At 62.2% G+C, this 112464-nt stretch carries 106 protein-coding genes, 2 tRNA genes and 1 riboswitch (2 of these 109 running past the window's edge); of the genes, 42 read left to right on the top strand and 66 right to left on the bottom strand.

Annotated features, from left to right (window positions below; genetic code table 11):
- From visR to ACQZ6J_RS08830, 13 genes are all read right to left on the bottom strand, one after another.
- Positions 1 to 497: the 5' portion of a transcriptional regulator VisR gene (gene visR, locus ACQZ6J_RS08890; RefSeq protein ID WP_163984713.1), read on the bottom strand. It extends 250 nt beyond the left edge of the window; 497 of the gene's 747 nt are visible here — the first part of the coding sequence; the start codon lies at positions 495 to 497; its stop codon lies beyond the left edge, outside the window.
- Between the two features lie 11 nt (positions 498 to 508).
- Positions 509 to 1246, bottom strand: a complete 738-nt coding sequence (visN, locus tag ACQZ6J_RS08885) for a transcriptional regulator VisN (RefSeq protein WP_449083453.1) — start codon at positions 1244 to 1246, stop codon at positions 509 to 511.
- A 518-nt stretch (positions 1247 to 1764) separates the two neighbouring features.
- Positions 1765 to 3441, bottom strand: a complete 1677-nt coding sequence (fliF, locus tag ACQZ6J_RS08880; protein ID WP_163984715.1) for a flagellar basal-body MS-ring/collar protein FliF — start codon at positions 3439 to 3441, stop codon at positions 1765 to 1767.
- A gap of 165 nt (positions 3442 to 3606) precedes the next feature.
- Positions 3607 to 3996, bottom strand: a complete 390-nt coding sequence (gene cheT / locus ACQZ6J_RS08875; protein WP_163984716.1) for a chemotaxis protein CheT — start codon at positions 3994 to 3996, stop codon at positions 3607 to 3609.
- 16 nt (positions 3997 to 4012) lie between these two features.
- Entirely contained in the window at positions 4013 to 4567 is a 555-nt protein-coding gene (cheD, locus tag ACQZ6J_RS08870) for a chemoreceptor glutamine deamidase CheD (protein ID WP_163984717.1), read from the bottom strand.
- Positions 4564 to 4953: a response regulator gene (locus tag ACQZ6J_RS08865; protein WP_004128537.1), complete on the bottom strand. Its 390-nt coding sequence runs from the start codon at positions 4951 to 4953 to the stop codon at positions 4564 to 4566. The genes cheD and ACQZ6J_RS08865 overlap by 4 nt, the downstream gene beginning before the upstream one ends.
- Positions 4953 to 5996: a protein-glutamate O-methylesterase CheB gene (gene cheB / locus ACQZ6J_RS08860; protein WP_163984718.1), complete on the bottom strand. Its 1044-nt coding sequence runs from the start codon at positions 5994 to 5996 to the stop codon at positions 4953 to 4955. The genes ACQZ6J_RS08865 and cheB overlap by 1 nt, the downstream gene beginning before the upstream one ends.
- A complete protein-coding gene (locus ACQZ6J_RS08855) occupies positions 5993 to 6901 on the bottom strand; it encodes a protein-glutamate O-methyltransferase (RefSeq protein ID WP_163984719.1) in 909 nt (302 codons plus the stop codon). Before ACQZ6J_RS08855 ends, cheB begins: the two co-directional genes overlap by 4 nt.
- The gene (locus ACQZ6J_RS08850) at positions 6898 to 7365 is read right to left on the bottom strand and encodes a chemotaxis protein CheW (protein WP_163984720.1); all 468 of its coding nucleotides are present in this window, start codon (positions 7363 to 7365) and stop codon (positions 6898 to 6900) included. Before ACQZ6J_RS08850 ends, ACQZ6J_RS08855 begins: the two co-directional genes overlap by 4 nt.
- A gap of 4 nt (positions 7366 to 7369) precedes the next feature.
- A complete protein-coding gene (locus ACQZ6J_RS08845) occupies positions 7370 to 9646 on the bottom strand; it encodes a chemotaxis protein CheA (RefSeq protein ID WP_449083448.1) in 2277 nt (758 codons plus the stop codon).
- A 16-nt stretch (positions 9647 to 9662) separates the two neighbouring features.
- Positions 9663 to 10028 (bottom strand): chemotaxis response regulator CheY1, encoded by a 366-nt coding sequence (cheY1, locus tag ACQZ6J_RS08840; protein WP_004128526.1) that lies wholly within the window; start codon positions 10026 to 10028, stop codon positions 9663 to 9665.
- Positions 10025 to 10321, bottom strand: coding sequence for an STAS domain-containing protein (locus ACQZ6J_RS08835; protein WP_163984722.1), 297 nt, complete (start codon positions 10319 to 10321; stop codon positions 10025 to 10027). The genes cheY1 and ACQZ6J_RS08835 overlap by 4 nt, the downstream gene beginning before the upstream one ends.
- Before the next feature lie 62 nt (positions 10322 to 10383).
- Positions 10384 to 12030 carry a methyl-accepting chemotaxis protein gene (locus ACQZ6J_RS08830; protein ID WP_449083445.1) on the bottom strand — a complete coding sequence of 549 codons (1647 nt, stop codon included), beginning with the start codon at positions 12028 to 12030 and terminating at the stop codon, positions 10384 to 10386.
- A gap of 721 nt (positions 12031 to 12751) precedes the next feature.
- Here ACQZ6J_RS08830 and ACQZ6J_RS08825 point away from each other — a divergent pair.
- The 3 genes from ACQZ6J_RS08825 to secD all read left to right on the top strand — a co-directional run bounded on the left by ACQZ6J_RS08825 (position 12752) and on the right by secD (position 17493).
- A complete protein-coding gene (locus tag ACQZ6J_RS08825) occupies positions 12752 to 14278 on the top strand; it encodes an ArnT family glycosyltransferase (protein ID WP_449083443.1) in 1527 nt (508 codons plus the stop codon).
- 140 nt (positions 14279 to 14418) lie between these two features.
- Positions 14419 to 14841, top strand: a complete 423-nt coding sequence (locus ACQZ6J_RS08820; RefSeq protein ID WP_449083441.1) for a hypothetical protein — start codon at positions 14419 to 14421, stop codon at positions 14839 to 14841.
- Between the two features lie 93 nt (positions 14842 to 14934).
- Positions 14935 to 17493 carry a protein translocase subunit SecD gene (gene secD / locus ACQZ6J_RS08815; RefSeq protein ID WP_163984726.1) on the top strand — a complete coding sequence of 853 codons (2559 nt, stop codon included), beginning with the start codon at positions 14935 to 14937 and terminating at the stop codon, positions 17491 to 17493.
- A gap of 160 nt (positions 17494 to 17653) precedes the next feature.
- Here the strand turns inward: secD and ACQZ6J_RS08810 are convergent, their stop codons facing one another.
- The gene (locus ACQZ6J_RS08810) at positions 17654 to 18529 is read right to left on the bottom strand and encodes an SMP-30/gluconolactonase/LRE family protein (RefSeq protein WP_449083439.1); all 876 of its coding nucleotides are present in this window, start codon (positions 18527 to 18529) and stop codon (positions 17654 to 17656) included.
- A gap of 268 nt (positions 18530 to 18797) precedes the next feature.
- Here ACQZ6J_RS08810 and ACQZ6J_RS08805 point away from each other — a divergent pair, with 268 nt between their 5' ends.
- Positions 18798 to 20867, top strand: coding sequence for an ATP-dependent helicase (locus ACQZ6J_RS08805; protein WP_449083437.1), 2070 nt, complete (start codon positions 18798 to 18800; stop codon positions 20865 to 20867).
- A gap of 232 nt (positions 20868 to 21099) precedes the next feature.
- On the opposite strand, the gene mmsB is transcribed toward ACQZ6J_RS08805, so the two are convergent.
- The 8 genes from mmsB to ACQZ6J_RS08765 form a co-directional block, all read right to left on the bottom strand.
- Positions 21100 to 21981, bottom strand: coding sequence for a 3-hydroxyisobutyrate dehydrogenase (gene mmsB, locus ACQZ6J_RS08800; protein ID WP_163984729.1), 882 nt, complete (start codon positions 21979 to 21981; stop codon positions 21100 to 21102).
- Positions 21982 to 22055: 74 nt separating this feature from the next.
- Positions 22056 to 23114 (bottom strand): enoyl-CoA hydratase/isomerase family protein, encoded by a 1059-nt coding sequence (locus ACQZ6J_RS08795; RefSeq protein ID WP_449083435.1) that lies wholly within the window; start codon positions 23112 to 23114, stop codon positions 22056 to 22058.
- Between the two features lie 39 nt (positions 23115 to 23153).
- A complete protein-coding gene (locus tag ACQZ6J_RS08790) occupies positions 23154 to 24749 on the bottom strand; it encodes a GMC family oxidoreductase (protein WP_449083433.1) in 1596 nt (531 codons plus the stop codon).
- A gap of 178 nt (positions 24750 to 24927) precedes the next feature.
- Positions 24928 to 25911, bottom strand: coding sequence for a branched-chain amino acid ABC transporter permease (locus ACQZ6J_RS08785; RefSeq protein WP_163984732.1), 984 nt, complete (start codon positions 25909 to 25911; stop codon positions 24928 to 24930).
- Between the two features lies 1 nt (position 25912).
- Positions 25913 to 26800, bottom strand: coding sequence for a branched-chain amino acid ABC transporter permease (locus ACQZ6J_RS08780; RefSeq protein WP_163984733.1), 888 nt, complete (start codon positions 26798 to 26800; stop codon positions 25913 to 25915).
- 3 nt (positions 26801 to 26803) lie between these two features.
- Complete coding sequence (locus tag ACQZ6J_RS08775) at positions 26804 to 27505, bottom strand: ABC transporter ATP-binding protein (RefSeq protein ID WP_449083430.1); 702 nt, start codon at positions 27503 to 27505, stop codon at positions 26804 to 26806.
- A gap of 2 nt (positions 27506 to 27507) precedes the next feature.
- Positions 27508 to 28290, bottom strand: coding sequence for an ABC transporter ATP-binding protein (locus ACQZ6J_RS08770; protein ID WP_449083428.1), 783 nt, complete (start codon positions 28288 to 28290; stop codon positions 27508 to 27510).
- 15 nt (positions 28291 to 28305) lie between these two features.
- Positions 28306 to 29514: an ABC transporter substrate-binding protein gene (locus ACQZ6J_RS08765; protein WP_449083426.1), complete on the bottom strand. Its 1209-nt coding sequence runs from the start codon at positions 29512 to 29514 to the stop codon at positions 28306 to 28308.
- 172 nt (positions 29515 to 29686) lie between these two features.
- On the opposite strand from ACQZ6J_RS08765, the gene ACQZ6J_RS08760 reads away from it, so the two are divergent.
- A complete protein-coding gene (locus tag ACQZ6J_RS08760; RefSeq protein WP_449083424.1) occupies positions 29687 to 30613 on the top strand; it encodes a LysR family transcriptional regulator in 927 nt (308 codons plus the stop codon).
- A 14-nt stretch (positions 30614 to 30627) separates the two neighbouring features.
- Here the strand turns inward: ACQZ6J_RS08760 and galE are convergent, their stop codons facing one another.
- The 4 genes from galE to ACQZ6J_RS08740 form a co-directional block, all read right to left on the bottom strand.
- Positions 30628 to 31665, bottom strand: a complete 1038-nt coding sequence (gene galE / locus ACQZ6J_RS08755) for a UDP-glucose 4-epimerase GalE (RefSeq protein WP_449083422.1) — start codon at positions 31663 to 31665, stop codon at positions 30628 to 30630.
- A gap of 261 nt (positions 31666 to 31926) precedes the next feature.
- Positions 31927 to 33093 carry a pyridoxal phosphate-dependent aminotransferase gene (locus ACQZ6J_RS08750; RefSeq protein WP_449083420.1) on the bottom strand — a complete coding sequence of 389 codons (1167 nt, stop codon included), beginning with the start codon at positions 33091 to 33093 and terminating at the stop codon, positions 31927 to 31929.
- Between the two features lie 143 nt (positions 33094 to 33236).
- Positions 33237 to 33662 (bottom strand): large conductance mechanosensitive channel protein MscL, encoded by a 426-nt coding sequence (gene mscL / locus ACQZ6J_RS08745; RefSeq protein ID WP_163984740.1) that lies wholly within the window; start codon positions 33660 to 33662, stop codon positions 33237 to 33239.
- Positions 33663 to 33916: 254 nt separating this feature from the next.
- Positions 33917 to 34471, bottom strand: coding sequence for a TetR/AcrR family transcriptional regulator C-terminal ligand-binding domain-containing protein (locus ACQZ6J_RS08740; RefSeq protein ID WP_449083418.1), 555 nt, complete (start codon positions 34469 to 34471; stop codon positions 33917 to 33919).
- Between the two features lie 139 nt (positions 34472 to 34610).
- Between ACQZ6J_RS08740 and ACQZ6J_RS08735 the strand changes: the two genes are divergently transcribed.
- Positions 34611 to 35822, top strand: coding sequence for an MFS transporter (locus tag ACQZ6J_RS08735; protein ID WP_449083416.1), 1212 nt, complete (start codon positions 34611 to 34613; stop codon positions 35820 to 35822).
- Positions 35823 to 35830: 8 nt separating this feature from the next.
- On the opposite strand, the gene ACQZ6J_RS08730 is transcribed toward ACQZ6J_RS08735, so the two are convergent.
- The 5 genes from ACQZ6J_RS08730 to ACQZ6J_RS08710 all read right to left on the bottom strand — a co-directional run bounded on the left by ACQZ6J_RS08730 (position 35831) and on the right by ACQZ6J_RS08710 (position 42138).
- The gene (locus ACQZ6J_RS08730) at positions 35831 to 36274 is read right to left on the bottom strand and encodes a YybH family protein (protein WP_449083414.1); all 444 of its coding nucleotides are present in this window, start codon (positions 36272 to 36274) and stop codon (positions 35831 to 35833) included.
- A 101-nt stretch (positions 36275 to 36375) separates the two neighbouring features.
- A complete protein-coding gene (locus ACQZ6J_RS08725) occupies positions 36376 to 38586 on the bottom strand; it encodes a 3-hydroxyacyl-CoA dehydrogenase NAD-binding domain-containing protein (protein ID WP_449083412.1) in 2211 nt (736 codons plus the stop codon).
- A gap of 14 nt (positions 38587 to 38600) precedes the next feature.
- Entirely contained in the window at positions 38601 to 39809 is a 1209-nt protein-coding gene (locus tag ACQZ6J_RS08720; RefSeq protein WP_449083410.1) for an acetyl-CoA C-acetyltransferase, read from the bottom strand.
- Between the two features lie 72 nt (positions 39810 to 39881).
- On the bottom strand, positions 39882 to 41678 hold the full coding sequence (locus tag ACQZ6J_RS08715) for an acyl-CoA dehydrogenase C-terminal domain-containing protein (RefSeq protein ID WP_449083408.1): 1797 nt from the start codon (positions 41676 to 41678) through the stop codon (positions 39882 to 39884).
- Positions 41679 to 41805: 127 nt separating this feature from the next.
- Entirely contained in the window at positions 41806 to 42138 is a 333-nt protein-coding gene (locus ACQZ6J_RS08710) for a hypothetical protein (RefSeq protein ID WP_449083406.1), read from the bottom strand.
- Between ACQZ6J_RS08710 and ACQZ6J_RS08705 the strand changes: the two genes are divergently transcribed.
- From ACQZ6J_RS08705 to ACQZ6J_RS08695, 3 genes are all read left to right on the top strand, one after another.
- Positions 42137 to 45847, top strand: coding sequence for a peptidoglycan-binding protein (locus ACQZ6J_RS08705; RefSeq protein ID WP_449083404.1), 3711 nt, complete (start codon positions 42137 to 42139; stop codon positions 45845 to 45847). The genes ACQZ6J_RS08710 and ACQZ6J_RS08705 overlap by 2 nt on opposite strands.
- 295 nt (positions 45848 to 46142) lie before the next feature.
- Complete coding sequence (locus ACQZ6J_RS08700) at positions 46143 to 47066, top strand: sulfite exporter TauE/SafE family protein (protein ID WP_449083402.1); 924 nt, start codon at positions 46143 to 46145, stop codon at positions 47064 to 47066.
- Between the two features lie 65 nt (positions 47067 to 47131).
- The gene (locus ACQZ6J_RS08695) at positions 47132 to 47872 is read left to right on the top strand and encodes a TIGR02186 family protein (RefSeq protein ID WP_246725672.1); all 741 of its coding nucleotides are present in this window, start codon (positions 47132 to 47134) and stop codon (positions 47870 to 47872) included.
- Between the two features lie 3 nt (positions 47873 to 47875).
- Here ACQZ6J_RS08695 and pdeM read toward each other — a convergent pair whose 3' ends face one another.
- Together pdeM and ACQZ6J_RS08685 are read right to left on the bottom strand one after the other, a co-directional pair.
- Positions 47876 to 48613: a ligase-associated DNA damage response endonuclease PdeM gene (gene pdeM / locus ACQZ6J_RS08690; RefSeq protein ID WP_449084156.1), complete on the bottom strand. Its 738-nt coding sequence runs from the start codon at positions 48611 to 48613 to the stop codon at positions 47876 to 47878.
- 72 nt (positions 48614 to 48685) lie between these two features.
- Positions 48686 to 51196 carry a ligase-associated DNA damage response DEXH box helicase gene (locus tag ACQZ6J_RS08685; RefSeq protein WP_449084155.1) on the bottom strand — a complete coding sequence of 837 codons (2511 nt, stop codon included), beginning with the start codon at positions 51194 to 51196 and terminating at the stop codon, positions 48686 to 48688.
- 202 nt (positions 51197 to 51398) lie between these two features.
- Here ACQZ6J_RS08685 and ACQZ6J_RS08680 point away from each other — a divergent pair, with 202 nt between their 5' ends.
- Both ACQZ6J_RS08680 and ACQZ6J_RS08675 read left to right on the top strand, forming a co-directional pair.
- Entirely contained in the window at positions 51399 to 51902 is a 504-nt protein-coding gene (locus ACQZ6J_RS08680; RefSeq protein ID WP_163984751.1) for an RrF2 family transcriptional regulator, read from the top strand.
- Positions 51903 to 51934: 32 nt separating this feature from the next.
- A complete protein-coding gene (locus ACQZ6J_RS08675) occupies positions 51935 to 52396 on the top strand; it encodes a carboxymuconolactone decarboxylase family protein (protein WP_163984752.1) in 462 nt (153 codons plus the stop codon).
- An 86-nt stretch (positions 52397 to 52482) separates the two neighbouring features.
- Here the strand turns inward: ACQZ6J_RS08675 and ACQZ6J_RS08670 are convergent, their stop codons facing one another.
- Complete coding sequence (locus ACQZ6J_RS08670) at positions 52483 to 53523, bottom strand: glutamine synthetase beta-grasp domain-containing protein (protein WP_163984753.1); 1041 nt, start codon at positions 53521 to 53523, stop codon at positions 52483 to 52485.
- Between the two features lie 442 nt (positions 53524 to 53965).
- Here ACQZ6J_RS08670 and ACQZ6J_RS08665 point away from each other — a divergent pair, with 442 nt between their 5' ends.
- Positions 53966 to 54157 carry a DUF2735 domain-containing protein gene (locus tag ACQZ6J_RS08665; protein ID WP_163984754.1) on the top strand — a complete coding sequence of 64 codons (192 nt, stop codon included), beginning with the start codon at positions 53966 to 53968 and terminating at the stop codon, positions 54155 to 54157.
- Between the two features lie 9 nt (positions 54158 to 54166).
- On the opposite strand, the gene ACQZ6J_RS08660 is transcribed toward ACQZ6J_RS08665, so the two are convergent.
- Both ACQZ6J_RS08660 and ACQZ6J_RS08655 read right to left on the bottom strand, forming a co-directional pair.
- Entirely contained in the window at positions 54167 to 54802 is a 636-nt protein-coding gene (locus ACQZ6J_RS08660) for a YitT family protein (protein ID WP_163984755.1), read from the bottom strand.
- A gap of 106 nt (positions 54803 to 54908) precedes the next feature.
- The gene (locus ACQZ6J_RS08655; RefSeq protein ID WP_449083398.1) at positions 54909 to 55853 is read right to left on the bottom strand and encodes a methyltransferase; all 945 of its coding nucleotides are present in this window, start codon (positions 55851 to 55853) and stop codon (positions 54909 to 54911) included.
- Positions 55854 to 56018: 165 nt separating this feature from the next.
- Here ACQZ6J_RS08655 and ACQZ6J_RS08650 point away from each other — a divergent pair, with 165 nt between their 5' ends.
- The 3 genes from ACQZ6J_RS08650 to ACQZ6J_RS08640 are packed head-to-tail and all read left to right on the top strand — an operon-like array spanning position 56019 to position 58156.
- Complete coding sequence (locus ACQZ6J_RS08650) at positions 56019 to 56285, top strand: DUF6460 domain-containing protein (protein ID WP_163984757.1); 267 nt, start codon at positions 56019 to 56021, stop codon at positions 56283 to 56285.
- Position 56286: 1 nt separating this feature from the next.
- Positions 56287 to 56790, top strand: coding sequence for a CAP domain-containing protein (locus tag ACQZ6J_RS08645; RefSeq protein WP_449083396.1), 504 nt, complete (start codon positions 56287 to 56289; stop codon positions 56788 to 56790).
- A 16-nt stretch (positions 56791 to 56806) separates the two neighbouring features.
- Positions 56807 to 58156, top strand: coding sequence for an MATE family efflux transporter (locus tag ACQZ6J_RS08640; RefSeq protein WP_449083394.1), 1350 nt, complete (start codon positions 56807 to 56809; stop codon positions 58154 to 58156).
- On the opposite strand, the gene ACQZ6J_RS08635 is transcribed toward ACQZ6J_RS08640, so the two are convergent.
- Positions 58132 to 59220 carry a quinone-dependent dihydroorotate dehydrogenase gene (locus ACQZ6J_RS08635; protein WP_449083392.1) on the bottom strand — a complete coding sequence of 363 codons (1089 nt, stop codon included), beginning with the start codon at positions 59218 to 59220 and terminating at the stop codon, positions 58132 to 58134. The genes ACQZ6J_RS08640 and ACQZ6J_RS08635 overlap by 25 nt on opposite strands.
- Complete coding sequence (locus ACQZ6J_RS08630) at positions 59217 to 59573, bottom strand: DUF952 domain-containing protein (protein WP_449084154.1); 357 nt, start codon at positions 59571 to 59573, stop codon at positions 59217 to 59219. Before ACQZ6J_RS08630 ends, ACQZ6J_RS08635 begins: the two co-directional genes overlap by 4 nt.
- Before the next feature lie 105 nt (positions 59574 to 59678).
- Between ACQZ6J_RS08630 and ACQZ6J_RS08625 the strand changes: the two genes are divergently transcribed.
- The 4 genes from ACQZ6J_RS08625 to ACQZ6J_RS08610 all read left to right on the top strand — a co-directional run bounded on the left by ACQZ6J_RS08625 (position 59679) and on the right by ACQZ6J_RS08610 (position 62588).
- On the top strand, positions 59679 to 60107 hold the full coding sequence (locus ACQZ6J_RS08625) for a hypothetical protein (RefSeq protein WP_163984761.1): 429 nt from the start codon (positions 59679 to 59681) through the stop codon (positions 60105 to 60107).
- Between the two features lie 138 nt (positions 60108 to 60245).
- Positions 60246 to 60911: a S24 family peptidase gene (locus ACQZ6J_RS08620; RefSeq protein ID WP_449083390.1), complete on the top strand. Its 666-nt coding sequence runs from the start codon at positions 60246 to 60248 to the stop codon at positions 60909 to 60911.
- Positions 60912 to 60926: 15 nt separating this feature from the next.
- Positions 60927 to 62096 carry a hypothetical protein gene (locus ACQZ6J_RS08615; protein WP_449083388.1) on the top strand — a complete coding sequence of 390 codons (1170 nt, stop codon included), beginning with the start codon at positions 60927 to 60929 and terminating at the stop codon, positions 62094 to 62096.
- A gap of 78 nt (positions 62097 to 62174) precedes the next feature.
- The gene (locus ACQZ6J_RS08610) at positions 62175 to 62588 is read left to right on the top strand and encodes a tellurite resistance TerB family protein (RefSeq protein WP_163984764.1); all 414 of its coding nucleotides are present in this window, start codon (positions 62175 to 62177) and stop codon (positions 62586 to 62588) included.
- Here the strand turns inward: ACQZ6J_RS08610 and ACQZ6J_RS08605 are convergent, their stop codons facing one another.
- Positions 62589 to 63464 (bottom strand): transporter substrate-binding domain-containing protein, encoded by an 876-nt coding sequence (locus ACQZ6J_RS08605; RefSeq protein WP_449083386.1) that lies wholly within the window; start codon positions 63462 to 63464, stop codon positions 62589 to 62591.
- A gap of 428 nt (positions 63465 to 63892) precedes the next feature.
- Between ACQZ6J_RS08605 and ACQZ6J_RS08600 the strand changes: the two genes are divergently transcribed.
- On the top strand, positions 63893 to 65902 hold the full coding sequence (locus ACQZ6J_RS08600) for a methyl-accepting chemotaxis protein (RefSeq protein WP_163984766.1): 2010 nt from the start codon (positions 63893 to 63895) through the stop codon (positions 65900 to 65902).
- Between the two features lie 94 nt (positions 65903 to 65996).
- Here the strand turns inward: ACQZ6J_RS08600 and ACQZ6J_RS08595 are convergent, their stop codons facing one another.
- Both ACQZ6J_RS08595 and ACQZ6J_RS08590 read right to left on the bottom strand, forming a co-directional pair.
- Positions 65997 to 66572, bottom strand: coding sequence for an acyltransferase (locus ACQZ6J_RS08595; RefSeq protein ID WP_449083384.1), 576 nt, complete (start codon positions 66570 to 66572; stop codon positions 65997 to 65999).
- Between the two features lie 115 nt (positions 66573 to 66687).
- The gene (locus tag ACQZ6J_RS08590) at positions 66688 to 67914 is read right to left on the bottom strand and encodes an MFS transporter (protein WP_449083382.1); all 1227 of its coding nucleotides are present in this window, start codon (positions 67912 to 67914) and stop codon (positions 66688 to 66690) included.
- A gap of 101 nt (positions 67915 to 68015) precedes the next feature.
- Between ACQZ6J_RS08590 and ACQZ6J_RS08585 the strand changes: the two genes are divergently transcribed.
- On the top strand, positions 68016 to 68912 hold the full coding sequence (locus ACQZ6J_RS08585) for a LysR family transcriptional regulator (protein ID WP_449083380.1): 897 nt from the start codon (positions 68016 to 68018) through the stop codon (positions 68910 to 68912).
- Positions 68913 to 68918: 6 nt separating this feature from the next.
- Here the strand turns inward: ACQZ6J_RS08585 and ACQZ6J_RS08580 are convergent.
- Positions 68919 to 68992: transfer RNA gene (locus tag ACQZ6J_RS08580), tRNA-Gly, on the bottom strand.
- Between the two features lie 53 nt (positions 68993 to 69045).
- Positions 69046 to 70140: a 2'-deoxycytidine 5'-triphosphate deaminase gene (locus tag ACQZ6J_RS08575; RefSeq protein WP_163984770.1), complete on the bottom strand. Its 1095-nt coding sequence runs from the start codon at positions 70138 to 70140 to the stop codon at positions 69046 to 69048.
- A 171-nt stretch (positions 70141 to 70311) separates the two neighbouring features.
- A riboswitch (SAM riboswitch) is annotated at positions 70312 to 70390 on the top strand.
- Positions 70391 to 70433: 43 nt separating this feature from the next.
- Between ACQZ6J_RS08575 and ACQZ6J_RS08570 the strand changes: the two genes are divergently transcribed.
- Complete coding sequence (locus ACQZ6J_RS08570) at positions 70434 to 71621, top strand: O-succinylhomoserine sulfhydrylase (RefSeq protein ID WP_449083377.1); 1188 nt, start codon at positions 70434 to 70436, stop codon at positions 71619 to 71621.
- 80 nt (positions 71622 to 71701) lie between these two features.
- Here the strand turns inward: ACQZ6J_RS08570 and ACQZ6J_RS08565 are convergent, their stop codons facing one another.
- Complete coding sequence (locus tag ACQZ6J_RS08565; RefSeq protein WP_163984772.1) at positions 71702 to 72415, bottom strand: DNA helicase; 714 nt, start codon at positions 72413 to 72415, stop codon at positions 71702 to 71704.
- Between the two features lie 613 nt (positions 72416 to 73028).
- Between ACQZ6J_RS08565 and apaG the strand changes: the two genes are divergently transcribed.
- Positions 73029 to 73421 (top strand): Co2+/Mg2+ efflux protein ApaG, encoded by a 393-nt coding sequence (gene apaG, locus ACQZ6J_RS08560; RefSeq protein WP_163985159.1) that lies wholly within the window; start codon positions 73029 to 73031, stop codon positions 73419 to 73421.
- Between the two features lie 99 nt (positions 73422 to 73520).
- Here apaG and ACQZ6J_RS08555 read toward each other — a convergent pair whose 3' ends face one another.
- The 3 genes from ACQZ6J_RS08555 to ACQZ6J_RS08545 all read right to left on the bottom strand — a co-directional run bounded on the left by ACQZ6J_RS08555 (position 73521) and on the right by ACQZ6J_RS08545 (position 76748).
- Positions 73521 to 74510, bottom strand: coding sequence for an Hsp33 family molecular chaperone (locus ACQZ6J_RS08555; RefSeq protein ID WP_163984773.1), 990 nt, complete (start codon positions 74508 to 74510; stop codon positions 73521 to 73523).
- A 47-nt stretch (positions 74511 to 74557) separates the two neighbouring features.
- Entirely contained in the window at positions 74558 to 75475 is a 918-nt protein-coding gene (argF, locus tag ACQZ6J_RS08550) for an ornithine carbamoyltransferase (RefSeq protein ID WP_163984774.1), read from the bottom strand.
- A 73-nt stretch (positions 75476 to 75548) separates the two neighbouring features.
- Positions 75549 to 76748, bottom strand: coding sequence for an acetylornithine transaminase (locus ACQZ6J_RS08545; protein ID WP_449083374.1), 1200 nt, complete (start codon positions 76746 to 76748; stop codon positions 75549 to 75551).
- A 425-nt stretch (positions 76749 to 77173) separates the two neighbouring features.
- Between ACQZ6J_RS08545 and ACQZ6J_RS08540 the strand changes: the two genes are divergently transcribed.
- A complete protein-coding gene (locus ACQZ6J_RS08540) occupies positions 77174 to 77710 on the top strand; it encodes a GcrA family cell cycle regulator (RefSeq protein ID WP_163984776.1) in 537 nt (178 codons plus the stop codon).
- A gap of 90 nt (positions 77711 to 77800) precedes the next feature.
- Here ACQZ6J_RS08540 and phoB read toward each other — a convergent pair whose 3' ends face one another.
- From phoB to phoR, 7 genes are all read right to left on the bottom strand, one after another.
- Complete coding sequence (gene phoB, locus ACQZ6J_RS08535; RefSeq protein WP_004128368.1) at positions 77801 to 78484, bottom strand: phosphate regulon transcriptional regulator PhoB; 684 nt, start codon at positions 78482 to 78484, stop codon at positions 77801 to 77803.
- Positions 78485 to 78514: 30 nt separating this feature from the next.
- The gene (phoU, locus tag ACQZ6J_RS08530; protein WP_163984777.1) at positions 78515 to 79228 is read right to left on the bottom strand and encodes a phosphate signaling complex protein PhoU; all 714 of its coding nucleotides are present in this window, start codon (positions 79226 to 79228) and stop codon (positions 78515 to 78517) included.
- Positions 79229 to 79279: 51 nt separating this feature from the next.
- Entirely contained in the window at positions 79280 to 80095 is an 816-nt protein-coding gene (gene pstB / locus ACQZ6J_RS08525) for a phosphate ABC transporter ATP-binding protein PstB (RefSeq protein ID WP_163984778.1), read from the bottom strand.
- 14 nt (positions 80096 to 80109) lie between these two features.
- The gene (gene pstA, locus ACQZ6J_RS08520) at positions 80110 to 81444 is read right to left on the bottom strand and encodes a phosphate ABC transporter permease PstA (RefSeq protein ID WP_449083371.1); all 1335 of its coding nucleotides are present in this window, start codon (positions 81442 to 81444) and stop codon (positions 80110 to 80112) included.
- Positions 81441 to 82922 (bottom strand): phosphate ABC transporter permease subunit PstC, encoded by a 1482-nt coding sequence (gene pstC, locus ACQZ6J_RS08515; RefSeq protein WP_163984780.1) that lies wholly within the window; start codon positions 82920 to 82922, stop codon positions 81441 to 81443. The genes pstA and pstC overlap by 4 nt, the downstream gene beginning before the upstream one ends.
- Positions 82923 to 82984: 62 nt before the next feature.
- Complete coding sequence (locus ACQZ6J_RS08510; RefSeq protein WP_449083368.1) at positions 82985 to 84019, bottom strand: substrate-binding domain-containing protein; 1035 nt, start codon at positions 84017 to 84019, stop codon at positions 82985 to 82987.
- 186 nt (positions 84020 to 84205) lie between these two features.
- Complete coding sequence (phoR, locus tag ACQZ6J_RS08505) at positions 84206 to 85432, bottom strand: phosphate regulon sensor histidine kinase PhoR (RefSeq protein WP_348643427.1); 1227 nt, start codon at positions 85430 to 85432, stop codon at positions 84206 to 84208.
- A gap of 275 nt (positions 85433 to 85707) precedes the next feature.
- Between phoR and ppk2 the strand changes: the two genes are divergently transcribed.
- Positions 85708 to 86589 carry a polyphosphate kinase 2 gene (ppk2, locus tag ACQZ6J_RS08500; RefSeq protein ID WP_163984783.1) on the top strand — a complete coding sequence of 294 codons (882 nt, stop codon included), beginning with the start codon at positions 85708 to 85710 and terminating at the stop codon, positions 86587 to 86589.
- A gap of 17 nt (positions 86590 to 86606) precedes the next feature.
- Here the strand turns inward: ppk2 and ACQZ6J_RS08495 are convergent, their stop codons facing one another.
- Positions 86607 to 87854: a hypothetical protein gene (locus ACQZ6J_RS08495; protein ID WP_449083366.1), complete on the bottom strand. Its 1248-nt coding sequence runs from the start codon at positions 87852 to 87854 to the stop codon at positions 86607 to 86609.
- 300 nt (positions 87855 to 88154) lie between these two features.
- On the opposite strand from ACQZ6J_RS08495, the gene ACQZ6J_RS08490 reads away from it, so the two are divergent.
- The 6 genes from ACQZ6J_RS08490 to ACQZ6J_RS08465 all read left to right on the top strand — a co-directional run bounded on the left by ACQZ6J_RS08490 (position 88155) and on the right by ACQZ6J_RS08465 (position 92144).
- Positions 88155 to 89114, top strand: coding sequence for an NAD(P)H-dependent flavin oxidoreductase (locus ACQZ6J_RS08490; protein WP_449083364.1), 960 nt, complete (start codon positions 88155 to 88157; stop codon positions 89112 to 89114).
- 138 nt (positions 89115 to 89252) lie between these two features.
- Positions 89253 to 89328: transfer RNA gene (locus ACQZ6J_RS08485), tRNA-Thr, on the top strand.
- Positions 89329 to 89588: 260 nt separating this feature from the next.
- Entirely contained in the window at positions 89589 to 90278 is a 690-nt protein-coding gene (locus ACQZ6J_RS08480) for a hypothetical protein (RefSeq protein ID WP_449083362.1), read from the top strand.
- 316 nt (positions 90279 to 90594) lie between these two features.
- Positions 90595 to 91398 carry a hypothetical protein gene (locus ACQZ6J_RS08475; protein ID WP_449083360.1) on the top strand — a complete coding sequence of 268 codons (804 nt, stop codon included), beginning with the start codon at positions 90595 to 90597 and terminating at the stop codon, positions 91396 to 91398.
- Positions 91399 to 91568: 170 nt separating this feature from the next.
- Positions 91569 to 91817 carry a DUF982 domain-containing protein gene (locus ACQZ6J_RS08470; RefSeq protein WP_163984788.1) on the top strand — a complete coding sequence of 83 codons (249 nt, stop codon included), beginning with the start codon at positions 91569 to 91571 and terminating at the stop codon, positions 91815 to 91817.
- A gap of 75 nt (positions 91818 to 91892) precedes the next feature.
- Entirely contained in the window at positions 91893 to 92144 is a 252-nt protein-coding gene (locus ACQZ6J_RS08465) for a DUF982 domain-containing protein (RefSeq protein ID WP_449083357.1), read from the top strand.
- A gap of 99 nt (positions 92145 to 92243) precedes the next feature.
- Here ACQZ6J_RS08465 and ACQZ6J_RS08460 read toward each other — a convergent pair whose 3' ends face one another.
- The gene (locus ACQZ6J_RS08460; RefSeq protein WP_449083355.1) at positions 92244 to 92849 is read right to left on the bottom strand and encodes a class I SAM-dependent methyltransferase; all 606 of its coding nucleotides are present in this window, start codon (positions 92847 to 92849) and stop codon (positions 92244 to 92246) included.
- Between the two features lie 316 nt (positions 92850 to 93165).
- On the opposite strand from ACQZ6J_RS08460, the gene ACQZ6J_RS08455 reads away from it, so the two are divergent.
- Positions 93166 to 94044 (top strand): glycosyltransferase family 2 protein, encoded by an 879-nt coding sequence (locus ACQZ6J_RS08455; RefSeq protein ID WP_163984791.1) that lies wholly within the window; start codon positions 93166 to 93168, stop codon positions 94042 to 94044.
- 155 nt (positions 94045 to 94199) lie between these two features.
- Entirely contained in the window at positions 94200 to 94499 is a 300-nt protein-coding gene (locus ACQZ6J_RS08450; protein WP_163984792.1) for a putative quinol monooxygenase, read from the top strand.
- 67 nt (positions 94500 to 94566) lie between these two features.
- Here ACQZ6J_RS08450 and ACQZ6J_RS08445 read toward each other — a convergent pair whose 3' ends face one another.
- The 3 genes from ACQZ6J_RS08445 to ACQZ6J_RS08435 form a co-directional block, all read right to left on the bottom strand.
- Positions 94567 to 94932: a hypothetical protein gene (locus ACQZ6J_RS08445; protein WP_449083353.1), complete on the bottom strand. Its 366-nt coding sequence runs from the start codon at positions 94930 to 94932 to the stop codon at positions 94567 to 94569.
- A 370-nt stretch (positions 94933 to 95302) separates the two neighbouring features.
- Positions 95303 to 95512 (bottom strand): hypothetical protein, encoded by a 210-nt coding sequence (locus ACQZ6J_RS08440; RefSeq protein WP_163984794.1) that lies wholly within the window; start codon positions 95510 to 95512, stop codon positions 95303 to 95305.
- Positions 95513 to 95605: 93 nt separating this feature from the next.
- Positions 95606 to 96832, bottom strand: a complete 1227-nt coding sequence (locus ACQZ6J_RS08435; protein WP_163984795.1) for a LysR family transcriptional regulator — start codon at positions 96830 to 96832, stop codon at positions 95606 to 95608.
- Between the two features lie 442 nt (positions 96833 to 97274).
- Between ACQZ6J_RS08435 and osmF the strand changes: the two genes are divergently transcribed.
- The 4 genes from osmF to ACQZ6J_RS08415 all read left to right on the top strand — a co-directional run bounded on the left by osmF (position 97275) and on the right by ACQZ6J_RS08415 (position 101163).
- Positions 97275 to 98183: a glycine betaine ABC transporter substrate-binding protein OsmF gene (gene osmF, locus ACQZ6J_RS08430; protein ID WP_449083350.1), complete on the top strand. Its 909-nt coding sequence runs from the start codon at positions 97275 to 97277 to the stop codon at positions 98181 to 98183.
- Between the two features lie 123 nt (positions 98184 to 98306).
- Complete coding sequence (locus ACQZ6J_RS08425; protein ID WP_449083349.1) at positions 98307 to 99473, top strand: ABC transporter permease; 1167 nt, start codon at positions 98307 to 98309, stop codon at positions 99471 to 99473.
- Positions 99470 to 100417 (top strand): ABC transporter ATP-binding protein, encoded by a 948-nt coding sequence (locus ACQZ6J_RS08420; RefSeq protein ID WP_449083347.1) that lies wholly within the window; start codon positions 99470 to 99472, stop codon positions 100415 to 100417. Before ACQZ6J_RS08425 ends, ACQZ6J_RS08420 begins: the two co-directional genes overlap by 4 nt.
- Complete coding sequence (locus ACQZ6J_RS08415) at positions 100414 to 101163, top strand: ABC transporter permease (protein ID WP_163984799.1); 750 nt, start codon at positions 100414 to 100416, stop codon at positions 101161 to 101163. Before ACQZ6J_RS08420 ends, ACQZ6J_RS08415 begins: the two co-directional genes overlap by 4 nt.
- 56 nt (positions 101164 to 101219) lie before the next feature.
- Here ACQZ6J_RS08415 and ACQZ6J_RS08410 read toward each other — a convergent pair whose 3' ends face one another.
- Entirely contained in the window at positions 101220 to 101603 is a 384-nt protein-coding gene (locus ACQZ6J_RS08410; RefSeq protein ID WP_449083344.1) for a YciI family protein, read from the bottom strand.
- 179 nt (positions 101604 to 101782) lie between these two features.
- Here ACQZ6J_RS08410 and ACQZ6J_RS08405 point away from each other — a divergent pair, with 179 nt between their 5' ends.
- Positions 101783 to 102178, top strand: a complete 396-nt coding sequence (locus ACQZ6J_RS08405; RefSeq protein ID WP_449083342.1) for a VOC family protein — start codon at positions 101783 to 101785, stop codon at positions 102176 to 102178.
- A gap of 60 nt (positions 102179 to 102238) precedes the next feature.
- On the opposite strand, the gene ACQZ6J_RS08400 is transcribed toward ACQZ6J_RS08405, so the two are convergent.
- Positions 102239 to 102631: a PRC-barrel domain-containing protein gene (locus ACQZ6J_RS08400; protein WP_163984802.1), complete on the bottom strand. Its 393-nt coding sequence runs from the start codon at positions 102629 to 102631 to the stop codon at positions 102239 to 102241.
- A gap of 348 nt (positions 102632 to 102979) precedes the next feature.
- Between ACQZ6J_RS08400 and ACQZ6J_RS08395 the strand changes: the two genes are divergently transcribed.
- A complete protein-coding gene (locus ACQZ6J_RS08395; protein WP_449083340.1) occupies positions 102980 to 104677 on the top strand; it encodes a long-chain-fatty-acid--CoA ligase in 1698 nt (565 codons plus the stop codon).
- Positions 104678 to 104850: 173 nt separating this feature from the next.
- Entirely contained in the window at positions 104851 to 106476 is a 1626-nt protein-coding gene (gene pgi, locus ACQZ6J_RS08390; RefSeq protein WP_449083338.1) for a glucose-6-phosphate isomerase, read from the top strand.
- 285 nt (positions 106477 to 106761) lie between these two features.
- Here pgi and ACQZ6J_RS08385 read toward each other — a convergent pair whose 3' ends face one another.
- The 3 genes from ACQZ6J_RS08385 to ACQZ6J_RS08375 all read right to left on the bottom strand — a co-directional run bounded on the left by ACQZ6J_RS08385 (position 106762) and on the right by ACQZ6J_RS08375 (position 109242).
- Positions 106762 to 107688, bottom strand: coding sequence for a carbohydrate kinase family protein (locus ACQZ6J_RS08385; RefSeq protein ID WP_163984805.1), 927 nt, complete (start codon positions 107686 to 107688; stop codon positions 106762 to 106764).
- Positions 107689 to 107765: 77 nt separating this feature from the next.
- On the bottom strand, positions 107766 to 108461 hold the full coding sequence (locus ACQZ6J_RS08380; protein ID WP_163984806.1) for an orotate phosphoribosyltransferase: 696 nt from the start codon (positions 108459 to 108461) through the stop codon (positions 107766 to 107768).
- Between the two features lie 130 nt (positions 108462 to 108591).
- Positions 108592 to 109242 (bottom strand): TetR family transcriptional regulator, encoded by a 651-nt coding sequence (locus ACQZ6J_RS08375; protein ID WP_449083335.1) that lies wholly within the window; start codon positions 109240 to 109242, stop codon positions 108592 to 108594.
- Positions 109243 to 109339: 97 nt separating this feature from the next.
- Here ACQZ6J_RS08375 and ACQZ6J_RS08370 point away from each other — a divergent pair, with 97 nt between their 5' ends.
- Together ACQZ6J_RS08370 and ACQZ6J_RS08365 are read left to right on the top strand one after the other, a co-directional pair.
- A complete protein-coding gene (locus ACQZ6J_RS08370; RefSeq protein WP_449083333.1) occupies positions 109340 to 110170 on the top strand; it encodes an SDR family oxidoreductase in 831 nt (276 codons plus the stop codon).
- Positions 110167 to 110646, top strand: coding sequence for an anthrone oxygenase family protein (locus ACQZ6J_RS08365; RefSeq protein ID WP_449083331.1), 480 nt, complete (start codon positions 110167 to 110169; stop codon positions 110644 to 110646). The genes ACQZ6J_RS08370 and ACQZ6J_RS08365 overlap by 4 nt, the downstream gene beginning before the upstream one ends.
- Positions 110647 to 110687: 41 nt before the next feature.
- Here ACQZ6J_RS08365 and ACQZ6J_RS08360 read toward each other — a convergent pair whose 3' ends face one another.
- Complete coding sequence (locus ACQZ6J_RS08360) at positions 110688 to 111839, bottom strand: GGDEF domain-containing protein (RefSeq protein ID WP_449084153.1); 1152 nt, start codon at positions 111837 to 111839, stop codon at positions 110688 to 110690.
- 197 nt (positions 111840 to 112036) lie between these two features.
- A protein-coding gene (gene pyrC, locus ACQZ6J_RS08355) for a dihydroorotase (protein ID WP_449083329.1) crosses the window boundary here: on the bottom strand, positions 112037 to 112464 show its 3' end. It continues 613 nt past the right edge of the window; 428 of the gene's 1041 nt are visible here — the last part of the coding sequence; its start codon lies beyond the right edge, outside the window — the gene reads right to left on this strand; the stop codon is at positions 112037 to 112039.

The following is a 112464-nucleotide window of genomic DNA, read 5'->3' as shown; positions in this document are numbered from 1 at the left end:
CTGCGACCATGGAGCTCGACGATGATATCGCTCGTCAGATCCATGAATTTTGCGGTGAAAACGATATAGCCGTTGCCCACCGCCCCCAGCCGCACGGGAAAGGCCACGCCGGCGAAAGGCACGAGATGCGGTTTCAGGCGCTGCGTGAAGGCGGCAAAGTCCGGCGTTTCGGCCGTGCTGTCGCTGTCGCGTCCATTCCACATGAGCGGAAGAAGCGATTTGTCGATATGCTCGATCAGCGCCTCGCCATAGGCTTCGATGAAGGACTTGCCGACGACGGAATTGGCGGATCCCCAATTGTCGAGTTCGCATACCAGCCGCTGCTTGTGCGGCAGGCCGGAGCCGTGAAGACGATAGACCGCGAAATGCTGCGCATCGATCAGCTTCTGCATCGACACGAGCTTGGGAAAGAGATCGGAGCGGCCAGAAATCCGTCCCGAACGGGTAAGCCGCGATTCGCCGGGCGTATCCGTCGTCCTGTCTGGCTGATATCGCATCCGGTGGGCCTTCAAACGAGATTGTTTCGCACCGCGAAGGCGATCGCCTCCGAGCGGGTCTTGGTGGCGGTCTTGCGCATGACGCTGGTGATGTAGTTGTTGATGGTGTTGCGCGAGATCCCGAGAATCATGGCGATCTCATCGCTCGTCTTGCCTTCGGCGATCCAGAACAGGCATTCCAGTTCGCGCTCGGTCAGATCGAAATCGCGCTCCAACCTGCCTTCGAAGCAGCGCGTCGAACTGGCGAGATAGCCGGACAGAAGGCCGACGTCCCGCAGCCGCTCGGGCGAGAGCGTCACCGATTCGCGCGCCAGCAGCAGCAAGGAAAAGCGTGTACGACCGACGTTGAAGCTCAGGATGTGATACTGCCGGCCAACACCGTCGGGCAGAGCGATATCGTCGGGCAAGGCCGCCACGCTCGGCTGGAATAGCGCCATGCATCTCTCCAGCTCGCCGATACGGCCGTAGCCGCTGATCAGCTCCGTCGCCAGGCGCCTGACGAGGTCGAAAGGCCAATCCGAGGAAATCACGAAGTCGAGGCCGCTTTCCTGGACGAGATCGGACCGCACGAGAAGATAGTGGGAGGCGCCGGCATAGCTCGCCAGCGCATGCAGGCCGTCTTGCAAATAGGATGGGCCCGAGACCGCATTCAGCTGCAGAATAAGCTGCTCGCGTGACATGGCTCCCGTGGACGCGATCGGCCGCGCATCCCTATCGCCCTTGCTCACCTGCGATATCTGCATGTCCATACTTGCATTTCCTGCCGCTGTTGGACGATCATTCGTCAACGAGAGCATTGTTCCATCAGAACCCGACACGCCGCCTCGGAAACCGACGGGTTTCCCGATGAGGCATCAAGCCGGATCTTTATACCGCGACACAAACACATCCCGGCGGAGGCGGGCGGACGAGCGTACCCATCCTTAAATTCCATATCGACAACCGTGCTGGCACATGCGGCCACGGACACAATCATCGAACTGATTTCTCCGCGCTCCGGAATCTGCGAACTCGTTAGACATGAGAAACGCGGAAAACGCAGGCCGATTCGCTTCGACTAAACGGCTTTACGCAATGGGCATACCATTAGTAAGTCGATTCTTTCTGCCCAGCAATTAGTTATCCCGTGAAATTCCAGCTTACGAGAACGTCAATTTTCCCGGCAGCGACTAATTGATCACACGTTAAGTCGACAACTTCGCCAAGAAACCGACATGCCACCATGTCGAGAACGAATAAGGACCGGGAGGATATCCCGGTCCTTGTCTCAGGCTGCCTGGTCGACGGCCCATTTTCTGAGGATCTTGGCGGCGCGCTCTTCGCTGATTTCCACCATGCGCGAGAGACGACGCTCCGGCCCTTCCTTGACGCGGCGGTTGAAGGTGCCGCCATCGTCGCCCATCGTCAGCAGGTCGTCGGTGCTGTCGAAGCCGAAGTCCGAGCCGAAGCCGTCCATCAGGGCCGCCCCCGGGCCGCCGACGGCCGGTGCGAAGTCGGGCAGTTCCAGGCCCGCCGCTTCCGGCAGCTCCGTGCTGTTGGCCGAGCCGCCGAGCGAGCGGATCAGCGGACGGAAGCCCATCCAGACGATCAGGAAGGCGACCGCGACGAAGGCCAGCGAGTTGATGATGCCGGCCATGTTGCGGCTCAGCATGTCGGTGATGCTGAAGCTGGAAGACGTATCCTCGAGCAGCTGGTTGTCGAGGAAATCCATGGCATTGACGGTGACGGCGTCGCCACGGGCCGGATCGACGCCCGCGGCGGTCGCGACGATCTTCTGCATCTCCGCAATATAGGCGTCGATCTTCGCCTGGTCGGCGCCCTGGCCGACCATCTGGGCGATGCGGCCCTTGTTGACCACCACGGCGATGGACAGCTTTTCGATCTTGTAGCTGCTGCGCGTTGTGGCCGTCGTCTTGCTGTTGATTTCGTAGTTGGTCTGCTCTTCGCGCTTGTCGGACTGATCGTTCGACGTCGGCGTATTGCCGCCGGACTGCGGAGCCGCCTGCGGGATGTTCTGCTCCACGGTCGCGGCACTATCGGGCTGGCTCTGCTGCGACTTTTGCGCCTCCTTCACCGTGCGGACGGAGCGCTCGACCTTCGAATCCGGATCGAAGGTGGTTTCCTGCACCTGCTGGCTATCGGTATTCAGCTGCGCCGTGACACTGGAGCGGAAATTGTCCATGCCGAGGAAGGGCGCGAGGGCCTTGTTGATGTTGGATTCGACTTCGCTCTGGACGTTCTGCACGATGCCGAGATTGCGGCTCATGGCGCCGTTGCTCGGATCGTCGCCGGATGCAAGCAGCTGACCCGTGGAGTCGAGGATCGTCACGTCGTCGACCTCGAGGCCGGGGACCGCGGAGGCGACGAGGTGACGAATGGCCGGAGCCGACTTGCGGGCCGCTTCCGCGCTCGCACGGATCATGACGGATGCCGTGGGCTTCTGGTCCGCCTTCCGGAAATTGCCGACGTCCTGCATGACGATATGGACACGCGCGGCACTGATACCGGCGATCGAGGTAATGGTACGGCTGATTTCGCCCTCAAGGGCGCGGACGCGGGTGACTTCCTGCATGAAGGAGGTCAAACCGAGAGAGCCGACATTGTCGAACAGTTCGTAACCGGCATTGCCGCTATTGGGCAGGCCACGTTCGGCAAGCAGAGCGCGGGCCTTGCCGGTCATGCCCGCCGGAACCGTCAGGCTGGTGCCATCCGAGCCAACCTGGAAATTGATCTTTGCTTCTGCGAGCGCGATGCTGATCTGGTTGAGATCGGTCGCATCCAGGCCGACATAAAGCGTCTCCTGTGAAGGCTTATTGACGTAGAGGGCTGCAAAAAGGATCAGCATCATGGAGACTATGCCGACGCCGCCGAGGATCAGCAGCCGCGTTCTCCCGAGATTCTGAATGTTCCGAAGCAGAGGAACTAATTGATTTAACAGATTCATTCTGTTCTCGCACGATTCGTCAAAGACCTGATGGCTTTGTACTCTGCGCCGAAAATAGAAATCGAAACTTGTGCGAGCGTTTCGTCCGGCCGGGAAAGGCAGGAAAAAGCCGGGAGAAACGAAGAATTTTATCTAGGAAAAACAGTATCCGTCGCGGACACCCGATCAGAAGAAATCGAAGTCGCCGGCCGCCTTCGCCATGGGCTGCGAATGCGCATGGAAACTGCCGCCGCCAAGCGCCCTTTGCATCTCCGTCAGCTTGACCAGGCTCAGCGCCGTCGCCAGATCGACGGTCCAGCCCTCCGGCATGGTTCCGGCGATGGTGTCGATGAATTCGGCGATGCCCCGCGTCTTCTGAACCGCGAGATCGATGCCCTGGACGACCTTCATCGCCTCGGGCGAAGCCATCATGTTGGGGCCGTTGATATCAAGCAGCTGCGGCTCAATGCGTTCGATCAGGTAGGCGACGTCATGCAGTTCCGAAACGATGCGCAAGAGGATGGCCGGAAGCGTCTCCTCCATGGAAGCCGTTTCAACGCGCTGGAAGGGGGTCATGCGGTAGCCTCGCTGATCAGAAGAATTCGATCGTGTTGTCGACCGGCTTGGGAGCCACGACCGGACGCTGCTCCAGCGCGACGGTCTTCTGCGTCTCCGCGCCGGTGAGCGGGTATTGCCTGGCCCTTCCGGAGATCGGCCAATATTCGACTTTGCGCCCATGCTCGCCGCCCGTGCTGGAGCCGACGACCGGTATGCCTTCGTCCTTCAGGAACTGCATGGCGAACACCGCATTCTGCTCGCCGACATTGGAGAAGGTTGCAATCGTCTTGGCGCCGCCGAAGACTTTCGCCTCCAGCCGGTCGCGCCTTGCGCCCTTTTTCAAAAGGCCGTTGATCAGAAGTTCCATCAGGTGCACGCCGTAACGCGTCGCATCGCCACCGCTCATCGGCGAGTTCGCCATTCCCGGGAGGAGGAAATGGTTCATCCCGCCGACGCCGGCGATGGGATCACGCAAACAAGCCGCCACGCAGGAGCCGAGAATGGTCGTCAGCACCACTTCGGGGTCGCTGATGACCTTGTACTCGCCCTGAATGATATGCACGCGACGGGCCGCACCCTCGACGATCATTTTAATGCTCCGAACACTGCCTCGATGGCAGCTTTCATCTTCTCGATGGTGAAGGGCTTGGCGAGCACGTTGTTAGCGCCGAGCTGCGCCGCCTTCTGGACCAGCGCGCGGTCGCCCTGCGCCGTCAGGATGATGAAGGCGGCCTTCTTCGTCGTCGGATTGGTACGGACCGCCTGCAGCAGGCCGAGCCCGTCCATCTTCGGCATGTTGAAATCGGAGATGACCAGATGATGGGGCTGCTGCTCCATGATCTTCATCCCCTGCTCGCCGTCGCCGGCAGCCGTGATCTGCTTGAAGCCGAGCTGCGTCAGCGCGTCACTCAACAGAAGGCGGCTGGTGACCTGATCGTCCACGATCAGAACTTTGATTTTCTCCGCTAGAGACATTATTCGCTCCCTTCCTTTCGGGCGGCTGTTATCTTCAGAATTTCCTCGCCAATGGCGTTCAGCGGAAACTGATGTTCGACGGCGCCAAGCTCGTGGGCGACCCTCGGCATTCCGTAGACCACGCAGGTCTTTTCGTTCTGGCCGATGGTGCGCGCACCGGCGTGGCGCATCTTGAGGAGACCGGCGGCGCCGTCGCGCCCCATACCGGTCAGGATCACGCCGACGGCATTGCGGCCTGCCAGTTCGGCAACCGAATCAAAGAGCACGTCGACGGAAGGGCGATGGCCGTTCACCGGCGCGCCGTCTACCAGACGGCAATGCGGCGCGGAGGCATTGGCAACCCGCAGGTGCCGTTCGCCGCCTGGCGCCAGATAGATCTTGCCGATTTCCAGCCGTGCGCCATCGGTCGCCTCCTGGACGACCGGCGCGCAAAGGCGGTTCAGCCGCTCGGCGAAGCTGCGGGTGAAGGTCGGCGGCATATGCTGCGTGATGACGGTCGGCGGGCAGTTGGCCGGAAATTTCTGCAAGACATTGATCAGCGCTTCGACGCCGCCGGTGGACGAACCGATGGCGACGATCTTGCGGCCGACACGGAAATCGGCAACGGCCGGCGGCGGCACACGCTCGGCGGCCGGCTTTACATATTGCCGCTGCGAGCGGGCTGCCGCCTTCACCTTCTCGGCCAGGTCGCCGAAAGGATGCGGTTCGCCCGGCGAGGGCTTTCCGACGCAATCGAATGCCCCGATCTCAAGGGCCGCGAGTGTCGCATCGGCGCCGCGATGCGTCATCGTGGATACCATGATGACCGGCATGGGCCTGAGCGTCATGATCTTTTCGAGAAAATCGAGGCCGTTCATGTTCGGCATCTCGATATCGAGGGTGACGACATCGGGGTTGAGCGCCTTGATGGCGGCACGCGCCTCGAGCGCATCGCCGGCCTGACCGACGACGTCGACCTCGGGATCGGCGCGCAACACGGCGGTAATCAGGCCGCGCATGGTCGGGGAATCATCGACCACGAGAACACGGGCGGCGGCGCTCATGCTTTCCTCCCCGCGTTCTTGCCGAGATAGCGATAGGTGGTGATGCCGATATTGTCGAAAAGATGCTTCGCGTCGCCTGCAACCCGCTCGGAATGGCCGATATAGAGGTGGCCGCCCTCTTGCAGCTGGCTGGCAAAGCGCGTCCAGATCTTCATCTGCGTCGGCTCGTCGAAATAGATGACGACGTTGCGGCAGAAGATGACGTCGAACACGCCCTTGAAGGGCCATTGCCCCAGCAAGTTCAGCTCGTTGAAGGTGATGAGCCGCTTGACGCGGTCGTCGATCTGGAATTTGCGCCGGCCCTGAACGGTGACGTCCTGGAACCATTGCTTGCGCATGGCGGGAGAAATCGTTTCAAGCGACGTTTCGTCATAGGCGCCCGCCCGAGCAAGCCCCAGGATCTTGGGATCGATATCCGTCGCCAGGATCCTGAAATCGAAGTCTGCGATGTTGGGCATCATCGCCAGCACCGTCAGCGCTATCGAATAGGGCTCTTGCCCGTCGGAGCAGGCAGCCGACCAGATGCGCACCCGGCCGCCGGCCTTGGCGCGTGCCAGCAGGCCCGGCAGAACCTCATCGCGCAGATGGTCGAAATGGTGGTTTTCGCGGAAGAAGCGCGTGAAATTGGTCGTCAGATGCGACAGCATCTCGCGACGCGCGGCGCTCCCCGCCGGCGAAGAAACCAGCAGGCAGTAATCACGGAAACCGGCGAGGCCTAACGCACGGATATGCTTCGACAGCCTGGAGTAGACGAGCGATGCCTTGCTCTCGTTAAGCGAAATGCCCGCATCCGAGTAAATCATGGCGGCGATTTCGGAGAGGTCGCGCCGGGTCAGCGGATACTCGCCGCTCGCCAGCACCTCGTCCGGAGACGCCTTGAAATCCATTGCTCCCATCACACTCATGCGGCCTCGCTTTCACTTTCAGGGAACATGGCTTCCAGTTCGATCAGGCAGATCATGCGGCGATCAATCGCCACGATGCCGCGCGCAAACTGCCGCTCGTGATCGGAGGAGACCTCCGGCGTCGGCTGGATGCTGTCGTCGGTGATCGTCAATATGTCCGAAACCGCATCGACAAGCAGGCCGACCGTCTTGCGCTTGACCTGTGCGACGATGATGACATGCCGCTGCGTCGGCTCCGACCGCTTCATGCCGAGACGGGCGGAGAGATCGACGATCGGCAGCACGGCTCCACGCAGGTTGATGACACCGAGCACATAGGCCGGCGCATGCGGCATGGCCGTTGCCTGCGTCCAGCCGCGAATTTCGCGGACCGACATGATGTTGACGCAGAACTCCTGATCACCGATCCGGAAAGCGATGAGCTCACGGACGCCCTGGGTCAGGTTCTTGACGGCATAGGACATAAACTCACCCCACCGCTGCGTAAGATATTTCAGCCTTCATCGACTGGCCGCGCGAAGCGCCGACCACCGCGTCGACATCCAGGATCAAAGCGACGCGACCATCGCCGAGAATGGTTGCCGCCGCGATGCCGGGCACATGCGTATAGTTTGCCTCGAGGCTCTTGATGACGACCTGACGCTGGCCCTGGATGGCATCGACCATGAGCGCGCGCTGACCGCCGCCCTCGGATTCCACCAGCAGCGCGACGCCTTCGACCGGATTGGCCTGCGTGGCGCGGAAGTTCAGGATGCGGCCGACATCGACCAGCGGGCAGAAGCTGTTGCGGATCGAGATCAGGCGATGGTTCGCGCCGAAGGAATGGATGGCGGACGCCTCCGGCTGCAGCGTTTCGACGATTGCCGTCAGCGGCACGACCAGGGTCTGGCCGGCAACCGTCACCACCATGCCGTCGAGGACGGCGAGCGTCAGCGGCAGGCTCATCGTGAAGACAGAGCCCTGCCCCGGCTTGGAGGTGATGTTGATGCGGCCGCCGAGCGCCTGGATCGAGCGCTTGACCACGTCCATGCCGACGCCGCGGCCGGAAATGTCGGAAATCTTGTCGGCGGTCGAGAAGCCCGGCAGGAAGATCAGGTTGTCGATTTCCTCATCCGAAAGGTTGGCGTCCGCGGCGATCAGATCGTTGTCGATGGCCTTCTGGCGCACCCTCTCCCGGTTGATGCCGGCGCCATCGTCGGCAAGCTCGATCAGGATGCGGCCCGAACGGTGCTTTGCCGTCAGGCGAACGGTGCCTTCCGGATTCTTGCCGAGCGTCGTGCGCTTTTCCGGGCTTTCGATGCCGTGGTCGACGGCATTGCGGATCATGTGCGTCAGCGGTTCGGCGAGCTTGTCGATAACGGTCTTGTCGACCTCGGTGTTCTCGCCCTCGGTGATCAGGCGGATCGACTTGCCGGTCATGTCGGCGATTTCGCGGACGATGCGCGACATGCGCTGGAAGACAGGCTTCACCGGCTGGGCGCGGATCGCCATGACGCTGTCCTGGATTTCGCGGGTGAGCTGCTGCAGCTCCTCGAGACCCATGTTGATCGACGATGTGCCGTTGTTGTCGTTCTCGATGACGCTCTGGGAGAGCATCGCCTGGTTGATGACGAGCTCACCCACGAGGTTGATCAGGCGATCGACGCGGTCGAGGTCGACGCGGATGGTCTGACCGACGCCGGCGGCGGCATTGTTCTGCGCGACGGCCGCGTTGGAAGCGGCGGCGGCTGCCATGGCAGCCTCCTTCTTCTCGACGCGGGCGGCGGCGGCGGCAAGCTGAGTGACGTTGCTGGCGGTTTCCGCAGCGGCGATGGCAGCGGCGGCATCGTTCTTCGGCGCGGGCGCCTCCTCGATGATTTCCGCAGCCGGGACGGCGCCGTCGTCGAGGATCGAAAGATCGAAGGGTACGGGCACCATCGGCAATTCTTCGCGACCCGTACCGGCCTCGCTTTCAGTCTGCCTGATATCGAGGTCGCAATCCCATTCGGCAAATTCGAAGACGGTGCGAATGGCGTCTTCGCCCTTGTCCGTCTTGATCGAGATCGCCCATTTGAAATAGGCACCTTCCGGATCGAGGTCGGGTAGACCCGGCAAGGCATCCATGTCGCAAAAGATGCTCATTTCGCCATGCCGCGCGAGATCGCGCAGCAGCAGCGTCGCATCGTTGCCCTTGGCATAGAGATCGGAGCGCGGCTTGAAGCTGACTTCATATTCCGGCATGCCGTCGCCGGCCGGCTCATCGCCACCGAAATCGTCGTCGAAGCTGAAGGGGATCGGCTGGAAGCCGCTGTCGTCCGTCGGTGCCGGCGCTGCGGGCTTGGGAGCAGCCTCAACGGCAACGGCGGCCGACGGCGCGGGCAGATCGCCATTTGCCAGCGCTTCCAGTTCCTTGACCAGGCCGCGGCTGCGCGCCTGATCGACGCTGCCGCTGTCACGCGCGGCATTGGTCAGGTCGGCCAGAACGTCGGCGGCCTTGAGCATGACCTTCAGGACATCCTGGGTCGGCTCCAGCTTGTTGGATCGAACGCAATCAAGCGTGGTCTCGAAGACGTGCGCGAATGCGACCAGGTCGTCCAGACCGAAGGCACCAGCCCCACCCTTGATGGAATGAACGGCGCGGAATACGGCATTGACGGTTTCCGGATCACGGTCGCCATCATTCATTTTCAGGAGACCGGATTCCAGTTCGGCGAGCTGCTCTTCGCACTCCTGGAAGAAAATCTCTTTGATTTCGTTCATATCCATGAGGGGTGGATCCTGTTTAGGCGGTTACGCGCTCGATGGCATCGATAAGCTTGGCGGGATCGAACGGCTTGACGATCCAGCCGGTCGCGCCGGCCTGGCGGGCGCGGTTCTTTTTTTCCGCATCGCTTTCGGTCGTCAGCACGAGGATCGGCACCGCACGATACCGATCGTTGCGGCGAACGCCCTCGATGAAGCCGAAGCCGTCAAGACGCGGCATGTTGATATCCGTGACGATGACGTCGGGATTGGCCTCTTCCAGAATTTCCAGGCCCTCGACGCCGTCTTCGGCCTGGATGGTCTCGAAACCCGCATTGTTGAGGGTGACGAGAAGCATGTTTCGAATGGTCCGTGAATCATCCACGGTCAGCACTTTTTTCTTCATTGACGGATCTCCTTGGCAAGCAGATGGGAGATATCCACCCCGATCACCTGCATCGTTTTTTGAAATGCATCCGACACCTTGGAAAAGGTGAAGGACAGCTTGTCCTCATCCCAGGTCTTGGCGGCGGCCATGATGACCTGCACGCACAAGGTCCCGATCCTTTCGACACCGGACGCATCGATCGCGACATTGCTGCCGCGCAGCCCTATCAACGTTCCGCGAAGGGCCGAGGCCTCGTTGAGGTCCAGCACCGCGGCCAGACTGATTGTCTTTTCGCCTTTCTTGCTCGCCATCGCTTCATTCCTTGTTGGCTGAAATCGGGCCGACCGGCCCGCATGTACTTGAAACTGAAAGATCAATAGGCATTTCGCTCGCCTCCCGTCGCGGTCCGGCGAAGCGGAAAGCCGAAATCGGCCATCTCGTCCTCGTCCCGCGCGATGCTGAACTCGTCGCGTGCAGGCAGCTGGCGCTGCTGTGCGGCTTTGACCGGCGCAGGGGGCGCCGCATGGCGGCGCTCGCGCTCGATACGAAACTCGCGGATGGTCCGGCCGAGCTCGACGACAACGGTATGGAGATGATCGGCGCCTTCCTGCGAGCGGCTCGCCTGGCTCTCGTCGGCCGCCGCGCGCGCGCTGTAGCCGCCGATATCGGTCGTGAGCGCGTTGAGGCCCGCAACCTGTTCATCGCTGGCGGCGGCGATCCCGGAGATGGCTTCGTTGATATCGGTCACCTGACGAACGATGCTGCCGATCGCATCCTGTGTACGGCCGACCATCTGAACGCCGGCATCCACCTGCGCCTTGGTCCCCGTCACCAGAACCTTGATCTCGCGCGCGGCGTCGGCGGAACGCTGCGCAAGCGCCCGAACTTCCTGCGCGACGACGGCAAAGCCACGACCGCTGTCGCCCGCGCGGGCCGCCTCGATGCCTGCGTTGAGGGCAAGAAGATTGGTCTGGAAGGCAATCTCGTCGATGACACCGATGATCTGGCCGATCTTTTCGGCCGAGCTCTCGATATCGGCCATGGCCGATATCGCCTGCCCGACGATGCGGCCGCTGTCTTCCGCCGCCACGCGGGTCGATGCCGTCACGCGCTCGGCCGAGCGCGTATTGGCCGCATTGCCGCGCACCTGCTCGGCAAGCTCGGCAAGGTGTCGCGCGGAGACCGCCAGCGCCCGCGATTGTTCGGCCGAGTTTTCCGCCAGGGATTTCGACGAGCGGGAAATGGCATCGCTGGTCGCCTCGGCCGCCTGCACGCCGCCGGACAGAGCGGAAAATTGCTGCCGGATATCCGCAAGCGCCGTATTCAAGGCTTCCGCGACCTCGGCATAGGCTTCGGGACAATCGGTCGGCATCCGGGTCGTAAGATCGCGATCGGCAAGACCGGTGGCAAGTTCGGCGATGATCGCCGCCGCCTCGGCGCGGTCAGCAGCTCTCTGCTCGCTCAACGCGCGCTGGTGGCTGACCCGCAATTCGTTGAAGCGCAGCGATACCGCAATCTCGACGTCGACCATGACCAGCCGCACGACGGCCGTGACGAGCTCGCTCAACTCACGGGCGCGGCGCTTGCTGCCCGGCAGGATCGGACGACCGCCCATGTCGTCGAGGAGGCCGGAAAGAAGATGCTCCAGCATCACCCCATGGCCGGCCACATGCCAGCGCGGGTCCAGACCCATCTTGCTTTCGCTGTCGGAAAGAACCTTGACGCGCTCCGCATAGAGGCTGTCGAACCGGGCATCCGTCAGCACATCCCAGTGCGAGGACTGCAGATCCTGGAGCCGTTCGAGCTGGCTTTCGCTGGTAAAGTGACGCGCAGCGTCCGGAAGGGTCTGGAAGCGGTGAAAAAGATCGCGCAGGCCGGCTTTCAGATGCGCCTCGAGCATCGGCCGGTTGCGGCGCAGAATGTCGCATTGCCCGGCGTCGAGACCAGCAAAACGCAAGCGGTCGCGAAGGCTGCCTGCCTGCGCCCTGCCTGCCTGATCTGACGGCGTATCCTGCGCCAAAGTCGTCCCCGCCGAACTGCCGCGCGCCCAAGCGCCGGCGAAACCGCTGATAATCCGCACCAAGCGCAATGAAGAAGCGATAAAAGGCACGCATCGCCGCCGATCGACTGATCGAGGCGTTGAAGCTCGCTCGTTCATCAAAGTCTGTTGCGGACCTGTTTGATGAAATGGATACCGGATCTGACCCGGTACGACGGGGCGGCTTCATGCCTGGTGAGAACGAGTCACAATTTTCCCATTCCGACGTTCAAGCTCAATATTTATGGTTAATTCCTTGCCCGAAGGTTAATGACCGACGGCGGCAGGATTCAATCAGTGCAATTCTAAATTAGCTATATGTTATTTACTCATTCCCTTGGCCGGCAAGCGCACGGATCGCAAGTCACGAGCAAGCTTCATGCCTTACTGAACAGGGGATAGACAGCTTCGATGTCGATACGGAGAGAGCAATGATTGTTCTTGGTTTGACCGCCACGCTGATGGCCAGCCTGACGCTCGCGGCCTTCATGCTTTTATGCCGCCTCGAGGAGACGCGCGGCAAGGCCGCTTCCCGCGTCCTCTAGGCGACTTTCAGAAACATCTCGGATTTCAAAAGCGGATCCCTGGTCCTCCGCGACCAGGCCGGCACTGTCCAGGCGGCTTTACAGACGGCCGGGAGCTAGCTTTGGCCGCAATAGTTCCGTATTAAGCCTCACGACCCGGCACCGAGATCCATCCCTTAATGCTCGACACGACCCAATCCCGAACAAATGCCCAGAAACTTTCGCTGGGGTTGGCCCTTGCGATCATCTTCGGAGTGACGCTCTGGCGCGTCCTCATGTTGCTGGTCAACAGCACGGACCTGTTCGTCGACGAGGCGCAATATTGGTTCTGGGGTCAGAATCTGGACTTCGGCTATTATTCCAAGCCGCCGATGATCGCGTGGGTCATCCGCTTCTTCAATGTGATCTCCGGATCGGACTCGACATTCTGGATCCGCGTATCGGCGCCGCTTTTCCACCTTGCCACCGCCCTGATGCTGATGTGCACCACACGGCGGCTGATCGACGATGAGACCGGGCGCGAGATCGCGCCCTGGGTCGGCGTCATCTTCATCACCCTTCCGGCTGCCTCGCTCTCCGCCGTCCTTGTGTCGACCGACACCATCCAGATCCTGTTCGTGACGATCGCGATCTGGGCCTTTATCGGCCTCACCAGGCGCTCCTCGGCTCTTGAGGCGGCGATCCTCGGCGCGAGCCTCGGCATCGCCTTCCTGACGAAATATTCCGTCCTGTTTCTCCTGCCCGGAGTCGGGATCGCCATGCTGACGCTGCGCTCGGCGCGCATCGCCTGGCGGGACGTCGCAATCGCGGCGATCGTCGGCGCCGTCGTCGTTTCGCCCAATCTCTGGTGGAACGTCACCCATCAAGCGGCGACCGTGAGACATACGCAGACCATCGCCCACTGGGGTTCGGGCGGCGGCAATGGCGGGGTGCTGAAGCAGCTGCTCAGCGGGCTCGGCTTCATCGGCGCGCAGTTCGGCGTGGTCGGGCCGGTCGTCTTCTATGCCATGCTGTGGGCGACATGGCGGCTGATCCGCGGCCAGAGCGACGACCGGGAGAAGCTGCTGTTCTGGCTATCCATGCCGGTGGTCATCCTCATCGCGTTGCAGGCCTTCTTTGCCAAAGCCTATGCCAACTGGGCCGTTTCCGCCTATGCCGCAGGCACCATTCTCGCCGTCTGGCTGCTCTATCGCCTGACGAAGAAGGGGCTGACCACCTCGCTGATCATCGGCGCCGTCGTCGCCTTTGTCATTCCGGTGCTGACGGTCTTCGCCCTGGACATCAAGCTGCCGAACGGCGATCTCGTCATGAAGCGTTATGTTGGCCGCAGCATGATAAGCCGGGAAATCGCCGACATCGCCACGACGGCAAAGATGACCGACATCGTTGCTCAGGACCGCGATATCCTCGCCGATCTCTACTACACGCTGAAAGGCGAGCCCTTCCGCATCCATGCCCGCAACTTCGGCGGTTTCCCGAAGAGCTATTACGAGCAGAACTTCTCCCTGCCGGCCGACGTGACCGGCTCCGTCCTGTTCGTCGACAATGCTCCGCTCGATTGTCCCGGCGGTCAGGCCGAGCTTATCAAAAGCTGGTCGCCGCCCTATGGGGACATGAAGGGCGAGACGCTCTATGCCTATCGCGTTCCGGCATCCTGCCTGGCGCCCAGGCCGTCATCCGCCGAAACGGGGACCACGGAAAATTAAGAAATCGCGCCGGAACGGTTGACCGGTTCGCACAAGTGCATCATGACAGGCCGCACTATGAAGGCGCGAGGCGCCCTGATATCATGAACGAACCGCCGGAGTCCGCGCCGGCAAAGGAACAAAGAAGGCATTTCTGACCGTTGAGCCCGCTCGAATTCGGCGTCGCCGCCGACAGCGAAGATAGAGACGACAGGACGAACCGTGCCGGCGCGCGCGTGATCGCCTCGCTGTTCGTCGCGTTTTTCGCCTATATCGGGCTGGCGCTGGGCGGTGGCATCAATCTCGCCACCCGCGCCGATGCGGACGCCCTTTCCTCGGGCAAAGAAACCCAGCCGCTCTATCTTTCCTTGCGGGATCCGGTTCGCGGCATCGTCGTCGCCGATCGGCTGGCGACGCCGAAGGTCACATGGCACGATATAGGGCCTGCAACGCTTGCCGCCCTTCCCTCCCTCGGATATCCGGCCACGCCCTGGCAGCCGAGCCATCCAGGCGATGTCTCGCGGCTCGAATCCCTGACATTCCGCGCCTATTTCGCCCGCGCCCCTCCGAGCGACATCGCCTGAGCGGTCGGCGCGAACGCGCTGCATCTCCGACATGATCTCAAGTCCGCCAGCGGCCAGACCGCCGGCATAAGCGTATTTTCAAGGATAATACCCATGCGTACCTCACCATGGCTCGTGGCACTTTATACGGTGATCATTGTGATCGGCCTTTTTGTCGCCCTGCCGAACGTGCTGCCGCAGTCAGTTCTCGGCAAAATTCCGTCCTGGCTGCCGCATAGCCAAGTTTCCCTCGGCCTCGACCTTCGCGGCGGCTCCTATCTCGTGCTTGAAGTCGACGAGAAGGACCTGACCAACGGCCGGCTGCAATCGCTGCAGCAGGATTCGCGCCGCGTGCTGCGCGACAAGAACATCCAGACCCGCTCGATCGTCCGCAACGGCAACCAGGTCGTCGTGACGCTCACCGATCCCGCGCAGAGCGGCGATGCGGTGACGCAGCTGCAGACGCTCGCCAACACGGTCACGTCCGGCCTTTCGGCCGGTCAGTCCGACCTGGCGATCACGCCGAATGGCGCAACGATCGCCATGTCCTTCTCGCAGGCGGGTATTGCGGCCAACGTCGATTCCGCCGTTCAGCAGAGCCTTGAAGTCATCCGCAAGCGCGTCGACCAGGTGGGCGTCGCAGAGCCGACCATCCAGCGCGTCGGACCGAACCGCGTTCTCGTGCAGCTTCCGGGCGCACAGGATCCGTCGCACCTGCGCGAGCTTCTCGGCTCGACCGCGAAGATGTCCTTCCATCTTCTGGCCGACAATGCCGACCCGAACAACCCAGGCCCCGGCGTCACCATCCTCAAGGACGAGCAGGGCAACAGCTATCCGGTTCTCGACCGTATCGAACTGTCGGGCGACCGCCTGACCGACGCCCGCGTCAGCTTCGATCCGAACACGCATGAGCCGCTCGTCACCTTCCGTTTCGACAGCGCCGGCGCCAACCGCTTTGCGGAAATCACCCGCGAAAATGTCGGCAAGCCCTTCGCCATCGTGCTCGACGACAAGGTGCTGAGCGCACCGAATATCCGCGAGCCGATCACCGGCGGTTCGGGCCAGATTTCCGGCAACTTCACCGCCGACAGCGCCACGACGCTTGCAGCCCTGCTGCGCGCCGGCGCGCTGCCTGCCAAGCTGACCGTCATCGAAGAGCGCACCGTCGGCGCCGACCTCGGCAGCGACGCGATCCAGAAGGGCATCTATAGCGGCCTGCTCGGCTTCGTCCTGGTTGCCGCCTTCATCTTCGTGCTCTACGGCGCCTGGGGCATTCTCGCGAATGTTGCGCTGCTCATCCACACCATCCTGACCTTCTCGGCCCTGACGCTGGTCGGCGCCACGCTGACGCTGCCCGGCATCGCCGGTGTCGTCCTCGGTATCGGCCTTGCGGTCGATGCCAACGTTCTCATCAACGAGCGCATCCGCGAAGAAACCCGCAAGGGCCGCGGCGCCTTCGCCGCCATCGATAACGGCTTCAAGAAGGCTTATTCGACGATCATCGACGGCAACATGACGGCCCTGATCGCGGCCGCCATCCTGTTCTACTTCGGCTCCGGCCCGGTTCGCGGCTTTGCCGTGACCATGGGTCTCGGCCTCATCATCTCGATGTTCACCTCCGTCGCCTTCGTGCGCGTCGTGATGATCGCCATCACCCGTCGCAGCAAGCTGAAGGTGATCAACATCAGGCCGCTGATCCCCTTCAGCCCCTATGACAAGCATATCCAGTTCATGAAGGCCCGCTTCTTTGGCGTCACCGTCTCGGCGATCCTGTCGATCGCCTCGGTGGTCCTGTTCATCCATCCGGGCCTCAACTACGGCGTCGATTTCCGCGGCGGCATCCAGATGTCGGTCAAGACCAAGGACGCAGCCGATCTGGCGACGTTCCGCGAGGGCCTGAACACGCTCGGCCTCGGCGAAATCGCACTGCAGTCCTTCGGCGACAACAACAGCATCCTTGTCCGCGCCCAGCGCCAGGACGGCGGCGAAGAGGCGCAGACGGCCGCTGTGACCAAGCTCAAGGCGGAAATCGTCAAGATCGACCCGACCGCGACCATCGAAGGCACCGACGTCATCGGTCCGAAGGTTTCGGGCGAGCTTGCCTGGGCCGGCATCCTGTCTGTCGTGATCGCCAGCCTGGCCATGCTGTTCTACATCTGGTTCCGTTTCGAATGGCCGTTCGCGGTCGGCGCCATCGTGACGCTGGTCCTCGACGTCACCAAGGCGATCGGCTTCTTCGCGATCACCGGCCTCGATTTCAACCTGACGGCCATCGCCGCGATCCTGACGCTTGTGGGATATTCGGTGAACGACAAGGTCGTGGTCTACGACCGCATGCGTGAAAACATGCGGCTCTACAAGTCGATGCCGCTGCGCGACATCATCGACAAGTCGATCAACGAGACCCTGGCGCGAAGCCTCTATACCAACGCCACGGCCTTCCTGGCGCTGCTACCGATGGCGATCTGGGGCGGCAGCGCCGTCTCCAGCTTCGCGATCCCGATGGTGTTCGGCATCCTTGTCGCCGGCGCCTCGTCGATCTTCATCGCAGCGCCGATCCTGCTCTTCCTCGGCGACTGGCGCCGCCGTCATGCCAAGCCGGTTGCCAACGATAGCAAGCAGGCGGACGGCACGTCCGGCAAGGACAACAAGCAGATCCCCGCAGCCGAATAAGCGGCAGATATTTGAAAAGGACGCGCCCGGAGACCGGGCGCGTCCGCCAGGCCGAGCTGACGTGTGTCGCGTAAAAATGTGCAGCAGTTTTGCGGCGACGACATGCGAAACAGCGGAAAACCAAAGCGCAAGAGGCGAATCGGAAAGATCGCGCGGCGCTTTAGGAAATGTTCGGCATATGCAGCGGCAGCCCGGGACGTGGCGCCGTTATCTTCTCCACCACACCCTTTTCCTGCTCGCTGACGAGCAAGTGCTTGCCATCGACGGTAAAGGCAATATTGCCCGGCCGCGTGCCGTCCGTGCGGATGTGGCCCGTCATCCTGCCCTCGCTATCGATCAGACAGATCTCGCCCAGCCCATACATGGCGCAATACAGCATGCCGCTGCGATCGAAGGCGAGGCCGGCCGGCCCGCGCAGCATGTTCACGGCGGGCGACGTCATCGATTGCGCGAACATCTCCTGGCGGCCGCCGACGATCTGACGATAGATTTTCCCGGTCAATGTCTCGCTGTAATAGAGCAGCCCGTCCGGCCCGAAGGCGATGCCGCCGGCAAGAAGCAGGCCGGCGGCCAGCACGCGAATGACCCGGCCCTCCGCCGGATCGATCTGATAGACGCAGCCATTGTAAGCGGCCTTGAAGAAATCGGGATGGATGTGACCGCCTTCGAGGAGATCGGCAAGGCGGATGCCGGAATCGGTCATGTAGAGCAGGCCGTCAGGCCCGAAGGCCAGGGCATTCGGATGGAGAAACGGACCGTCCGCGCCTCCTTCTATCACCTGGAGAACCCGCCCTTGCGGCGAAAGCCTCACAAGAGAATCCTCCGGGCCATCCGCCACCCAGAAGCAGCCATCGCCGTCGATCGCTATACCGGTCGGACTGCCGCCGATCCGGCACACTTCCTTGTTGGCGCCGCTCGTGTCGAAAAGCTTCAGGGAGCGGCGGCTAGCATCCATTTCGACAAGCGCAAGACGCCCGCCGGGGAGAGCCACCAGTCCGCTAGGCAGACGCAGGCCAGTGGCGATCGTGTCGTTCATTTTCTGAAACCTTCACTCTACGCACTGCGACACTCCAAAAACTCAAAATGCCACGCCATAGCCATACATAAGCACGAAGAAAGTTCTTTTCGAGCGGTATTCAGGCAAATCCCAAGAAGTTTCTTGCGCCGAAGCTCACATCTGCGTGCAATTCCACCGATCTTGACAGGCTTTGGCGATTCGGAACATCCATAGAACGCGCGATAGGTTTCGCGCTTGCGATTCGTTGCCTGTCGCGCCCCGAATTCCCGTCCGGTCAGGAGAATTGATGACTGCCGCCTATCTGGAAAAGCTGAACCCGGAGCAGCGGCTGGCGGTAGAGCACGGCACGACCACGGGCGACGGTCATGTCGCCGGGCCGCTGCTCGTCATCGCCGGGGCCGGCTCCGGCAAGACGAATACGCTTGCCCATCGCGTGGCGCACCTGATCGTCAAGGGTGCCGATCCGCGCCGCATCCTGCTGATGACATTCTCGCGCCGCGCTGCCGCCGAAATGGGCCGCCGCGTGGAACGGATCTGCCGTGAGGTGCTGGGTGCGAATGCCGGCATCACCGCCGATGCGCTGGCCTGGAGCGGCACGTTTCACGGCATCGGCGCGCGCCTGCTGCGGGACTATGCAGAACAGATCGGCATCGATCCGGCCTTCACGATCCACGACCGGGAAGACAGCGCCGACCTGATGAACCTCGCGCGCCACGATCTCGGCTTTTCGAAGACGGAGAACCGCTTCCCGACCAAGGCGACATGCCTTGCCATCTATTCCCGCTCCGTCAACGCGGAAGCGCCGCTCGACGGCGTGCTGCGCGACTTCTTCCCCTGGTGCGCCATGTGGGAGCAGCAGTTGCGCGATCTCTTCGCCTGTTATGTCGAGGCGAAGCAAGCGCAGAACGTGCTCGATTATGACGACCTGCTGCTCTACTGGGCGCATATGCTGCAGGAGCCGCTGATCGCCGAGGATATCGGCAGCCGCTTCGATCATGTCCTGGTCGACGAATATCAGGACACCAACCGGCTGCAATCATCGATTCTGCTGGCGCTGAAGCCGGATGGCCGGGGATTGACCGTCGTCGGCGACGATGCGCAGTCGATCTACTCCTTCCGTGCCGCCACCGTGCGCAACATTCTCGATTTTCCCAAGGCTTTTACGCCGTCGGCCGATATCGTCACGCTCGACCGAAACTATCGCTCGACGCAACCGATCCTCGCCGCCGCCAATGCCGTGATCGATCTCGCCTCGGAGCGCTTCACCAAGAACCTGCGCACGGAGCGGCAAAGCGCGGAGCGGCCGCGCCTGGTGACGGTGCGCGACGAGGCCGATCAGGCGCGCTACATCGCCGACCAGCTGCTGGAAAACCGCGAGGGCGGAACAAGGCTCAAGCAGCAGGCCGTGCTGTTCCGCACCTCGAGCCATAGCGGCCCGCTGGAAGTGGAGCTCACGCGGCGCAACATTCCCTTCGTGAAATTCGGCGGCCTGAAGTTTCTCGACAGCGCTCATGTCAAGGACATGCTGGCGGCGCTGCGTTTCGCCCAGAACCCGCGCGACCGCGTGGCGGGCTTTCGCCTGATGCAGCTTCTGCCGGGCGTCGGCCCCTCCACGGCGCAACGCGTCCTCGACCAGATCGGCGAAGAGGCAAGCCCCATCGCGGCCCTCGCGGAGCTTCCACCACCGCCCCGCACCGGAGACGACTGGACCGCTTTCGTGGAGACGATGCAGGAGGTCAAAAGCGGCAAGGCCGGCTGGCCGGCGGAAATCGGCCTGGTTCGCCAATGGTACGAGCCGCATCTGGAGCGGGCTCATGAGGACGCCGCGACACGCCAGGCCGATCTCGTCCAGCTCGAACAGATTGCCGCAGGCTACGGCTCGCGCGAGCGCTTCCTCACCGAACTGACGCTCGATCCGCCCGACGCGACCAGTGACCAGGCCGGCGTGCCTTTGCTCGACGAGGACTATCTGATTCTTTCGACCATCCATTCCGCCAAGGGACAGGAATGGACGAAGGTCTTCATTCTCAACGCCGTCGACGGCTGCATTCCCGCCGATCTCGCCGTTGGATCATCCGCCGAGATCGAAGAGGAGCGGCGGCTGCTTTATGTCGCCATGACCCGGGCGAAGGACAATCTCGACCTCGTCACTCCGCAACGATTCTTCATTCACGGCCAGCATGCACAGGGCGACAAGCATGTCTTCGCCTCACGCACGCGCTTCATCCCGGCGACATTGCTGCAGTTTTTCGAGGTCTGCGGCTGGCCGCAGGCCCGGGCCGAGAGCGCCGCCGCCGTCCGGGCGCGAGAGGTGCGTGTCGATGTCGGTGCGCGCATGCGCGGCATGTGGCGGTAAGTTGTGGCTGCGGAGATCGGTAGGTCGGGCATGTTCGCGGATGCTGCGCCTTCGTGCATGGCCCCTCACCCTAACCCTCTCCCCGTGAACGGGGAGAGGGAAACGACTTCACAAAGTAATACGCCTCTCAGCAAACAGCAGCGGCTTGGGGCACGGCTCCCCCTCTCCCCGCCTGCGGGGAGAGGGTCGGGGTGAGGGGCAGCCTTGCGCCCACCCAACTATCCACCCAACCTCACTTCGCCTCGCGAAACATCTCGATAATAGCCGAAAAATCGCGGCCGCCATTGCCGAGCTTTTCGAAGAGCGCGTAGAGCTGCGCCGCTTCGGCACCCAGAGGCGTCGACGCGCCGCTGGAGAGAGCGGCCTCCTGCGACAGGCGCAGGTCCTTGAGCATCAAGGCGGCAGAAAAGCCGGGCTTATAGTCGTTGTTGGCGGGCGAGGTCGGCACGGGTCCGGGCACGGGGCAATAGGTATTGATCGACCAGCACTGGCCGGACGAGGTCGAGGCGACGTCGAACAGCGCCTGATGCGAAAGGCCGAGCTTTTCGCCGAGCACGAAGGCCTCGCAGACGCCGATCATGGAAATGCCGAGGATCATGTTGTTGCAGATTTTCGCCGCCTGCCCTGCTCCGGCATCGCCGCAATGGACGATCTTCTTGCCCATCACGTCAAGCAGCGGCCTGGCGGCGGCAAAGCTCTCTGCCGAACCGCCGGCCATGAAGGTCAGCGTTCCCGCCGCAGCCCCGCCGGTGCCCCCGGAAACAGGCGCATCGAGCGAGAGGCAGCCGGCATCGCCAGCCATCGCATGCGCCTTGCGGGCGCTGTCGACATCGATGGTGGAACTGTCGATCAGCAGGGTTCCCTTGGGCACGGAGCGCAGCAGGTCGGTCCAGACGGTGAGGACATGCTGGCCCTTCGGCAGCATGGTCACCACCACTTCGGCGTCGGCCAGCGCCTCGGTCAAGACGCTCGCGGGCTTGACGCCCGATGCCTCGGCCGCCTTCAGCACGTCATGCGAGAGGTCGTAACCAGTAACGGCATGGCCGGCCTTGACGAGATTGGCGGCCATCGGGCCTCCCATGTTGCCGAGGCCGATGAATGCGATCCGTGTCATGATGTTTTCCTCCCATGATCGGTTGAAGCTATGCGACAGAGCGGTTCAGAAACTCCCTGATGAACCAAGCCGTTCTACGTCGCGAAAAGCGGCGGCTGCGCCGCTATGAAGAAGCGGTCGATATCGTCTGGCGCCACGTCCGAAAGGCTGGCCGGAGACCATTTCGGATTGCGGTCCTTGTCGATGACGGCGGCGCGCACGCCTTCGTAGAAATCGTGATTATACAATATGCCCATGCAGGCGCCGAGTTCACGATTGAGGCATTCGGCGAGGCTGGCGCTCGTCCGCCCGGCTCGCAGCAGCCGCAGTGTCAGCTTCAGGCTGGTCGGCGAGCGGCTGGCGATCACGCCGGCCGCTTCGGCGGCAAATTCTCCCGGTTCGCCGGCCAATGCCTGCAATACGTCTTCGACCTTATCTCCCGCGAAGGCGCGGTCGATCACATCCCGGTTTACGGCAAGCCGGCTCTCGCCGGCATCCGCCGCCATCGTCCGGATCAGCGCATGCACATCTTCCGCAGAGGCCGAGGCGGGCAGCGCCGCAATCGCGTCCACCAGAGCCGGCAGGGCCGAAGATGCCACGCAGTGATCGGCAAAGCGGGCATGGATCGCATCGGCAGCACCCACGGCAAGGCCGGTCAGCCCCATCCATGTGCCGGCTTCGCCCGGTGCGCGCGGCAACAGCCAGGTGGCGCCGACATCGGGGAAGTAGCCGATGCCGGTCTCGGGCATGGCAAGGCGCGTGCGCTCGGTGACGACGCGGTGGCTGCCATGCGCCGAGAGGCCGACGCCACCGCCCATGGTGATGCCGTCCATCAATACCACATAGGGCTTGGAGTAGCGCGAGATCGCGTGGTTAAGCCGGAACTCCTCGCGCCAGAAGGTTTCCGCGCCATCGGAACCCTCCTTGCCGCTCTGGTGCAGCAGGCGGATATCGCCGCCCGCGCAGAAACCACGCTCCCCCTCGCCCATGACGACGACGCTCGCGACCGAGGGATCGGCGGCAAAATCCTCCAGTGCCAAAGCGATGACCCGCACCATCGGCAATGTCAGGCTGTTCAGCGCCTTCGGCCGGTTGAGCCGGATGATGCCGGCCGATCCGCGCCGCTCGATGATGACCTCGTCCTGGCTGTCCATGCAAATCTCCTGTCTTCGCCTCCACCCATCCATAGGCCTTCAGCGGTTGTCGGCAAGGATCATTTCGGCTGCCTTTTCGGCGATCATGATGGTTGGCGAGTTGGTATTGCCCGATGTGATCGACGGCATGATCGAGGCGTCGGCGATGCGCAGCCTTGCCAGCGCCCGCAGCCGCAGGCGGGGGTCGACCACGCTCTGCGCGTCGCTGCCCATGCGGCATGTGCCGATCGGATGGAAAATCGTCGTGCCGATCTCGCCGGCGGCGCGCTCCAGATCCGCATCGGTTTCATAGGCCGGCCCAGGCTTGAACTCCTCCGGCCGGAACCGGGCGAATGAGGGCTGCGCCACGATCCGCCGTGTCAGGCGAATGGAGCGCACGGCGATCTCCCGGTCGCGCGCGGCGGAAAGATAATTCGGGCTGATGGCCGGCTGCATGGCGAAATCGGGGCTGCGGGCATGCACGGAGCCCCGGCTTTCGGGCCTCAGATTGCAGACGCTGGCGGTGATTGCCGGAAAGGGATGAACCGGATCGCCGAACTTGTCGAGCGAGACCGGCTGTACATGATATTGCAGATCCGGCGTCTCCTTGTCCGGCCCGGATCGCGTGAAGATGCCGAGCTGGCTCGGCGCCATCGCCATCGGGCCGGAGCGGCGAATGAGATATTCCAGCCCGATCGCCGCCTTGCCGATCAGCTTCGTCGCCTTCTCGTTCAGCGTGGGCACGCCGGTTACTTTGTAGGCAAGGCGGAGCTGAAGATGATCCTGCAGGTTTTCGCCGACGGACTTTACCTCGCGCACGACCTCGATGCCGGCCCTCCCCAACACCTCGCCATGGCCAATGCCCGAAAGCTCGAGAATATGCGGCGAGCCGATCGAGCCGGCGGATAACACCGTCTCCTTGGTCGCATAGGCACGCTTGGCCACGCCGTCATGCTGGAATTCGACGCCGGTGACGGCATCGCCCTCGACGATCAGGCGGCGAACCTGCGCCTTTGTATAGACGGTGAGATTGCCTCGTTTCATCGCCGGCCGCAGGAAGGCTTTCGTCGTATTCCAGCGGATGCCGGAACGCTGGTTGACGTCGAAATAGCCCGAACCTTCATTGTTGCCGCGATTGAAATCCGGCGTCTCCGGAATGCCGGCCTCCCTGGCGGCGGCCTGGAAGGCATCGAGCACGGCCCAGCGCACGCGCGCCTTCTCGACCCGCCATTCACCGCCGGCGCCATGCATCTCGTCCTTGCCGCGATAGTGATCCTCGGACTTGATGAAATAGGGCAGCACGTCGTCCCAGCCCCAGCCTGCACAGCCGAGCTGGCGCCAGAGATCGTAGTCACGCGCCTGGCCGCGCATGTAGATCATGCCGTTGATGGAGGAGCAGCCGCCGAGCACCTTGCCGCGCGGATAGTTCAGCGACCGGCCGTTCAGGCCCGGCTCCGGCGACGTGGTGAAACACCAGTCGGTTCGGGGATTGTTGATGCAATAGAGATAGCCGACCGGGATGTGGATCCAGTGGTAATTGTCGTTACCGCCGGCTTCCAGCAGCAGCACCCTGTTGTTGCGGTCGGCCGAGAGCCGGTTGGCGAGCACGCAGCCGGCACTGCCGGCGCCGATGATGATGTAGTCGAAGCGATCCATTCCAAAAACTCTGTCGTCCCCTCTCCCCGCATGCGGGGAGAGGGTTAGGGTGAGGGGCGGGAATGCCCGGCAAATTCAGCATTCGCTGGAAGTCCGTACGGGCCCCTCATCCGCCCTTCGGGCACCTTCTCCCCGCCCCTTCGACAAGCTCAGGACGGGGAGAAGGACAATCAAGCGGTCACCGCCGATATTCGAACCCCAGCTTCCGTCCCAGCCGCGAGGCATAGAATTCGCCGACGACGCCGCGGCGGAAGAGCAGGACGCAAACCATGAAGACGATGCCGGTGATGATGGTGACCGGGAATTCCGAGGTCGCGAGATAGTTTTCCAGCGTCGCTACGAACCCCGCGCCGAAAAGCGGGCCGATCAGCGTGCCGATACCGCCAAGCAGGGTCATGAGGATGACCTCGCCGGACATCTGCCAGGCGACATCGGTCAGCGTCGCGAACTGGAAGACCAGCGCCTTGACCGCGCCGGCAAGCCCCGCCAGGGCCGCCGACATGACGAAAGCGCCGAGCTTGTAGCGCGCGACGGAATAGCCGAGCGAGATCGCCCGCTGCTCGTTTTCGCGGATCGATTTCAGGATCATGCCGAAGGGCGAATTGATGAACCGCCAGATGATCAGCACGCCGATCAGGAAGACGGCGAGGACGAAATAATACATGTTGAAAGAGTTGTTGAGATCGAGAACGCCGAAGAGATAGCCGCGTGGCACCGACTGAATGCCGTCCTCGCCATGGGTGAACTCCGCCTGCAGGCAGAAGAAATAGAACATGTAGGACAGCGCCAGCGTGATCATGGCGAAATAGATGCCCTGCCTGCGGATGGCGACGAAGCCCATGACGAGGCCGAGCAGCGCGGCGCCGGCGACGCCGATCAGAATGCCGAGTTCGGGCGGGAGACCCCATTCCTTCACGGCGTAGGCCGTAAAATAGGCCGCACCGCCGAAGAAGGTGGCGTGACCGAAGGAAAGCAGGCCGGCATAGCCGAGCAGAAGATTGAAGGCGCAGGCGAATAGCGCGAAGCAGAGCACCTTCATGACGAAGATCGGGTAGACGAAGAACGGCGCCCAGATCAGCCCGACGAGGCCGAGGACCAGCAACAGCTTCTGTACCGAAAACTTCGGGCGCCCTCTGGAGGCCAATGTGATCAGGTCCACCATATCACGCATCCCGACCGAAGAGGCCCGCGGGCCTGAAGAGCAGCACGATCGCCATGATGACGAAGATGACGATATTCGACGCTTCCGGATAGAAGACCTTGGTCAGGCCCTCGGCAATGCCAAGCATGTAGCCCGTCACGATCGCCCCCATGATCGAGCCCATGCCGCCGACGACGACCACGGCAAAGACGATGATGATCATGTTCGATCCCATCAGCGGCGAGACCTGGTAGATCGGCGCGGCCAGCACGCCGGCAAAGGCGGCGAGCGCCACGCCGAAGCCGTAGGTCAGCGTCAGAAGCACAGGCACGTTGACGCCGAACACCTGCACGAGTGTGGAATTCTCGGTCGCGGCACGGAGATAGGCGCCGAGCTTGGTCTTCTCGATCAGAAGCCAGGTTCCGATGCAGACGATCATCGAGGCGATGACCACCCAGCCGCGATAGACGGGCAGGAACATGAAGCCGATATTTTTCGCGCCCGCCAATTCCGCCGGAACGGAATAGGGCTGGCCGGATGAGCCGTAGAGATAGCGGAACGTCCCCTCGATCGTCAGCGCCATGCCGAAGGTGAAGAGCAATCCGTAGAGCGGATCGATCTTGTAGAGTTGACGCAGGCAGAACCTCTCGACCAAGGCGCCGAACAGGCCGACGATCAGCGGCGCGACGATGAGCGCCGGCCAGTAGCCGATGCCGGCATAGGTGAGCAGCAGATAGGCCGTGAAGGCGCCAAGCATGTAAAGCGCGCCATGGGCGAAATTGATCACCCGCAACATGCCGAAGATGATCGCGAGACCGAGGCTCAGCAGCGCATAGAAGGAGCCGTTGATGAGACCGATCAGCAGCTGACCGAGAAGAGCCTGGGCGGGGATGCCGAATATCGTCGTCATGGCTCAGACCCCCAGAACCTTGTGCAGCATGTCCATACGCTCAGGCAATTCGCCGACCGGGAATTCCGAAACCATCCGGCCATGATCCATCAGATAGAAGCGATCGGCAATCCGGCTGGCGAAACGGAAATTCTGCTCGACGAGCAATATGGTCATGCCGCGGCCTTTGAGCGTCTGCAGGACTTCGCCGATGCGCTGGACGATGACGGGCGCGAGGCCCTCGGTCGGCTCGTCGAGCAGCAGCATGCGGACGCCGGTGCGCAGGATGCGGGCCATGGCGAGCATCTGCTGCTCGCCGCCGGAAAGCCTGGTGCCGACGCTGTTGCGCCGCTCGTGCAGATTAGGAAACAGCTCGAAGATCTCGTCGAGCGTCATGCCGCCGGGGGCGACAACCGGCGGCAGCATCAGGTTTTCATAGACGCTGAGCGTCGAGAAGATGCCGCGCTCTTCTGGCACGAAGCCGATGCCCTGATGCGCCGTCCTGTGCAGCGGCACCTGCATCATGTCCTTGCCGGCGAAGGTGATCCTGCCCTTGCGGGCACGGACGATGCCGACGATGGTGCGCAGCGTCGTCGTCTTGCCGACGCCGTTGCGGCCGAGGATGGTGATGGTTTCGCCCTCGCCCACCGCCATGTCGACGCCATGCAGGATATGGCTTTCGCCATACCAGGCATTGAGGCCTTGAACTTCCAGCAGCGGCGCCATCGTCAAGCCTCCTCCGTGCCCATATAGGCTTCGCGAACGCGAGGATCCCGGCTGACGGTAGCGTAATCGCCCTGGGCCAGGATCTCGCCGCGCTGCAGGACTGTGACATGATGGCAGATATCGGCAACGACAGAGAGATTGTGCTCCACCATGAGCACAGCCCTGTCGCGCGCAACATCGCGGATGATGGCGGAGACGGTCTTCACATCCTCCAGCCCCATGCCGGCCATCGGCTCGTCCAGCAGCAACACCTTCGGATCGAGCGCAAGCGTCGTCGCTATCTCGAGCACGCGCTTGCGTCCATAGGAAAGATCGGCGGCGATGGCATCGCGCTCCTTCGAGAGCCCCACGGAGGCGAGCAGCTGTTCGGCGCGGGCATTGAGGCTGTCGAGAGCCGAGAGCGGCCGCCAGAACTGGTGCGCGAGATTACCCGGCCGCTGCAGGGCGACGCGGACATTGTCCAGAACCGTCAGGTGCGGAAAGACGGCCGAAATCTGGAAGGAACGCACGAGGCCCATGCGCGCGACCTTGTCGGGCCTCGTTCGGGTGATGTCGGTGCCAAGCAGCGTGATCGTGCCATGCGTCGGCTGCAGGAATTTGGTGAGCAGATTGAACACCGTCGTCTTGCCGGCGCCGTTCGGACCGATCAGCGCATGGACGCGGGCATGATGCACGTCGAGATCGACATTCTTGACGGCGGTGAAGCCTCCGAAATCGCGACGCAATCCCCGGGCGGATAGGACTACCCGGGGCTCTTCCTGCTGATGTGTCGCTGACATCGCCATGGGCTTGTCGCAGCCCTATTGCTTGACGAGATCGCAGCCGCTCTTGGCCGGGTCGATATAGGCTTCCTTGCCAGGAATGGTCGCCAGCACGTTGAAATAGTCCCACGGCTCCTTGCTCTCTTCCGGCTTCTTGACCTGAAGCAGATACATGTCGTGGATCATGCGGCCGTTGGCGCCGACCGTGCCGCCGCGGCCGAAGAAATCGTCGACAGGCATTTCGTGCAGTTCCTTGGCAACGGCCTCGGTATCGTCCGTGCCGGCCTTCTGCACCGCCTTCAGATATTGCATGACAGCGGAATAGGTGCCGGCGTGGATCATGTTCGGCATCTTGCCGGTGCGGGCAAAGAAGCGCTTGCCGAATTCGCGGCTCTTGTCGTCGAGGTTCCAGTAGTAGCCTTCCGTCAGCGTCAGCCCCTGCGCCGCCTGCAGGCCGAGACCGTGGACTTCGGCAAGCGTGAAGAGCAGCGCCGCCAGATGCTGGCCGCCCTGGGTGATGCCGAATTCCGAGGCCTGCTTGATGGCGTTTGACGTGTCGAGGCCTGCATTGGCAAGACCGATGACCTTGGCGCCCGACGACTGCGCCTGCAGCAGGAAGGACGAGAAATCATTCGTCGACAGCGGATGACGGACGGAGCCCAAAATCTTGCCGCCGTTCGCCTTGACGAAATCGCCGGTCTGCTGCTCGAGCGAGTAGCCGAAGGCATAGTCCGCCGTCAGGAAGAACCAGGTATCGCCGCCCTGCTTGACCAGGGCGCCGCCGGTGCCGACAGCGAGCGCATGCGTGTCATAGGCCCAATGGAAGCCATAGGGCGAGCATTGCGAGCCGGTGAGATCCGTCGTGGCGGCGCCGGTGACGATATCGATCTTCTTCTTTTCCTTGGCGACGGCCTGCACGGCCAGCGCAACGGAAGAGGTCGTCAGCTCCATGATGGCGTCGACCTTATCCTGGTCATACCATTGGCGGGCGATGTTGGAGGCGATATCGGGCTTGTTCTGGTGGTCGGCATCGACGATCTCGATCGGAACGCCGAGAACCTTGCCGCCGAAATCCTCCGCGGCCATCTTGGCGGCCTCTACCGACGATTTACCGCCGAAGTCCGCATAGACGCCGGACTGGTCGTTGAGGATGCCGATCTTGACGACACCATCGGATGCACCGTCGGCGAAGGCCGCGGTGCCGGTTGCAAGCAGAAATGCCAGGGATGCAATGAGACTCTTTCGCATGTCCTCTCCTCCCAGAGATTTGGCAAAAACGAATCTGTTCAGAATTGGCCAGCCGCTTTCCTCAAAACGACTTTTCCCGGGCGCAGGATCACGGAATTCACGCGTTGACGCAAGTCGCGATTGCAATTAATTCCAAACAGCGTCTGTTCATTTTTGAACAGAAAGGGGAAGCATGAGGAACACGCCGCACTTCACCTGGGACGATCTGCAGTTCTTTCTCGCCGTCGCGCGGACCGGGCAGCTTTCAACCGCGGCGCGACAGCTGCGCACCAGCCATGCCACCGTTTCGCGCCGCATCGACCGGCTGGAATTCGCCCTCAAGGTCAAGCTCTTCGAGCGCAATCCGCGCGGCTACATGCTGACATCAATGGGGCAGCGCTTCGTCGACACCGCCGAACGCATGGAGCAGGAAACCGAGCGTCTTCGCACCGATCTTTCCGCCGGATCGGCGGCACAGCGCGGCGTTGTCCGCATCAGCGCGCCGGAAGGATTTTCAAACTTCTTCTTCACCGGCGTCCTGCCCGAATTCACCGCCCGGCATCCGAACATTTCGCTGGAGTTGATCACCATCCAGCAGATCATGTCGCTTTCGCGCAAGGAGGCCGATATCGTCATCGTGCTCGACCCGCCGAAGGCCGGGCCTTATTTTACCGAGAAGCTCACCGACTATCACCTGCAGGTCTACGGATCGCGCGATTATCTCGCCCGCCATCCGCCGATCGGAAGCCGCGACGACCTGCCGGATTTCGCCTTCGTCGGCTATATCGAGGACATGATCTTCGCGCCGGGCCTGGACTATCTCGGCGACGTGCACCCGCGCATCAAGCCGCAGTTCCAGAGCTCGAGCATCTTTGCGCAGCTGACCGCGACGAAGAACGGCCAGGGGCTCTGCGTGCTGCCGTTCTTCATCGCCGGCAAGCACCCGGATCTGCAGGTGGTCCTGCCGCAGGAGGTGGATCTCAGGCGCCACTACTGGATCACCTGCCACCGCGACCTGCGCCAGTCGCCGCGCGTGCGCACCGTCATCGATTTCCTGATGGATGCGGTGCATCGGAATGCGCCGGCTTTTCTGGGACCCTGGAGAGGCACGGAAAGCTGAAGCCGCCCGTCCCGTTACAGGATGCTCGGGGCGGCGTAGATCTTGTTGAGCCCGGCGGCGTCGAACCCGGCGCGCTCGGCAAGGCGAAGCTCCCAATCCAGCGCCGAACGGACGATCGTTTCCAGGGAATTGTATGTGGGCGTCCAGCCCAGTTCGCGACGAGCAAGCGTCGCATCGGCAACGACGCTGGCCATGTCGCCCGGCCGGCGCGGAGCAATGTGGATGCGAAAGGCACGGCCGTAGACGCGCATGACCATATTGAGCACGTCAAGCACGGAGTAGCCCTGGCCGTAGCCGCAATTGGCAACCAGGGAGCGGCCGCCGCTGCGCAGATGCCGCAACGCCGTCAGATGTGCTTCCGCAAGATCGCTGACGTGGATGTAGTCGCGAACACCGGTGCCGTCATGCGTCGCATAATCGGTGCCGTAAATATCCACCTGACGACGGCGGCCAAGGGCCGCCTCGCAGGCGACCTTGATGAGATGGGTGGCGCCGTCGGTCGACTGGCCCGCCCGTCCGAGCGGATCGGCGCCGGCAACATTGAAATAGCGCAGCGCCACATAGCGGAAATCATAGGCTGCCGCGGCATCGCGCAGCATCAGCTCGGACATCAGCTTGGATTGACCATAGGGCGATTCCGGACGCAGCGGCGCGGTTTCGCTGACCGGCCGATCCGCGGGCTGCTGACCGTAAACCGCGGCCGTGGAGGAGAAGACGAAATGGCGGATGCCGGCCCTGACGGCGGCGCTCATGAGGATGCGCGTCTTGCCGGTATTGTTCTCATAGTATGCCAGCGGATCCTCGATCGACGTCGGCACCACGGCCGAGCCGGCAAAATGGATGATGGCCTCTATGTCGTTCTCGGCGAAAATCATCTGCAGCAGCGCTTCGTCCGCGATATCGCCGAGATAGAAGCGGGCAGCCGGCGGAACCGCCCAGCGAAAACCTGTGGAGAGGCGATCGAGAACCACGACGTCCTCGCCCGCGTCCAGCAATCTCCAGACCATGTGGCTACCGATATAGCCGGCTCCGCCCGTCACCAACACCGTCATTCTTCGCGTCCCCGCCAAGTCTCATCGACACCATATGGGACCGCCTCCCCTGCGAAATTGATTAAAAGCGGACAGGCGAGCGGGAAAGATTGCCGGGATGGTTAGGACGGGATTTCGTGGATCGATTGCATTTTATCGATCGGGTGCGCGACGGCAATTTTGATGGACTTGGAGAGTATTCACCCCCTCTGTCACTTGGTGACAGAGGGGGGTGCGGACCATCCAAGTCGAAAGCTGCCAGCTGCGGCGCACCGGCCGTCCCTACAAATCCAAAATATACCGGCTCAACTTCTCCGCCGCATCGGCGACCTGCGCCGGATCGCGCAGGAAGCAGGCGCGCATGAACAGCTCGCCGCCCTTGCCGAAGGCCGTTCCGGGCGCAAGGCCGACGCCGGTCTTGTCGACGATGTCGATGGCGGCCTTGCGGCTGTCGGTCACGCCATCGATCTTGAGGAAGGAATAGAGCGCGCCATCCGGCTTCAGCGTCTGCACGCGATTGGTGGCGATCAGCGCGTCGCAGAGGATGTCGCGCGCGCGGGTCGCCTTGGCGATGTTGGAGCGGACGAAATCGTCGCCCTCGTTCAGCGCCGCGACCGCACCCTTCTGCATGAATTGCGCAACGCCCGATGTCGAATATTGCACGAGGTTCTCGATCACCTGCCCAAGCTCGGCCGGGGCGACGATCCAGCCGACGCGCCAGCCGGTCATCGACCAGTTCTTCGAGAAGGAATTGACGAAAAGGATCTTGTCGTCGGCTTCCTTGACATCAAGGAAGCTCGGCGCGCGGCCGCCGGCATAATAGTACAGCGCATAGATTTCGTCGGCCATGATCCAGAGATCATGCTTGCGCGCCAGTGCCAGAATATCGCGGAGATCCTGATGGGTCGCCGTCCAGCCGGTCGGGTTGGACGGGGTATTGATAAAGAGCCCCTTGGTCCTCGGCGTGATCGCCGCCTCCAGACGGCCGAGGTCGAGCGTCCATTTGCCATGTTCGAACTGCAGCGGCACGGCGACCGAGCGCGCGCCCGATATCTCCAGCGCGGCGGCGATATTCGGCCAGGCGGGAGACAGATAGACCATTTCGTCACCGGGAGAGGTGATCGCCTGCACGGAAAGCTGGATCGCCTGCATACCGGAGCCGACGACGTAGAAATGCTCCATCGGCAGGGAGGTGCCGAAATGCCGGCCGTAATAATCGGCGAGTGCCTGGCGCAGTTCGGGGATACCGCGCTGCCAGGTGTAGAAGGTCTCGCCGGCGTTGAGCGAAGCCATGGCGGCGCGGTTGATGAAATCCGGCGTCGGCAGATCGCCCTCGCCGACCCAAAGCGGCAGCAGGCCTTCGCGGCCGCGGGCATAATTGACCACTTCGACGATCCCGCTTTCGGGTGCTGCGAGTGCCCGCGGGCTGAGGCTATCAAGTATCGACATGCAAAGTCTCCGGTTTCTGCCTTCATAAAGCAGAGCGGCGGACAAATCCCATGACTTTGCCTTAGTGACCGATCGATTTTGGTGATGAATAAAGCCCCGGCCCTTGCGGGACCGAGGCTTTTAAAAACATTGAGCTGAGCCTATCAGCGCTTGGCGAGGAGGTCGCGAATTTCCGTCAGCAGCTGAACGTCAGCCGGCGGCGGCGCTGCCTCGGCAACCTTCTCTTCCTTGCGCGCGACCTGGGTCTGCAGCGCATTCACGCCCTTGACCATAAGGAAGATGATCCAGGCGAGGATCAGGAAGTTGATCAGGACAGTAATGAAGCTGCCGTAGGCGAGAACCGCGCCCTGGGCGCGGGCCGCGGCAAGCGTCGGTGCGTTGACCCCGGAGGCGAGGCCGATGAAGTAGTTCGAGAAATCGAAGCCGCCGAAAATCGCGCCGACGATCGGCATGATGATATCGTCAACCAGCGATTTCACGATACCGCCGAAAGCACCGCCGATGATCACGCCGACCGCGAGATCCATGACGTTGCCACGCGCGATAAATGCCTTGAATTCATTAAGCATTGAGCAGTCCCCTTCGCGTTGCCGTTGAATTCACTAATGATGATTAGCATCATCTTTTGCTTTGTTTTTCAACAGCAAATTGGCAGGAAACGTCACGTAGGCGCGAATATCCCAAGATGATTCCGTGGGTTAGTCAATTTACCCGTGCATATCCGCAGCTATTTGTTCGTCGGTTGCGAGCAACGCCGCGGAATTTTCCGGATACTAGATTTGAAGGCATCTGCCTTGAGTCGTTCGCCATGAGCGACAGTGCTTCAACTTTGCGGCATCACTTTTGCGATGAGTTCACGCACATAATCCGCACCGGGCGCCTGATCGAAAAGAATACGGTAGATGATCGGCGAGATGACATGATCCATCAGTTCGGCCTGGGTCGGAAAGGGCTCGCCAGATTTCTGCGCCCGCGCGATCAGGGCAGCGAGTTGGTGCTGCGTGTAGCCGCTGCATCGTTCCGCATTTGCTCCGTCGGCAGCGGAAAGAACGTCGCGCAGCATCTGCCGCCCGACGCCGGAGGCCATTTCATCGGCATATTGCTCGACCCAGACCTCCAGATCCTGGCGGGCACTGCCGATCCTGGCCGGCTCGCTTTCCGGCTGCAGGCGCGAGGCTGCCACATCGGCCAGCAACTCCTGAAGATCGCCCCAGCGGCGATAGATCGTCGACGGCGTGACATTGGCGCGCTGCGCGATCAGGGGGATCGTGACGTCGGCGCGGTCCATCGTTGCCAGCATATCGCGGACGGATTGATGCACCGCTGCCTGCACCCTGGCGCTGCGCCCGCCGGGGCGGGGATTTTCTCTGTAGCTCATAAGCCTTTGCCAATCTTTCCCTTTTTGCCGATCGCAAGCGACCATGCGCCACCCACTAACGCAAATTATTTGCTTTTGTTCATCGGGCGACTTATATCTGCCTAACGCAATCTTTTAGCTTTAAGCTAGGATATAGTCGATGACCTCTCTCGATTCCACCGCCAGCGCGCCGATTTCATCGGCCAGACGCCTGGCGCCGCTCTATTACGCCGCCACCAGCGCGTTGTTCTTTGCCGCCTCCTCCGCACCGACGCCGCTGTATCGCCTTTACCAGCAGGCCTTCGCCTTCTCACCGGTGCTGATCACGGTGATCTTCGCCGTCTATGCCTTCGCCCTCCTCGCCGCGCTGCTCATCGTCGGCTCGATTTCAGACCATCTCGGCCGCCGTCCGGTGATCTTCGCGTCGATCCTCCTCAATATGGTGGCGATGGCACTGTTTTTAATGGCCGAAGGCCCGGATTGGCTGATTGCCGCCCGCATCGTGCAGGGCCTGGCAACGGGCGCTGCGGCGAGCTCCATCGGCGCCGCCCTCGTCGATCTCGATCCGATCAAGGGGTCGATCACCAATAGCCTCGCGCCGCTTGCCGGCATGGCCGTCGGCGCGCTCGGCACCAGCCTGCTGGTGCAGTTCGCACCAGCGCCGATGCTGCTCGTCTATATCATCACGCTCGCCCTTCTCGTCCTGCAGGGGGTGCTGCTCTGGCTGGTGCCGGAGACGACGCAGCGCCGAAGCGGGCTGCTCGCGTCGCTGAAGCCTGAGGTCGCCGTTCCGCCGCAGGTGCGCCGCACGCTGCTGGCGCTGACGCCGATCAATGTCGCCGTATGGGCGCTTGGCGGCTTCTATCTGTCGCTGGTGCCCTCGCTCGTGAGCGCGACGACCGGCAGCACGATGCCCCTGGTCGGCGGCTCCGTCGTCGCAGCCTTGACAATCAGCGGCGCTGCGGCCGTGTTCCTGCTGCGCAGGAGATCGGCCGCAACCGCCATGAAGTTCGGTATAGCGAGCATGACGCTCGGCGTGTTGACCGTGATTGCCGGCGTGCATGCGGCCGAGGTGTCGATCCTCGCCGTCGGAACCGTGATCGCCGGCGCCGGCTTCGGGGCGACCTTCCTTGGCACGGTGAGAAGCATCATGCCACTGGCAAAGCCCGACGAGCGCGCCGGGCTGCTTTCGGCCTTCTACATCCAGAGCTATCTCGCCTTCAGCGTGCCCGCCATTCTGGCAGGCTTTCTCTCGAAGGCGCTCGGGTTTGCCGAGGCCGCCGATATCTACGCGGCGGCGATCCTGCTGCTGGTCGGCTGGGGCGTCTTTGCCTTGCGCGCCGGCCGGGAAAAGCCGCTGAGCATTGCGTAAGACAGATCTTACGGTTTAAGCCCAAGCTCGGCGAGGCCGCTTCCGTCCATCGCAAACGGCACCGATGCATGCTCGTGGACGATCTTCCAGATGCCGGCCTCCTTTCTGAGGCCAAGCGTCTGGCGAAACCATAGATCGACATCGACGCCGTCGGTCTTCCTGCCGGTCATGTGCACGAGACCGGTCCAGAAGGCGACATCCTCGCCGACGATCAGCCTCGCATCGACGGCATCGCCGCCGATCGGCCCTTCCCAGGTCGAGAACCAGCCCTCCAGACCCTTCTCGCCCTTGCCCTTGTGCACCAGAGGCGCCGCAAGCGTGAAGCTGACGACATCGTCGCTCAAATGCCCGACGACACCGGCGGCATCCTTGTTGCCGAGAGCCGAAGCCCAGCTTGCAAGCACAGCATTGACGGCTTCGGCCTCGTCGCGATTGCCGATGATCTCGATCATGTCACTCTCCTCGGTTTGACGAACTCAAGCAGAGGACGAACGAAGACGGCCGCTCCCGACAGGAGCGGCCGGTTTATTTGCCGTCAACTATGGTTGTCGCCTCAAGCCGCCTTCTTGGCGCCGTAAGGGTCGAAGCGTCCATAGAAGGTCTCGCCCTTCGCGGCCATGTCCTTGAGCAGCGCCGTCGGCTGGAAATGCGGACCGTAGGCGGCCGCCAGCTTTTCGCAGAGCTCCACGAACACCTTCACGCCCATGCCGTCGATGTAGGACAGCGCGCCGCCGGTGTAAGGCGCAAAGCCGAAGCCGAGGATGGAGCCGACATCGGCCTCGCGCGGGTCGGTGACGATGCCCTCTTCGATGGTGCGGGATGCCTCGAGCGCGATGGTGACGAGGAAGCGCTGCTTCAGCACGGCGACATCGACGTCATCGGCCTTCTTCTGCGGATAGAGGTCCTTCAGGCCCGGCCAGAGCGATTTCTTGGCCGGCTTCGGCGGATAGTCGTAGAAGCCCTTGGAATTCTTCCGGCCCAGACGCCCCTCGCCTTCCACGAGGCCGGTGACCAACTGCATGTGACGCGGATCCACAGCCTTCTCGCCGAGATCGGCGACAGTGGCCTTGAGGATCTTGTAGGACAGGTCGATGGCAACTTCGTCGTTGAGCGCCAGCGGTCCGACAGGCATGCCGGCCATCTTGGCGGCGTTCTCGATCATGGCCGCGGGCACGCCTTCGATCAGCATGTCATAGGCTTCGTGGATGTAACGGAAGACGCAGCGATTGACGAAGAAGCCGCGCGTGTCGTTGACGACGATCGGCGTCTTCTTGATGGCGGCGACGTAATCCAGCGCAACAGCAATGGCACGATCGCCGGTTTCCTTACCGAGGATGACTTCGGTCAGCATCATCTTCTCGACCGGCGAGAAGAAATGGACGCCGATGAAATCGACCGGACGCTTGGAATTCTTTGCAAGACCGGTGATCGGCAGCGTCGAGGTGTTGGAGGCGAAGATGGCGCCCGCCGGCAGCACGGCTTCCACGGCCTCGATGACGGCCTTCTTGACCTCGCGATCCTCGAACACCGCCTCGATGACGAGATCGGCATCCTTCAGATCGGAATAATCGGCCGACGGCGTGATGCGGGCGAGCAAAGCAGCACCCTCGTCCTGCGTTAGCCTTCCCTTACCGACCGAGTCCTTGACCAGCCCTTCGCCGACACTCTTGCCCTTGGTTGCCGCCTCGATATCGCGGTCAATCAGCGTGACCGGAATGCCGGCGGCTGCGGTGACATAGGCGATGGAAGCGCCCATGAAGCCGGCGCCGACGACGCCGACCTTCTTCAGCTCCGTCTTCGGCTGGCCTGCCGGGCGGCGGGCGCCCTTGCCAAGCTCCTGCATGGAGATGAACAGCGAGCGGATCATCGAATAGGCTTCGGTGGTCTGCAGCACATGGGTGAAATAGCGCTGCTCGATCTTCAGGCCGGTATCGAAGGGAACCTGCAGGCCTTCGTAGACGCATTTCAGGATGGCGAGTGCGGCCGGATAATTGCCCGATGTCTCGCGGCGCAGGATGGCGGGGGCTGCCGGCCAGAGCTGGGCTGCGGCAGGCGTCCAGATACCACCGCCCGGCGCCTTGAAGCCCTTCTCGTCCCAAGGTGCTACCGGCTTCAGGCCGTCCTTGATCATCTGCTTGGCAGCCGGGATCAGCTGATCCGGCTCGACCACCTGATGCACCAGGTTCATCGCCTTGGCGCGTGCGGCCGTCAGCGACTGGCCCGTCGTCATCATCTGCAGCGCCGACTGAGCGTCCGTCAGGCGCGGGATGCGCTGCGTGCCGCCGGCGCCGGGGAAGATGCCGACCTTGACCTCGGGCAGCGCGATCTTGACGCTCTTGGCGCTGGAAGCGACGCGGCCGTGGCAGGCGAGCGACAGCTCGAAAGCGCCGCCCATGCAGGTGCCGTTGATCGCCGAGACCCACGGCTTGCCGCAGGTTTCGAGCTTGCGGAACAGGCCGGTCATGCGGCCGACGAGATCGAAGAGCTTCTGCGCGGCCGCCGCCGGATCCCTGGCCTTTTCTTCATGATAGAAGGAGAACATCGACTTGATCATCGACAGGTCGGCGCCGCCGGAGAAGGAGGACTTGCCCGAGGTGAAGACCACGCCCTTGACGGCGACATCGGCGACGGTCGCGTCGATGATGGCGCCAAGCTCGTCCAGGATTTCGGCGGTGAAGACGTTCATGGACTTGCCGGGCATGTCCCAGGTGACGAGCGCGATGCCGTCTGCGTCCGTTTCGACGGTGAAATTCGTGTAGGCCATTGGTTTTCCCTCCCTCAGACGCGTTCGACGATCGTGGCGGTGCCCATGCCGGCGCCGATGCAGAGCGTGACCAGCGCGGTGTTGAGATCACGACGCTCCAGCTCGTCCAGCACCGTGCCGAGGATCATCGCGCCGGTCGCGCCGAGGGGATGACCCATGGCGATGGCGCCGCCATTGACGTTGATCTTGTCATGCGGAATGTCGAAGGCCTGCATGTAGCGCAGCACGACGGCGGCGAAGGCTTCGTTGAGCTCGAACAGATCGATGTCGGCGAGCGTCAAGCCGCTGCGCTTCAACAGCTTTTCAGTAACGTCGACGGGACCGGTCAGCATCAGCGCCGGGTCGGAGCCAATATTGGCGAAGGCCCTGATGCGGCCGCGCGGCTTCAGACCAATGCTCTCACCGCCCGCCTTGGAGCCGAGCAGCACGGCGGCCGCGCCATCGACGATGCCGGAGGAGTTGCCGGCATGATGGACGTAGTTGATCCGCTCCACTTCCGGATGCGCCTGGATGCCGACGGCTTCGAAGCCGCCCATTTCGCCCGGCAGCTGGAACGAGGGGTTGAGCGAGGCCAGCGCCTGCATGTCCGTGCCGGGACGCATATGCTCGTCGCGGTCGAGAATGGTCAAGCCGTTGATATCCTTCACCGGGATGACGGAATTCTTGAAGTAGCCCTTTGCCCAGGCATTGGCGGCCCGCTTCTGGCTCTCGACGGCATAGGCGTCGACATCATCGCGCGAGAAACCGTATTTGGTGGCGATCAGGTCGGCCGAGACGCCCTGCGGCATGAAATAGGCCGGAAAATTGACGGAGGGATCCATGAACCATGCGCCACCGGACATGCCGAGGCCGACGCGCGACATGCTTTCGACACCGCCGGCGATGACGATATCGTCAGCACCCTGCGCGATCTTGGCCGCGCCGAAATTCACGGCATCGAGGCCGGAGGCGCAGAAGCGGGAAATCTGCATGCCGGGCGCCTTGGTGGAATAGCCCGCTTCGAAGGCAGCACCCCTCGGGATGACGGCGCCGGCTTCCATGACCGGGTCGACGCAACCCATGATGATGTCGTCAACGGTTTCTGTGTCGAGGCCGTTGCGGTCGCGGATGGCTTCCAGCGTCTTGGCGGCGAGGCGCACGGAGGGCACTTCGTGCAGCGACCCGTCCTTCTTGCCCCGCCCGCGCGGCGTGCGCACATGGTCGTAAATGAAAACCTCGGTCATGTCTCATCTCCCTGCGGCGGCAAGCCGCCTTCCAATAACTCTCCTTCTCCCCAATGGGGAGAAGGGATCCAGTCAAAAGGCTTCCGCTGCCAACTCCATCATCGTGTCGGCGCCGGTTTCGATGCGGGCCTTGCGCAGCGCCGTTTCCGGCATGATGCGCTCCATGTAGAACCGTGCCGTGACAAGCTTGTTCTTCAGGTAATCCTCGCGCGCAGTATCGCCCGCCGCAAGGCCTGTCTGCGCCGCCTTCACCATCTTCGCCCACATATAGCCGAGGACGACGAGGCCGAAGAGGTGCATGTAGTCGGTCGAGCCGGCGCCGGCATTGTCGGGCTTGGCCATGGCATTCTGCATGAACCACATGGTTGAGGCCTGCACATCGTTCAAGCCCTTCTTCAGATGCTTGGTGAAGAAAGCCATCTGCTCGTCGTTGCGGTTCTCCTCGCAGAAGTCGCCGATTTCCTTGAACAAGGCCATGACGGCGCGGCCGCCGTTCAGCGCCAGCTTGCGGCCGACGAGATCGAGCGCCTGGATGCCGTTGGCGCCTTCGTAGATCATGGCGATGCGGGCATCGCGAACATACTGGCTCATGCCGTGTTCTTCGATATAGCCGTGGCCGCCGAAGACCTGCTGCGCCATGACGGCGTGCTCGAAGCCCTTGTCGGTCATCACGCCCTTGAGGATCGGCGTTGCCAGACCGAGGATATCGTCAGCCGACTGCCGTTCCTTTTCGTCCGGCGAGCGATGGGCGATATCGGACTTCAGCGCTGTCCAGAGAAGGAAAGCGCGGCCGGCCTCGTTGAAGGCGCGGATGGTCATCAGCGAACGGCGGATATCGGGATGGACGATGATCGGGTCCGCCTTCTTGTCCGGCGCCTTCGGGCCGGAAAGCGAGCGGCCCTGGATGCGCTCGCGAGCATAGTTGGCGGCATTCTGATAGGCGATCTCGGCAATCGAGAGACCCTGCAGGCCGACGCCCAGCCGCGCTTCGTTCATCATGACGAACATGGCGTTGAGACCCTTGTTCTCGGCGCCGATCAGGAAGCCCGTCGCCTCGTCATAGTTCATGACGCAGGTCGCGTTGCCGTGGATACCCATCTTGTGCTCGATCGCCCCGCAGGTGACCGGGTTGCGGGCACCGAGAGAGCCGTCTTCCTTCACCATGAATTTCGGCACGATGAACAGGGAGATGCCCTTGGTACCTTCGGGCGCGCCTTCGATGCGGGCAAGAACGAGATGGACGATATTGTCCGTCATGTCGTGCTCGCCGGCGGAAATGAAGATCTTCTGGCCTGATATCTTGTAGCTGCCGTCGGCCTGAGGAACCGCCTTGGTGCGCAGCAGGCCGAGATCGGTGCCGCAATGCGGCTCGGTGAGGTTCATGGTGCCGGACCAGGTGCCCTCGACCATCTTCGGCAGATAGGTCTGCTTCTGTTCGTCGGAGCCATGCACGAGGATCGCCGCGATCGCGCCCTGCGTCAGGCCCGGATACATCATCAGCGACATGTTGGCGGCGGAAGTATATTCGCCGACGGCGCAGTGCAGGACATAGGGGAGCCCCTGGCCGCCGAATTCCTCCGGCACAGCGAGGCCGAGCCAGCCGCCTTCGCGATAGGCGCGATAGGCTTCCTTGAAGCCCTTCGGCGTCGAGACCGTGCCATCCTCATGGCGCACGCAGCCTTCCTGATCGCCGGAATAATTCAGGGGGAACAGCACCTCTTCCGAGATCTTGGCCGCTTCGCCGACGATCGCCTCGATCATGTCGGGCGTGGCGTCGGCATAACCCGGAAGATTGTTGTAGCGCTCCAGCCCGAGCACATCGTTCAGGACGAAGAGCGTATCGTTCACGGGGGCCTTGTAGACTGGCATCTTTCGAATTCCTCCAATTCGCCGCCGGACCTCAGATTCCGGCCACTGAGCTACTCTTACAAAATATTGACGTTTGCGTAAACGTCAAATTCGTGTTGCGTGGTGAATTTTTGATGGGCGAAGGCCGTCAAAAGCGCTGGTCCGGGAGGCGGCGCCATAGCCGGCTCACAGGAATATCGGGGGTTGCGGCCGCAGAACCGAAATAAAAGGTTAAGACTTCCGCGAAACTTAACGAGTTGTTTACCACGTTTCGTAAATTGTACGAGATGAGCAGCAATGCTTCGCGTTTCTTCAACTTATCCTTTGAGGGCGCGATGTCTTGCAGCTCTGTTTGAGGAAAGCCAATACATTTATCCCTTTCCGAGTGGTGGGATACGGGTGGCGCGGCAATGCCGCGATCTCCTCTTCCTGTCAGTCCGGTGGCCCAGGTGGTCCAAAGTTCAAGGCGAGCAAAAGACATGAGCGGATCGCGATCAAATCCTACCGGTACAGGCGACTGGACGTCGCTGGATGCTCTGAGCCGCACGATCGAGGGGCTGGAGGCACGCATCGAGGGGCTGATGGGCACCGCCGCCTCGCGCGATACGCGCCAGCGTGTCGCCGTCGGCCATGCGCCCGCACTCGCACCCGAACGGGTCGCCGCACCGGAGCGGCTGCCGCCACGCCCCGAACGGGAACAATATGCCAGCCGATCCTACGAGCGCCCGCTGCGCAGCGAACGCCAGGACATCGACCCCCGTCCGGATCCTCTTGCCGAGATTCGCCAGCGCCAGCGTGCGCTGGAGGCTAACCGCGAGCGGGTGCTCGCACGCCGCGAAGAGATGGCACACGCCGAACCGCAGCCGGCCCGACGCCCAGCCGACGCCTATGCCTCGCGTCAGCCGATGCGGGCCGCTGCCGCAGAAGCGCCGGTCGATATCGCCCAGGCGCTCGTCAACCTTCGCCAGGACCTCAAACACGACATCGCCGAGAGCGTGACCCGCGAAGTCAGCGCGCTGCGCGCCGAAATCCGCGATATCCGCGAAAACGCCGAGGACAAGCATTTCGTCGCCGACGTCCGCGAAGACATGGCGCGCCTTGCCGACAGCATCAACCAGATCGCCGGGCAGCCGGAAACCGCCGGCCTGAAAGCCGAATTCGACGAGCTGCGCTCGTTGATGGACGGGCTTGCCCGCGAGGAATCCCTGCATCACGTCGCACGCCACGTTAAGGCGATCGATACGTCAGGCCTTCAGGACGAACTCGTTTCGCTTGCCTATCGCCTTGACGACATCAAGCAGCATCTCGGCGGCATGAACGACAGCCCGGCCGTGCATGCGCTGGAAAACAAGCTGCTGACGATCGCAACCGCGATGGAGAGCCTCGGCTCCATGATGCAGCCGCAGGACCAGGCCATGCAGCGGCTGGAAGGCCGCTTGAGCGGCCTTGCCGACCAGATCGACCTGATGCACCGCGACGCCGCCCGGCATCAGCCGGCCGACGATCTTTCCGGCCGTCTCGAAGCGCTCGCCATGCGCATCGACGAGCTCGGCAGCGCCAAATCCGTCGCCCGCCTCGAAGAGCGCCTCGACCAGCTGTCGCATCTGATGGAGCGCTCGCAGAAGGCCGCGCCACAGCCAGAACTCGTCACCTACCTCGCAGACATCTCCCACAAGATCGATGCGCTGGAGCACGGTTCGGTCGGCAACGTGCTGGCCGACCGCCTGGACTATCTCGCCCGCCGCATCGACGAAATGGATTTCCATCCGCCCGCTCCGGCCGCAAACATCGACGACGGCATGGTGCGCCGGCTGGAAGGACGTCTCTCCGACATCGCGGCACGCCTTGAGGCCAGCACCGCGGCACCGCCCACGGATACGCAGGCCCTGCGCAATCTCGAAGAACAGATCGCCCATCTCTCGACATTGCTGACGAACGAGCCCCGGGCAGCGGCAGCCGAGCATTTCCCCGTCGATTTTGATCGGCGGATGAGCGCCATCGAAGACTATATGGCGACCAACGACGAGTACATCATCGAGGCGGCCCGCCATGCGGCGGAAACCGTCGTCGAGGCCTATTCGCGCGAGGGCCTTGGCAACGGCGTCCAGGCCGCCGACATGTCCGCACTGACGGCGCTTGCCGAAGACCTTCGTCATCTCGAAGACCTCAGCCGCTCCAGCGACGAGCGCACGCACCGTACTTTCGAGGCGCTGCACGACACGCTGCTGCAGATCGCAGATCGCCTCGACCATATGGAACATCGCAGACCGACGGCCGCCATGCCCGTTGCGACCTTCGAAAGCGACGTCTTCGCCGAAGAGGACGGCCCCGCCATAAGGCCGCCGATGGCTGCGCAGCAGAAGTCCGGTCCGATCATCCGCACGGTTGCGCCCGCCGAAACCCCGAGCGCCTCCCCTGCAATCTCTTCCGAAGCAGCGGTCGCAGAGGCGATCGACGCCAATACGAAGGCGGAAATCAAGGCCGCGGCCAAGAAGAGCGGCAAGACCAGCCTCTTCGCCAGCCTTGGCAAGCGCTTGTTCATGCCGGAAAAGGCGGAGCCGATCTTTCCGCCGGATCGCCCGGTGATCGAGCAGGCGCCGTCGATCGATCCGGCCGACCTGATGCCTGGCGAGGAAGCCAACGAATTGCTGGAGCCAGGCTCGGGCGCGCCCGATATCAAGAAGATCCTGGAGCGCGTGCGCGCCAGCCAGAATGCCTCCCGCAGTGGAAACGCCCGCCAGCCGACCGAAAACGAACGGGCCGACTACATCGCCGCCGCCCGGCGTGCGGCGCAGGCGGCTGCCATGGAAGTCGACCAGACGCAGCGCTCCACGTCTGCCTCCAAGAAGGACGCCAAGAAAGGCGGCGCGTTCTCGCGCTTCCGCCGGCCGATCCTGCTCGCCATCGGCGCGGCGCTCCTCGCCATCATGGCTTTCCCGCTGGTCAACACGCTGACGCGCGGCCAGAAGGCGCCTCCGCCCGCCGAAGTCGCGACGATGGTCGCGCCCTCGGCCAACGCAACGGCCGGCAACGTCGTCGCCAATGCGAACCCGGCCGACAGCAATCAGCAGCCCGCCGCAAGCCAGGCCGCCGCACCCGCACCCGCAACAACCGATACGGCGGAGGCCCAGCCTGCGGCCGCGCCTGTCGATCCGGCACCGGTGCCGGCCAGCGATCACCTGACGGCGGCGGCACCGCTCGACGGCAACCAGGCGGCGACCGAGACCTTGACGCCCGCCGGCAGCGCCGCACCCGCGCAGCAGACCGCAGCCTTCGTCCAGCCGGACAAGGCAGCCGCTGCGGCTCCCGCCGCCACTGCGGCAGCTCCGGAGATCGCAGTGCCTGACGGCATCCAGCCGCCATCGCTCGTCGCAGCCGCCAAGTCGGCCGATCCTGTCGCGCTCTTCGAAATCGGCGCGCGCTATACGGATGGCCGCGGCGTTACGGCCGATATGAAGCAGGCGGCGAACTGGTATCAGCTTTCGGCCGACAAGGGCTATGCGCCCGCGCAGTATCGCCTCGCCAGCATGTACGAGAAGGGCAACGGCGTCGATCGCGATCTCGTCAAGGCCAAGCAGTATTACGAACAGGCGGCCAATCAGGGCAATGCCAGCGCCATGCACAATCTCGCCGTCCTCTATGCCTCGGGCACGGCCGGACCGCAGGACTACGACACCGCTGCGAACTGGTTCATCCGCGCCGCCGACCTCGGCATCTCCGACAGCCAGTTCAATCTCGCCATCCTCTATGCGCGCGGCAACGGCGTGAAGCAGGACCTGCAGGAATCCTACAAGTGGTTCGCGATCGCGGCGAAGAGCGGTGACAAGGACGCTGCCCAGAAGCGGGACGAGGTCGCCAACGCCATGAAACCGGCGGATCTCGAAGGCGCCCGCGCCAAGGTCGATCTCTGGAAGGTGCAATCGGCCGATCCCAAGGCCAACGGCACCGACATTCCCGACGAATGGACCACCGGCAAGGGCGTGAACACGGCCTCCATCGACATGAAGAAGGCCATTCGCAACATTCAGGCCATTCTCAACAAGAACGGCTTCGATGCCGGCACTCCTGACGGCACCATGGGCGACAAGACGGTATCCGCCTTGAAGAGCTTTCAGAAATCGGTCGGCCTGCCGGCGGATGGACGGGTCACGGATCAGGTCGTCAAGGAACTGTTGGCCCGCAACAAGTAGCCCGCCGGGCTCTTGCGAAAGGCAATCCACCCGAACATGCCGGCGCGATCGCGCCGGCATTGTCCCGTTCAGGTAGGCTCGACGAAGCCTCCTCCCATGCCATTCCCCCTTGCTCCCGGGAACGACGTCACAGAAATGCGGAAAAAGCCGCGTTAGAGTGAGACTGGCTATTCTAAAACTGAAGCAGCCCGGCTTTTCCTAAGGCTCTGGCAATGATTTCGGATTAGAATCCGCCGTTTAAGGGAAGAATGGGCTTCGGTCACCGCGCCGAAATGCCTGCAAATGGGAACAGCGCGTGACGATCTATCTGCCGATTGCAGAACTGTCGGTGAATATCCTCATTATTCTCGGCATGGGAGCAGCCGTAGGGTTTCTCTCCGGCATGTTCGGCGTCGGCGGTGGCTTCCTGATTACACCTCTCCTGATCTTCTACAACATCCCGCCGGTCGTGGCCGTCGCCACCGGCTCCAACCAGGTCGTCGCCTCCTCGGTGTCGGGCGCGCTCACCCATTTCCGGCGCGGCTCGCTCGATCTGAAGCTGGGCACGATCCTGCTCGCCGGCGGCCTGGCAGGCGCGACATTCGGCCTCTGGCTGTTCGTGCTGCTGCGCCGGCTCGGCCAGATCGATCTGATCATCTCGCTGATCTATGTGCTTCTGCTCGGCACCGTGGGAACGTTGATGCTCTGGGAGAGCGTGCGGGCCATGCGGCGGGCCGCCGGCAAGCTGCCGCCGTCGACCGGCAAGCCCCGCCATCACAACTGGGTGCAGCGCCTGCCGCTGAAACTGCGCTTCAAGAAATCCAAGCTCTATCTCAGCGCCATTCCGGTGATCGGCCTCGGCTTCTTCGTCGGCATGCTGACGCCGATGGGTATCGGCGGCGGCTTCATCCTCGTACCGGCGATGATCTATCTGCTGCGCGTGCCGACCAACGTCGTCGTCGGCACCTCGCTGTTCCAGGTCATTTTCGTAACCGCCTTCACGACCATCGTGCAGGCTGCCACCAACTACTCCGTCGATATCATATTGGCCTTCCTGCTGATGGTGGCGGGCGTGGTCGGTGCGCAGTATGGCGTGCGCGTCGGCCAGAAGCTGCGCGGCGAGCAATTACGCGCGCTGCTCGGTCTTCTCGTCCTGGCCGTCGGCCTTCGCCTGGCGATCGCCCTCATCGTCACGCCGGCAGACATCTATTCGGTGGTGATGGAAGGAGTGAGCCGATGAGGAGGTTCGGCCTGCTGATCGCTGCCACGCTGCTGCTTGCGCCGCTCGCCGGACAGGCACAGGTGATGCTCGATCAGCCGACGACCTCCACCACGGCGCGGGAGACGATGGAGATCGGCACCTCGACCAGCGAGATCGCCATAACGTCCGACTTTACGGGCGCCGACCTGACGATTTTCGGCGCCCTTTCCAACACGGACCAACTGCTTCTGGCGATCGGCCAATACGACATCGTCGTCGTGCTGGAAGGCCCACGCGAGAACGCCACCGTGCGCCGGAAGGAGCGTGTTTTCGGCATATGGGTCAACACGCGCTCGATGACGTTCGAACATGTGCCGCAGGCCTATTCGCTGTCGAGCACGCGCGCCGTCGACAATATCACCGCGCCGCTGGAACTCAGCGATCGCGGCATCGGCGTCGATCATATTCCGCTGACACCCGTCGGCTTCGTCGGCAATATCGCCGACGTGCCGGAATTCCGGAACGCCTTCCGACGACTGCAGAAGACAGGCGGCCTTTATGAGAGCGACCCGGCCGGCGTCCGCTTCGTCAGTTCCTCCCTTTTCAAGGCGACGCTGAGGATCCCCGCCGACGTGCCGAACGGCGTGCATACGGTGCGCGCTTATCTGTTCAAGAGCGGCAAGTTCCTGGGCGAGAAATCCCTGCCGCTGCGCGTCATCAAGACAGGCATCGAGCAAATGATAACCGATGCGGCGCATCAGCAGCCGATCGCCTACGGCGTGTTTTCCGTGCTGCTCGCCCTCGTCACCGGCTGGGGTGCGAGCTTCATGTTCCGGAAGAGCTAAGGCTCAGGCCGACAGGTTGCCGAACCGGACGGAATAGATGCGGTCGCGGCCGAGCAGATGGGCGATCAGGCTCTCCCGCTCGAAAAGACCCGCCATGGCCTTGTGGCGAAGGTCGAGGCCGCCGGTCATGATGCCGAATGCCGGCATCAGCAGGCGAGCGCCATCGGTTGCGAAGCACGGGCGGCGCACGGATTTTTCACGACGCCGGACCGTGGCGGAGGGATGCAGATGGCCGGCGATCTCACCGGCCTGCAGTCCCGCCTTCGGTTCATGGCGAAAACACAGTCCGCCATAATGCATCTCGTCGACGGAATTGCCGGGCAGGTCGACCGTGCCGTCCGGATCGTGGTTGCCGTTGATCCAGATCCACTCGCGGCCGCGAGCCATGTCGACGATGAGGCCGCGGAACTCCTCCGGCAGATGCTGCGAACCGACCCGATCATGGAAATTGTCGCCGAGAGAAACCACGAGTTTCGGATCGTAGCGGGAGATGACGGCGGAGAGAACCGTCAGCGTCGCCAGCGTATCGTAGGGCGGCAGCAACATGCCGCGACGGGCAAAGGCCGCACCTTTTTCCAGATGCAGATCGGAGACGACGAGAATTCCGGCATCCGGCAGATAAAGCGCGCCAAGCGGATCGCAGACGGCAGCAACGCCATGAACGACGGTCTCGACGCCCGACGCCGATATCGCGCCGTTGCCCTGACGGTTCATATCTCGCGCTAGCGCCAGGCGGTTCATCACCTTAACAATCTACCTTCGTCGTCTGTTTCGCATGACCCAAAAGCGCTTCACACTTTTTTGGATCATGCCCTATTCCATCGCCTCGCGGATCAGGTCATCCGCCGCTTCGGCCAGGAGGACATCGTGCGCCTCGCCCGGCACCGGCACCTTGCCGATTTCCAGCATCACCGGCACGGCGAGCGGGGAAATATGATCCAGCGCCCGGTGGGTGATGTGGCCCCTGATTCGCTTCAGCATATCCGCAAGGCGGCCAATATCCAAAAGCCCCGTCGCCGCATCCTGCCTCGTCGCCTGCAGCAGGATGTGGTCCGGCTCGTGGCTGCGCAGCACGTCATAGATCAGATCGGCGGAGACGGTCACCTGGCGGCCGGTCTTTTCCTTGCCCGGATGCCGGCGCTCGATCAAGCCGGCAATCACGGCGCAATTGCGGAAAGTGCGCTTCAGGAGAAAGGACTCGTCGAGCCAGGCCTCGAGATCGTCGCCGAGCATATCCTCGTCGAAGAGATCGGAAAGGCTGAGCCGGCGGTTGGCAATCATCAGGCTCATGTCCTCCAGGCCCCAGATGCCGAGCGAATAATCGGTCGCGACGAAGCCCATGGGCTTTGCGCCCGCCCGCTCCAGCCTGCGGGTCAGCAACATGCCGAGCGTCTGGTGCGCGAGCCGGCCTTCGAAGGGATAGGCGACCATGTAGGCGCGGCTGCCGCGCGGAAAGGTCTCGATGAGAAACTCGTCGCGCTTGGGCAGCAGCGATTTCTCTTTCTGGATTTCCAGCCAGTCGCGCACCTGATCCGGCAGGCGATGGCGCCGGTCGGGATCGGCGATCATCGCCCGCACCTGATCGGCGAGATAGGTCGAGAGCGGAAACTTGCCGCCGGCATAGGATGGGATCTTCGGATCCATGGAAAAGGCCTGCGAGGCCAGACACTCGTTCTCGCGGATGCCTTCGAAACGCAGCACCTTGCCGGAAAAGAGGAAGGTGTCGCCGGGGGAGAGCTGTTCGAGAAAATACTCCTCGACCTTGCCGAGCGAGGCTCCGCCGCGGCCGAGCGAGCCGAGAGCATTGCGTTTGACCATGCGGATATTCAGCATCGCCTCTTCGACGATAGTGCCGAGGTTCAGGCGATATTGCTGCGCCACCTGCGGATTGGAGACGCGCCAGCGCCCATCCGCCATCTTGCGGATGCGGGCATAGCGCTCATAGGTGCGGAGCGCATAACCGCCGGTGGCGACGAAATCGACGATGCGCTCGAAGGTCTCCCAGGAGAGATGAGCATAGGGAGCAGCACTCTGCACCTCATCGTAGAGCTCCAGCATGTCGAAGGGCTCGGCGCAGGCCATGCCGAGCACATGCTGGGCGAGAACATCGAGCGCGCCGGCGCCGATCGGCGGCGTATCCTGCGCGCCGATATAATTGGCATCGAGGGCGGCCTGACATTCCATGACCTCGAAGCGATTGGCCGGGACCAGGATTGCCTTCGACGGTTCGTCCATGCGGTGATTGGCGCGGCCGATGCGCTGGGCAAGGCGGCTTGCCCCCTTCGGCGCGCCGACATGGATGACGAGATCGACATCGCCCCAGTCTATGCCGAGATCGAGCGTCGAGGTGGCGACGACGGCGCGCAGCCTGTTGTCCGCCATGGCCGCCTCCACCTTGCGGCGCTGGCCGACATCGAGCGAACCGTGATGCAGCGCGATCGGCAGATTGTCGTCATTGGCCGACCACAGCTCCTGAAACAGCATTTCGGCTTGCGAGCGCGTGTTGACGAAGAGCAGCGTGGTGCGATGCGCCTTCAGCTCGCGATAGATATCCGGGATCGCATATTTGGCGGAGTGGCCGGACCAGGGGATGCGCTCTTCCGTCGACAGGATCGAGATATCGGGCTTGGCGCCGCCCTCGACCATGACGAGGCCGGCATGCCGCTCCTCCCCCTCTCCCTGCGCTACAAGCCATTTCTGCAGATCCATCGGATCGGCGACGGTCGCCGAGAGGCCGATGGTCTGTACGCGCGGCGCCAGCTTGCGGATGCGGGCGAGGCCGAGCGACAGCATGTGGCCGCGCTTGGAAGTCACCAGCGAATGCAGCTCGTCGAAGACGATATACTTCAGGTCCTTGAAGAAGCGCTCGGCCTCGCGATTGGCGAGCAGCAGCGCTACCTGTTCCGGCGTCGTCAGCAGGATATCGGGCGGATTGAGCTTCTGCCGCTGCCGCTTGCCGGCAGGCGTGTCGCCGGTGCGGTTTTCGACTGAGACAGGCAGGCCCATTTCCGAAGCCGGCTTCATCAGGTTGCGCTCGATATCGACCGCAAGCGCCTTCAGCGGCGAGATGTAGAGCGTATGGATGCCGGTGAAGGCCGAGCCCGGAGGGATCTTGCCGCGCCGGGTGAGATCGGTGAGCGACGGCAGGAAGCCGGCGAGCGTCTTGCCCGCACCGGTCGGGGCGATCAACAAGGTGCTTTCGCCGGCCTCGGCGCGGGCAAGCAATTCGACCTGATGCGCACGCGGCTGCCAGCCCTTTTCCGCGAACCAGCGGATGAAAGGTGCAGGCAGGGCAAGAGGCTGCGCAGTGTCGATCTGATCCATGGGGTAGAATGTAATGGATATGCGGCCGATGAGAAGCGGGGATGCCTGACTTCGCATTATCGGCTTCAGGGACAGAGGGGGGTGTCAGAGGCACGGCATACAAAAAGCTGCCTTTCAGGCTCCATACAGCCTCACTTCAAAAAAGAATTGACTCCTCAAATAATCACGGATAAAAAATATCCATGATTAGAAAGGCTGGAAAATGAAGCTCGGGGACGGCGTCGAACAATCCATCCATTGCGTTGCCATGCTGGCGGGATTGTCCGATGGAGGCGTGCTTTCGGCGGCGGCGCTTGCCGAATTCCACGGCGTCTCCGTCAGCTATCTCCTGAAGCATCTGCAGGCACTTTCCGGCGCCGGCATTCTCGACACCGTGCCGGGCCCGAAGGGCGGCTATCGGCTGGCGCGCAAGCCGGAAGCGATCAGCCTGCTTGATATCGTGCTGGCGGCGGAAGGTCCGGCGCCTGCCTTCCGCTGCGCCGAAATCCGCCAGCGCGGACCAAACCCGCTGGAAGGGCGCTACTTCGCCAGGCCCTGCGGCATCAGTGCCGCGATGCTGGCCGCTGAGCGCGTCTACAGGGCCGAATTGGCCAAGACGAGTATTGCCGACGTGCTGACCGATCTCAGGCAGACGGATACGGATGGCGGCATCGCCGCGAGGGGCTGCGCCTTTCTCGCGCTTCATGAACGCAAGACAAAAAGCTGACCCCTCAGAAAGTTCAACCCAAGGAGAAGACCATGCATCCCCGTTTCAATTTCGCCAAGGCCTCGCCCGATTCCTACAAGGCCGTCGTCGCGCTGGAAAACTTCGTTCAGAGCAGCGGCCTGGAGCGCCGTTTCATCCACCTGATCAAGCTTCGCGCCTCGCAGATCAACGGCTGCGCCTACTGTGTCGACATGCATGTGAAGGAAGCCCGGCACGATGGCCTCAGCGAACAGTGGATCAACCTGATGTGCGTCTGGTGGGAATCGCCCGTCTATGACGATCGCGAACGCGCCCTGCTCCGCTGGGTCGATTCCGTCACCAAGATTGCCCAGACCGGCATCCCGGATTCCGACTACGAGCCGCTGAAGCAGCACTTCAGCGAAGAGGAGATCGTCAAGATCACCGTCGCGATCGCCACGATCAACGTCTGGAACCGCCTTGCCGTCGGCTTCCGCTCGCAGCATCCGGTCGATGCCGGCAGCAAGGCTGCTTGAGACCAGCTTCAAGACGCAAAAAGCGCGGGACCGAAATCCCGCGCTTTTCGTTTGTCTCCACCTCGGCGAACCGAGGTTGAAAATAATCAGGCAGCAGCCGAAGCGGACCCGGCCGTCGACACTTCCGAGATGGTCTTCAGAACCTGCGAAGCGATCTGGTAGGGGTCGCCTTGCGAGTTCGGGCGACGATCTTCGAGATAGCCCTTGTAATCGTTCTTGATGAAGGAATGCGGAACGCGGATCGAGGCGCCGCGGTCGGCAACGCCGTAGCTGAACTTGTTCCACGGAGCCGTTTCGTGCTTGCCGGTCAGACGCAGGTGGTTGTCCGGACCGTAAACAGCGATATGCGCTTCGAGGTTCTTGTCGAACTGAGCCATGAGCGCTTCGAAATAGGCCTTGCCGCCGACTTCGCGCATGAACTTGGTCGAGAAGTTGCAGTGCATGCCCGAGCCGTTCCAGTCGGTGTCGCCGAGCGGCTTGCAATGGAACTCGATGTCGATGCCGTACTTTTCGCACAGACGCAGCAGCAGGTAGCGAGCCATCCAGATCTGGTCGGCGGCCTTCTTGGAGCCCTTGCCGAAAATCTGGAATTCCCACTGACCCTTGGCCACTTCGGCGTTGATGCCTTCGTGGTTGATGCCTGCTTCAAGGCAAAGGTCGAGGTGCTCTTCAACGATCTCGCGGGCGACATCGCCGACGTTCTTGTAGCCAACGCCGGTGTAGTAAGGACCCTGCGGAGCCGGATAGCCGGATTCCGGGAAGCCGAGCGGACGGCCGTCCTTGTAGAAGAAATATTCCTGCTCGAAGCCGAACCATGCGTCTTCATCGTCGAGGATGGTCGCGCGGCTGTTGGTTTCATGCGGGGTCACGCCATCGGGCATCATGACTTCGCACATGACGAGAGCACCGTTGGTACGGGCCGGGTCCGGATAGATGGCGACGGGCTTCAGCACGCAATCGGAGCTGCGGCCTTCGGCCTGCATCGTTGACGAACCATCGAAGCCCCAAAGCGGAAGCTGCTCGAGCGTCGGAAATACGTCGAATTCCTTGATCTGCGTTTTACCGCGCAGGTTCGGTACCGGGGTGTACCCGTCGAGCCAGATGTACTCGAGTTTAAATTTCGTCATTACGCACCTCATAACAGTTAATCAGGCGAAGTAGGAAAACTTGCCCGGCGCGCCCGCCGGAAAATTCCTCACTACGAACGGCTGCTAGATGAGATGCATTTGCTGTGCCAGATCAGATCGACACGGGACCCGTGAGGCAAGATTTTTATGATTCAGCCGTATTCGAACAAGGTTTCGGGGCATCAACCATCGGATTCTTTTCAAATCGCCGAGGTCGTCCCAACCAGGCTGCCAAGATGTCGCAGGCTAGCCAACCCCGGAATGGATTGGCAAATTGGCAGATCAAAGAAGCGGCATCGACCGCGCCATTGTCGAATTGCCTATAATTTCATCATTTAGCATTTTTTTTAAGCGGAATGGTGATATTTGCCTTCGGCTTTGCTATATATGAGCTGTCTCTTGAAGCGCGCCCGCTTGAACACCAAAAAGGGAGAGACAACGAATGGCAATCAGTACCCGGCACGAAACCGCAAAGATCTATCAGTTTCCCGTCACGGCCCGCCCCACGGCGGTCAGCCAGCGTCCGAAGGTGAACCTCACCCCGGATATCGGCCCGACCATTGCCACGGCCGCATTCGACAGCTGGTATCACGAAGCCGCTATCGTCGAATCCGACGAGACCCGCAAACAGTAGGCATCAGCCTTACAGCGCTATGTAGCGATCCGAGCGATGATTGATCGCGACGAAGAGATTGAGCGCGATGGCGCCAATCACCGAGCAGATGACCACAGGAGGCGTGGTCACCGCAAAAGCGACGGCGAGCACGCACAGGTCGATGGCAAGCTGCACAAGCCCTGCCCGAATGCCGAAACGCTCCTGCAGATAAATCCCCAAAATACCCACGCCGCCGAGGCTGGCGCGATGACGGTAAAGCGCGAGCAGCCCGAAACCGAGCAGAATGCCGCCGAGGAGCGCCGACCATAGCGCATTGATGTGTGCCACGTCGAACAGGAGCGGCTGCAGGTTGGTGAGCAGAGATGTCAGCGCGATGGCAATGAAGGTCTTGACGGTGAAAACCGGGCCGAGCTGTTTCAGCGACAGATAGAAGAACGGCAGATTGACGACGAAGAAGGCCAGGCCGAAGTTCACGCCGATTGCATAGTGCAGCAGGAAAGCGATGCCGGCGGTGCTGCCCGTCAAAAGGCCCGCGCTCGAAAGGCAGAACAAGCCGAGCGACGAAATCAGGCTGCCGGACAGTATGCCCTGAAAGTCCTCGACCCATGAATGCCGGGTCGCAGATGTATTCCAGACGCCAAATGCGCTCTTCGCGTTCGCCATGTGCTTTCCCCTGTGTTTCAAGGCTTTTTGCTGAAAGCTCGGACGATAATCAAGCGAAAATACGTAAGCAATACTGACCTATTTGAAATTCGCAAGATTCGAATAATCAGGCCGATTTGCGCGTAATGAACAGAATGCCGTGGACCGGTTTTCCGCCATCCATGCGAATGACGCTGCGGGAGAGATCCTGCACGTCAAAGCCATGATCGGCCAATATCGCCCTCACATAGGCTTCCGAATGCGCGAAACGCAGGGAGTCGCGCAGCACATAGCCGGCCGGCTGCTGCGCATCCTCGACGGAAAAGGCGAAGACGGCGCCATCGGCCGCCAGCCTGCGCACGATCGCCATGACACCCTGCAGAGCGCCCAGATACATCAGCACATCGGCGGCGGTGATCAGATCCGCGCGGCCCGGCCCAAGTCCGGCATCGAACACGCCGGACAGATCCGGCTCCAGCGACAAGTCGGCCTGGCCGAGATGGTCGTAGACTTTCTTCTCGGCCGCCTTGGCAAGCATGCCCTTCGACAGGTCGTAGCCCTCGATCCGGTCGACATGGGCACGGATCTCCGGCCCAAGCAGGCCCGTGCCGCAACCGAGATCGATGGCGAGGCGGAAATGTTTCGGGATATCGGCCGTCTCGGCGATCAGCGCCGCAAGCTTGCCGGGCACGCTGTAGCCGAGCTTCTCCACCAGCGAGGTTTCGAAGCGGTCGGCATAGTCGTCGAACAGCCGCTCGACATAAAGGCTCGGCGGGCGGTCGGGCATGTCGGCGCCGCCGAGAACGGCAAGCTTCAGCCGGGCGCCGAAGACGTCTCCCGCATCGAGCGCCAGCACCTCGTTCAGCGCGGCGAGCGCGCCGGGCACATTTCCGGCCTTCTCGTGATAGGTCGCAAGCGTAAACCATCCCGCCGCCCAGCGCGGCGACAGTTCCAGCGCCTGCTCCATCAGCTCGGCAGCGCTCGCAGGCTCGCCGCTTTCGGCAAGCATCTTCGCATAGTCGGCGCGGCGGTCTGCGATGACATCGCCGGAGGAAAGCTGGCTCGGCAGCATCGGTTTCATCCTGTTTGACGCCCGGCTTTGAACTCGGCCACAAAAAAACTCAAGTCCTATTTCAGGCAGAGGCCCGTTTGAGGTATGCGCCGGGCAAAAGTGCTTGCGAGTCACCAGCCCCGGCCCTATCTCAACACCACCGACTGCCATCATGGAGACGTCAGTATGTCCGATCAGGTGAACAGATTCCTTGGCGACTCGCCCGGCCGCACGCTGGTGAAGCTCATCATCGTGTCGCTCGTGGTCGGCTTCGTGATGAAGTTCTTCGGCTGGCGGCCGCTCGATTTTCTGAATGGCGTCCGCCGGTTCATCGTCGATCTCTGGCACAGCGGCTTTGCTGCGCTTGGCGAATTCGGCGACTATCTGCTGCTCGGCGCAACCATCGTCATTCCACTCTTCATCATCCTCCGCCTGTTCAATTATCGCCGCTGACATGACCTCTCAGATACTGACCTGCACGCGCCGCGATGCGCTGCGCCTCGCCGCCCTTGCGCTCACCGCGTCCGTCGCGGGCTGCGCCACGCCGCCCGCCCGTGTTTCCAACACGCCCGCCAGCGACCAGACCGCCTCCGCCCTGCCGCTCGTCAATGCGCTTCGCGCCAAGAACGGGCTGCCGCCATTGAAGATCGATAGCGCCGCCAGCGCCGCGGCCGTCTATCAGGCACGGCGCATGGCGGATACCGGCAAGATGGAGCACCTGATCGGCATCGGCGACGATTTCGGCAAGCGGGTCAAGGCAAGCGGCGTCAAGCTGCCGGCAGCCGAGAACATTGCCGAAGGCCAGCACGACGTGAACGCGGCGGTGACGGCCTGGATCAATTCGCCGAAGCATTTGCACAACATGCTCGGCAAATATGATGGTCTTGGCGTCGCTCTTGCCTATACCCCCTCTTCCGGTGGCAGGCCTTATTGGTCCATGGTGCTTTCCTCGAACTGAGGAGGCTTAGCGCAACATGGATGTCCAACAGGGGAGCGGGAGGGTTCTGCCCTTCGACGTGACGCATCGGCTCGTGCTGTCGATCGCGATTCCGATGACGCTGGGCTTCATGACGACGCCACTGCTCGGCCTCGCTGGGACCGCGGTCGTCGGCCGCCTCGGCCAGCCGGATGCGCTGGCCGGACTTGCGATCGGAGCGGTGCTTTTCGACCTCATCTTTGCAAGTTTCAACTTCCTGCGCGCCTCCACGACAGGTCTTACCGCCCAGGCCTATGGCCGCCATGACCGGCACGAACAGCAGGCCGTCTTCTGGCGGGCGCTGATATCGGCGGTCGGTTGCGGAATCCTGCTCGTGCTGCTGTCGCCCCTGCTGCTTTGGCTCGGCATCAAGCTGATGGGGCCGCAGGGCGGCGTCGCCGATGCGACACGCACCTATTTCTCCATCCGCATGCTTTCAGGGCCGGCCGCCCTTGCCAATTATGCGCTGCTCGGCTTCGTGCTCGGCCGCGGCCAGGGCCGCATCGGACTGCTGCTGCAAACGGTCATCAACGGCGTCAACATCGCGCTCGCCATCGTGCTCGGCCTCTGTCTTGGCCGGGGTGTCGCCGGCGTTGCCTGGGGCACGCTGATCGGCGAAGCGAGCGGCACGCTGCTGGGCCTGACCATTGTGCTGCGCAGCTTTGCCGGCGAGGCGCGTCCGCCCCGCGCGGAACTGCTGTCGCGCGCCAAGCTCACGCAGCTGTTCGCGCTCAACCGCGATATCCTGATCCGCACCTTCGTGCTGATCGGCGCCTTCACGCTGATGACGCGCATCGGCAACAGCTTCGGCGCCGTCATGCTGGCCGCCAATGCGGTGCTGATGAACTTCTTTCTGCTATCGGGCTACTATCTCGACGGGCTGGCGAACGCCGCCGAGCAGATCACCGGCCGCTCGATCGGCGCCAATTATCGCCCGGCCTTCGAGCGCGGGCTGAAGCTGACCGGGCTCTGGTCCTTCGGGCTGGCGCTTGCAGCCGCCGTCTTCTTCTTCACCGTCGGCCCGGCGCTGATCCGCCTGCTGACGACCTCGGAGGACGTTCGCGTCGCCGCCGAAACCTATCTGCCCTGGGCGGCGATCACCGGGCTCACCGGCGCGCTCGCCTTCCTGATGGATGGGGTCTTCATCGGCGCCACATGGTCGCGCGAGATGCGCAACCGGATGCTGATGTCCTTCGGCGGCTACCTCGTGGCGCTTGCCGTCTTCGTGCCGACGCTCGGCAATCACGGCCTCTGGATGGCCATGAACGCCTTCCTGCTGTTCCGCGGCATCTTCCTGGCCATGGGCCTGAAGAAGCGCGCGGATCAGACGTTCCGGCTCGCCCAGTAATCCAGCCTGGTATCGCGGAGATCGCGGATCGAGGCCACTCGCGCACGATCGACCAGCTTCGAGAGATCGGCGACGATGCGGCCCGGCAATCCCGGCCCTTCGTAGACCATGCAGGAATAGAGCTGCACGAGATCGGCGCCGGCCTTGATCTTCTCCAGCGCCGTTTCGGCGGACGACACCCCCCCGACGCCGATGATCGGCAGCGCGGCTCCGACGCGACGCCGCATCTTCGCCAGGACGACGGTCGATTTCTCGAAGACCGGCTTGCCGGAAAGGCCGCCCGCCTCCCTGGCCTGCCGCTGATCCTTCAACCCATCGCGCGAAAGCGTGGTGTTGGAGACGATCAGACCGTCAAGCGCGTGCGACAAGGTCTCGGCGGCGATATCATCCATGCCCTCCTCGGTCAGATCGGGAGCGATCTTGAGGAAGACGGGAATGCGTTTGCCCGCCTTCGCCGCTTCCTCGTCACGCGCGGCAAGCACGGCCGACAACAGGGCGGACAGGCTTTCGCGCGCCTGCAGGTCGCGCAGACCAGGCGTGTTCGGCGAGGAAATGTTGGCGGTGAAATACCGGGCCACGGAATAGAAGCGGCGGATGCCGGCCACGTAGTCGGCGATACGGTCGGCGCTGTCCTTGTTTGCGCCGATGTTGACGCCGATGAGGCCGTTGCCGCGGATGGCCTTGAGCCGCTGGAAAGCCGCCTCGTGACCCTCGTTGTTAAAACCGAGACGGTTGATGACGCCTTCGTCCTCGACGAGGCGGAAGATGCGCGGGCGCGGATTGCCCGGTTGCGCCTTCGGCGTCACCGTGCCGATTTCCGTGAAGCCGAAACCGAGCTTCAGCAGCGCCTCCGGCACTTCGGCATTCTTGTCGTAGCCGGCCGCCATGCCGATCGGATTGGCAAAATCGAGGCCGGCCACGGTCTGGCGCAGGCGGGGATCGGCACTGACGCGGCAGGCCGGCACCAGGCCGGACTTCAGCGCCGATATCGACATGCCGTGCGCGGTTTCCGGATCGAACAGGAACAGGCCGCGCCGGCCGAGATCGCGAAAGGCGCCGATCATTCCGCCATCTCCGGAAAGACGTGGGCGCCGTCGGATCCGAGCGGCAGCGGCTTTTCCCAGAATACGGCCGAAAGCGGCAGCGGCGCATAGAGATGCGGGAAAAGATCGCCCCCGCGCGAGGGTTCGAAGACCAGCTTGTCGCCAAGCGCGTCGCCATCGACCGCCACGAGCAGCAGGCCGGCCTGGCCCGCGAAATAGAGTTCTGCGGTTTTCCTTGCCTGCTTCGCGGTGGAGAAATGAATGAAGCCGTCAGTCAGATCGATCGGTGCGCCATGAAAAACGCCGGTTTGTCTGGCTTGCTGCCAGAGCGCGTCCGGCACGATCTTGTAAACCACTGGCATGGCGATCATCATCCCTACGTAAAGCTGCCCTGATAGGGCTTTGCACGAAAACATCCGCCGATGTCCACGGTTTCCGTGATGGATTCGGCGTTTGACGCAGAAAATCCGGAGGATGACATGACGAAGGAACTGAAAATCGGCTTTGCGGCCATGCTTCTGCCCGCCGCTATTCTTCTCTCCACACCGGCTCTTTCAGCCGAACCTGATGCGGGCCGCTTTCAGCTGGAACGCAGCGGCGACCACTTCATCCGCCTCGACCGGCAGACGGGCGCCATGTCCATTTGCCAGGATCAAGCCGGCAATCTCGTCTGCCGCATGGCCGCCGACGAGCGTAGCGCCTATGACGACGAACTGGACCGGCTGGCCGACCGCGTAACGAAACTGGAAAAGACGGTCGCCGCGAACAACGGGTCGAGCCTGCCTGACGATGCCGAGGTCGATCGCACGCTCGGCATCATGCAGAAATTCATGCGCGGCTTCATGGGCATGGCGAAGGAGTTCCAGAACGAGGAGCAGGAAACCAAGCCTTTGCCGCAGAAGACCTGAAGCCGGCAAATTGCACGGCGAAAGCAAGGGGATAAAGGATCCTATTCCTATGCCGGTCTTTACTCGCCAAAATGCCTCGGTTAACGTTTTCTGAAGAATTGAGCGCCGGGCGAGCCGGCGCGCGGATGCTGAGCGGCGATGCTGTCACACGAGCAGATATGGGGTGCGATCGACCGGCTTGCCGAGCGGCATGCCTTGACGCCCTCCGGCCTCGCACGCCGCGCCGGGCTTGACGCCACCTCCTTCAACAAGTCGAAGCGGCTGAGCCAGGATGGCCGGCTGCGCTGGCCATCGACGGAATCGATCGCCAAGATCCTGGATGCGACGGGAGCCAGCCTCGAGCAGTTTCTGAGCTTCATCCGGCCGGGCGAGCTGCCGGTTGCCGGTGCGTCACACGGAATTTCGCCGGCCGGAAACTCCATCCCACTGATCGGCTTTGCCCAGGCTGGCGCCGGCGGCTTTTTCGACGACGGCGGGTTTCCCGCCGGCCAGGGCTGGGACATGGTGGAATTTCCGGTTGCGGCCGGGCAGAGAGCCGGCGTCTATGCGCTTGAAGTCCAGGGCGAAAGCATGTTGCCGCTCTATCGCGACGGCGATATTCTGATCGTCGAGCCAGGCGCCCAGATCCGGAAGAACGACCGTGTGGTGGTGAAGACACGCGAGGGCGAAGTCATGGCCAAGGTCCTGCTGCGGCAGAGCGCGAAGTCGATAGAACTGTTGTCGCTCAACCCCGAACACCCTAACCGCAGCTTCGACCTTACGGATGTGGAATGGATTGCCCGGATCATATGGGCCAGCCAATAGGAAAGTTTTCTCGTTATGCGTCGTGATATTTGGCTTGCAGGTGTGGCAGGCGCGGTCGTCGGTTCCTGGTTGACCCTGATCGCGGTCCAGTTCGGTGGGCATGGATTCAGCCTGCCCGGCCGGGGTAACAGCGACATGACGGTGGAGAGCAAGCCCGCGCCCGCGCCGACCGAGACCGCCAAGGCCGACCCGACGCCGCAAAAGGCCACCGAGGCGGCAAAACCCGCCGAAACGGCCAAGCAGGACGGGGCAAGCCCACCAGCCGCGGCAACGCCGGCGCCGGCGACCGACGATGCCGTTAAGACGCCGGACGCCGACGGCACCAAGACCGAGCAGAGCAAGGTGGCCGCCGCCGAGCCGCCATCGCCGCAGGACAGCAAGGTCCCAACCGATCCGGCGCGCTCGAACGATGCGTCGCCGAAGCCGGAAGAGGCGCAGCCGGCGGTGGCGGCAACCGACGCGCCGAAAGGCCCGGACGCCGTCCCTGCCCCGACGCCGCAGTCAGGCGAAACCACCGCGCCGGACAAGACCGCTGCCTCGTCGGCGGAATCCGCTCCGGCTAGCCCGGCCAAGGTCGATCCTACTCCGGACAACCGGATACCGGCCGATCAGGTCGACAGGGAAATGGCGGCCCTCACGCACCAGACTCTTCCTTCACAGCCGCTATCGCAACCGCAACCCCAGCCTAAGCCCGAGTCGGAACAGGCCTCCCTTGATCCGGCGTCCAAGCCGCAGGGGCAGACGACAACCATCGAGCTTGTCCGCCCCTTCGCGGATCAGGCGGGGATATTGACCCTTGCGGGCAGGAACGTGCAACTCACCGGCGTCATTCCGACCGATGTCGACCGGATGTGCACCGGCCCCAACGGCAAGAGCTGGCCCTGCGGCCAGGCCGCGCGCACGGCGTTCCGCATGTACCTGCGCGGACGCTCGATCGATTGCGATGTGCCTGATGCCAATTGGAAAGGGACGGTCACGGGCGCATGCCGCTATGTCCGCATCGACCTCAGTGCGTGGCTGGTCCGCTTCGGCTGGGCCGATCCCGAGCCCGGCTCGCCGCTGGCATCGCTTGTGGACGAAGCCAAGCAGAAAAAGCGCGGCATGTACGGCGATGACCCGCGCAAAAACGGAAAATCGACGCTCGCGCCTCCGCCGCCCAAGGAAGATCCGCTCAATCCGATCTGACGCCTTGCTTCCGCCACCAGCTTTTGCCATGAGACGCGCGACTTTTCAGTCTGCCAAACTCAAAGGACTTCGCCTGTCATGAACAAGCCGCTTTCTGCTCACGAGGCCCTGATCTACGTCATGGTACTGGCCTCGGCCGTCGACCGCACGATGAACGACCGGGAACTCAGCCGGATCGGAGAACTCATCCACGCCCTGCCGGTCTTCAAGGGCTTCGATGACGAGAAGCTGATTTCGGTCTCGCGCGACTGTGCCAAGCTGCTGTCGGGCAGCGAAGGTCTCGACATCGTCCTCGAAACCGTGCGCGATACCCTGCCGGCCCGGCTCTACGACACCGCTTATGCGCTTGCCGTGGAAGTCGCCTCTGCCGACCTTTCGGTCAAGGCGGAGGAACTGCGCCTGCTCAGCCTGCTTCGCGACCGTCTCGGCCTGGACAAGCTGACCTGTGCGGCCATCGAGCGCAGCGCCATCGCCCGCTATCGCAAGGCCTGATCAGTAGAGCCCGTAAGGGAAGTAGCGCAGATAGATCTCCTGCAGCCTGCCGTCGCGCGAAAGGGTCGCGAGGGCATGGTTGATCGCGGCCGTCAGCTCGGCATCCTGCTGACGCAGCATGATGGTCATGCCCTCGCCAAGATACTGCTGCGACAGATAGGGACCGTCAAACAGGGCGCAGCACTTTTCCGCGGCCGGCGACGAGACCCAGAAGGAAAGCTGCAGGCCATCGGCGAAAGCCGCATCGACCTTGCCATCCTTGACGGCCGCCAGCAGCGCGTCCTTGTCATCGAACGGCGTCGGTTTGATCGCCGGGAAGAAGGACGCCAGCATCGCCTCGTGCACCGTGCCCTTCACGACGCCGACGGAGTGGCCGGCCAACGAGGCCGCAGTCGCACCGCCGATCGATGCCTTGAGATTGCGCACGAAGCGGGCCGGCAACATCAGGAACGGGCGCGAGAAGGCGAAGGTCTTGCGCAGCTCGGGCGTGACCGCGACCCCGGCAATCACCGCATCGCCCTGCGAGGCCGCAAGCGCGCCCTGCAGCTCACCGAACGGCAATGCCTGGATCTGGCATTTGTCCGCTATTGCCAGTTCGTCGCAGATCTTGCGCGCAAGCTCGACGTGGAAGCCCGCAAGCTTGCCGTTCTGATCCAGGAAGTTGAAGGGCGGGAAATCGATCGAGGTCAAGAACCGCAACCGGACCAGCGAGGACAGGTCGAGTTTCGGCAGGCGCTCGCGCGCATCGAACAGGATCGGCAGGTTCTGCGGCTTGACCTCCTGGGCAGCGAGCGGCAAGGCGCAGGCCACGACGATCAGCGCCGCATGCGCCAGAAGCCGGGCGAGGAAGATCGGCGACGAAAGGCAAACACGCATGATCTTGATCCGGCCTCCGGTCGTGGATGCACATTCCTGATTCACCGACACGATGTAGCAGAGTCATGCGGCAGGGGGAATATCGCGCCCTGGAATGGTCGCCAGCGCGTCCGCAGGATGAGTGGCGGATACCGCGCGCATCGGGCGGTTGCGCGGCTTTGAAAGATCGTCAAATTCCATGGGAATTCGGCCTTCGGAGACGCGGATGTTAGCAGTCGATTAAGCTCTGTTGATTGTACTCATGGCATCGACGACATCGGCTGGAAGGCGGATCGCATGATGCAGGTCGTCTGAACCTTTTCCGCAAGGTATTTCGTAAATTCGACTTCACCCGTGCATACCAGGCAATGTGCCCTCGCTGCCCATATCAGGCGAGCGGGCCGTTGAATTCATCCTGGATAGGGCACGGCTCTCGCAGGCGGACCGCCATGTTCAGGAATCTGAAAATCAAAACCAAAATGCTTGCCGTGATCCTTTTTCTCGGCATTATTTCCTTCGTCGGCATGCTGCAGATCGCCGGCGAGTTTCGCAAGGCGGATCGGTCTTACAGCGCCTTCCTCGACAATGAAGCCGTCGCGGCGTCGGAAGCCGCGCGTGCGAGCGCGGCCTCGCTCGCTTCGGTGCTGCAGGCAAGCCTGATGCTGAACTTCGACCCCGCGAGCGATGCATACAAGGCGGCCGCGGCCGGCAGCAACTATTTCGCCGAGGCCAAGGAAAGGCTGACCCACGCCGAAAATCTCGTTCCCGCCGCCAAACAGTCGGTAGACGAAATCCTTGTCGGCCTCGACGAATTGCAGACACTGACGAACAAGACCCTCGACCAGCGCAAGAGCGGCGATGCCGAAGGCGCCAGGGCGACCATGGCCCTGGTCAACACCAGGCTGCAGACGCTGATCGCGAACATGCAGGCCAATGACGATGCTCTGACGAACAGGATGAACGACGGCGCCGATGCTCTGTCGGCCGATCTCAACAGTTCCGTGAACTACACGCTCGTCACCCTTGCGGCCCTGACGCTGCTCGCCATCATCCTCGGCATGTATGTCGCGCAGAAGAGCATCGCGGCGCCGCTGATGCGGTTGCATCGCCGCATGACGACGCTTGCGAACGGCGATACGGCAGGCGAAATCGAAGGCCGCGAACGCCGGGACGAGATCGGCCAGATGGCGGCCGCCGTCGCCGTCTTCCGGGACAATGCGGTCGAACGGACGCGTCTCGAGGCGCAGGCGGAAGCGGACCGCACGCTCAGCGACAGCGAGCGTGCGCAGCGCGATGCGAGACAGGCTGCCGAGGCGGCAGATCTGCAGCAGGCCGTCCAGGCGGTCGGCGACGGATTGAGACGCCTTGCGGAAGGCGATCTCGTCACACGCATAGACACCCAGTTCGTCGAGCACCTCGACCAGTTGCGGCAGGACTTCAACAACTCGCTGAACAAGCTCAACGAAACAATGCAAGCCGTCGGCTCCAATGCCCGCGCCATCAGCTCGGGTGCCGACGAAATCCGCAGCGCCGCCGACGAACTCTCCAAACGCACCGAGCAGCAGGCCGCATCCGTCGAGGAAACCGCCGCGGCCCTCGAGCAGATCACCACCACGGTCAAGGATGCCGCCAAGCGCGCGCAGGAAGCAAGCCAGCTTGTCACCCATACGCGCAGCGGAGCGGAGCGGTCCGGCGAGATCGTCCGCAACGCGATCGACGCCATGCAGCAGATCGAAAAGTCCTCAGGCGAGATCAACAACATCATCAGCGTCATCGACGACATTGCCTTCCAGACCAATCTCCTGGCGCTGAATGCCGGTGTCGAGGCCGCCCGCGCGGGTGACGCCGGCAAGGGCTTTGCCGTCGTCGCCCAGGAAGTGCGCGAGCTCGCACAACGATCCGCCAATGCGGCCAAGGAGATCAAGACGCTGATCGCCACTTCGGAAACGCATGTGCGCACCGGCGTCAGCCTCGTCGGAGAAACCGGCAAGGCGCTCGATGCCATCGTTTCGGGCGTGCAGGAAATCAACCGGCATGTGCACGCGATCGCAGAGGCCTCGCGCGAGCAGTCGGCAGGCCTGCAGGAGATCAACACCGCCGTCAACACCATGGATCACGGCACGCAGCAGAACGCCGCCATGGTCGAGGAAAGCACGGCCGCAAGCCATGGCCTGGCAACGGAGGCGGCTTCTCTGGCAAACCTGCTCGCCCAGTTCCGCACCAGCGGCGGCGAGGCTGTCCGCGTGTCCGCGGCTCCCGTCGCCAGTGCCACTCCGCGACCCATCGCGCGGCCCGCGTCGCGACCGGCCGCGGCACCGCGCATCCGGGCGGTGGATGATGCCAAGGTGCGGGCGGCCCCTTCCCCGGCCCGCGCGCTCGGCCAGAAGCTGATGAGCGCCTTCGGCGGCACGCAGGCGTCTGCATCCGCGAGCAAGGATGCAGACTGGACGGAATTCTGAAACCGGCAACGCAAGCGCCGCGGGCAAGAAAGCTGCCCGCGGCTTATTTCAATGCGAAATGCCGATCCCGGGACGCTTGCGGCGATCGACCGGCCTATTTTTTCGGGAGGGCGAATACCTCGACTTTTCCCGATCTGGCGTCGTTCGTTTCTCCACGCCGCTTCAGCAATCTTGCCGGCGCGCCGACATAGATGCCGTAGGGCTCGGTCTTTCCCTTGACGACGGCGTTCGCGCCGATGACGCATCCCTTGGCGACATGGGACCCGCCGAGGATCTTTGCTCCCGCGCCGATCCAGACATCGTCTTCGATGACGACGGGCTTCGGCGTCACGCCCTGAAGGCGGATCAACTGTGAAACATCATCAAAATTATGATCGAAGGAGACGATCATCGCATGCGCGGCGATCCGCACATCGTTGCCGACGGATATGCCGCCCCGCCCCAGGAGAATTGTATATTCGTTGAACGATACATGATCGCCGATGGATATGCTGCCCTTTTGCGCATCGATGACGACGCCCTGGCGGAAATGTACCTTTTCGCCGATATGGATGCTGCCGCGCCTCCAGATGATCTTCGTTCCCAAGGGAATTCTGGTACCACTGCCTATCGCGAGCACGCCGCGCACGAAGATCGCTCTCAACCTATACAATGACGCAATACCGCGCATCCGGACGCTCCTATCGTGGGCGCCCGTTTTGCCATGCTTGTCTGGCGCCCACCTGAATGAGCAGAGACATCGCTTGCGGAAAGGGGCCACATTATGGCCCGCCCCCCGGCGTGGTTCACCTACGTGCGGCAAGGTCCGTGATCAACGCTATCACACCGAAGCCCGCGGCAGCCGCGCAGACGGCAGTCCAGCCGCCAAAATCCCAGGCGATCCCGGCCAGCGCCGAGCCAAACGCGCCGCCGAGGAAAAAGATGCCGACAAAGAGACCGTTGATACGGCCTCGCGCCTCGGGCTTCAGCAGGTTGACGGCCCGACGTCCGAGGGTCTGGTCGCCGGTGATGCCGACATCGAGCATCACGGCGCTGGCACCCAGAAGGACCAGGAGGGTGAGAGAGTCACCGGACCGTATTGAGCCAGCCCAGGCGGCCAGGGCCATGGAGGCAAGCACGATCAGATGCGAGACCAGTGTCGCCATCCGCGTCCAGCCCCGGTCGCCCATGCGGCCGAAGACAGACGTCGCGGCAGCGCCGCCGGCACCCACCAGCGCAAACAGCGCGATACCGGATTGGCCGAGCGAGAACGGCGACTGCGACAGCCGCAGGGCGACGGAGGTCCAGAAGAGGCTGAAGCTCGCCATCATCAGGGCGGCTGTAAAGGCGCGCAGCCGCAGCACGGGCTCTTCGCGCAGCAACTGAAAGAGCGAGCCAATCAAGGCTCCATAGCTCGTGCTGACCATCGGGCGCCTTTCAGGCAGGCGCATGGCCAGCGCGGCCGCCAGGAGCACAAGCGTGGCGGCGCTGACAGCATAAAAGCTCCGCCAGCCCCAGAGACCGGCGAAGAGGCTTGCCAGCGGGCGCGACACGAGGATGCCGACCATCAAGCCGCTCATGACGTTGCCAATGACCCGGCCACGATGTTCCGGCGGGGCCATGGCTGCAGCGATCGGCACAAGGATCTGGATCGCCGAACAGGCCGCACCCAATAGGAAGAGGAAGATCAGGAGGCTCCAGCCGGTCGGCGCCAGGGCGGCGGCGATCGCCATCGCCAGGGCCGACAGGAGCATGCGCAGCACCAGCTTGCGATTTTCCAGCAGATCCGCCAGCGGCACGAGGAAAAAGAGGCCTGCCGCATAGCCGAGCAAGGACGACATGGCCACCAAGCCCGCACCGCTTTCAGAAAAGCCCAGCGATGGACCGATGATGCCGACCAGCGTCTGCGGTGCGAAGAGATTCATGACGATCACGCCGGTGGCAATGGCAAATAATAGCGTCGAGGGAGCGGCTGTCGCCGTGGACACCTCGTCCTCCGGCTCGCTCGCCAAACATTCGGGGACCTGGGACATGCGCTCTCCAATAATTTTTGATAATAAAGGTAGCCATGTTTATCGCCTTGTTGCATAATGCGGCAATTGAAATGAAATAATAATGATTATGCGAGTTTGGCATGAACATTCATGATCTGGAAGCTTTCGTCGCCGTGGTGGAAACCGGATCGATCGTGGCCGCCGCCGCGCGCATCAATCTGACGCAGCCGGGCATCACACGGCGCGTACAGAACCTGGAAGACAGTCTCGGCATCGCTCTGCTCGACAGGCAGTCGAAGCCGCTGAAGCCGACAGCGGCCGGGCGCGAGGCCTACGAGCACGGACGCCGTGTCCTGCGCTCGCTCGATGACCTGAAGGCCGGCGGCATGATCGGCGGCGAATTCCGTCTCGGCATCATGCCTTATCTTTCCGAGGCGGCTTTGTCGGCGCCGCTCGATGAGCTGCGCAGCCAGTTTCCGCAATTGACGCTACGCATCGTCACCAGCTGGTCGCCACAGCTTATCGAGCAGGTCGCTCATAGCCAGCTGGATGCAGCGACGGTGTGCCTGGCGGAGGGCGTGCAGCCGCCGGACAATGTCGTCGGCGATGTGCTCGGCGTCCACAACGTCATCCTCGTCGCCTCGCCGTCGCTCGGCGTTCCCAAGGAACCTCGGCTCGAGGAGCTTTCCCGCTTCCCATGGATCATGAACCAGAGCGGCTGCGGTTTCCGCGCCTTCATTCAACACCGCTTCGAAGCCGAACGCCTGCCCTTCGACGTCGGGGTGGAGGCCATGAGCGCCGACCTGCGCATGTCGCTGGTTGCGCGCGGCCTCGGGATCGGCGTCCTGACGCCGGCGGCGCTGGCCGACAGCCGCTGGCGCAACGCCGTCGAAATCATCGAGGCCCCGGATTTCAGCCCGAAAGTGGTCAACTGGCTCGTACATCGGCCGCCGGCCGGACGCCTGGCCCGCCCGATTGCAACCTTCGGCGAGGCATTGATGGAGACGCTGAAAACGAAGAGACTATTTCTGACGTGAAGATTCTGGAGCGGGTGAAGGGAATCGAACCCTCGTATTCAGCTTGGGAAGCTGCTGCTCTACCATTGAGCTACACCCGCCTGACACGCAGAGATGTCCAACAGTTGACGGCCTGTGTCAAGGCCGGGCCGGTTCAAAGCCGGAAGTGCTTCGAGAGTTTCAGGCCCTGCGCCTGATAGTTCGAACCGAGGCCGGAGCCGTAGAGGCTGCTCGGCTGTTCCAGCATGTGTTCGTAGATCAGGCGGCCGACGATCTGGCTATCCTCGAGGATGAAGGGCACTTCATGGCTGCGCACCTCCAGCACGGCGCGGCTGCCGCGGCCGCCGGCCGGCGCGTGGCCGAAGCCGGGGTCGAAGAAGCCGGCATAGTGGACGCGAAATTCGCCGACCAGCGGATCGAACGGCGTCATTTCGGCGGCAAAATGCGGCGGCACATGCACCGCCTCGCGCGACACGAGGATGTAGAATTCGTCGGGATCGAGGATCAGCTCGGTACGGCCGCGGCTATAGAGTGGCTCCCAGAAATCGAAAATATCGTGCTGAGCCTTCTTGTCGACATCGACGACGGCCGTGTGATGCTTGCCACGATAGCCGATCAGCCCTTCTTTGTCGCCGGCAAGGTCGATCGACAGCGCGATGCCGCCGCCGGTGATATTGGGCTTCTTGCTGGCGACCAGCGTCTCGCTTTCATGCAACGCCAGCAATTCCGGCTCGGTGAGCAGGGCCTGGCCGACGCGGAAGCGGATCTGCGACAGGCGCGAGCCGCGACGCACGACGATCGGAAAGGTGCGCGGGCTGATTTCAAGATAGAGCGGGCCGGAATAGCCGGCCGGAATCTTGTCGAACTCCTGGGCCCGGTCGGTGATGACGCGGGTGAAGATATCGAGACGGCCGGTCGAGCTCTTCGGATTGGCCGATGCCGACATGTCCGCCGGCAGGTCCAGCCGCTCCATCAGCGGCACGATGTAGACGCAGCCGGTTTCCAGCACCGCGCCTTCGGAGAGATCGACCACATGCAGCTTCAGCCGGTCCAGCTTGTCGGCAACGAGGTGGGACGGACCCGGCATGAAGCTGGCGCGAACGCGGAAGGCATGCGAGCCAAGCCTCAGATCAAGACTTGCCGGCTGGATCTGATCGACATCCAGCTCTTTCTCGCTCGTCAGCCGCCCGGCGTCAAAGAGCGCTGCGATGGCGCGATCGGCCAAAATTCCAGTATTGCGAGCCATCATGCCTCATCCCCAGCGCATAACCCGGCAAGTAGAGAGCCAACTAGCCGGGTTATGCGCCGATTTAATATGCCACTGCGACCTTTGCGCATCCTGACGGACGCACGGGCAGTAATTTGTCGCAGACAAAACCAAACTCGGGGAATTGACGCAAGCCGTCAACGGCAGTATTGCAACTTATCCCGTGGTGATTTGGCCGGTCGGCTTGCAGCCACGTTAAACAAGTGGCTAAAAAGACCGGGTTGAAACCGGTCTGCAATTGCGGCCGGTTTTTTTGTTTTGAAAGTGGTGATGGCATGAGCAAGACTTGGCGCCCCGCAACCCAACTCGTTCACGGCGGAACGCTCCGTTCGCAATTCGGCGAAACGTCCGAAGCAATCTATCTGACCCAGGGTTTCGTCTATGATACCTCGGAAGCGGCGGAAGCCCGCTTCAAGGGCGAGACAGACGGTTTCATCTATGCCCGTTACGGCAGCCCGACCAACGACATGTTCGAAAAGCGCATGTGCGCTCTGGAAGGCGCCGAAGATGCCCGCGCCACCGCTTCCGGCATGGCCGCGGTCTCCGCCGCCATCCTCTGCCAGCTGAAGGCCGGCGACCACATCGTCGCAGCCCGTGCCCTCTTCGGCTCCTGCCGCTGGGTCGTCGAGACGCTCGCGCCGAGATACGGCATCGAATGCACGCTCGTCGACGGGCGTTTCGTGGAGAACTGGGAGAAGGCGATCCGCCCGAACACCAAGCTCTTCTTCCTCGAAAGCCCGACCAATCCGACGCTGGAAGTGGTCGATATCACCGCTGTCGCCAAGCTCGCCAACCAGATCGGCGCCAAGGTCGTGGTCGACAACGTCTTCGCCACGCCGCTCTTCCAGAAGCCGCTGGAACTCGGCGCCCATATCGTCGTCTACTCCGCCACCAAGCATATCGACGGCCAGGGCCGTTCGCTCGGCGGCGTCATCCTTTCCGACAAGCAGTGGATCGACGAACAGCTGCAGGACTATTTCCGCCATACCGGCCCGGCCATGTCGCCTTTCACCGCATGGACGCTGCTGAAGGGCATCGAGACGCTGCCCCTTCGCGTAGCGCAACAGACGGTGAACGCCGCCAAGGTGGCCGATTTCCTCGCCGAGCAGGGCAGCAAGGTCGCCCGCGTGATCTATCCCGGCCGCAAGGATCATCCGCAGGCCGATATCATCGCCAAGCAGATGAGCGGCGGCTCCACTCTCGTCGCCTTCGAACTGAAGGGCGGCAAGGAAGCAGCCTTCAAGCTGCAGAACGCATTGGAAATCGTGAAGATTTCCAACAATCTCGGCGACAGCAAGAGCCTGATTACCCATCCGGCCACCACGACGCACAAAAACCTCACCGACGAGGCCCGTGCCGAGCTCGGCATTTCGCCGGGCACCGTGCGCTTCTCTGCCGGTATCGAGGACAGCGAAGACCTGGTCGAGGATTTCGCCCGCGCCCTGGCGCAGGTTTCCGCCTGATATTGCTCGAGCCGCCCGGATTTTTCTCCGGGCGGCTCGACCTGCCCATATCGGGCAATGTCGCAGGATATCGTGGCCCGTCAGCCGGCGGCCTTGAACTGAACCAGGCCGTTGTTCAGGAAGAACATCTTGTCGAACAGCGTCAGGTCCAGAGGGTTTGGCAGGCGGACGTCTTCAAGATCAGGCAAGGGTTTCAGCGTCGGATCGTATGAACGATCGATCTGCGAGAGAAACACGACGATCACGCCTTTCGCGCGCGCGAATGCCTTCAACGCCTGAACCTGGGTCATCACATCAGGCTTTTCCCGCTTCTGATCGAGCAGCTGCAGATAGTCGACCACCGCCAGCGTGCCGCGCGGCGCGGCGGCCAGCTTCTCGACGATATAGTCGGCGCTGATGGCGTCGGAGCTGTCGAATTCGAACAATGCGGCAAACTCGGCATAGTCGGCGCCGATCACCCGGAAGCGGTCCTGAACGACCTTTTCCGTGTCCTCCAACGTGAAAAAGACGCCGCGATTGCCGGTCCTCATGGCTTCGACGACAAGCCTCAGGCTCATGAGCGTTTTACCATGGCCGGGCCGGGCGCCGATCAGCACGAGATCACCCGGGCCAAGCCGCGAATACAGATCGCCGATGGAAACAGCGGCATTCGTTTTGGACGCAAGCAAGCTCCAGCCTTCGAAACCCTCGCCGGCCGCGATGCGATCCAGCGCGGCATGCAGGGGGATCTTCTGCTGGCGGGACAACAGCCTCGCCTTGCGTTTCAAATGATATACAGGGGCAGAAAGCCTCATCTAAACCTCCTATTTGCGAGCAATGACCGCAACCCCTCCTTATGCCCGGCGCTCAAACAGTCGGTTTGGATATCGACGGCCCCGCATGAAATATACTTTCCCGAATGGAGGGGGGAGGCACGGGCCATGCCAGAATCAGATGATAGCCGAAATTCCCTTGCCAGAAAATCTCTGGCCGGCATTTCCCGGCGGAACATGAGATGAGATCAGGTATTGTAGGATTCAGAGGTTTCGACTGCAGGTCGCAAGACCTGACATAGAACTTAAGTGAACCTGCAATTGCAGCAAGCGTATCTGCCCGTCATGCCGGACTGTACCGGGAATTGTGGTAGACGAGACTAAATGACAAACGGAACGAGATACTTTGAGAGCAAGATGCTAACCTTTTTCATCAACCGTAATAGCTGAAACTCATAACGCTCCGCTCTCCAGGAGCGAGATTTCATCACGCCGTTCCTTGACGGAATGGATCGGTTATAGGATACCGCTAGATATCCTGCACTTTGCGGGAGTGGTGGAAAGCGGATAATATGCCGCAGACTTGGAAATGCTGGAGCGGCGGTGAGGCTTGAAGAAGCGCTCGACGTTTCAGGGCAGTGGCAAGGTATCAGGCATGTATCGCGCCCTAACACGCGACATTGAAGTCGTCGTCGAACCATTTTATCTGGAGGAGCAATCCGATCCGGACGACGATCGCTATGTCTGGGGATATCGCATCGTCATCTCCAACCATTCCAAGGAAGCCGTCAAGCTGGTGACGCGCTACTGGCACATCACCGACATGAACGGCATCGTGGATGAAGTGACGGGCCCCGGTGTCGTCGGCGAACAGCCGCACCTGAAGCCCGGCGATACCTACGAATATTCTTCCGGCTGCCCTCTGGATACGCCGTCAGGGATGATGTTCGGCCACTACCAGATGGAAACGGACGACGGGGAGCTTTTCCATGTCAAGATCCCCGCCTTCTCACTGGATACGCCGAACCTGCTGCGCACGCTGAACTAGGCAATTCCCGCTTTTCCTCGATAAGCGCAAACCCCTATTTTCCTGCATTCCGGACGGAAAACCGCTGCGTACTTTTCTCTGAAATGCTCGGAAGCGGCATCAGGCCGCTTCTATCTCGGACACTTCGAAGCGATAGGTCGTCGAGCAGAATTCGCAGGTCACGGCGACTTCGCCATTGTCCTGGCTGGCCTCGATCTCCTCGGCGCTAAAGCCCTTCAAGACGCCCTTCAGCTTGTCCCGCGAGCACGAACAGCGATCATAGACGGCCTTCGGTTCGTAGACGCGCACGCCGCGCTCGTGAAAGAGGCGATAGAGAAGGCGCTCGGTGCCGACCTGCGGATCCGTAAGCTCGTCGGCATCGATGGTTTCCACCAGACTGCGCGCTTCCGACCAGGCATCGTCCTCGACATGATGGCGCACGCCGGTATCGCCGTCGCCGCCATGCAGGTCCGGCTGGCGCATGCGCTCGGGAGCCTCCGGCAGGAACTGGGCAATCAGGCCGCCCGCCCGCCAGCGATGACGCGGCTTGCCTTCCTCGTCGCGGTCGAAGAGTTCGGCGGCACCCAGGCGCACGCGCGTCGGGATCTGTTCCGACTGGCGGAAATAGGTGCCGGCAATCTCCTCGAGCGAAGCGCCGTCGAGAGCGACGATGCCCTGATAGGGCTGAGTGAAGCGACCCTGGTCGATGGTGAAGGCGAGAACGCCCTTGCCCAGCAGTTGTTCCGGCTCGGTCCGGCCTTCGGCCACCGCCTTCGTCAGTGCCGCCTCGTCGAAGCGAGCGTAGGCGCGGACATTTTCCGGCGTCGAGAAATCGGCAACCAGAAGATCGACGGGACCGTCGCTCTTGGTCTGCACGGTGAATTTGCCTTCGAACTTCAGCGACGTCCCGAGAAGCACCGTCAGGACGATGGCCTCGGCCAGGAGGCGCGCGACCGGGGTCGGATAGTCATGCCGGGCAAGAATGGCGTCCAGCAGCGGACCGAGCTGCACGGCACGGCCGCGCACGTCCAAACCTTCCACCTGGAAGGGGACGACGTGATCGTCACCGGCAAAATCGAATTGACCCAGCGATGCGGCATTTTCGGCCATTGCTTTACTCCTACTGCGCCCGCGCCCTCAGACGCGGCTTCATATCCTCAGATTGCGCCCAGGCACCAAGCAAGAATCGACTTTTGCGCATGAAGGCGGTTTTCCGCCTCATCGAAAACAACGGATTGCGGACCGTCGATCACTTCGTCCGTCACTTCCTCCCCGCGATGGGCGGGCAGGCAATGCATGAACAACGCGTCTTTGCCGGCCTGTGCCATCAAAGCCTGGTTGACCTGATAGGGCTGGAAGACGTTGTGACCGCGTGCCCGGTGTTCCTGATTCATGGAGACCCAGGTATCGGTTACCACGCAATCGACGCCGGCAACCGCACGGTCTGCATCATGCGTGAGCATGATTTCGGCGCCCTCATTGCGGGCCCAGTTCAGATAGTGATCCTTCGGCTCGGAACCAAGAGGCACCGCCATATTCATGCGATAGCCGAAACGCGCTGCGCCTTCGATCAGTGAATGCAGCACGTTGTTGCCGTCGCCCGTCCAGGCGATGGACTTGCCCTTGATCGGACCGCGATGCTCCTCGAAGGTCATGATGTCAGCCATGATCTGGCAGGGATGCGTGTCGTCGGTCAGCGCGTTGATGACCGGAACGGTCGCATGTTCCGCCAGCTCCAGCAGGCGCGAGTGATCCGTCGTGCGGATCATGATCGCATCGACATAGCGCGACAGAACCTTCGCGGTATCGCCGATCGTCTCGGCGCGGCCGAGCTGCATTTCGGTGCCGGAGAGGAAGAGCGTCTCGCCGCCCAGCTGGCGCATACCGACATCGAACGATACGCGCGTTCGGGTGGAAGGCTTCTCGAAGATCATCGCCAGCATCTTGCCGGCAAGCGGCTTGTCGGCCGTGCCAGCCTTCAATGCCTTCTTTCGCACGATCGCATCATCGATGATGTTGCGCAGCTCAGCGGCCGCAACGGCCGAGAGGTCGAGAAAGTGTTTCGGAGAAGCCATGTCCTTACCTGTACTCCAGAAAAAACAATAACGCCCGCGTGGGGCAAGAACGCCCCAACAGCGGGCGCTGAGTTCAAGCCGATTTCTTGACGCGAACGGCGCGCGCGCGCTCTGCGGCGCGCTCGATGCGGGCGAGGCCTTCGCGTGCCTCCTCGGCGGTCACGATCAGCGGCGGAAGCAGACGAATGACGTTGTCGCCGGCCGGAACACCAAGCAGATGTTCGGTGCGGATCGCCTGCAGCAGGTCCGCCTGCGGGATGGCGGCCTTGATGCCGAGCATGAGACCTTCGCCGCGAATATCCTCGATGATATCCGGGAAACGATCCTTGAGCGAGGCAAGGCCCTGGCGGAAGATCAAGGCGACATCGCGCACATGCTCAAGGAAGCCATCGGCCAGCACGATATCGAGCACCGCATTGCCGACCGCCATGGCAAGCGGATTGCCGCCATAGGTCGATCCGTGCGTGCCGGCCTTCATGCCCGAGGCGGCTTCCGCCGTCGCAAGGCAGGCGCCGAGCGGGAAACCACCGCCGATACCCTTGGCGACGGCCATGATATCCGGCTTGATACCGGCCCATTCATAGGCAAAGAGCTTGCCGGTGCGGCCAACGCCGGACTGGACTTCGTCGAGAACCAGCAGCAGGCCGTGCTCGTCGCAGATCTGGCGGAGACCGCGCATGAATTCGTTCGTCGCCGGGCGGATGCCGCCCTCGCCCTGCACCGGCTCGACCAGGATCGCGGCCGTCGCATCGGTGATGGCCGCGCGCACGGCGTCAAGGTCGCCGAAAGGCACCGGATCGAAGCCCGGAGCCTTCGGGCCGAAACCTTCGATGTATTTTTCCTGGCCACCGGCGGCGACCGTCGCGATGGTACGGCCGTGGAAGGCTCCCTCGAAGGTGATGATATGGAACTTTTCGGGATGCCCCTTGGCGAAGTGATAGCGCCGCGCCGTCTTGATGGCGCATTCCAGCGCCTCGGCGCCGGAGTTGGTGAAGAACACCTTGTCGGCGAACGTGGCTTCCGTCAGGCGCTTCGACAGCTTCTCCTGGCCGGGCACTTCATAGAGGTTGGAGAGATGCCAGACCTTGTCGGCCTGCGCCTTCAATTCCGCGACGAGATGGGGGTGCGCATGACCGAGCGAATTGACCGCCACGCCAGCCGCGAAATCGAGATAGCGTTCGCCATTTTCGGTCACCAGCCAGACGCCCTCGCCTCGCTCGAACCGCAGCGGAGCACGCATGTAGGTATCATAAAGCGGCGCGGTCTCTGCCATGGCCATTTCTCCTCGATCACAACTTTAAGGACCAATCGCTTCCGTTTGATGAAACGGACCCGAAAAAATCAAAAATGCCGCCTTGCGGCGGCTTGCGCACTATTGATGTTTTGCACCGCGATGTCAACAAAACTGGCGGTTTAGCAGGTGCGAGAAAGCGCTGCCGGCCAAAAGAGATGGGTTCTGCAGCGCCTATTGCAGAAATGCCACGCCCGGACAGCAAGTTGGGGAAAACCTCGAAATCGATTCCACAAGATTCCCGCGACTCTTGTCACGGAGTCAGCCTCACACTAGGTTAAAAACCAATTGCTAGACTGCATGCGGCGGAACTAGTCACCACAATTTTAGAGCGTTTCGCGTCTCGTTCCCATGCGAGGCAATGGTGAGGGATTCTGCCATCGGAAACGCGGCAGCGGAGACAGGGCATGAATTGGACAGACGAACGCGTCGAGAAGCTGAAAAAGCTATGGTCCGAAGGTTTGAGCGCCAGCCAGATCGCGGCGCAGCTTGGTGGCGTAAGCCGTAATGCCGTCATCGGCAAGGTGCACCGCCTGAACCTCCCCGGCCGAGCGAAGGCTGGCGGCACGGCGACCGCTGCCCGCACGCCGAAACGCAACGCCACGGCACCTCGCCCTGCCAGCTTCGGCTCGCGCGTTGCGACGCGCACGGTGGTTGCCCGGCAGCAGGGCGCGACCATGCTGAAGGAAGAGATCGACGTCGATACGGTCAATGAAATCCAATATCGTCCGGCTTCCAACGTCGTCGTCCCGATCTCCCGTCGCCTCGGCCTGACGGAGCTGACGGAGCGCACCTGCAAGTGGCCGGTCGGCGATCCGCTGAAGGACGATTTCCACTTCTGCGGCAACGAGAGCCCGGATGCATCGCCCTATTGCGGCTATCATCAGCGCCTGGCCTACCAGCCCGTGCACGAACGGCGCCGGCCGGCTCAACCACGCGGCTGAGATCTATCATCGCCGAGACAAAAGAAACGGGCCCTTGAGGCCCGTTTTCTGTTTCCGCCGCTATGTCGATGCCTGAGCGGGCCTTGCCGCTCAGGCCTCCATGGAATAGCCCGCGCCGCGAACGGTGCGGATGACATCCTGCATATTGGAGAAGTTGAGCGCCTTGCGCAGGCGGCCGACATGGACGTCGACGGTGCGTTCGTCGACATAGATATCGTGCCCCCATACGCCGTCCAGCAGCTGCGAGCGCGAGAAGACGCGGCCCGGCGAGGACATCAGGAATTCCAGCAGGCGGAATTCCGTCGGCCCCAACCGCACTTCGCGGCTCTTGCGGTGGACGCGATGGGTTTCGCGGTCCAGCTCGATATCGCCGCAACGCAGCACCGTGGAGAGCACCTCCGGACGGGCGCGCCGCAGCATCGCCTTGACGCGGGCCATCAGCTCCGGCGTCGAAAACGGCTTGACGACATAATCGTCCGCGCCGGTGGAAAGGCCGCGCACGCGCTCGCTTTCCTCGCCGCGGGCGGTGAGCATGATGATCGGCAGGCGCTCCGTCTCCGGCCGCATGCGCAGCCGGCGGCAGAGCTCGATGCCGGACACGCCGGGGAGCATCCAGTCGAGGATCAGAAGATCGGGGATGCGCTCCTGGAGACGCAGCTCGGCCTCATCGCCTCTGAGGATGGTGTCGACCTCGAAGCCTTCGGCCTCGAGATTGTAGCGCAGCAGAACGCTCAGCGCTTCCTCGTCTTCTACAACAGCAACTCTCGGAACCATGCGCCTGTGGTCTCCTTTTTCGCTTCCAGATTATTCCGTCACCGCGCCGACGGTATTGGCGGTATCGTCCTTCGGGCGCTCGCCTTCGGGCTGGGCACCGGTCGCCATGTAGTAGATCGTCTCGGCGATGTTGGTGGCATGGTCGCCGATGCGCTCGATGTTCTTCGCGCAGAAGAGAAGATGCGTGCAGGTGGTGATGTTGCGCGGATCTTCCATCATGTAGGTCAGCATCTCGCGGAAGAGCGAGGTGTACATGGCGTCGATTTCCTCGTCCCGCTCGCGGATCGAGACGGCCTTGTCGGGCGAACGGGTCGCATAGACGTCTAGAACTTCCTTCAGCTGGCTCAGCGCCAGTTCGGAGAGATGCTCGATGCCGCGGGCGAGACGACGCGGAACGCCGGTGCCCTGCACGGCGATGACGCGCTTGGCGGTGTTCTTGCCAAGGTCGCCGACGCGCTCCAGATCGGAGGCGATGCGGATCGAACCCATGATCTCGCGCAGGTCGGCGGCCATCGGCTGACGGCGAGCGATGGTGACGATCGCCTTGTCGCCGATTTCGCGCTCCGCATGGTCGAGAACGACGTCGTCCGAGATGACCTTCTGGGCAAGAGCGGCGTCGCTGTTGACCAGTGCGCGGACGCTGTCGCTGACCATCTGCTCGGCCAGGCCGCCCATTTCGGCAATGCGGCGCGTCAGGAACTTCAGGTCTTCGTCATAGGCAGAGAGAATGTGAGTGGAGACCATTTTTCTATCCTCAAGGTGAACTGTGTGAAAGGAGCCGCGCGCGCAGCATCATCAACCAAAACGGCCCATGATGTAATCCTGCGTGCGGTAATCGTCGGGATTGGTGAACATCTTATCGGTATCGTTCTCCTCAACCAGATGGCCGAGATGGAACATTGCGGTGCGTTGCGAAACGCGGGCTGCCTGCTGCATGGAATGCGTCACGATGACGATCGTGAAATTTTCCCGCAGCTCATGAATGAGATCCTCGACCTTTGCGGTTGCGATCGGATCGAGCGCGGAACACGGCTCGTCCATCAGGATGACCTCCGGGCTGACGGCAACGGCGCGGGCGATGCACAGGCGCTGCTGCTGCCCGCCCGAAAGGCTCGTGCCGGCGTCGTAGAGCCTGTCCTTGACCTCGCCCCACAGACCCGCCTTCTGCAGGCTGGTCTCGACGATATGATCGAGATCGGCCTTGGAACGGTGCAGGCCATGGATGCGCGGGCCGTAGGCGACGTTTTCGTAGATCGACTTCGGAAACGGGTTGGGCTTCTGAAAAACCATGCCGACCCGGGCGCGCAATTCCACCACGTCGATGCTGTCGTCATAGACGTCCTGATCGTCGAGCGTGATCTTGCCGGTGACGCGGCAGGTCTCGATCGTATCGTTCATGCGGTTGAGGCAGCGCAGGAAGGTGGACTTGCCGCAGCCGGAAGGGCCGATCAGGGCCGTGACCGTATTGGCGCGGATCTTGAGGTTGACGTCGAAGAGCGCGCGCTTATCGCCGTAAAAGACCGAAACGTCCTGGCCGATCATCTTGTAAGGGATCATCGTCATCTTCCTGGTCAATGCTCTTTCGCTTGCGGCTTCCGTCATCATGTTCATCCCACGGCCCTCCCTTACCAACGCCGCTCGAAGCGGCGGCGCAGCAGGATCGCGCCGATGTTCATCGCGACGAGGAAGAAGAGCAGGACGATGATCGCCCCGGACGTTCTTTCGACGAAGGCACGCTCGGCTTCGCTCGCCCACATATAGATCTGCACCGGCAGCGCCGTCGAAGGATCGAGAGGCGATGTCGGATAGTTGGTGACGAAGGCGACCATGCCGATCAGCAGCAGCGGCGCCGTCTCGCCGAGCGCATGGGCAAGCCCGAGAATGGTGCCCGTCAGGATGCCGGGCATGGCAAGCGGCAGGACGTGATGGAAGACCATCTGCATGCGCGACGCACCGAGGCCGAGCGCCGCGCTGCGGATCGACGGCGGCACGGCCCGCAATGCCGAGCGCGTGGCGATGATGATCATCGGCAGCGTCATCAGGCTGAGCACCAGCCCGCCGACCAGCGATGCCGAGCGCGGCAGCCCCATCGTGTTGATGAAGACCGAGAGGCCCAGCAGGCCGTAGACGATCGACGGCACGGCGGCGAGGTTGTTGATGTTGACCTCGATCAGGTCCGTCAGCCGGTTCTTCGGCGCGAATTCCTCCAGATAGATCGAGGCCGCGACACCGACGGGCAGAGCGAGCGCGAGCACGGTCAGCATCAGATAGAGCGAGCCGATCAGAGCGACGCCAAGGCCCGCGGCCTCGGGCCGGCTCGAATTGCCCGACAGGAAGAGGCCGCTGTTGAAAGCCTCGTAGAGGGCGCCGCTTTCGCCGAGCTGCTTCATCCAGGCGACCTGTTGATCGGACACCTTGCGGTCCTTCTCGTCGACGGTCAGGTCGACCTGGCCCTTGTTGGCGGAATCGATGTTGGCGCTGGCAAGGAAGGTGACGTTCTGCGTCGTTCCGATGATGGACGGATTGGCGGCCACCCTGTCGCGAAGCACGATCCTGGCGTTGTCGGACACCATCGCCGTTGCCGCGCGCACGAGCGCGCGATTGGCGGGATCGATACCGAGCGCCTTTACGAGGGCATCCCGCACCAGGACCGGATAGTTGGCCGATATCAGCACATTCGGATCGCCGGCGCGCTTGCCCGCCGGATCGATCGCCTTCTCGCTGAATTCGATCGGCAGGGTGATCGAGGTCTGAACGAAGGCGGTGTAGCCGTTGCGGACCACCGTCGAGACGAGGATGGCAAGGAATACCAGACCGAAGATGACGGCGGTAAATCCGTAGGCGCGAAAGCGGCGCTCGGCTGCATAGCGGCGCCTGATGCCGATATCGCGCCGCGCCGGAGCGCCCGGCGTCAGCCCGCGCGGCATGTTCTGCGACGGGGAGGATACGACGTCGCTCATTCGTATTGCTCCCTGTAGCGGCGGACGATGTAGAGGGCATAGACGTTGAGGCACAGCGTCAGGCAGAACAGCGTGATGCCGAGCGCGAAGGCGACGAGCGTCTGCGGCGAGGTGAACTCCAGGTCGCCGGTCAGCTGGTTGACGATCTTCACGGTCACGGTCGTCATCGGCTCGAAGGGATCGAACTGCATGCGGGCGGCGACGCCGGCGGCCAGCACCACGATCATCGTCTCGCCGATGGCCCGCGAGGCGGTCATCAGCAGCGCGCCGACGATGCCCGGAAGAGCTGCCGGCAAAAGGACGCGCTTGACCGTCTCCGAGCGCGTGGCGCCAAGGCCGAGCGAACCGTCGCGAAGCGAGCGCGGTACGGCCATGATGATATCGTCCGACAGCGAGGAAACGTAAGGGATGAGCATGACGCCCATGACGAAGCCGGCCGTCAGCACGCTCTGCGCCTCGATGAAGCTCGTATAGCTTCCCGTCACCAGGCCGTTGATGTCGGCCGAGATGTCCCTCAGGAAAGGCCCGACCGTCACGAGGGCAAAGAAGCCGTAGACGATCGTCGGAATGCCGGCCAGAACCTCCAGCATCGGCTTGGCGACGGAACGCACCCGCGCCGAGGCATATTCGGCCATGTAGATCGCGGCGAACAAGCCGATGGGCACGGCGAAAAGCATGGCGACGAAGCCGATATAGATCGTGCCGGCCAGCAGGGGGATCAGACCGAAGGTTCCGGAGGTCTGAGCGCCGGCCGCGGCGAAGCGCGGATCCCAGACCGTGCCGAAAAAGAATTCGCTCGCAGGGACCACGCCGAAGAAGCGCGCCGCTTCCGAAAGCATCGAAATGACGATCCCGACCGTCGTCAGCACGGCAATCGACGAAGCGATGACGAGGGCGCCGAGAATGACCTGTTCGACACGGTTGCGAGCGCGAAACCGCGGAGCGATGGCGCGCAAACCGTAAACCGCGCACAGCAACGACAGGAGGATCGCCGATGCGGACATCACCATCCGGCTGACTTCGCGCATGCCGTTATATTTGTTGGCCGCGTCGATCATATAGCCCGTCGGGCGAACGGCAAGCGGCACACCCTTGCGCACCAGCAGCAATTGCAGATCGGCCGTGCCGGCGGCAACTTCGCCAAGCTCCTCGTCATCGAGCAGGCGCATGCCGTGGGCGATACTGCGCACCATGCCGTAGCTGAGATTGAGTTCGGCCGGCGGCAGGGACTTCACCTCCTCGGGGAAGGATTTCACCACCAGGCGGTCGATGATTTCCGGACTGACGATCAGCCAGACGCAGACCAGGGCGAGCGCCGGAAGCACCGCCCAGATGGCGGCATAGGCGCCGTGATAGCCGAGCCGCGAATGCATGGATGAGAGCCTGCCGCCCGACAGCGCAGCCGCCCTCGCCCGCCCCAGCACGAATGCAAGGGCGCCGATGACCGACAGGCAGAGCAGCAGCAGCGATATACTCATTCCCATTCCCCGGCGAACGCCGGCACGGCAAGATGCTGCGCCGGCGTTCAATCCTTACGCACTCACATGATCTTCCCGTCAGCGAAGTCCTTGCGGATCTGGTCGCGCTCGCCGTCCGGAGCAGGCACAAGGCCGTATTCCGCCAGCGGGCTGTCCGGTCCGATCATCTGATCGCTCGTGAAGAAATCGACATATTCCTTGAGCCCCGGGATGACACCCAGATGGGCCTTCTTGACGTAGAAGAACAGCGGCCGCGACACCGGATAGGTGCCGTCGGCGATCGTCTGACCCGACGGCACGATGCCGCTGACCGTGGCGACCTTCAGCCTGTCGGCGTTGTTCTGATAGAAATACAGGCCGAAAACGCCGACGCCGTGCTTGTTGGCATTGATGCGCGCCAGCGTCTCGGGATAGTCGCCGTCGATATCGACGGCCAGGCCATCCTTGCGCACGGCAATGCATGTCTTCGTCTGCTGATCGGCATCCTGGACGCTGGCCTTGATGACATCGAGCGCGCCCGAATCCTTGCAGCCGGCAGCGAGCACCTTCTCTTCGAAAACCTCGCGCGTGCCGTGCTTCTCACCCGGAATATAGGCCGCGATCTCGAAATCCGGCAGCGACGGATTGATCTCGGACCACTTCCTGTAGGGATTGGCGACCAGCTTGCCGTCCACCACCACCTCGGCGGCCAGCGCCTTGTAGAGATCGGCAGGCACGAACCTTATGTCCGGATTGCTTTTGTCGAAAGCGAAGACGATGCCGTCATAGCCGATCTTGACCTGCTGGATATCGGCGACACCCGCCGCCTTGCAGGCATCGATCTCGCTATTCTTGATCGGCCGCGAGGAATTGGCGATGTCGATGGAATCCGTGCCGACGCCCTTGCAGAACTCCTTGAGGCCGGCACCGGAGCCGCCGGATTCGACGACGGGCGTCTTGAAGTTGGCGTAGGTCTCGCCGAAGGTTTCGGCAACGATCTTGGCATAGGGGAATACAGTGGAAGAACCGGAAATCTGAATCTGCTCGCGGGCGACGGCGGCGCCACCGAAGGCAGCCGATGCGACCAGCGCGAGAATAGACAATTTCAACGCGTTCATGAAGAATCCTCCCTGACGGGCTTTAAGAGCACGATGACGGGCGGCGCATCCGCCTGTTTCAGCGCTTCTTTCTTACCGGCCAAAGCACCGCCCTTTTATGTCAGGCGAGTGAAACAATTATGACAGTCCATCTGGTTGAAATCGCTTGCATAAATCGCAAGCCAAATGGGCGATTCACAACGGCTTTCAGAAGCGCACCGTAAAGTCGGTTCCCTTGCCGACCTCGGACTTGACGATCAGTCTTGCGCGATGGCGGGTCAGGATGTGCTTGACGATGGCAAGCCCGAGGCCGGTCCCTTTCTTGGATCGGCTGTCCTCAACGTTAACGCGATAGAAGCGCTCGGTCAGGCGCGGCACATGTTCTGCGGGAATCCCCGGGCCCTTGTCGGAGATGACGACCTCGACGGCCTGGCCCGGCTCGTTCAGCAGCGAGACCTCCACCGCCTTGCCTTCCTGGCCATATTTGCAGGCATTCTCGATCAGGTTTTCGAAGACCTGCACAAGCTCGTCGCGATCGCCCAGCACTTCGACCTTGCCCGCCGGCAGATGCAGATCGATCGCGACATCGAGATCGCCGGCGAGCGGCAGAAGCGAATCGCGGACATGACCGAGCAAGGGCACGAGATCGACCTTCTGATCCGGCGCGATGTGCGATTTCAGTTCCAGCCTGGACAGCGACAGCAGATCGTCGACCAGCCTGCTCATGCGCGTCGTCTGGTCGAGCATGATGCCGAGAAAGCGCTGCTGCGCTTTCGCGTCGGACTTGGCGGGACCCTGGATGGTTTCGATGAAGCCGCGCAGCGATGCGAGCGGCGTGCGCAATTCATGGCTGGCATTGGCGACGAAATCGGACCGCATGCGGTCGATGTGACGCAGCTCCGATATGTCCCGGAACGACAGCAGGAAAAGGGCATCCTCTTCCTTCTCGATCTGCGGAAGGTCGATCGGCGCGATGCGGACGATATAGACCCGCTCCGAAGGCAGGCGCTCGGAATGCTCGATCTGATTCGGCAGATTGGTGGCAAAGGTCTCGCGCACCATGTCGAGAAGGCCGGGCGAGCGCAGCTTCGAAGAGATATGGGCGCCGATCGGAAACGCGCCGAAGGCCTTTTCGACAGCGGCATTCTGCACCAGCACGGATGCCTCGCGGTCGATGATGAGCACCGGCATGTCAAGCGCCGCCAGTCCCGCGAAAGCGGTACCCAGCAAAGCCTGCGGATCGACGGGCGCCGGCTCGGCCCGCGACGGCACCACCACCCGCTCCACCAGCGGCGGACGAAGCAGCGTTACGATCACGACGATGGCCCAGATCCAGAACACGGCACCGGTGTTGATGCCCTCGATGAGGGCGAGCGCGGCAATCAGCGTCGCCAAGATCAGAACGGCGCTCTCCTGCCGCAACCGCACTGCCAATTTCCTGACAAATGACCATTCGTCTTCCAACTGCGCCCGTCCCTTCGCCTACCATGATGGAATGCTGGATTCCGCGTCTTATCCGCGATTCATGACAGAAGTATTCGGCTCTATCCACAGAAGCGCGTAACTGACAATAATAAATGTAGCCGGCAAATGAGGAAGGCGACAAAGGAGTTGAAACCATTGAACAAAAGCTCCAATTTCCTTCATGAGCTTTTTGTCGCGGCCGCGCGGCAGAGTTAACGGGGCGTAAACAGCCGAGGAGCCGATATATGGGAGCACAAGCAGAAAGCCGTGCGGTGGAGCTGGATATCCACGGCGTCAAGCACATATTCGACGTCGACGATCCCGTGCTGCCAGGCTGGATCGACGAGGAGGCCCTGACCTCCGGCGGCTACCCCTACAAGAAGAAGCTCAAGGAAGGCGATTACCAGGACGAGCTGAAGGCGCTGCAGATCGAGCTCATCAAAGTGCAGTTCTGGTTGCAGGCGACAGGCAAGCGGGTGATGGCGCTATTCGAAGGCCGCGACGCCGCCGGCAAGGGCGGCTCGATCGCCGCGACCTCAGCCCATATGAATCCTCGTCTGGCGCGCGTCGTGGCGCTGACGAAGCCGACCGACCGCGAGGCGGGGCAATGGTATTTCCAGCGCTATGTCGCCCGGTTCCCGACCGCGGGCGAGTTCGTGCTGTTCGACCGTTCATGGTACAACCGCGCCGGCGTCGAGCCGGTCATGGGCTTCTGCACGCCGAAACAGTACGAGCAATTCCTGAAGCAGGCGCCGCAGATGGAAAAGCTGATCGTCCAGGACGGCATCTATTTCTTCAAGTTCTACCTCGATATCGGCCGGGAGATGCAGCTGAAGCGTTTCCATGACCGCTGCCACGATCCGCGCGCCGTCTGGAAGCTTTCCTCGATGGATATCGCCGCTTTGTCGAAATGGAAGGACTACAGCGAAAAGCGCGATCGCATGCTGAAGGACACGCATACCGACTACGCGCCCTGGACGGTCGTCCGTGCCAACGACAAGCGGCGAGCGCGCCTCAACCTCATCCGCCACATTCTGCTGACGCTCGATTATGACGGCAAGGACAAGAACGCCATCGGCAAGATCGACGAGAAAATCCTGGGCCAGGGATCGGATATTCTCAGTTAACTCCGCACTGCCCGGGCTTATTGTCCGGGCAGAACGCGGATGGCGTAGACGTTGACGCCGCGGGCCTTGCCATCGACATCGCTGTTGATGATGAGATGGCCCGCGCTGGTCGGCGCCAGCGAACGATCGAACTGGACCTGGAAGAGCGCATCCGTCTTCTGGCGGCTGACCGTGAAGCGATGACGCCCGCAGCGGCCGAGCGAGCCGAAATCGCATTCCACCGTGATCTGCGTCGGCGCATCCGAGGTGGACTGCAATGTCAGCGCGATCGTCGATGCCTTGCCTGCCATCTGCTGCAGCACATTGGCCGGCACCTCGACCGAGCCGTTGCCGTCCGAGCCGCTGCTGAGCGAGGTCAGCCTCACGGCAGGTCCTTCGTTCTCGGAGACATTTTCGGCCTTCGACTGCGGGCCTGTCATCACCTTCGGCGCGTCCGTGGGCTTCAGCACCTCAATCCACTCTTCGGAGAAGCTGTTCTGCGGGTCGATGGTCGCCAGGCCCGGATTGACCGGACCGCTATTGTCGTCCTCATCCGACGTGTCGTCGTCGTTGCCGTTGCCGCTGAAATCCTGGGAATCGACATGGGCCGGCGGGTTGGGCACGCTCGTATCCCTTTGTGCCGCCGACATCAGCACGCCCGAGGTCTTGATCCACCATGCGCCGACGCCGAGGAAGGCGAGCAGGATGCAGAAGACCAGCAGGCGCGAGAAGAACTTGCGCGGCTTGCGGCGCACGGCGGCGCGCTCCGGCTTGAAGTTCATCGACCGCGCCGCAGCCGGCGCTTCGGCCATCGGCCGCACATCGCTGTCGGCGCCGAGATGATCGGCAGGGCCGGCGTGCATGTCGCCGAAATCGTCACTTCGTCCCGAGGGCTCGACCGATATCGGTTCCACTGGGGCGGCGGCCTGCGCCGACATCGGCGGGTCGCGCGTCTCTCCACGCACGCTCATGACCGGCTCCGGCCGCTGTGAAGCCTGCACGGCTTCCGGCCGGGATGCCACGGGAGAAACCTGCGGGGCGGCAGGCTCCGGCGAGTTCGGCGCCGCCTGCGCGGGCCGGGCGCGCTCCTCGGTCTCGATCTGGCGGATCGTCGCTTCCAGCCGCTGGCGCTGGGCCGCGACGACGTTGATATCGGTAATGTCCTGCTTGCGGAGGCCGGCTTCCAGCGCCTGCCGTGCCGACTGATAGATGCGAGCCCGGATTTCCGGATTGGCGCGATCGGACCGGTCCAACGCGCTTCTGATAGCCGTTTCTAATCCGCTCACATCAGGTCCTTTACTCTCACTCGCAACATGCTCGCATACTCTGCCGGCAGGACAGCCACATTTTTAGCATTCGTTAACCGGATTCGGTAACGCCGAGTTTCGCATTACGCAAGTCTTCGGCAGGAGCCGCAGGCACTCGGGAGGGGATAAACATCAAAGACGACGCAATTGCGATAGCGGTGAGCCGGCTTCTTCCCCGACGCTGCGCCCGCAACTCCGCGCGGCATCTCGCCACTTCCCCTCGCGATGCGCATCTGCTATCCCTTTGACGTTTTCGTAAACGTCAAAGGGATGATGTTCATGGCCCTCCCCTCCATCCTCACCGAGCATCTGCGCCTGCCGGTCGTGGCTTCGCCGCTTTTCATCATCTCGCACCCGGCGCTGACGCTAGCGCAATGCAAGGCCGGCGTGGTCGGCTCCTTTCCCGCCCTGAACGCGCGTCCCGAAAGCCAGCTCGACGAATGGCTCGCCATGATCACCGAGGATCTCGCCGCATATAATGCCGCCAATCCCGAGCGGCCGGCAGCGCCATTTGCGGTCAATCAGATCGTTCATACGTCGAACAAGCGGCTGGAACACGATCTGACGCTCTGCGTGAAATACAAGGTGCCGATCGTCATCTCCTCGCTTGGCGCCGTGCCAGAAGTGAATGCGGCCGTGCATTCCTATGGCGGCATCGTCCTGCACGATATCATCAACAACCGCCATGCCAACTCGGCAATCCGCAAGGGCGCGGACGGGCTGATCGCCGTGGCCGCCGGTGCGGGCGGCCATGCGGGCCAGCTTTCGCCCTTCGCGCTCGTCCAGGAAATCCGCGAATGGTTCGACGGCCCGCTGCTGCTGGCCGGCGCGATTTCGACCGGCGGCGCCATCCTCGCCGCCCAGGCTGCCGGCGCCGACCTCGCCTATATCGGCTCTCCCTTCATCGCGACGGAAGAAGCCCGCGCGGCGGACGCCTACAAGCAGGCGATCGTCGAGGGAAGCGCCGGCGATATCGTCTATTCCAACTATTTCACCGGCGTCCACGGCAACTATCTGAAACCCTCCATCCGCGCGGCCGGACTGGATCCCGACAACCTGCCGGAAGCCGACCCTTCGAAAATGGATTTCGAAGCCGCCACGACCGGCGCGAAGGCCTGGAAGGATATCTGGGGCTCCGGCCAGGGCATCGGCGCCGTCAAATCCATCCAGCCCGTCTCCGCACTCATCGACAGGCTGGAGGCCGAATACAGGCAGGCGCGCGCCCGGCTGGCACTTTAGAGCGGGGCGGAGAACGGTTCTTTTTTCACAGGCCTCTCGCTTTTTTGCCAATTGGCGATTTGAGCGCTTGAAATCTGGGCGCATAGACTGTATCAGCGCCATGCAAATCGCGGAGCCGAACCGAATGCTCCGCAGAATGCCGCTTTAGCTCAGTCGGTAGAGCACATCATTCGTAATGATGGGGTCACGTGTTCGAGTCACGTAAGCGGCACCACTATTTTCAAGCAAGAATTTGGAAATTAATTCAAATTAGATAACTCTAATTTGTTGCGTCCGCCTTTTTGTCTACCCTTCACACATCGATAGCGTTCAAAAATCCCTCGCATTCCCGAGTACCGATAACCTCTAACCTATCGGAACTCATCGGCATGTTGATCGCGACAAGGGCGTATCAACGGCAGTTACAGGCAAGTTGCCGGACTCGCTTTTCGCATTGCTTTTGATAATGATCCTCCGATCTATTGGAGGGATGGCGTGCGCAATCTTGATTTCAGCTCATGGCAGAGCCTGCTCCTGACGCTGGTCGGTTTGGCGCTGTTCACGTTGATCAGCATCGGCGTCCGTCTTTTGATGATGGTCACAATCCAGCAGCGCCGCGAACGCATGAACCGCCAAATCAATGAGCGCCTGCGCACGCTGATTGCTGCTTACAAGACACTTGGCGGATCGTTCACCGGCGATCTGACCGTGGATCCGGCCCATTTGCGTGATTTGCGCCGAGAAGCGCCAACCGATCCCGAGGTGGAGATCGAAAGCGTTCTCGGATCCGAGCGCAGGCGGCGCATCCGTGACGAGGTGGAGGCAGCTCTGTCGGATATCATTCTCCTCGGGACGGAAGAACAGGTCCGCCTGGCTGAACATGTCGTGCGGGAGCTGATTGCAGGACGCCCGGTTCAGACAGGTGATCTTGTCGTTTCGCTCCGCTCTTTCATTCGTGAAGCATTGGACATTGGCCCAATTCCGGCTGATCTTGCGATTCCCATGCAGGGGCCTGCACGGCCGTCGGCTTCCGGCGCTCGCGGCAAGGGAGAGCGCGGGAAAGAGGGCTCAAAGCAAGGGGGAGGCGGGGGAAGCGGCGGCATGGGTATGGGTGGAGGCATGGGCGGCGGCTTCGGGATCGGTGGCAGCGCCGATGACCAGGCATCATCCGATCATCATTCATAAAAAGACAGATGACATAAGCCTCGCTGCCGAAAGGCGGGGCTCTCCCCGAGACGGATGCCGTTTAACTGCCGGCTGAAAATTCATCCCGTGCCTTCGACCTTTTGGCCCGACGCCCAACGAAGCATCCGGTCCGCGCTCGAAGCGAATTTCGTATTGATTTCCGTTAGGTAAGAACGCGCCAAAGCAACCTGCGCACCAATACTTCAGCCGGCTTCGAAGTGTCTATTTCAACAAATTCAAGTCTATTGCGCTTCTCGCGCCATAATTTACTATGGAATAACAATAGAACTTGAAATCAAACCGGAAGAGGCTGGCGATGAGGGGAATTCTGCTGGCATTATCGCTCGTGGTGGCGTCACTATTCACCGGGTGCGCCAGTAGCTCTTTCGCGAAACTGAACGCGATACCACAATCCGATATCTACAAAGTGATAGCGGAGGTAAAACGTCAGATAAGTGTATATACATCATATCAATCTTCGAAGTACGGATACTCGAGAATTCTACGGAATTCCAAATCGAAGGTCTGCGGAAACGGCCTGATTGGCTTTGACATCGTCTCCGTTCAAATGGAGCTTGTCTCCACCTCCGAAGGCAGTGCCAGCGTGGGACTTTCTTTGTCGCCTATACCGGCCGCAGGGAATGCGACAATCGGAGGAAAGGCCGGCGCTTCGGTCGATACCACCGATACCCAAACATTTGAGATTGCAGAAACGGTCGTTCCCAGCCCCTACCCGCAGCCATTCGATCTGCGTCAATTGCGTTCCGCACCGCTCGCGGTTTCAATGATCAACCTATGGGCCGCCGCGCTTCAGTCGGGTGACGATCAAAGCGATGTTTGCCTTCACCTGAAGAAGAACGCTGAAGGCGACGGAAATACCTTCAAAATGGCTATAAACGTCGTAAAAGACGCGAACGGCGAGATAAACGTGGGGCTGACAAATGTCGGGCTTACGGCAGGAGGCGATTTCAAGGCTACGAGCGGCAACACCATAACCGTGAAGTTTGAACCTCACGATTTTACCAAGCCACGGCCGCCGAGACCGAAACCATGTGGCCCCGGCGAAACCGGGCGCGATTGTCCCAACCAGCACATCGTGACGCCGGCTCGAATGAATTAGCCTCAACGTTTCGTCGATGACGTCACCCTGCCCTCAAATCGAATATTTCAGGTTTGCCGGCGAGTTTTGATCGCATATGCCCAAAAGCATGCCGGCGGATTAAAAAAGTTAAATGCATCCTTCATGGCAAAAGGCTCAGAACGGCCTCTGCTTTGGCGGAGTCTTCGACCATGAACACCGTGCGGCGCTTTTCTCCAATCCGCGTCATTCGCAGCCATTCCGGCGAAACGAAATCCGTCGGGACGGCCGACGAAGTCTGGAAGACGCTTCTCGATGACTGGCCGTCGGAGGAAGGCGACTGCTTTCTGTCGGCATTGCTCATCTGCATAGACGTTCAACGCGGCGAGCGGCCACCCGAGGAGGCGCGCGTTGCCTTCATTGCCGCTGCCGTCGAAGCGGGAGTTCCCCTGCTGTCCTGACGATGCGGTCTCCGCCAGGACCCGTTCGGGAACAATCCGGCCGGCGGCACGTTGACGGCGAGAAGGAGAAAACTCATGGCCCAATGGTGGAGCAAGCCTGTCATCGTCGAGACGAGAAAGACAGGCGACCGGCTGGTGATCTCGAATGCGGAACGCGCCACGGAATACATGGTGAGCGAGTGGCCGACGCTTGAGGATGGGCAGGCGTACAACGCCGCCAGGAAGGCGCTGTCGGACGCCCATGACGGCAAGCTCGACGCGGAGAAAGCCAGAGAGGCTTTCCTTGCAGCTTTGCAGGAAGGCGACATATTCATCTTCGAGAACTGAGCATCGCTGCGGTCGGTGCCTGCATTCAGCGTGGAGATGCGCGGTCCCCCGCGACGGGCTGGCGTTGCAACGCTTGCGAAGGCATGAGCACGAAGCTGCCTAGAGCCGCTTCAGCGAAAACGAAAAGTGCCCGTGGGATTCCAGGGTCATGTATTCGAACTGCCAGTGGAAATCCTTGCAGAACTTGGTGCAGGCTTCGACCACGCCGTAGGGAATGGCGTCGATGACGTTGCCGGTGCAGAAGTCGTGGCCGGTGATGCGGCCGTCCTGCTTGACCTTGAAGTGGCTGATCGACAGCTCTTCCAGGGTCGTCTCGTAGCTGTGATTGGTGTCGATATAGACCCAGTCGAAGAAGCTGTTGGGAAACTCGGCAAGCCTGACCGTCGAATAGCCCTGGACGATGCGCAGGCGTCCGCTGTCCACCGCGCCCCTGAATTTCGTCCTGATCTGTTCCAGGCCCTCCTGATAGCGGGGCGTATCCCACGCATCGATCAGGTAAAGCTCCCGTGGCGCATTCTTTTCGAGGATCTCGCCGGTGAAGTCGCCGAACGCCGCGCCGATCTCGGCGCAGACGCCTCCATGCGGCAGGCGATGCAGGAGTTCGCCGCGATCGGGCAGCAGCCGCGCATTTTCCGTATGGTGCAAACCGAGCTGCGTGTGCGGCATCCCGGTCTTGTACTGAAATCTTGAATCGCGCGTCTGCATTTGCGGCTGGCACCTTCGAGGCTGATTTCACTCCGGGCCGTATCGGCCGCCTGTTTTGAAATCGTGGATGCGGGCAGTCTTGGCATTCATGGCTTGCGTCAGGCATTCGGGCCTATGCACACGGCCGGGGTTCGCGAGGGCCTTGTTCGCTACCGCATGCCTCTTTTCCGAGCCTATTTTGACCAGGGAGTCATGCCGGCTGTGACTTCCAGGATGCCTTTGCGCGCGATGCGTTGAATCCACGCGATTAATACAACCAAAGATTCAGATTTCGATGGTTTTGTGCATCCCGGCATAACATTCTGGGGGATGCATCATGAAGATTGCCGTTGGGGTGGCGACATGCGGTCGCAAGACGATATTGGCCGCCATGATCGACAGGCTGGCCAGGCAGGAGCGCAGGCCGGATCATCTGTTCCTCTGCCCGGCCAAGGCAGACGATATCGATATGGCGCGCCTGCGTTCGGCGCCGTTTCCGGTGACCGTGGTCTCGTCGCTGCAGGGAAGCTGCCCGCAGCGCAATGCGATCATCGACGCCGCCGCCGGCATGGACGTGCTTGTCTTCTTCGATGATGATTTCTTTCCGGCGGCAAATTATCTCGCCGAGACGGAAGCGCTGTTCGAGACCGACGAAGAGATTGTCGTTGCGACCGGCGAGGTCATCCGCGACGGCATTCTCGGACCGGGCCTGACGGTGGACGAAGCGGACGAGGCGCTGGCGGCCGATGCCGACCCCGATCCCATTCCGGTCATCGAGGCCGCGCACAACGCCTATGGCTGCAACATGATTTTCCGCCTGCGGCCGATCGTGGCCAATCGCATCTATTTCGACGAAGACTTGCCGCTCTACGCCTGGCAGGAGGATGTGGACCTGTGCCGCCGGCTGCGCCCCTATGGCAAGCTCGTCAAGTTCAACCGGCTGCGCGGCGTGCATCTCGGCGTCAAGGCCGGCCGCACGTCGGGCCTGCGCCTGGGATATTCGCAGGTCGCCAACCCGCTCTATCTCGTCAAGAAGCGCTCCGTGTCGCTGAAATGGGCGCTGAAGCTGATGGGCGGCAATATCGCCTCGAACCTCGTCGGCTCCGTCAAGCCGCCGCCCTATATCGACCGGCGCGGCCGCCTCCAGGGTAACCTTCTTGCCGTGAGCCACCTGCTGAGCGGATCGCTGGATCCGAAACACATCAACCGGATGTGATCCCGGCCGATCTTGCAGAGATCCGGCGGCGATCGATAAAGTTGAAGTTCGCCGTTCGGCTAGCCTCTTTCCATGATAATGATCAAAGCCGGCCGCGCCATTGGCGGCATCCGGTATTCTCCATTCCTATTGTCTATCGTTTCAAGGACATCCTCATGATTCACGTTCTCGCCATCCTCACCGCCTTGCCCGGCAAGCGCGCCGAAGTGCTCGAAGCTTTCCAGGCGAATGTTCCGGCCGTTCATGCCGAGGACGGCTGCATCGAATATACCGCCGTCGTGGATGTCGACGGCGCCGATCCGGCCTTTGGAGCCGACACGTTTGTCGTGGTCGAGAAATGGGCAAGCACGGAGGCGCTGAAGGCTCATGCGGCTTCGGCGCATATGGCCGCCTATGGCGAGAAGGTGAAGCATCTGATGGCGGCTCGCGCCGTTCACGTCCTCAAGCCGGCATGATCTGATTGCATCCGGACCTGGTCACGAACGGCGCCGGAAGGCGCCGTTTTGCTACCGGCCGATATCGTCAGTTATGCGAGAAATGCGGCTGGCTGTGATACCGCCAGTGTCCGCGGCCGCCATGCCAGCCGTGATATCCACCCCGATAGTATCCGCGGCCACCGTACCAGCCGCGATGATAGTGGCGATATCCACCGAAGCCGCCGATCCAGCCGAAGGAATAGTAGGGTTGGTAATAACCGTAATAGGGCTGATAGTAGCCATAGTAGGGGCGGTAATAATGCGGGCGATAGTAGTGATGATGATAATGATGGTGGCGATGGACGACAACCCGGTGGTGGTGGTGTCCATGATGGTGAGAACGCGCCTCGGCATAGGTTGCCGGTAGTGCGAGCATGCCTAGCGCCACAAGCGCTGTTGCCAGAATTTTCATTTCCAGCCTCCTTGAATGCCGGACGCGAGCGCGACTCGGATCATTCGCATCGTCCGGACCATACAATAACGCGGTAGCGCCGCCCGTAGTTCCGCTCGCGGCAGGATAGCAGATGTTTTCGCGGCTTTGCTATCTCTGCTTTGCGAGCCATCTCAGCCTCGGACGGGCGCCAGTCCGGCCGGGAGTTACCGCCGCTACGCTCAGCCCCGCCGGGCACGGATCGACAACACCAGCCCGCCTGCCGACGGGCAGCCGGTCAAAAGCGTCAAAAAGCCCGCGGATCGCCATGAGAGGGCGAAACGGCTTTGCCGATCACGCAGAAAAACGGCGCTCGGCAGCGCCGTTTTCCATGCCTGTCCGCCGTTCTCAACTATGCGTGCGAGAAATGCGGCTTGCTGTGCGGGCGATGATGGTGCGAGCCGTGCCAGCCATGGTGGTGATGCCAGCCATGGTGTGAACGATAATGATGGTGGTGGTACTGGTGGTGATGCCAGCGGTGATGATGATCACGCGCCTCGGCGTAGGTAACGGGTAGAGTAATAATGCCTAATGCGACGAGCGCCGTTGCAAGAACTTTCATCTATGGTCTCCTTGGGTGCCGAACGAGCCCCCCGGCTGCGTACGCCCGGACTAACCTAACTCACCTAAACGCGAGCGACTCACGATAGTTCCGTTAGCCGCGGGACGGCAAGCGCTTTTGCGCAATCCCCATTTCGCCCATCAATTCGCGCACCGCCTGCTGGATGAGCCGGCAGGCCTCGACCGAGGCTTTGCGGCCATTATGGGCGAGATAGTAGGAGAGCGGCAGGAGTTCGTCCGGATCGACGATGCGGACCTTGTCGGCGATCGGCAGGGCGCTGACACGGCCAAGAAACGAGACGTAGCCGTGATTGGCGACGAGATCGACGATGACGGGCAAGGAATCGGCCGAGGTGATGTCGCGCCCGCGAAACCGGCGGCGATCGCGGCTATCGTAGCCAAAGGCCGTTGCGGCATTGCCGATGCCGGTGCGCGGGCTCGGCACGCAGAGCGGATGATTTTCCACCAGGGCCGCGAGCGTCTGTTCCGTGCTGTCGAGCGGTGCGATCGCCACCATGTCGGTCGCCACCAGTTCCATGTGTTCGAACGCATCGAGACCGAAGACGGAATCGACGATGGCGACGTCGATGCGGCCAGATCGAAGCGCCTCGCGCAGATCGTCCGCCGTCATCAGCATCAGCGACAGCATGTTGCGATTGCCGCCGATGTTCCAGCGCGACACGAGGCTCGCAAGCGAGCGGGCGACCCAGCTTTCCGAACCGGTCGGGATGATCGACCCGATGCGGACCGCACGCGCGGTCCGCTGAAAGCGCTCATCCGCCGCCGCCTTCATCTCGTCCCAGGCCTGTGCGATGGCGGCGAGAATGGCGTGTACCTCCTGCCCGGCTTCGGTCAACACAGAGCCCTGCGCCTGCCGCACGAAGAGACGGCATCCGAAAAGCTCCTCCAGATTGGCGATCTGCAGCGAGAGTTGCGGCTGGCCCAGCCGCAGGCGGCGGGCGGCGCGATTGATGCTGCCCTGATCGGCGACCTCGAGAAAACGTTCGATGGTGGCGATCTTCAACGGCAGGCGCGCGGCCCACTGATCATAGTCCTGCGGTGCCGGCGGCTCCTTCACCAGGACCGAAAGCCGGCGGATGCAGCCGAGTATGGGCTGAAGCCCCTTCTGTACCTTCGAGCTTGCGAGCAGGGTCGCAAGCTCGCCGGACGCACGCTCGACAAGCTTCAGAGCAAGCTCGGTTTCAAGCCGGCGCAGGGCGCTCGAGACTGTCGATGCCGAAAAAGAAAGCCGGCGCGCGGTCTCCCGCACCGAGCCGACGGAAAACACCATGTCGGCTATGAACAACGCGCCGAGATACAAACCGCAATCCCTTTTGCCTGCAGCATGCGTCCTGTCGCGGCCGCAGCAATATCAACGATATCCCGACGATATGACGTGTTCTCGAAAAAAGATATCCCTAAGCTTGAAAGCGGCCGCTATCGTTTCCCGGTCGCCTAACTGATCCAACGGTAAAAATGAGATCGGAAGAGCGCCAAACGGGTAAGGGGAACAAAAACAAACGCACTTGCCCCCGAAAAAAGAAATCCAATTTCGCGCGAATGTCGAGTACGCTCGTCATAATCGCGCGACTGCAACGGGAATCCGAAGCGACATCGATTTTTCGCGATGAGCTACGTGCCTGATGCGGCCACCAATTCGCCTGTGGGCCACCGGCCCACTCGAAGCTTGCCTGTACGGACTGCGCCTTGAGGCGGCACGAACATGCAAAACAAAGGTTTAACGGGGTACAAAGGGAAACATCATGCTTAAGAAGCTTGCACTTGCCGCCACGCTGACGGCTCTCCTTGCCAGCGGCGCCAACGCCGCCGACGTCGTCGTCTCCTCCAAGATCGATACCGAGGGCACGTTGCTCGGCAACATCATCCTCGCCGCGCTGAATGCCAACGGCATCAAGGCGCAGGATCGCATCGCGCTCGGCACGACGCCGGTTCTTCGCAAGGCGATCACCGCAGGCGAGATCGACATCTATGCCGAGTATACCGGCAATGCCGGCTTCTTCTTCAACAAGGCCGACGATGCGGCCTGGAAGAACCTGCAGCAGGGCTATGACCTGGCCAAGAAGCTGGACTACGACGCCAACAAGATCGTCTGGCTGACGCCATCGCCGGCCAACAACACCTGGGCGATCGCCGTGCGCAACGATGTCGCCGGCCCGGCCAAGCTGAAGTCCATGTCCGACTTCGGCAAGTGGGTTGCAGGCGGCGGTGCGGTCAAGCTTGCCGCCTCGTCCGAATTCGTCAACTCTCCGGCTGCCCTGCCGGCCTTCGAGACGACCTATAGCTTCAAGGTGAAGCCGGATCAGGAAGTCGTGCTTTCGGGCGGCGATACGGCAGCGACGATCAAGGCCGCGGCCGACCAGACCAACGGCGTCAACACCGCGATGGTCTACGGCACCGACGGCGCCATCGAAGCCGCCGAGCTGACCGTGCTCGAAGACGACAAGAGCGTGCAGCCGGTCTACGCCCCGACGCCGATCGTCCGCGAGGCCGTGCTGAAGGCCAACCCGAAGATCGAAGAGGTTCTGGCGCCGATCTTCAAGGGCCTGACCGCCGACGTGCTGCGCAAGCTGAACGGCCGCATCCAGGTCGACGGCGAGCCGGCCAAGGCTGTTGCCGAATCCTACCTCAAGGACAATGGCTTCCTGAAGTAAGGCTTTGTCGCTGCTCCTGCGGCTCCATTTTGATAGAGTGGGGCCGCCGGGGCATTCGAATGGGCATGGTCTTGTCCGAACCCGCCTCAAATTTTGGGCTCATGCGCTGACGGAGCTTGCCTAATGGAAGATGCGCTAGCGGTCCGCAGAGTGGACCGTCTCGGAGTGGTGCTGGTGGCGGGCGGCGCGCTGGCCGTGGCCTGGATGCCGTTCATCATCGTCAAGGCAAACCGCATTGCCGCCGGCAAGCCTCAACTGCTTACCCAGCTTCTCGGCCAGCCGGCCGCGATATGCCTGGTCGTCCTCTTGGTAGCCGCAGCGCTTGCCGCGCTTTTCCTTCACAACCAGGTCATCCGCCTCGGCATCGCCACGCTCGCGATCGCCATGCTCATCGTCACGCTCGGCCTGGTTTCGACCGCCGCGACGCCGACGGGCAGCACAGTCGCGCGCATTACGCCCGGCGGCTGCTTCTGGGTCTTGCTCGCCGTGGTGGGACTGATGATTTCGGATGCGCTGGTAAAATTGCGGCTGACGCCCTGGCTGCGGGTCGCCGCACTCGCGGTCTATGCCGCCCTGCTGTTCGCCGTGCTGCGTTCCGGCCTGCTCGACAATCTCTCGATCATGAAGGAATACGCCAACAATGCCGACAAGTTCTGGCATGAGGCGCTCGGCCATGTCTTCCTTTCCCTCGGCTCCGTTGCGATCGCCATCGTGCTTGCACTGCCGCTCGGCATCTTCTGCTACTGGCAGCCGAGGGCCCGCGCCGTGGTGCTGCGCGCGCTGAGCCTGGTGCAGACCATACCGAGCCTGGCGCTGTTCGGCATCCTGATGCTGCCGCTCGGCTATATTGCCGCCCATGTGCCCTTTGCAGCCCAGATTGGTATCCAGGGCATCGGCGTGGCGCCGGCGCTGGTGGCGCTGGTGATCTATTCGCTGCTGCCGGTCGTCGCCAATACCGTCGTCGGCCTGGCCGGCGTCGACCCGTCCGTGCGCGATTCCGCCGCCGGCATGGGCCTGACGCGCCGGCAGATCCTGACCGGCATCGACCTGCCCCTCGCCTTTCCGGTGATCCTCACCGGCATCCGCATCGTCCTGGTGCAGGCGATCGGGCTCGTCACCGTGGCAGCGCTTATCGGCGGCGGCGGCTTCGGCCTCTTCATCTTCCAGGGTATCGGCCAGACGGCCAATGACCTTGTGCTGCTCGGCGCGGTGCCGACGGTCTTTCTCGCTTTCTCATCGGCCGTCATCCTCGATGCGGTCATCGACAGCATTCGGGGACAACGCGCATGACCAACATGATCGAGCTCAAGGGCGTCACCAAGCGCTATGGCAGCGCCACCGTGGTCGACAATGTCAGCATGAGCATGGAAAAGGGCACGATCACCGTCATCGTCGGCACGTCCGGCTCCGGCAAGTCGACGCTGATGCGCATGATCAACCGGCTGGTGCCGATATCGCAGGGCCACATCTCCGTCGGCGGCGAGGATGTCATGAACGTGCCGGCGACCGAGCTTCGCCGCCGTATCGGCTATGCCATCCAGGGGCACGGGCTGTTTCCGCATCGCACGGTCGCGCAGAATATCGCCACCGTCCCCGAGCTGCTCGGCTGGGAAAAGGCGCGCATCGCCCAACGTGTCGAAGAACTCCTCAATCTCTTTCATCTCGACCCCGGCACCTTTGCCGGCAAATATCCGAGCCAGCTTTCCGGCGGCCAGCAGCAGCGCGTCGGCGTTGCACGCGCGCTTGCCGCCGAACCGGAAGTGCTTTTGATGGACGAGCCTTTCGGCGCGCTCGATCCCGTCATCCGCGGCAAGGCACAGGACGACCTGCTCGCCATCCAGAAGCAATTCGGCACGACCGTCATCCTCGTCACCCACGACATGGACGAAGCCTTCCATCTGGGCGACCGGATCGCCGTCATGAGCGGCGGCAAGCTGCTGCAATGCTCCGAGCCCGAGAAGATCCTGACGGAACCCGCCGATCCCTTCGTCCAGCAGCTGACCGGCACGTCCGATCGGGCCTTGAAACTGATGTCGCTGTTGCCGCTCAAGGAGAGCATGCAGCCGCCGCGGACCGGCCTCGGCTACAGCCTGCCGCAGACGCTCAACCTGCGCGATGCCCTGGCGGAGCTGATCTGGCAAGGCGCGGACGAGGCAACCGTCGAAGACGAGCGCAAGATGCCCGTCGGCTCGATCTCGATCCAGCATCTGATCGAACTGGGCCGCAAAGCATGAGATTTGTCGCCGCCAACCTCTTCCGTGTTCTGGCGCTCGCGCTGCTGCTGGTGATGTTGTTTCGCCCGGAATGGCTGACGCCCGTGCTCGCCCCGCTGACCAAATTCGGGGCGTCGCCGATCTATACGCAAAACAGTTTGCCGAGCCTCGCGCTCAGCCATCTCGAACTGATCCTCGTCTCGATCGTCGCGAGCGGCATCCTGGCCGTTCTCGGCGGCATCTTCGTCACGCGGCCGGTCGGCGCCGATTTCCTGCCGCTGTCTCGGGCGATCGCCAATGCCGGCCAGACCTTTCCGCCTGTCGCCGTGCTGGCGCTCGCCATCTCGACCACCGGCTTCGGCGCAGTGCCGACGCTGATCGCGCTTTTCCTCTACGCGCTGTTGCCGATCTTTGAGAATACGGTCGCCGGGTTGCAGCAGGTGCCGGCCTCGGTGCTCGATGCCGCCGACGGCATGGGCATGAACGGCTGGCAGCGCCTGTTCCGCGTCGAGCTGCCGCTCGCCCTGCCCTTGATTATCGAAGGGCTAAAAATCGCGACCGTCATCAATATCGGCACGGCGACGATCGGCTCCACGGTCGCGGCCAAGGGGCTGGGCGAGGTCATCATCGCCGGGCTGATCAATGACAACACCGCCTTCATCCTGCAGGGAGGCCTGATCGTCGGCCTGATGGCGGTGCTGATCTATGACGCCATGGAAACGATCGAGCGCGGCGTCACAAGCAAGATCGGCCTTCAATCCCATTAGGATCGGAGATCCGTTGCAGCCTCTCCGGGCCGCCAGCAGCGCGGATAATCGGCGCGTCAGTTGCCCTCGCCATAGGGCAGCGATGCGCCGGGCACGTAGAGCGAGACCGGCCTGATTTCATAAACGGCGGTAGGATTGGCGCGCCGCAATTCGCGCGCCGCTTCGATGGCTCCCTCGATGGTCGGAAAATCGACGACGTAAAAGCCGAGCAGCTGTTCCTTGGTTTCGGCAAACGGCCCATCGATGACCAGCCCCGCGCCCTTCCCGCGCAAGGTGACGGCATTCTGGGTCGCGCCGAGACGCACCGCCGGGCCCAGCGACTTCCGCGCAACCATGCGGTCGTTGATCTCGAGCAGCTCGCTCATGAGCGCGGCGTCCTCCTCCTCGCTCCAGGATTCCACGATATCTTCCTCGTGGTAAGCCAAAATGGCGTAGTACATGATTTCTCCCCCTTCGGTCGCAAACTTGAGCGCCGGGGAGTTAAGCAGATCGATCGGAATTCAGAAACCTCCGATCCGCACTTGAATACGGGCGGAGCAATTTTCCGTGCGCTTGCCTTGCTCGGCCAGCAATGGCATTTGCTTTCGATGATGTGTTCAGACGATCGATGGAGACGCCGATGGCCAAGATGATTCACTCGATGATCCGCGTGCTCGACGAGGCGCGCTCGACCGAATTCTACGACAGAGCTTTCGGGCTGAAAGTGGCCGACCGCGTCGCTTTCGAAACCTTCACGCTGATCTATCTCAGCAATGCCGAGACCGGCTTCGAACTGGAATTGACCGTCAATCAGGGCCGCACCGAGCCTTATGCGCCTGGCGAAGCCTACGGCCACCTCGCGGTCTCCGTTGCGGAACTACGCGACGAACATGCGCGCATGACGGAACTGGGGCTCAATCCCGGCAAGATCGTCGAACTCAATCGAGATGGAAAGCTCTTTGCGCTGCTCTTCTTCGTCACCGACCCCGATGGCTACAAGATCGAGGTCGTGCAAAGACACGGGCGGTTTCAATAGAGCCCAACAAAGCAATGCCCCGCTCCGGCGGGGCTTACCCTAGCGGCTCCCTCCGTGCGCTCACATCCAGTAGGGAGGCACGCCAAAATAATCATGGGTCTTGTGACCATGATCCTTGTGGTCGTGTTCATCCTTGCTGGCGAAGCGGCGTGCTTTTTCAACGTCGTTCTTGGTCATGCTGACGCGATAGCCGTCGATGCGGGCATCGTAGCGCAGCTTTTCCCACGGCAGCCGGTAATGATCCTGGCCGATGCCGAAAAAGCCGCCGAAACTCAAAATGACGAAAGCGATGCGTCCGTCACTTTTCTCGAGCATCAGGCGCTCAATATGACCAATCTGCTTGCCGTCCGAACCGAATACCCTGGAGCCTTCGACGCGGTCACAGGCAACCAGCATCGACATGTCCTTGATGTAAAGGTCACGACCCGAAAAATCGGCACTCTCTTTATGCATATGCGCACCTCCTTTTGGATACGCGTCACATAAACTATGGAGCGTCCGACCTGCTCTTTGGGGCAGTACGATGCTCCGATGGGTTTACGCCCATGGACCTATTAACGCTCCGTTATCGCAAAAGTTCCAGCACTTTTTTCAAAACTGTAAAAAAACGTGAGCGCGCGACAATTATTGACGTTTACGTCAAGGTTATTGTAGCATTTGTCACGCTTCGATGATTTAGTTGAGAGCAACAACCGCGGCGATGCGAAAAGCGGGAGACTTTTCGATCGGGCGGTGACAGTTTACATATCCGCCGCTCAAGACGGCGGGGCGTGGTGATGATGCGTAAAGGAGGAAGTGCGCATGAATTCAGTCTCCGCTCCTTCGGATAGGCCGCAGGTCAAGAAAATATGGCTTGCCTCCTATCCGGACATCGTACCGGCCGAGTTGCCGCCGCTGGAGCATGCGTCACTCGTCGAACTGCTGGAGGAAAGCTGCGCGCGCTATGCGGACCGGGTCGCCTTCACCAGCATGGGCAAATCCATCACCTATCGCGACCTCGACACCCAGACGCGCAAGATCGCGGCCTGGCTGCAGAGCCTCGGCCTTCAGAAGGGCGACCGCGTCGCCGTCATGATGCCGAACGTGCTGCAAAACCCGGTCACCACCTATGGGATCCTTCGGGCCGGCCTAGTCGTCGTCAACGTCAATCCGCTCTATACGCCGCGCGAGCTCGAGCATCAGCTGCGCGATTGCGGCGCCAAGGCGATCTTCGTTCTTGAAAACTTCGCCCATACGGTGGAGCAGGTTCTGGCGCATACGGATGTGCGCCATGTCGTCGTCACCGCGCTCGGCGACATGCTCGGCATCAAGGGCCACATCGTCAACTTCATCGTCCGCAAGGTGAAGAAGCTCGTGCCGGCATGGTCCATTCCCGGGCATCGCAATTTCAAGGGCGTGGTCTCCGAGGGCGCGCGCCTGCCGCTGAGACCGGCCGGGCTCACCGGCAGCGATATCGCCTTCCTGCAATATACCGGCGGCACGACCGGCGTTGCCAAGGGCGCCATCCTCACGCATTCCAATCTGCTCGCCAACCAGCAGCAACTGCTGCTCTGGCTGCAATCCGCCTACATCAACAAGCCGCGGCCCGAGCAGCTGACGTTCGTCTGCGCGCTGCCGCTTTACCACATCTTCGCGCTGACGGTGAATTCGCTGATGGGCATGTCGCTCGGCGGCCACAACGTGCTCATTGCCAACCCGCGCGACATCCCGGCCTTCATCAAGGAGCTGGGCAAGTACAGGTTCGACATGTTCCCGGGCCTGAACACGCTGTTCAATGCGCTGATGAACAACCCCGATTTCAGCAAGCTCGACCTCTCCAACACCGCAACGCTTGCCGGCGGCATGGCGGTTCAGCGGCCGGTGGCCGAGCGCTGGCAGAAGATGACGGGGGCCTGGATCACCGAGGGCTACGGCCTTTCCGAGACCTCGCCGGTCGCAAGCGCCAACCGCTTCGACAGCTCCGAATTCTCCGGCACCATCGGCCTGCCGATCACAGGCACCGATTTCGACATTCGCGACGAGAACGGCAACTCACTGCCGCTCGGCGAGGTCGGCGAGATCTGCATCCGCGGGCCGCAGGTGATGGCCGGCTACTGGAAGCAGCCGGCCGAAACCGCACGCGTGATGACGCCCGACGGTTTCTTCCGCAGCGGCGACATGGGCTTCATGGACGAGCGCGGCTATACCAAGATCGTCGACCGCAAGAAGGACATGATCCTGGTCTCGGGCTTCAACGTCTATCCGAACGAGATCGAGGAAGTCGCCGTCATGCATCCGGGCGTCCTGGAGGCGGCGGCGATCGGCGTTCCGGACCCGCATTCCGGCGAGGCGGTGAAGCTCTTCATCGTCAAGAAGGACCCGGCCCTGACCGAGGCCGACGTCAAGGCCCATTGTGCTGCAAACCTGACCAACTACAAACGCCCGCGCTTCATCGAATTCCGCACCGAGCTGCCGAAATCGAATGTCGGCAAGATCCTGCGCAAGGAGTTGCGCGGCTGACATAATTCCGTGTCATTCAGAAAGCCGCTCGCCCGTTTTCGCGAGCGGCTTTTTTCGTTTTGGATGATACGTGAACTTGATTTACGCCCTACATAGGGAATAGTTTCCGCGACCAACTCAGAGTGCCCTGCCCTCTCCCGACGGCAAGCGGCGCGAACCGCAAGGAGTCCTCCATGAACGCCCTCGTCGATCAACTGAAGAGCACCGCATCGGCAACGAAGGCCACCGATATTCGCGCCGCCTTCACCGCTGATCCCAAACGCTTTTCCCGCTTCAGCGCCTCGTTCGACGATCTTCTGATGGATTATTCCAAGACGGCGGTGAACGACGACATTCTCGACCTTCTCGAGAAGCTCGCAGCCGAGGGCGGCGTCGCTGCCAAGCGCGAGGAAATGTTCTCGGGCGTCGCCATCAACTTCACCGAAAACCGCGCCGTACTGCACACCGCCCTGCGCAATCGCTCCAACACGCCTGTGCTGGTCGACGGCACGGATGTCATGCCTGACGTCAACGCCGTGCTGGCCGCCATGGGCAAGTTTGCCGACGGCATCCGCTCCGGCGCGCTGAAGGGCTCGACGGGCAAGGCGATCACCGATGTCATCAACATCGGCATCGGCGGCTCCGATCTCGGCCCGGTCATGGCGACACTGGCGCTGGCGCCCTTCCACGACGGCCCGCGCTCGCATTTCGTCTCCAATATCGACAGCGCGCACATCGCCGACATCCTGAAGCTCGTGAAGCCGGAAGCGACGCTCTTCATCATCGCCTCGAAGACCTTCACGACGATCGAAACGATGACCAACGCGCAGACGGCGCGCAAGTTCATCGCCGACGCGCTCGGCGAGGCTGCCGTGCAGCATCACTTTGCCGCCGTTTCGACGGCGCTCGACAAGGTTGCCGCCTTCGGCATCGACAGCGAGCGCGTCTTCGGCTTCTGGGACTGGGTCGGCGGCCGCTACTCGATCTGGTCGGCCATCGGCCTACCGCTGATGATCGCCGTCGGCCCGGAAAACTTCGGCAAGTTCCTCGACGGCGCGCACGCGATGGACAACCATTTCCGCAAGGCGCCGTTCAGGGAAAACCTGCCGATGCTGCTCGGCCTCATCGGCTTCTATCATCGCAACGTGCTCGGCTATCCGACGCGCGCGATCCTACCCTATGACCAGCGCCTGTCGCGCTTCCCGGCCTATCTGCAGCAGCTCGACATGGAATCGAACGGCAAAGGCGTCACCATCGACGGCACGCCGGTCGAAGGCAATTCCGGCCCGGTCGTCTGGGGCGAGCCCGGCACCAACGGCCAGCACGCCTTCTACCAGCTCATCCATCAGGGCACGAGCGTCATCCCGGCCGAGTTCATGATCGCCGCCAACGGCTTCGAGCCGAACCTACGCCACCAGCATCAGCTTTTGATGGCCAATTGCGTGGCGCAGTCGGAAGCGCTGATGAAGGGCCGTACCTTCGAAGAAGCCAAGGCCCAGCTCACCTCCAAGGGCATGGACGACAAGAAGGCCGATTTCATCGCGCCGCACCGCGTCTTTACCGGCAACCGCCCGTCGATCACCTTCGTCTATGACAAGCTGACGCCCTATGCGCTCGGCCGCCTGATCGCACTCTACGAACATCGCGTCTTCGTCGAAGGCGTGCTGTTCCGCATCAATTCCTTCGACCAGTGGGGCGTCGAGCTCGGCAAGGAACTGGCAACGGGCCTGCTACCCGTGATCGAAGGCAAGGAAAGCGCCGCCGGCCACGATTCCTCGACGCAGGGGTTGGTGGCTGCTCTGGCAAGCCGGGCGAAGTAAGGGTTTTGGTGGGGTGGATTTAGGTCTACCCTATCTTGTCCGCGAGTTCGCGGAGAGTACTCACCCCCCCCCTCTGTCACTGTCGTGACATCTCCCCCACATGGGGGGAGATTGTTAGCCTGTGGCGCTGCACCGCCCCAAACCAATATCGCATCCGCTGAAACTGTATCTACCGCATTTGTGGAAAGTGCAGCAAACTCCCAACGATCTCCCCCCTCGTGGGGGAGATGTCCCGACAGGGACAGAGGGGGGCGGCCTCTCCGCACCCGCAAGGCCGATGAAAGACTAAAGCCCGATCTCACTTGCCCAAGGCGGATTGGCGCCCGCGCGCGATACCGTGACAGCGGCAGCCTTGGCACCCAGAGCCAGCGCATCCTGCAACGCCTTCTCGTCGAGCGAGGCCACCTGCGCCTTGGTCAGCAGATTGTTCATCTTCAGCGACGCCAGGATGCCGGCATCGAACGTGTCGCCGGCGCCGACGGTATCGACGACCGTGACGCGTTCGCTCGGCACGGAGACCTTCAACGACTTCGTATAGCCCGTCGCGCCCTCGGCGCCTTTGGTGACGACAACGAGCTTCGCACCCTGGCCCAGCCAGTGCGCGGCCAGCTCATCGTGGTTGCCTGCGATGCCGAACCATTCCAGATCCTCGTCGGAGAACTTCAGGATGTCGGACATGGCGACCATGCGGTTGAGGCGAGCCATGTGAGCGGCCTTGTCCTTGATGAAGCCCGGGCGAATGTTCGGATCGAGCGAGATCACGCGGCTCTGGTGCTCGCGCTTCATCAGCGCCTCGTAGGTCGCGCCGCACGGATTGGGGATCAGGCTGATCGCGCCGAAATGCAGGGCTTCGCAATCATCGCCGAGTGTGGGCAAGTCAGCTTCGGTGATCATGCGGCCAGCCGTGCCTTCGTCGTAGAAGGCGTAAGTTGCCTGGCCGTTGACGAGCTTGACGAAAGCGATCGTGCTCGGGCGCGGCGTGATGGCGCAATAGCTGAAATCGACCTTGGAGGCAGACAGCGTTTCGCGCAGGATATCGCCCATCATGTCATCGGCAAGGCCGGTGAAAAAGCCTGTGGGAACGCCGAGACGGCCAAGCGCTATCGCGGTGTTGAAGATCGCGCCGCCGGCATAGGGGGCAAAGCCCTTTTCGCCCTGCGTCGTCTCCCGCGGCAGCATGTCGATCAAAGCTTCGCCACAGCACAATATCATTCCGGCCTCCTAAAGAGCGCGTCTGTCTTATCCAGTCTCATAAATCGATTAGATAAATTCGCGGCAAAAGCAAAGCGTCATTTGGGCAGCTCCGAAATGCCGCCGTTCCAGCCGGACCATGCGAGCGGTGCATTGAGGAAGGCCTCGACTTCCTCGAGCGTCTTCTCATCGAACAGCTTCTGCTCCTTGGCGACGGCGAGCACATCGCGCCAGGTGGCGATGTGATGCAGGCGGACGTTTCTATTGGCAAAACGCTCTTCCGCCTCGGGGAAGATGCCGTAGTAGAACAGCGCCATGCCGTGATCGACGATACCGCCGGCCGCGCGGATGGCGTCGATGAAGGTGAACATGCTGCCGCCGGCCGTCGTCAGGTCCTCGATGACGAGCACGCGGGCGCCGTCCTTCATATCGCCTTCGATCTGGGCGTTGCGGCCATGACCCTTCGGCTGCTTGCGGACATAGATCATCGGCAGGTCGAGGCGCTCGGCCAGGAAGGCGGCGAAAGGAATGCCCGCCGTCTCGCCGCCGGCAACGCAGTCGAACTGCTCGAAGCCCGCATTGCGCACGATGATGCTTGCGGCGAAATCCATGACCGTGGAGCGGATGCGCGGATAGGAGATCAGCTTGCGGCAATCGATATAGACCGGGCTCGCCATGCCGGAGGCGAATTTATAGGGCTTGTCGGCGCTGAAATGGACCGCCTTGATTTCCCAAAGCATCTTTGCCACCAGCTCAGCCATGACGGCGCGATCGGTAAATGTCATCTGGGTCATGCGGGGGGCCTCCTTCGCAGCGCTAATGTTCCAGCGGCAATAGCAGCAAGCGGCCCGAGTTTCCAGACGCATGGGAGGTTTTGCAGGCATCCGTCGCGGGCGCAGCCGGCATTCCGCCGCCCACAGTTGCCTATCGGACCATGGCGAGATCGGCGGGCAGCATGGCCTTGAACAACGCAATCACCTTGTCGCCCTCCTCCCGCTCGATCGAAATCGCATAGCGGACCGCGGCCGCGACCAGCTGCATGGTCAGTCGGGCGATCCGTGCGAGTTCGGATTGGTCGCGCTTCGGCCACAGGCGTTCGAGGACGGTGAGAAAAGCCTGCGAATGCCATTCCATGTCTTCGGCGTCGATCTGCTGCAGCAGCTTGTCGGCGTGGGTGGCGTGCCAGATGTCACGCATGACGGGCTCATCGAGAAACATCGCATAGTAGCCGTCGACGATGCGGCCAAGGGCGGCCTGGAGCTCGTCGGCGCTCTTGATCGCCAGCAGCTCGTCCTCGACGCATTGACGGCCCTGCTCGTTGAAGCGTTCGGCCAGCACGCGGATGATCGCCGTCTTGTCCGGGAAATACTGATAGAGCGAGCCGAAGGACACGCCCGCCTTTTCGACAATCTCGCCCATGCGCAGCGCATCGCTGCCGTTCTTCGCGATCAGCTCGGATGCCACCGAAAGGATTCGTTCCACGCGTTCGCGGCCGCGCTGCTGGCTGGGTATGCGCCGCGGCGTGCCTGCCTCGTCCTTGCTGCGCCTGCGTTTCGCGATGGGTTCCTGCGTCATGTCATTGCCTGCCTGTCATTGTTGACAAGCAATATAAGAGAGTTTATCACATTTCGCAAATGAGAGAATTTATCACATTTTACCGGAGGAGCTTGATATGCAGATCTCGACGATCGCCATAATCGGCGGATTGGGAAAAACCGGCGGCCGGGTTGCCGGACGTCTGACGGAGCGCGGCATCAAGATTCGCGCCGCCTCGCGCTCGACGACGCCTCGTTTCGATTGGCAGGACCGCAGCACATGGCATCAGGCACTCGAAGGCGCTTCCGCCGCCTATGTCACCTTCCAGCCCGATCTCGCCGTCGACTGGGCGGCGGAGGCGATTTCAGCCTTTGCGAAAACGGCCGTGCAAGCCGGCATGGGGCATATCGTCCTGCTTTCCGGCCGAGGCGAGGACGGAGCCGTCCGCAGCGAAGAGAAACTCAAGGCCGCCGGCATGGACTACACCGTGCTGCGCGCCAGCTGGTTCAGCCAGAATTTCAGCGAAGGCGCCTTCGTGGACGGTCTTCTCCAGGGGAAGCTCGCTTTGCCGGCCGGTGACGTGCCGGAGCCCTTTGTCGATGCCGACGACATCGCCGACGCCGCCGTCGAATGCCTCACCGATCCGCGCCATCGCAACCGGACCTACGAACTGACGGGACCGCGCGCTTTGACATTTCGCCAAGCGGTCTCCGAGATCGCAGCGGCCGCCGACAGGGCCATCGGCTACGAAACGGTGTCGATCGATGCCTTCATTGCCGAGATGACCGCTTACGGCCTGCCGCAAGAGACAACCGGCATCCTGCATGAGCTTTTCACGCAGGTTCTCGATGGTCGCAATTCGCCTGTGATGGATGGCGTCCGCCGGATCCTTGGCAGGCCAGCCAAGGACTTTTCCGATTACGCTCGTGAAACCGCCGCAACCGGCCTCTGGAGTATCCGGTCATGACCTTCCCGATCACGAATATCGCTCTTGTCATGGCGGCGCTCGGCAGCGGCCTTCTGGCCGGCGTCTACTTCGCCTTCTCGACCTTCATCATGCAGGCCTTTGCCCGCCTTCCCGTCGATCAGGGGATCGCGGCCATGCAATCGATCAATACGACGATCGTGCGCTCCCCCTTCATCGTGCTTTTCCTGCTGACGGCAGCCTTGTCGGTCTTCATCGCCGTGATGGCAATTGTCTATTGGCGGGGCGGCATCAGTGTGCTGATGCTGACGGGCGCGGCGCTCTATCTCGTCGCCAGCTTTCTTTCGACGATGGTGTTCAACGTGCCCTTGAACGACGCCCTCGACAAGCTCGACGGCCGTTCCGCGGAGTCGGCGCAGGTATGGTCGACCTATCTTGCCGACTGGACGCGGTGGAACCATGTGCGCACGGTAGCCTCTCTGCTGGGCGCATGCGCTTTCGTGAGAGCGCTGTTCTAAACGCTTGGAAGGACGGCCGTCAGCATGACGGGAAGAACGGGCTAGACGGCGTGCAGATAGGCCGCGACCTCGACACGGTTGCGGCCGTTGCGTTTGGCCTCATAGAGCGCCTTGTCGGCGGCACGAAGGACATCATCGAAGCCAAGGCCCTTGACGGTGCCCGTCGCGACACCGGCGCTGACCGTGCAGACCATGGATTTGTCGTCGACAGTGATCGCCCGCGCCGCAAAGGCATCACGCACCCGCTCGGCGACCTGCTCCGCCCGGCCCGGCAGCGTGTTGTCGAGAACCAGCGCAAACTCTTCGCCGCCGAGGCGGGCGACCGTATCGGAAGACCGCAAGCCAACGGAAAGCTCTTGGCCGAACAGCTTGAGCACGAGATCGCCGGCGGCGTGGCCGTACTGGTCGTTGATCGCCTTGAAGCGATCGATGTCGAAGATGATGACGGCCATCGACGGGCCGAAGGAGCGGTGACCGTAGAGATCGAACAATGCGCGGCGGTTCAGCAATCCCGTCAGGGAATCGGTGATCGCCTCGCGGCGATGCAGCGCGGCCTGGCGCCATTGGTGCAGGGCAAGCGAAAGCGCCCCGATCCCGGTCATTCCGGCAATGCAGATGGCAAGGCTGAGATCCTCGGCCCAATTGTCCGGCGCATGGCCGAGCACAAGCTTGCCATCCGCAATCAGGACGCCAGCGCAAAGCGCAAAGGAAACGGCGGTCAATGTATAAAGCGCGGTAATGCCGTAAAGCGGTGTCGGCGCCTCATGGCGGCTCAGCCAGTATTCGCGCGCCGTCAAAAGCAGAAGCACGCCGATGACGACATTTTCGCCCATGAACGCAAGCCCGTCATAGCCAGCCAGCATCGGCACAGCCGACGCGGCAGTGCCGATCAGGCAGCCAAGCAGGAGACGCCCCTTGGAAAAACGGCGCGTGCGAAACTGATAACCGGCGACCCAGATCGTTGAGAAGCCGATGAAGAACAGCAGGAACGTCAGGATGGCAAAAATGGGCCGCGGCGTATCGACGTAGGAGCCATAGATGAAAATTCCGCCGACGAGGGGGGCAAGACCGGCGGAGCACGTCAGGAGAAAGGTATCGGGCCGGCGAGAAAACCAGTTTCCGACCAAGGTAACCGCAAGGCACGATGCGGAAACGCCGAGGGCCAGAAGAAGGGAGTTGTAATCGACCAGCATCATGCTCTTTCGACGGTTTCATTGCTACCGCGGGGGATCGCCGACACGCTAGGCCTCAAGGGTATCAAATCCGTTACGGCAAATAATAAAGAAAATATATTTCAACAAAATATACGTCCCATATTGCGGCAAAACGCTATTGTTTTGCCGGCCGTTTCTCACCGTTTCTTCAATAGTTTATATAAGTAAATTCGAAATTAGATTTCGACATCCCAATGCAACGGGAACATTGGATCGAAGACGGTAACGGGACCAGCGCCGGTTTCGATCTTGGCCGGGAAGGCCACGGCATCCGGACGGCGAACCAGAGTGATGCTGTCTTCGTTGACCGGCAGCCCATACCAGGCCGGGCCGTTCAGCGACGCGAACGCTTCGAGCCTGCCCAGAGCGTCCTCTTCCTCGAAGACGTGAGCAAGGCAGCTCATGGTGTTGATCGAGGTGTAGATGCCGGCACAGCCGCAGGCGCACTCCTTCAGCGGATCCACATGCGGAGCCGAATCCGTGCCGAGGAAGAACCTGGTGTCGCCGCTCGTGGCAGCCGCGCGCAGTGCGAGGCGATGGCTCTCGCGCTTGGCGACGGGCAGGCAGTAGTAATGCGGGCGAATGCCGCCGACGAGGATGGCAT

The sequence above is a fragment of the Rhizobium sp. A37_96 genome (assembly GCF_053521765.1).
The sequence above is the reverse complement of the archived record's forward strand: the minus strand, read 5'-3'. Positions and strand labels throughout refer to the sequence as shown.

Coding starts and splice junctions, on each gene's coding strand:
- visN (WP_449083453.1), bottom strand. CDS start 1,246: ATGGACATGCAGATATCGCAGGTGAGCAAGGGCGATAGGGATGCGCGG.
- fliF (WP_163984715.1), bottom strand. CDS start 3,441: ATGAATCTGTTAAATCAATTAGTTCCTCTGCTTCGGAACATTCAGAAT.
- cheT (WP_163984716.1), bottom strand. CDS start 3,996: ATGACCCCCTTCCAGCGCGTTGAAACGGCTTCCATGGAGGAGACGCTT.
- cheD (WP_163984717.1), bottom strand. CDS start 4,567: ATGATCGTCGAGGGTGCGGCCCGTCGCGTGCATATCATTCAGGGCGAG.
- ACQZ6J_RS08865 (WP_004128537.1), bottom strand. CDS start 4,953: ATGTCTCTAGCGGAGAAAATCAAAGTTCTGATCGTGGACGATCAGGTC.
- cheB (WP_163984718.1), bottom strand. CDS start 5,996: ATGAGCGCCGCCGCCCGTGTTCTCGTGGTCGATGATTCCCCGACCATG.
- ACQZ6J_RS08855 (WP_163984719.1), bottom strand. CDS start 6,901: ATGAGTGTGATGGGAGCAATGGATTTCAAGGCGTCTCCGGACGAGGTG.
- ACQZ6J_RS08850 (WP_163984720.1), bottom strand. CDS start 7,365: ATGTCCTATGCCGTCAAGAACCTGACCCAGGGCGTCCGTGAGCTCATC.
- ACQZ6J_RS08845 (WP_449083448.1), bottom strand. CDS start 9,646: ATGGATATGAACGAAATCAAAGAGATTTTCTTCCAGGAGTGCGAAGAG.
- cheY1 (WP_004128526.1), bottom strand. CDS start 10,028: ATGAAGAAAAAAGTGCTGACCGTGGATGATTCACGGACCATTCGAAAC.
- ACQZ6J_RS08835 (WP_163984722.1), bottom strand. CDS start 10,321: ATGGCGAGCAAGAAAGGCGAAAAGACAATCAGTCTGGCCGCGGTGCTG.
- ACQZ6J_RS08825 (WP_449083443.1), top strand. CDS start 12,752: ATGCTCGACACGACCCAATCCCGAACAAATGCCCAGAAACTTTCGCTG.
- secD (WP_163984726.1), top strand. CDS start 14,935: ATGCGTACCTCACCATGGCTCGTGGCACTTTATACGGTGATCATTGTG.
- ACQZ6J_RS08810 (WP_449083439.1), bottom strand. CDS start 18,529: ATGAACGACACGATCGCCACTGGCCTGCGTCTGCCTAGCGGACTGGTG.
- ACQZ6J_RS08805 (WP_449083437.1), top strand. CDS start 18,798: ATGACTGCCGCCTATCTGGAAAAGCTGAACCCGGAGCAGCGGCTGGCG.
- mmsB (WP_163984729.1), bottom strand. CDS start 21,981: ATGACACGGATCGCATTCATCGGCCTCGGCAACATGGGAGGCCCGATG.
- ACQZ6J_RS08795 (WP_449083435.1), bottom strand. CDS start 23,114: ATGGACAGCCAGGACGAGGTCATCATCGAGCGGCGCGGATCGGCCGGC.
- ACQZ6J_RS08790 (WP_449083433.1), bottom strand. CDS start 24,749: ATGGATCGCTTCGACTACATCATCATCGGCGCCGGCAGTGCCGGCTGC.
- ACQZ6J_RS08785 (WP_163984732.1), bottom strand. CDS start 25,911: ATGGTGGACCTGATCACATTGGCCTCCAGAGGGCGCCCGAAGTTTTCG.
- ACQZ6J_RS08780 (WP_163984733.1), bottom strand. CDS start 26,800: ATGACGACGATATTCGGCATCCCCGCCCAGGCTCTTCTCGGTCAGCTG.
- ACQZ6J_RS08775 (WP_449083430.1), bottom strand. CDS start 27,505: ATGGCGCCGCTGCTGGAAGTTCAAGGCCTCAATGCCTGGTATGGCGAA.
- ACQZ6J_RS08770 (WP_449083428.1), bottom strand. CDS start 28,290: ATGGCGATGTCAGCGACACATCAGCAGGAAGAGCCCCGGGTAGTCCTA.
- ACQZ6J_RS08765 (WP_449083426.1), bottom strand. CDS start 29,514: ATGCGAAAGAGTCTCATTGCATCCCTGGCATTTCTGCTTGCAACCGGC.
- ACQZ6J_RS08760 (WP_449083424.1), top strand. CDS start 29,687: ATGAGGAACACGCCGCACTTCACCTGGGACGATCTGCAGTTCTTTCTC.
- galE (WP_449083422.1), bottom strand. CDS start 31,665: ATGACGGTGTTGGTGACGGGCGGAGCCGGCTATATCGGTAGCCACATG.
- ACQZ6J_RS08750 (WP_449083420.1), bottom strand. CDS start 33,093: ATGTCGATACTTGATAGCCTCAGCCCGCGGGCACTCGCAGCACCCGAA.
- mscL (WP_163984740.1), bottom strand. CDS start 33,662: ATGCTTAATGAATTCAAGGCATTTATCGCGCGTGGCAACGTCATGGAT.
- ACQZ6J_RS08740 (WP_449083418.1), bottom strand. CDS start 34,471: ATGAGCTACAGAGAAAATCCCCGCCCCGGCGGGCGCAGCGCCAGGGTG.
- ACQZ6J_RS08735 (WP_449083416.1), top strand. CDS start 34,611: ATGACCTCTCTCGATTCCACCGCCAGCGCGCCGATTTCATCGGCCAGA.
- ACQZ6J_RS08730 (WP_449083414.1), bottom strand. CDS start 36,274: ATGATCGAGATCATCGGCAATCGCGACGAGGCCGAAGCCGTCAATGCT.
- ACQZ6J_RS08725 (WP_449083412.1), bottom strand. CDS start 38,586: ATGGCCTACACGAATTTCACCGTCGAAACGGACGCAGACGGCATCGCG.
- ACQZ6J_RS08720 (WP_449083410.1), bottom strand. CDS start 39,809: ATGACCGAGGTTTTCATTTACGACCATGTGCGCACGCCGCGCGGGCGG.
- ACQZ6J_RS08715 (WP_449083408.1), bottom strand. CDS start 41,678: ATGCCAGTCTACAAGGCCCCCGTGAACGATACGCTCTTCGTCCTGAAC.
- ACQZ6J_RS08705 (WP_449083404.1), top strand. CDS start 42,137: ATGAGCGGATCGCGATCAAATCCTACCGGTACAGGCGACTGGACGTCG.
- ACQZ6J_RS08710 (WP_449083406.1), bottom strand. CDS start 42,138: ATGTCTTTTGCTCGCCTTGAACTTTGGACCACCTGGGCCACCGGACTG.
- ACQZ6J_RS08695 (WP_246725672.1), top strand. CDS start 47,132: ATGCTCGATCAGCCGACGACCTCCACCACGGCGCGGGAGACGATGGAG.
- pdeM (WP_449084156.1), bottom strand. CDS start 48,613: ATGAACCGCCTGGCGCTAGCGCGAGATATGAACCGTCAGGGCAACGGC.
- ACQZ6J_RS08685 (WP_449084155.1), bottom strand. CDS start 51,196: ATGGATCAGATCGACACTGCGCAGCCTCTTGCCCTGCCTGCACCTTTC.
- ACQZ6J_RS08680 (WP_163984751.1), top strand. CDS start 51,399: ATGAAGCTCGGGGACGGCGTCGAACAATCCATCCATTGCGTTGCCATG.
- ACQZ6J_RS08675 (WP_163984752.1), top strand. CDS start 51,935: ATGCATCCCCGTTTCAATTTCGCCAAGGCCTCGCCCGATTCCTACAAG.
- ACQZ6J_RS08670 (WP_163984753.1), bottom strand. CDS start 53,523: ATGACGAAATTTAAACTCGAGTACATCTGGCTCGACGGGTACACCCCG.
- ACQZ6J_RS08665 (WP_163984754.1), top strand. CDS start 53,966: ATGGCAATCAGTACCCGGCACGAAACCGCAAAGATCTATCAGTTTCCC.
- ACQZ6J_RS08660 (WP_163984755.1), bottom strand. CDS start 54,802: ATGGCGAACGCGAAGAGCGCATTTGGCGTCTGGAATACATCTGCGACC.
- ACQZ6J_RS08655 (WP_449083398.1), bottom strand. CDS start 55,853: ATGCTGCCGAGCCAGCTTTCCTCCGGCGATGTCATCGCAGACCGCCGC.
- ACQZ6J_RS08650 (WP_163984757.1), top strand. CDS start 56,019: ATGTCCGATCAGGTGAACAGATTCCTTGGCGACTCGCCCGGCCGCACG.
- ACQZ6J_RS08645 (WP_449083396.1), top strand. CDS start 56,287: ATGACCTCTCAGATACTGACCTGCACGCGCCGCGATGCGCTGCGCCTC.
- ACQZ6J_RS08640 (WP_449083394.1), top strand. CDS start 56,807: ATGGATGTCCAACAGGGGAGCGGGAGGGTTCTGCCCTTCGACGTGACG.
- ACQZ6J_RS08635 (WP_449083392.1), bottom strand. CDS start 59,220: ATGATCGGCGCCTTTCGCGATCTCGGCCGGCGCGGCCTGTTCCTGTTC.
- ACQZ6J_RS08630 (WP_449084154.1), bottom strand. CDS start 59,573: ATGATGATCGCCATGCCAGTGGTTTACAAGATCGTGCCGGACGCGCTC.
- ACQZ6J_RS08625 (WP_163984761.1), top strand. CDS start 59,679: ATGACGAAGGAACTGAAAATCGGCTTTGCGGCCATGCTTCTGCCCGCC.
- ACQZ6J_RS08620 (WP_449083390.1), top strand. CDS start 60,246: ATGCTGTCACACGAGCAGATATGGGGTGCGATCGACCGGCTTGCCGAG.
- ACQZ6J_RS08615 (WP_449083388.1), top strand. CDS start 60,927: ATGCGTCGTGATATTTGGCTTGCAGGTGTGGCAGGCGCGGTCGTCGGT.
- ACQZ6J_RS08610 (WP_163984764.1), top strand. CDS start 62,175: ATGAACAAGCCGCTTTCTGCTCACGAGGCCCTGATCTACGTCATGGTA.
- ACQZ6J_RS08605 (WP_449083386.1), bottom strand. CDS start 63,464: ATGCGTGTTTGCCTTTCGTCGCCGATCTTCCTCGCCCGGCTTCTGGCG.
- ACQZ6J_RS08600 (WP_163984766.1), top strand. CDS start 63,893: ATGTTCAGGAATCTGAAAATCAAAACCAAAATGCTTGCCGTGATCCTT.
- ACQZ6J_RS08595 (WP_449083384.1), bottom strand. CDS start 66,572: ATGCGCGGTATTGCGTCATTGTATAGGTTGAGAGCGATCTTCGTGCGC.
- ACQZ6J_RS08590 (WP_449083382.1), bottom strand. CDS start 67,914: ATGTCCCAGGTCCCCGAATGTTTGGCGAGCGAGCCGGAGGACGAGGTG.
- ACQZ6J_RS08585 (WP_449083380.1), top strand. CDS start 68,016: ATGAACATTCATGATCTGGAAGCTTTCGTCGCCGTGGTGGAAACCGGA.
- ACQZ6J_RS08575 (WP_163984770.1), bottom strand. CDS start 70,140: ATGATGGCTCGCAATACTGGAATTTTGGCCGATCGCGCCATCGCAGCG.
- ACQZ6J_RS08570 (WP_449083377.1), top strand. CDS start 70,434: ATGAGCAAGACTTGGCGCCCCGCAACCCAACTCGTTCACGGCGGAACG.
- ACQZ6J_RS08565 (WP_163984772.1), bottom strand. CDS start 72,415: ATGAGGCTTTCTGCCCCTGTATATCATTTGAAACGCAAGGCGAGGCTG.
- apaG (WP_163985159.1), top strand. CDS start 73,029: ATGTATCGCGCCCTAACACGCGACATTGAAGTCGTCGTCGAACCATTT.
- ACQZ6J_RS08555 (WP_163984773.1), bottom strand. CDS start 74,510: ATGGCCGAAAATGCCGCATCGCTGGGTCAATTCGATTTTGCCGGTGAC.
- argF (WP_163984774.1), bottom strand. CDS start 75,475: ATGGCTTCTCCGAAACACTTTCTCGACCTCTCGGCCGTTGCGGCCGCT.
- ACQZ6J_RS08545 (WP_449083374.1), bottom strand. CDS start 76,748: ATGGCAGAGACCGCGCCGCTTTATGATACCTACATGCGTGCTCCGCTG.
- ACQZ6J_RS08540 (WP_163984776.1), top strand. CDS start 77,174: ATGAATTGGACAGACGAACGCGTCGAGAAGCTGAAAAAGCTATGGTCC.
- phoB (WP_004128368.1), bottom strand. CDS start 78,484: ATGGTTCCGAGAGTTGCTGTTGTAGAAGACGAGGAAGCGCTGAGCGTT.
- phoU (WP_163984777.1), bottom strand. CDS start 79,228: ATGGTCTCCACTCACATTCTCTCTGCCTATGACGAAGACCTGAAGTTC.
- pstB (WP_163984778.1), bottom strand. CDS start 80,095: ATGAACATGATGACGGAAGCCGCAAGCGAAAGAGCATTGACCAGGAAG.
- pstA (WP_449083371.1), bottom strand. CDS start 81,444: ATGAGCGACGTCGTATCCTCCCCGTCGCAGAACATGCCGCGCGGGCTG.
- pstC (WP_163984780.1), bottom strand. CDS start 82,922: ATGAGTATATCGCTGCTGCTGCTCTGCCTGTCGGTCATCGGCGCCCTT.
- ACQZ6J_RS08510 (WP_449083368.1), bottom strand. CDS start 84,019: ATGAACGCGTTGAAATTGTCTATTCTCGCGCTGGTCGCATCGGCTGCC.
- ppk2 (WP_163984783.1), top strand. CDS start 85,708: ATGGGAGCACAAGCAGAAAGCCGTGCGGTGGAGCTGGATATCCACGGC.
- ACQZ6J_RS08490 (WP_449083364.1), top strand. CDS start 88,155: ATGGCCCTCCCCTCCATCCTCACCGAGCATCTGCGCCTGCCGGTCGTG.
- ACQZ6J_RS08475 (WP_449083360.1), top strand. CDS start 90,595: ATGAGGGGAATTCTGCTGGCATTATCGCTCGTGGTGGCGTCACTATTC.
- ACQZ6J_RS08470 (WP_163984788.1), top strand. CDS start 91,569: ATGAACACCGTGCGGCGCTTTTCTCCAATCCGCGTCATTCGCAGCCAT.
- ACQZ6J_RS08465 (WP_449083357.1), top strand. CDS start 91,893: ATGGCCCAATGGTGGAGCAAGCCTGTCATCGTCGAGACGAGAAAGACA.
- ACQZ6J_RS08460 (WP_449083355.1), bottom strand. CDS start 92,849: ATGCAGACGCGCGATTCAAGATTTCAGTACAAGACCGGGATGCCGCAC.
- ACQZ6J_RS08455 (WP_163984791.1), top strand. CDS start 93,166: ATGAAGATTGCCGTTGGGGTGGCGACATGCGGTCGCAAGACGATATTG.
- ACQZ6J_RS08450 (WP_163984792.1), top strand. CDS start 94,200: ATGATTCACGTTCTCGCCATCCTCACCGCCTTGCCCGGCAAGCGCGCC.
- ACQZ6J_RS08445 (WP_449083353.1), bottom strand. CDS start 94,932: ATGAAAATTCTGGCAACAGCGCTTGTGGCGCTAGGCATGCTCGCACTA.
- ACQZ6J_RS08440 (WP_163984794.1), bottom strand. CDS start 95,512: ATGAAAGTTCTTGCAACGGCGCTCGTCGCATTAGGCATTATTACTCTA.
- osmF (WP_449083350.1), top strand. CDS start 97,275: ATGCTTAAGAAGCTTGCACTTGCCGCCACGCTGACGGCTCTCCTTGCC.
- ACQZ6J_RS08425 (WP_449083349.1), top strand. CDS start 98,307: ATGGAAGATGCGCTAGCGGTCCGCAGAGTGGACCGTCTCGGAGTGGTG.
- ACQZ6J_RS08420 (WP_449083347.1), top strand. CDS start 99,470: ATGACCAACATGATCGAGCTCAAGGGCGTCACCAAGCGCTATGGCAGC.
- ACQZ6J_RS08415 (WP_163984799.1), top strand. CDS start 100,414: ATGAGATTTGTCGCCGCCAACCTCTTCCGTGTTCTGGCGCTCGCGCTG.
- ACQZ6J_RS08410 (WP_449083344.1), bottom strand. CDS start 101,603: ATGTACTACGCCATTTTGGCTTACCACGAGGAAGATATCGTGGAATCC.
- ACQZ6J_RS08405 (WP_449083342.1), top strand. CDS start 101,783: ATGGCCAAGATGATTCACTCGATGATCCGCGTGCTCGACGAGGCGCGC.
- ACQZ6J_RS08400 (WP_163984802.1), bottom strand. CDS start 102,631: ATGCATAAAGAGAGTGCCGATTTTTCGGGTCGTGACCTTTACATCAAG.
- ACQZ6J_RS08395 (WP_449083340.1), top strand. CDS start 102,980: ATGAATTCAGTCTCCGCTCCTTCGGATAGGCCGCAGGTCAAGAAAATA.
- pgi (WP_449083338.1), top strand. CDS start 104,851: ATGAACGCCCTCGTCGATCAACTGAAGAGCACCGCATCGGCAACGAAG.
- ACQZ6J_RS08385 (WP_163984805.1), bottom strand. CDS start 107,688: ATGATATTGTGCTGTGGCGAAGCTTTGATCGACATGCTGCCGCGGGAG.
- ACQZ6J_RS08380 (WP_163984806.1), bottom strand. CDS start 108,461: ATGACCCAGATGACATTTACCGATCGCGCCGTCATGGCTGAGCTGGTG.
- ACQZ6J_RS08375 (WP_449083335.1), bottom strand. CDS start 109,242: ATGACGCAGGAACCCATCGCGAAACGCAGGCGCAGCAAGGACGAGGCA.
- ACQZ6J_RS08370 (WP_449083333.1), top strand. CDS start 109,340: ATGCAGATCTCGACGATCGCCATAATCGGCGGATTGGGAAAAACCGGC.
- ACQZ6J_RS08365 (WP_449083331.1), top strand. CDS start 110,167: ATGACCTTCCCGATCACGAATATCGCTCTTGTCATGGCGGCGCTCGGC.
- ACQZ6J_RS08360 (WP_449084153.1), bottom strand. CDS start 111,839: ATGCTGGTCGATTACAACTCCCTTCTTCTGGCCCTCGGCGTTTCCGCA.